Below are 110241 nucleotides of genomic sequence, written 5' to 3'. Positions count from 1 at the left end.
ACCGGTTCGGCCACGGCCACTTCGGGGCGGGCGCGCATCAGCGCCAGCGCCTCGTCCATGCGGCCGGATTGCTCGGGCGGCAGCTGCACCGTGACGGCGGCGGCGGCGCCATGCTGCCAGCGGTTCTTCAGCGCCTCGGCACCGCGGCTGCCGGCCAGGGCCAGCGCCGCCAGCAGCGCCATCGCCGCCACCAGCCCCGGCAGCAGCTTGTCGGACAGCGCACGCTTCAGGCCCAGCGGGTCGCGGGCGCGTCGGATGCGGCGCTCAGCCATGATGCACCACCCGGCCAGCTTCCAGCCGCAGCGAGGCGGATGGAAACTGCGCCACCAGATCCTCGCTGTGGGTGGCCACCACCACGGTGGTGCCGAGCCGGTTCATCTGCGTCAACAGCGCCAGCAGCCGGCGCGCCTGATGCGAATCGAGGTTGCCGGTCGGCTCGTCCGCCACCAGCAGCGCCGGGCGCGTCACCACGGCGCGGGCGATCGCCACGCGCTGCTGCTCGCCGCCGGACAGCTGTTGCGGCAATGACATCTCCCTTCCCTGCAGGCCGACCCAGCGCAGCATCTCCGTCACGTCCGGGCGCAGGCTGCCTTCCGAGCGCCCGGCCAGCCGCAGCGGCAGCGCCACGTTGTCAAAGGCGGAGAGGTAGGGCAGGAGGCGGAAATCCTGGAACACCACGCCGATCTGCCGCCGCAGCGCCGGCAGCGCCGCCCGGCGATCGGCGCGCACCTGCTGGCCCAGCACCTCCAGCTTGCCGCGCGTCGGCAACTGCGCCAGGTGCATCAGCCGCAGCAGCGACGACTTGCCGGCGCCCGAGGCGCCAAGCAGCCAGGTGAAGCTGCCATCCGGCAGGGTGAAGGAAAGATCGGACAAGGCCTCTGGTCCCAGGCCGCCATCGGGCGAGGGGTAGCGGAGGCCGACCTCAGTGAAGCGCACCATGGGCCGGGGACATGCCACGCGACGGCGATCGCCGCCACCCGTCGAGCGCTGCACGGCGCCTGCGGGCGCCAGTGGATATGCCGCCGCAACGGCTTCGCCGTGCCGGCTTGCGGTGCTTCCGCGCAGCCGGCACATAGCGGAACGATGCGCATCCAATGTCCCGACTGTGCCGCGGCCTATGAGGTGCCGGACACCATGCTGGTGCCGGGCCGTGCGGTGCGGTGCACCCGCTGCGGCACCCGCTGGCAGCCCATGGCCGCGGCTGGGCCCGCCGCGAGCCCCGCGGCGGAACCGCCGCCCGATACCGAGCCGATGGTCGAATCGCCTCCGGCCGTGGCCGATGGCGGCGGCACGGCCGAGGCGACACCTCCCCTGCCGGCCGTGCCGGCCGGATCGCCGGCCGCGCGGCGGCGGCATCCGCTGCGGCCTCGGCCCCGCCCGGCGCCGATGCCGGAGGCCGATCCGGACCGGGTGCTGATGGCGGAGCCGGCCCGTGCCCTGTTGGCATCGCGGGAAGCGCCGGCGCTGATGCTGCCGGCACCGCTGCCGGCCGGCGCACCGCGCGCCGGGCTGCTGGCGCCGCTGCTGGCCTGGCTGGTGTCCCTGCTGCTGGTGGGCGGTGCGCTGGCCGCGCTGTGGATCTGGCGGGCGGAGCTGGCGGCGGCCTGGCCGCCCGCCTCTCGGCTGTTCCAGGCACTGGGCCTCGACTAAGGCGGGCGCGGCGTTAGGCAACGCCCATCCATTGCAGCGCCCAAATGGCCGCCACCCCGGCCAGGATAGCGGCGCCGAGGCTGCCGGACAGGCGCTGCGCCAGCAGCACCGCCGCCACTGCCGGCAGGCCGGCCCAGCCCAGCGCCGAGAAGGCGAGCGCCACATAGGCCACGAACAACGGGCCCGGCAGGTGACGCAGCCAAGCTTCCACGAAGGGCGGCGGGCGCACCACGCGCAGCACCGCATAGCCGCCGGCCCGGCAGAGATAGGTCACCGCCGCCATTCCCAGGATGGCCAGCAGCACGTCGCCGCGCAGCATCTCAGCGGGCCGCCGCGGGCGGCACCCGGCGCAACTCCAGCCAGGCGGCCAGGGCCGCGCCCGACAGGGCCGCCAGCAGCAGCGGAAGCGGTGCCGGCAGGTTCAGGCCGTGCAGCAGCACCGCCAGCGCGGCGGTCAGCAGCCAGGGCAGGAGGTCGGCGCGCGGGCCACGCCAGATGGTGGCCAGCAGCGCGGCGAAGGTGGCGGCACCCGCGAACAGAAAGGGATGGCCGGGCGGAAGCCGGACCGCGCCACCCAGCAGGTGCCCCGCGGCCACCGCCACCATCCATGCCGCATACATCACCAGCCCGATGCCGAGCAGGAAGCCGGCATCGCGCCCGCCGGCCCGCATCTCCGTGACGCTGAGGGCGAAGGAGTGATCCACCATGATGCCCAGCGTGCCCCACAGCTTCCAGCCGCCGAGCCGGTCCAGCCAGGGCGACAGCGCCGCGCCCATCGGCGCCATGCGGATATTCGCCGCGGCCGCCGCCAGGGTGGCGGCCAGAACCGGCGCCGGATCGGTCCACAATTCCAGCGCCAGCAATTGCGAACTGCCGGCAAAGACCAGCCCCGACATCAGCAGGGTTTCCAAAAGGCTCAGCCCCTTGCCGGCGGCGATCACGCCCACCACCAGGGCAAAGGGGGTGAGCCCCAGCAGCAGCGGCACGGCGGCGCGGGCGCCGCGCCGCACGCCATGCCGGGTGAACACCACTGGTCCGGCGAATGGCGGAACCGGCGGGTCGGCAGGCCCGGCCTCAGCCACGCCGCGCCTCCAGCAGGCGCTGCTCGGCCTCGTCGGGCTCCATGTCCAGCGCCCGCTCGGCGACGTCGCGCGGGAAGCCGGCGCGGGCCAGGGCGCCGAGCGTCTTCAGCCGTGCTTCCTGGGATGGCGGCTGCTCGGCGGCGAAGGGGCCGGCGCGGCGGCGGCGCAGATGGCCGAGGGCGGCGGCCAGCTCGTCCGGCTCGGCCTCCTCCAGCACTGCGGCGGCAGTGCTGCCCGCGACGCCCTTGGCGGCCAGATGGGCCTGGATGGCGCGGCGGGAACGGCCGGATTGGTTCAGCCGCCGCGCGCGGGACGCGGCGAAGGCGGCATCATCCACCGCGCCGGCCGACACCAGGCGCCTGGCCACCTCCACCGCGGCGGCGCGGGCGGCGATCATGGCGGCGGCGATGCGATCGGTGGGTTGGCCCTCGGCCTCGGCGCGGCGGGCCCAGCGGTCGATGCGGCGGTGCAGCACGCGCAGCAGCCCGGCCTCGGTGACGGCGAAGCGGGCCAGATGCGCCAGCGCGGCCTCGCGCAGCGTGCCGGCCTCGGGCGCCGGGCCGACGGGGCGCGGCTCCGCCCGCCGGCGCGGCGCCCGCGACGGTTCCTGCCTGGGATGGCGTTCCATGGCCTTATCCTGCCATGCGGGAACGGGCTTGCCCACTCGCGGCCTCGACGCCGCCCGTCGGGCGACGCAGAATGCCCGGCTGTTGCAACCCAGCGGAGAGCCCATGCCGCAGCCGCCTGTCTTCAGCGCGACCACGCGCGAGGTGTGCGTCTCGGTGCGCGCCTTCTTCCTGGCCGACCAGTCGAAGCCGGCCGAGTCGCATTTCGTCTGGGCCTACCGCGTCACCATCGAGAACCAGGGCAGCCGCGCGGTGCAGCTGCTGCGCCGTTCCTGGGAGATCACGGACGGGCAGGGGCGGGTGCAGCATGTGCACGGCCCCGGGGTGGTGGGCGAGCAGCCGGTGCTGGAGCCGGGCGAAAGCTTCGAATACACCTCCGGCACGCCGCTCGCGACGCCGTCCGGTTTCATGCGCGGCACCTACCACATGATCGATACCCTGAGCGGCGATCCCTTCGACGTGGCCATCCCGGCCTTCAGCCTGGACAGCCCGCACCAGGCCGGCGTGCTGCATTGATGGCTGTTCCGCCGCAGCAGGCCAATCCTGCTGAGGTGCCGCCGGAGGCGGTGGCCCTGGTGCCAGAGCTGGAGGTGTCGGATTTCGCCCGCAGCCTGCGATTCTATACCGGGCTGCTCGGCTTTCGGGTGCTGTATGACCGGCCGGAACGGCCTTTCGCCTATCTCACCCTCGGCGCCGCGCATCTGATGATCGAGCATGGCGGCAGCTGGATCACCGGCGCGCTGGAGAAGCCGCTGGGGCGGGGCATGAATCTCCAGATCACCGTGCCCGATGCCGACGCGGTGGCGGCCCGTCTCGCCACCGCGGAATGGCCGCTGTTCCGCCCGCCGGAGGAGGCGTGGTACCGGCGCGGCGGCGAGTTCGTGGGGGCGCGGCAATGGGTGGTGCAGGACCCGGACGGCTATCTCCTGCGCTTCGAGCACGCCCTGGGCACGCGCCCGGCCTGAGGGCGGTGGGCGTGCGGCGGGGGTGAGTCCTGCGAGAAGCAGGCTTGTGCTGCGGGCCGCCAGGCCCGAATTGTGCGGCAAGCCCCGCTGCCGCCGTTCGCGGCAGGCTCGATCGGGTCGAGACACCGGAAGATTGACCGTGAACATCACCGTGACGTCGGCCCGCCAGCCGGCCCAGCCCGCCGCCACCAACCGCGCCGACGCGGATCCCGCGCCGTGGCGCCCGAGCCGGGCCGAAGCCGAGGCGGCGGTGCGTACGCTGCTGCTCTGGGCCGGCGACGATCCGGACCGCGAGGGGCTGCTCGACACCCCGGCCCGTGTCGCCCGCGCCTATGAGGAGTTCTTCTCGGGCTATGCCGAGGACCCGGTGGAGCTTCTCGCCCGGTCCTTCGCCGAGACCGACGGCTATGACGAGATGGTGGTGTTGCGCGACATCCGCCTCGAAAGCCATTGCGAGCACCACATGGTGCCGATCATCGGCCGCGCCCATGTGGCCTATCTGCCGGCCGGGCGGGTGGTCGGCATCTCCAAGCTGGCACGGGTGGTGGAAGCCTATGCGCGCCGCCTGCAGATCCAGGAGAAGCTGACGGCCCAGGTGGCCAACAGCATCCAGGAGGTGTTGCAGCCGCGCGGCGTCGCCGTGGTGATCGAGGCCGGGCACCAGTGCATGACCACGCGCGGCGTGCACAAGCCGGGCGTCGCTATGATCACCAGCCGCATGCTGGGGGAGTTCCGCACCGATCCGGCGCTGCGGCGCGAGTTCCTGGCCATGGTCAACAGCGGCAGGCCGCTGCCCGAGGCCTGAGGCTCAGCCGGCGGCTTCTGCCTCCACTTCGGCCACGAGGCGCGGATCGGCCAGCCCCGCCACCACCATCAGGGTGGAGCAGGGCGCATGCCCGCCAAACAGCCGGTCACGCTCGGCCCGCCACAGTGGCAGGTGCGCGCGGTCGGTCAGCAGCACCGTCAGCTTCACCACCTGATCCGGGCGCATCGCATGCGCCGCCAGCACGGCGCCGAGGTTCTCCAGCGCCTGGCGGATCTGCGCCGCCGGCTCCTCCAGCATCGTGCCATCCGGGGTGACGCCGATCTGGCCGCTGATGATCAGCCGGCGCGCGGCGCCTTCCACCAGCGCCGACTGGGAATACCGCGCCGCCGGAACATGCACGCCCGGCGGGCTGGAAAAGGACACAGTGGCCATCCGCTCAGCTCCCGGCCGGGCGCAGGCTTTCCTGCTCCAGCGGCGCCGGCAGCGGCGCCGTGGGATCGCCCAGCATCAGCCAGTCGCGCAGGTTGCGGCGCAGCTGGAATTCGAATTCCACGTTCAGATCGTCCATCGCCTGGCGCACGATGGTGTCGGCGGCACGGGCGCGCCCGGCCTCCCCCTCGTCGATGGTGGTGGCGGTGCGGCGCGCCTCGGCTTCGGCGAAGCCGACGCGGCGGCCCTCATTGTCCAGTACCTCGACGCGGACGCGGACCACCACGGTCAGGCGCTCGGTACGCTGGGAAAACAGGCCGCCGGGCTGCGCCAGTTCCCGCGTCAGGGTGGCGTTGTCCACCATGAAGCGGGCGCGGCCGGTGGTGCCGACGGCGACCAGGCGTTCCCGCCCCATGCGCAGCGCCTGGACCAGCGGCGACAGGGGCGCCGGCGGGTCGATGCGGAAGCCGAGGCCCGGCGGCGGCTCCAGCACCTCGACCTCCAGCACGTTCAACCGCAGCGGCGTCAGGAAGCCATAGCCCGGCGGCGGCTGCAGCCGTGGCTGGGCATCGCCGCCGGCACAGGCCGCCAGCGCAAGGGAAGGGAGCCCGAGGGCGGCGGTGAGCAGGGGGCGGCGCGGCAGCGTCATCTGGCTTGCGATCTCCCATGGCGCGAGGAAACCGGCTGACCCGGCCCGTCGCATTCGGCGGGCAGGGCAAGCAGGTCGCGAACAATGCGGTGTCTCAGCTTCCTTTTCCGCGCCGCGGCAGCCGGGAGCAAGGCCTAGATCGCCCGGCCCGGGCCTGCCACGGTGGAATCATCCCGGCCGGCGGGTCCCGGCGCCTAGCCGGCGGCCTGCACCTCGGCCCGGTCGAAGTGGAAGTCGATGTTGCAGAATTCGCAGGTCATCGTGATGGTGCCGTTCTCGGCCATGTGGTCGAGGTCCCCGGTGCCGAAGCCGGACAACACGCCCGCGAGCCGCGCGCGGGAGCAGCGGCAGCCATAGGACAGCGGCCGTGGCCGGGCGAGGGCCAGCCCCTCCGCGTGGAACAGCCGGTGCAGCAGGCGCTCGGGTAGCAGGGCGTCATCCAGCAGCTCGGCCTGGGTGATGGTGGCGGCGAGCGCCAGGGCGGTCTCCCAGGCATCTTCCTGCGCCGCCTCGCTCATCTCCGCACCGATGCCACCCTCGCCGGCGACGCGCTCCAGGATCAGCGCCGCGGCGCGCCAGCCAGCCGTCGTCGGCGCCGCGGCCAGCCAGACGCGGCTGGCCAGCTGCTCGGAGGTGGCGAAATAGTGCCCCGTCATCTCCGCCAGGGTTTCGCCCTCGATGGCGACGATGCCCTGATAGCGCTCCATCTCGGCGCCCTGATCCACGGTGAAGGCCAGGTAGCCCTTGCCCAGCAGCGCGTCGGCGGCCGGGGCAGGGCCTTCGGGCAGGCGCGCGGCATCGGCGCGGGCATAACCGCGCAACGCGCCGGCTTCCGTGCAGTCGGCCAGCAGCATGCCGATGGCGCCGTCGCCTTTGGCCTGAAGGCTGAAGCTGCCCTGGAACTTCAGCGCGGTGGACAGGCCCGCCGCCAGGGCCAGCGCCTGGCCGAGCAGCGCCGTCACCGCCGCCGGGTTGTCATGCCGGGTCAGCAGCGCGTCGGCAAGCGGGCCGAGCCGCACCAGCCGGCCGCGCACCGGCCTGTTTTCCAGGTGAAAGGGCTGCACGCCGCGCGGCGCGGTGATCTGTGGCACCGGCGGACGGTCGTGGTTCAGGATGTCGGGGGTGGCGGAAGGCTCGGTCGGATCGGTCACGCAGGGGGGAACTCTTGCAGGGGAACGAAAGGTCTCGCCAGCATAGATAGGGCGGCAGCGGCGGCGATGCGACCTTGCGCGCTGGATCGGCTCGCCGCGCCGCCGGGGCTGGGCTGGGCTGGGCGCCGGTCAGGGCGCTTCCATCAGCCCGGCCACGATCCTCCGGCGCACTGGCGCCAGATGATTGCCGAGCCGCAGCGCCGCGTCACGCAACAGCCGGGCGGGGCGCGATGCCTCGCCATAGATCACGGCCGTGGCGTTGGTGGCGAGGTAGAGCGGCCGAGTCGCCAGGCGGTGCGCGGTGGCGTAGCGGCGCAGCACGTCGGGGCCCGCGAAGTTCCGGCCGGCGGCCAGCGCGGCGCGGATCTCGCGCGCCAGGGCCGCGGCGCCGCGCAGGCCGAAGTTGAAGCCATGCGCCGTGACGGGATGCATGCCCACCGCCGCATCGCCCAGCAACGCCGCCCGGGTGGTGGCGAAGCGCCCGGCATAGGTGGTGACCAGGGGATAGGTGTGGCGGGTGCTGACCAGCTCCATGGCACCGAGGCGCTGGCGGTAGCGGCGCGCCACCTCGGGGCCGAACTCGGCTTCCGGCATCCGCTCCAGCCGGGCCGCATCCTCTGGGTCGAGGGTCAGCACGGCGGAGGAGCAATTATTGTTCAGCGGCAGCATGGCGATGGTCTGGCCATAGTCGAACCATTCGGTGGCGACGCCGTGGTGCGGCGCCGCGTGGCTCAGCCGGCACACCATCATGCGCTTGCCGAAATCGCGGCGCTCGGCCGGAATGCCCAGCATCTCCCGCGCCGCCGAGAAACGGCTGTCCGCCGCCACCACCAGACCGGCCTGCAGGACGTCGCCATTGGCAAGGGTGATGGTGACGCCTTCCACATCGGTACGGATGCCGGATACGGCAGTGCCGGTGCGCAGGGTGACCCCGGCGGCCCGCGAGGCGATCTCGTACAGCGCCCGCCGGATGGCGTGGTTGGACACCAGCTTGCCCAGTTCAGGCTCGGACCGCTCCGCGGTGTCAAAGCGCAGCGCATAGCCGGAGCCGCCATTTAGCACCCGTGCCTCCACCAGCGGGGAGATCGAATCCGCCGGAATGTGCGGCCAGGCGCCCAGCTGGCGGAGCAGCGCCTGCGAGCTGTGGGTGAGCGCGATCTCGCGGCCGTCGAAGCCGGGCGAGGCCAGTGCCGATTCCGGTTGGCGCTCCAGCACCTCGATGCCGAGGCCGCTCTCCGCCAGGGCCGCCGCGAAGGCCAGGCCTGTCGGCCCGCCGCCGATCACCGCCACGTCGCATCGCTGCATCTGCCTCGCCTTTCTGTTCCCGTCTCGATCCGGCGGCAGCGCCGCCCTCTGCATAGCTGAGGAGGAGTGCCGCCGGGGCAAGGCATAATCGGCGAATGGGGCGCGGATCCAGCCGCTCGCTGGTGCGGTCGGGCAGGGCCCGCGTCCCCGGCGCCGGAACGCCAGCGCGGGCGCCGGACCTGGGTGGAGGCCCGGGTGCCGGTCAGGCGTTTGCCGGTTCGAAGCCCGGCGGTCGTCCTATAGTCCCGCGAGCGCCCAGAGCAGCACGCCCTTCTGCGCGTGCAGCCGGTTCTCCGCCTCGTCGAACACCACGGATTGCGGGCCCTCGATCACCGCCTCGGTGATCTCCTCGCCGCGATGCGCCGGCAGGCAGTGCATCACCAGGGCATCCGGTGCGGCGTGTGCCAGCAGCGCCTCGTTCAGCTGGTAGGGGGCAAGCTGGTTGTGGCGGGCGGTGGGCCCGTCATCCTTCTCGTCCGACATGCTGACCCAGGTGTCCGTAACCACGCAGGCGGCGCCCCTCACGGCGGCCACGGGGTCGGCGGTCAGCTCGATCGCGGCACCTTCCCGCCGCGCCCAGTCGATCAGCTGGGCCGGCGGCGCCAGTTCGGGCGGCGTGGCGAGGCGCAGGGTGAAGTTGAAGCGCGCCGCCGCCTGGATAAAGGATTGCGCGACGTTGTTGCCGTCGCCGGTCCAGGCGATCACCTGGCCAGCGATCGGGCCGCGATGTTCCTCGAAGGTCAGCACATCGGCCATCAGCTGACAGGGATGGGACACGTCGGTGAGGCCGTTGATCACCGGCACCGTGGCATGCTGCGCCAGCTCGCGCAGCTTGGCCACGCTGTCGGTACGCAGCATGATGGCGTCCACGTAGCGGGACAGCACGCGCGCCGTGTCGGCCACGCTTTCACCGCGGCCCAGCTGCATCTCCCGGGCGGACAGCATGATCGGGTGTCCGCCCAGCTGGTGCACGCCGACCTCGAAGGAAACACGGGTGCGGGTGGACGGCTTCTCGAAGATCAGCCCCACCGTCTTGCCGGCAAGCGGCTTGTCCTTCATCTGCCCGGACTTGGCGCGCACCGCGAGGTCGAGCATGCGGCGCAGCGTCGGCGTGTCGAAATCCGACAGTTCCAGGAAATGGCGGGGGGAGGTGGTCCCCCCCTCCGCCGTCTTCAGCGCCGCGCTCACTGCGCGTCGGCCTGGGCGGCCGCCAGCGTCATGCGCCGCGCGGCGCGTTCCAGCATGGCGAGCGCCTGGTCGACCTCGTCCTCGGTGACGATCAGCGGCGGCGCCACGCGCAGCACGTTCTGCCCGGCCGCGACGGTGAGCAGCCCTTCCTCGGCCGCCGCCGCCTGCATGTCGCCGTTCAGCACGTCAGGCGCCAGCTGCAGCCCGACCAGCAGGCCGGCGCCGCGCACGCCGGTGGCGACGTGCGGGTGCTTGCGCGCCAGCTCCTCCATGCCGCGCCACAGGTGGCGGGCGACGCGGTCCACCTGATCCAGGAAGCCGGAAGCCAGGATCACGTCCAGCACGGCGTTGCCGGCCGCGCAGGCCAGCGGGTTGCCGCCATAGGTGGTGCCGTGCGTACCGGGCACGAGGTATTTCGCCACCTTCTCCTTGGCCAGGATGGCGCCGAGCGGAAAGCCGCCGCCGATGCCCTTGGCCGAGGACATCACGTCCGGCTCGATCCCGGCCCATTGATGCGCCCACAGCTTGCCGGAGCGGCCCATGCCGGTCTGCACCTCGTCCAGCGCCAGCAGGATGCCGTACTCGTCGCACACGGCGCGCAGCTCCTGCAGGAAGCGCAGATCGGCCGGGCGGACGCCGCCCTCGCCCTGGATCGGCTCGATCATGATGGCGGCGGTGGAGCCGTCGATGGCGTCCCGCACCGCGTTCATGTTGCCGAAGGGCAGGTGCCTGTAGCCCTCCACCACCGGGCCGAAGCCGGCCAAGTATTTCGGGTTGCCGGTGGCGGCCAGCGTCGCGAGGGTACGGCCATGGAAGGCGCCCTCGAAGCAGAGGAAGCCGAACTTTTCCGGATGGCCGTTCTCCGCGTGGTACTTGCGGACCGCCTTCATCATGCCCTCGTTCGCCTCGGCGCCCGAGTTGCAGAAGAACACGCTGTCGGCAAAGGACGTTTCCACCAGTCGCGCGGCCAGGCGCTCGGCCTGCGGCACGCGATACAGGTTGGAGGTGTGCATCACCTTGGCCGCCTGCTCCTGGATGGCCTGCACCAGATGCGGGTGGGCATGGCCGATCGAGGTGGTGGCGATGCCGGAGCCGAAATCCAGGAATCGTCGCCCGTCCGTCGTCCACAGCCAAGCGCCCTCGCCCCGCTCAAAGGCGAGGTCGGCGCGGTTGTAGGTCGGCATCAGGGCGGGGATCACGCGAACACTTCTCCGCAGGCACCGCGTCCCGCGCGCCTGTCGCGCGGGTTCGACGGAAGCCGTGACAGTGACGCAAAGGCGCAGCGGGGTCAAAGGCATGCGCGAGGAGCGGCGCAGCGCCCGGCTACCGCAACCGCTAGGGTGGTCGCGCCGTTCATCGTGTTCAACCGGCGCGCAGGCGCCGGAGACGAAAGGAGTTCCCGCATGGCCCGAGCCGTGACCCTGCCTTCCGCGTCCCGCCTGTTGCTGCCGCTGGCGGCGGCCGGGCTGATCGGCCTTTGCGGCGCCGCGCTGGCGCCGCCGGCCCATGCGCAATCCTCCGGCGGCGGGAGCACCACGCCGACGCCCCGCGCGCAGAACGCCCCCGATACCGGCACTGGCGCCGGCAACGGGGAACAAACGCTGCAGAACAATTCGGCGACCCGCGCGCTGGATCGCGCCGCCGGCACCAACACCTCCGGCACCTATCCGACCCAGTCCGACGGCACGCCCGCGAACCCGCCCGGCACGGCAGCGACCCGTGCCCTGGACCGCGCGGCGGGTACCAACGCGTCCGGCGCCTACCCGCAGAACGAGGGCAACTCCGCCACGCCGCCGGCCGCCTCGCCGTCGCCACCCACCGCGCCGAACACGGTGGCGCCCGGCACCGGCGCGGCCGAGCGCAACAACGACCCGAGCCGCACCGGCATGGGCGGCGGCACGCCCTCGCGCTGAGGCGGGACGCGCCTGCCGGGCTTCCCCGGCAGACGGGCGCCTCAGAGGCCGCGCAGCCGCGCCGCCAGGGTGGAAGCGTAGTGGTCGGTCATGCCGGCCACGAAGTCGATGGCGCAGCGCAGCGTCTCGCTGGATGAGAAGCCGCGTTTCGGGTGGTAGTCCTGCATCAGCGCCAGGGCCTGTCGCGGACGCAGCGGCTGCCGGTCCTCCGGCAGGGTGTGGAAGGACAGGCAGGCTTCCAGAAACACCGTCAGCGTCTTGTCCAGCACGTCGCGCGCGCCGATCTCGAACTCGGCCTTGCTGGGATGGGTATAGAGCGTGTCGCTGTTGCTGTTCTGCAGCATCGTGAAGGGGGCGCGCAGCGTCGGGTCGATCAGGTCGATCAGGCCGGTGCGCAGCGGCATGGCGCCGGCCAGGATGGCCGCGTGGTGGGCGCAGAAGGCGTCCTTCACCGCGCCGATCAGCCGCCCCGCCGCCTGCGAGCGCAGCAGCGCCAGCTTCTGCGGCACGTTGTCCTCCTCGGCGAGCCGCGCCCGGTCCACGGCGGCGAGCGGTAGCAGCAGTGCCTCCGCCGTCTCGTAAGGGGTGATGCGCAATTCCACCGCGTCCTCGAGATCGGCGAGGCCGTAGGTGATGTCGTCCGCCGCCTCCATCAGCCACACCGCCGGATGCCGGGGCAGGGGGCCCGAAAGGCCGCAGGCGGCGGCCACGGTGATGTAGGCTTCCGCTTCCGTGTCGAAGCAGTTGAACTTCACGCCCGCGCGGCCGCGCTTGGCCGAACGCAGATCGGCCGCGCCCCAAGGGTATTTGATGCAGGCACCGAGGCTGGCCATGGTCAGCTTCAGCCCGCTCCGCTCGCGATAGCCGTCGGCGCGGGTCAGGATGCGGAAGCCCTGGGCATTGCCGTCGAAGAAGCGCAGGTCCTGATCCAGCAGCAACCCGCTGCGCCGGCCCACCGTGTCCAGCCATTCGGCCATGTAGTCGGCGATTACCTCCTCGCCGGCATGGCCGAAGGGCGGGTTGCCGATGTCATGCGCCAGGCAGGTGGCCTGCACCAGATAGCCGAGGTCGTCCGGCGTGTGTCCGGCCTGCGTCAGCTCGCCGCGCAGCTCGGAGCCGACGGCGAAGCCGATAGAGCGGCCGACCGAGGCCACCTCCAGCGTATGGACCAGCCGGTTGCGCACATGGGCGTTGGTGACCATCGGGTGCACCTGGGTCTTCTGCTGCAGCCGCCGGAACGGGCGGGAGAAGACGATGCGGTCCTGGTCGATCTGGAACGGGTTGCGGGTCGGTGTCTGGCGCGGCGGGGAGGCGGGGAACCGGCCGGTGTTGAACAGCGCCGCCCAATCCATCGCCCGGCCTCCCGCCGTCAGCCGCGGATGCGGGCCACGGTGGCGGTGGTGGAATTGCCCGGCAGCAGCTCAGCCAGCCGCACCACCCCGCCCCAATCCTGCACCAGCTCGCCGCCGACCACCTGCTCCACGGTGTAGTCGGCGCCCTTTACCAGCACTTCCGGGCGCAGCAGCTTGATCAGCTCCACCGGCGTGTCTTCCTCGAACAGGGTAACGAGGTCGACGGTGGCGAGCGAGCCCAGCACGGCGGCGCGGGCCGCCTCGGGCTGCACGGGACGGGTCGGACCCTTCAGCCGCTTCACCGAGGAATCCGCGTTCAGCCCGACCACCAGCCGGTCGCACCAGGAGCGCGCCTGTTCCAGCAGATGGACATGGCCGGGATGCAGCAGGTCGAAGCAGCCATTGGTGAAGCCGATGCGCCAACCGCGCTGGCGCCAGCGCTCCACCTGCTCGGCGGCGGCGGCGCGGCGCATGAACTTCCGCAGCGCGCCGCGCTCCGGCGTCAGCGCCTCCATCAGGTCGTCCTCGCGCGCCACAGCGGTGCCGACCTTGCCGACCACGAGGCCGCCGGCGATGTTGGCCAGGCGTGCAGCGGTGGTCAGCGGCAGCCCGGCGGCATAGCCGGCGGCGAGCACGGCGACCACGGTGTCCCCGGCGCCGGACACGTCGTGCACTTCCGGTGCCTCGGCCGGCATGTGGTGGACCACGTCGCCCTCCAGCAGCGTCATGCCGTCCTCGGACCGGGTCACCAGCACGGCGCCGAAGCCGTGCCGCTCCCGCAGGGCGCTGGCGGCGGCGACGATCTCCTCCTCCGTGTCCACCGGCATGCCGGTGGCCTGGCGCAACTCGTTGCGGTTCGGGGTGATCACGTCGGCGCCGGCGTAACGGCCGTAATCATCGCCCTTGGGATCCACCAGCACGCGCCGGCCGGCGGCCTTGGCGGCGGCGATCAGCCGTTCCGGCACGTCGCCCGCCAGCACGCCCTTGCGGTAGTCGGACAGCACCATCACCGAGGTCGCCGCCACCGTGTCGGCGGCGATGCGCACCAGCCGGTCGGCCAGGCGCTGGTGGATCGGGCGCGCGATCTCATGGTCGGCGCGCAGCAATTGCTGGCCGCTGGCGATGTAGCGGGTCTTGGTGGTGGTGGCGCGGCCGCCCTGCACCAGCAGCCAGGGCTCGACCCGTGGCTGGCCGCCGATCAGGCCGGTCAGGTCGGAGCCGGCCTGGTCATCCCCCACCACAGAGAGAAACGCCACCGCGGCGCCCAGCGCCGTCAGGTTGCGCACCACATTGCCGGCGCCGCCGGGCATCGCCACCTCTCGCTCCACCGCCAGCACCGGTACCGGGGCTTCCGGCGAGATGCGGTTGACGCGGCCATAGACGTAGCGGTCCAGCATGGCATCGCCGACCACCAGCACGGAAGCGCGCTTCAGCATGCGCACCGCCTCGGTCAGGTCGGCGGCGTTGGGGACGGTGGCGGGCACGCCATGGGGGCCGTCCAGCGCGGTGGCGCTGTCGGGTGGGCTGCCGGGAGGGCCGGCCGAGACGGCCGAGGGGGGCACGGGGCCTTGCATCGGAATGTTGCCTAGCGCAGCGGCGCCGCGCCGCGCAAGGCATGCCAAGGCCAAGCCCAGGCCGGGAGGCGCCGATTCAGGCCGACAGGAAGCGCAGCGTGTCGGCTTCCAGCACCAGGCCGGTGAGCGGCCCGCCCCCGACGGCGCCGGTGTCAATGCCGATGCGGTGGCGCCGCACCTCGGGGGCGCGGCTCGGCGTATGGCCATGCACCACCACCTGTTCCAGCGGGTCCGGCCAGGACAGGAAAGGCTCGCGGATCCACAGCAGGTCTTGTTCCCGCTGCGCCGCCAGGGGCCGGCGGGGGTCCAGCCCGGCATGCACGAACAGGTAGCTGCCGGCCTGCCAGAACAGGCCGGTGCCCTGCATCAGTGCCAGATGGGCGGGCGGCGGACCGGCGCGGCCATAGCTTCGCAGGGTGGCGCGGCCGCCATTCGCCAGCCACAGATCCTCGGCAGCGGTGCCGCGGCCGGCCGCCAGCGCCTCCAGCATCATGGCCTCGTGATTGCCGCGCAACAGCACCGACTCGGCGCCCGCGACCGGCGGGGGCTGCAGCAGCCGGTTCAGCACCGCGGCGGAATCCGGTCCCCGGTCGATGTAATCGCCCAGATGCACCACGGCGCAGCGCTCGCCCGGCAGCACCGCCCAGTCGGCGGCGATGGCGGCGTGCAGCGCGGTCAACCGCGCCGCGCAGCCATGCACATCGCCGATCGCGTAGACCCGCAGGCCCGGCGGCAGGCGGCCCGGGGACAGCATGGCCATGGCCGGCTTCCCGCCGCTCAGCCGGCGGCGACACGCCAGATGCGATTGCCGGTGTCATCGGTCACCAGCAAGGCACCCCGCGCATCCTGGATCACGCCCACCGGCCGGCCATAGGTCTCGCCACGCTGCGGATCCGGCATGAAGCCGGTCAGGAAATCCTCGATCGGGCCGGCGGGCCGTCCCTCGGAAAACGGCACGAAGGCCAGGCGATAGCCGCTGAACTCGGTCCGGTTCCAGGAGCCGCGCTGGGCCACGAAGGCGCCGCCGCGATACCGCGGGGGCAGCGCCTCGCCGCGGCCGAATGCCAGGCCGATGGAGGCGGTGTGGCTGCCGACGGCGTAGTCCGGCGCGATGGCGGCGCGCACGAGGTCCGGGCGTTCGCGTGCCATGCGCGGGTCCGGGTGGGAGCCCCAGTAGCTGTAGGGCCAGCCATAGAAGCCGCCATCCCGCACGCTGGTGATGTAGTCGGGCACCAGATCATCGCCGATGTTGTCGCGTTCGTTCACCGCCGTCCACATCGCGCCGGTCTGGGGATGCCAGTCGAGCCCGTTGGGGTTGCGCAGGCCGTGCGCAAAGACGCGCTGGTGGGCGCCATCCGGATCGATCTCCAGGATGGCGGCGCGGCGTGCCTCGCGCTCCATGCCGTATTCACCGACATTGCTGGCCGAGCCCACCGTGACATACAGCTTCCGCCCATCCGGTCCGAAGGCGATGTTGCGCGTCCAGTGGTTGTTGTAGCCGCCCGCCGGCAGGTCGAGGATGCGCTGCGGCGCGCCGGCGTCGATGCGCTGCGTCTCGGGGTCGAAGGGGAAGCGCAGCACCCCGTCGGTATTGGCGACGTAGAGCAGCCCGTCCCGCCACTGCAGGCCGAAAGGCTGGTTCAGCCCGCGCAACAGCACGCTGCGGGTTTCGGCGATGCCGTCCCCGTCCTCGTCGCGCAGCAGGGTGATGCGGTCGGGGCTTGCACCGCTCACCGTGCCGGATCGTTGTTGCAGGCGCAGCTTGGCTTCGTCTTCCGCCGTTTCAGGCGGCTTCGGGGTGGTGCGGGCCTCGGCCACCAGCACGTCGCCGGTGGGCAGCAGGTGCATCCAGCGCGGGCTGTCCAGGTCGCGCGCGAACTCGGTGACGGTGAAGCCGGCGGGCGCCTTGGGCCGGGCGCCGTCAGGCCAGCCGACCTGGCGGGAGAAATTCTGCACCTCATGCGTCGGATCGGGGCGCGGCAGCACGGGCTCGCGGCCCAGTCCCGGCCCGCTGGTCTGCGCCGCCGCCCGCCCCGCCACCAGACCCAGGGGAAGGCCGAGGGCGGATACCATCATCAGGCGGCGCGAGGTCTGGGCCATGCGGCAACTCCATGTGGACACGCTGGATCGATGCCGCTGCAATTCGCGGTTTCCGGCGAAGTTGCCGGATGGCCATCCGCCGTTACCGCCCGAAATACCAGCCGCAAGCATCAGCCGCGGCGGCGCGCCTCGAACCGCGCCTGCGCCGCCATGCGCACCGCCGCGTTGTTCGCACCGAACTGGCGATAATTGCCGCGCCGCTGCACCACCTCGAAGAAGAAGCGGTCGGCGAAGTTGGCAGTGTAGGCATGCACGAAGCCGCCGCCATCCTGGTCCTGATCATAAAGCAGGTTCAGCCGCTGCAACGCCGCCAGCTCGGCATCCTCCAGCCCGAAGCGGGCGGCGAGATCGTCATAATAGTTCTCCGGGATCGGCAGCAGCGGCGCGCCGCGGCCGCTCATCCCGGTGACGCTGGCCGCCGCGTCCCCGGCGAGAAAGGCGATGTGGTGCACGCCGGCGCCGGCGGCAGCGGATATGAACCGCCCGGTGGCCGTTTCGCGCGCTTCCGAGGTGTTGAGCGGCAGCCGCACCGTGCCGGCGGCGTTCACCAGGGCGCGGCTGTGCACCAGTCCCTGCGGGTCCGGCAGGTCGAGCTGCGGCTCCGGCTCCAGCCCGAAGACACCGCGGTAGAACAGCACGAAGCCGTCCATCTGGCCCGGCGCCAGGGCCTGCGTCACGTGATCGATGCCGAGCAGCGGTGGCGCGGCGGCCGGCGCCGTCGGCAGGAGGTGGAAATCCTCCTCCCACAGCGAGGGCCGGCCGGGGTGGTGCTCCACCAGCAGCACCAGCGCGCCATTCGGCGCGCGCAGCGCCGGCAGCGGCCGCTCGCCGACGCCGCGCTTCTCGTTCCAGGATGCGCACAGCAGCGCTTCGGCCCGGCGGGCCGCCGCGGCGGCGTCATTGACGGCGAAGCCCATGGCACAGACGGAGGGACCGTGCATCTCGAAATGCCCGGCGGCGGCGCTGTCCGGCTCGCTGTTCAGCACCAGGTTGACGCTGCCCTGGCGATACAGCTCCACCGCCTTGGACCGGTGCTGCCCCGCGCGCTGGAAACCGAGCTGGCCCAAGAAGCTGCCAAGCTGCTGGCGTGAGGCGTCGTTGACGGCGAACTCCAGGAACTCGACGCCGGACATCCGCGGGGCGGGCGGCAGGGCCGCGGCCGGCAAGGTGGGCGCGGCCTCGGCTTCCGCCAGGATCAGCGAGCGCAAGCCGTCCCGCGCCGTCTGCCGCACCGGCGCGGCGCGGAACTCGTCGTTGAAGATTTCCAGCGACAGCGGCCCGGCATAGCCGGACGCCAGCACTGCGCGCAGAAAGCCGGAAATGGGCAGCTGGCCCTGGCCGGGAAAGTTGCGGTAGTGCCGGCTCCATTGCAGCACATCCATGTCGTAGAGCGGCGCGTCGGCGAGCTGGACAAAGAAGATGCGCTCGCCCGGCAACGCGGCGAGGCCGGACGGATCGTCCTTCAGCGCCAGGGTGTGGAAGCTGTCCACGATCAGCCCGAGGGCAGGGTGGTCGGCGCGGGTCACGATGTCCCAGGCCTGGTGCCATCGGCGGGTGTGGCGGCCCCAGGCCAGCGCCTCGAAGCCGACGCGCAGGCCGCGCTGCGCCGCGCGCTCCGCCATCTCGCGCAGGTCGGCGGCGGCGCGGGCCGGGTCGTCCATGCAGGCTTCCTGCACGTTGGAGCAGACCAGCACGAGGTCGGTGCCCAGCGCCTGCATCACGTCGAATTTGCGCTCGGCGCGGTCGAGGTTGCGGCGGCGTTGCGGCTCCGGCATCGCCTCGAAGTCGCGGAAGGGCTGGAAGATGGTGATGGCGAGGCCGAGATCGGCCGCCATCTTGCGCACGTCGGCCGGTGAGCCGTTAAAGGTCAGGAGGTCGTTCTCGAAGATCTCGACGCCGTCGAAGCCGATATTTGCCGCCGCCTCCAGCTTGTCGGTCAGGTCGCCGCTGAGGCAGACCGTGGCGATGGAACGGGAATGGCGGCCGGGCATGGCAGGGATCCTTGTGCGGCGGGGCGGCGGCGGTGCGGGGGCGGCTCGCCGCGCAACGTGCCGCGCGGAATGGCCGGCGAAGGGGAACTCCGGCCGCCCTGCCGGAGTTCCCCTTCGGCATGGCAGGCTATTCGAGAGTGATGCCGCGCGCCTTGATCAGTTCGCCCCATTTGGTGCTTTCCGCCGCCAGATAGGCAGGGAACTGATCGGGCGTGCCGAAGGCCGGAAAGATCGAATTCTGCTTCAGCCGGTCTAGCACTTCCGGGTTGCGCATCGTTGCCGCGGTGGCGGCGCCCAGCGTCTGGATGATCTCCGCCGGCGTGCCGGCCGGGGCCAGGATGGCGAACTCGGACGCGCATTCATAGCCCGGCAGGCCGGATTCGGCGATGGTCGGAACCTCCGGCGCCAGCGGGTTACGCTGCAGACTGGACACGCCGAGCGGCACGATCTGCTTCGCCGCCATCATCGGAAGCGCCGTCACCGCGTCCACGAAGGCCATCTGCACCTCGTTGGTGATCAGCGCCTGCACCGCCGGAGCACCGCCGCGATAGGTGACGTTCTGCACCTCGGCCCCGGTTTGCCGCAGAAACAGCTCGGTTGCCAGATGCGCCGAGGAGCCGGCGCCGGAGGAGGCATAGGAGAGCTTGCCCGGCTGCTGCTTGGCCAGCGCCACGAAGCCCGGGATGTCCCTGACGCCGAGCTGCGGGCTGACGCACAGAAAAATCGGCGTGGTGGCGACGCGGCCGATGCCGGTGAACGACTTCTCGTCATCATAGCCGCGCTGCGGAAACAGGTGGCGCGCCATGGCATAGGTGGAGTTGACGCCGAACAGCAGGGTGTGGCCGTCGGGCCGGGCGCGCGCGACCGAGGCGTGGCCGATGGTGCCCGAGGCGCCGGCGCGGTTCTCCACCACCACCTGCTGGCCGAGTTCCCGGGTCAGCTGCTGCGCCACCACCCGCGCCACGAAGTCGGTGGAACCGCCGGGGGCCCAGGACACCACCAGGGTGACGGTGTGGGTAGGATAAGCACCCTGGGCGGCCCCCTGGACGGCGCCTTGCGCGGCGGCGCTGCGCGGGCGCAGCAACGCGCCGCCGACCGTGCCGCTGCCGGCGGCGATCAGGCTGAGGCCGGCGGCGAGGCCGCGGCGGGAAAGGGTCATGATTCCTCCTCCATGCTTCTGGACGTTGTTTCCGCGGATCCCTCCCGGCGTGTGCCAGGGGAAAGGCGCGAAGTTTTGGTTGGATTGTACGTACCAGATAGTACATTAGCCTGACAAGCAGAACCCGCTGCCCTGGAGCTCCCGTTGTCATGTCCGTTTCCGGAACCGCCGCCCCGCCTGTGCCACCCGGCCCCGCCTGTCTGGTCGGGCTGATCGGCAGCGGCATCCAGTCTTCGCGCTCCCCGGCGCTGCACGAGCAGGAAGCAACGGCGCAGGGCCTCCGCCTCATCTACCGCCTGCTCGACCTTGACGTGCTGAAGCTGGGGGTCGAGGCGCTGCCTGCGTTGCTGGAGGCGGCCCAGCGCTGCGGCTTCAACGGGCTGAACATCACCCATCCCTGCAAGCAGGCGGTGCTGCCGCTGCTGGACGAGGTGTCGGAGGATGCCCGGGCGCTGGGGGCGGTGAACACGGTGGTGTTCGGGAACGGGCGGCGGATCGGCCACAACACCGACCATTCCGGCTTCGCCGAGGGCTTCCGCCGCGGACTGCCCGATGCGCGCATGGAACAGGTGGTGCAGCTGGGCGCCGGCGGGGCCGGGGCGGCGGTGGCCCATGCGGCGCTGGCGCTGGGCACCGGGCGGCTGGTGCTGCTCGACAGCGACGCATCCCGCGCCGTCGCCCTGGCCGAGCAGCTATCCGCCCGCTTCGGCGCCGGCCGCGCCGTGGCCGGTGCCGACATCGCCGCCGCGATGCACGACGCCGACGGGCTGATCCACGCGACGCCGACCGGCATGGCGAAGTATCCGGGCCTGCCATTGCCGGCCGAGTTGCTGCAACCGCATCATTGGGTGGCCGACGTGGTCTACGTGCCACTGGACACCGAGCTGCTGCGCACCGCCCGCCGCATCGGCTGCCGCACCGTGGATGGCGGCGGCATGGCGGTGTTCCAGGCCGTGGGCGCCTTTCGCCTGTTCACCGGGCGCGAGCCTGACGCGGAGCGGATGCTGCGCCACTTCGCCGGCATGGATTGAACGGGCAGGAGCGGCGGCTCAGCCTGCCTGATCGGCGCGGACCAGCCGCAGCACGGCCTCGACGATCAGCCGGCACTGCCGCGCGGCGCGCTCCGGCGCCGCCATGTCCTGGCCGAAGATCACGCCCAGCGTGTGGCGGTTGGCGACGCGGTGGAAGCTGAAGCCGTTGATCAGGACGTGCAGGTCGAGCGGATCGAGGCCCGGGCGGAACACGCCCGCCGCCACGCCGCGATCGAGCAGCCGGCGCATCAGCCCAATCACCGCCTCGTTGCGCCGGCTGACGGTGGCAGATCCGGCGATGTGGCGGGCGCCGTGGATGTTCTCCACCGTCACCATGCGGACGAAATCGGGATGCTCGGCATGGTAGTTGAAGGTGGTTTCCACCAGCCGGGCCAGCGCCTCCGCGGGGGGAAGCTGGTCCAGCAGCAGGTCCTGCTCCGTGGCGCGGATACCTTCGTACATCTCCTCCAGCGCGGCGGCGTAGAGCCCTTCCTTGCTGCCGAAGTAATAATAGATCATCCGCTTGGTGGTCTGGGTGCGGGCGGCGATCTCGTCCACCCGTGCCCCGGACAGGCCCTTGGCGGCGAATTCGGCGATGGCGGCGTCCAGGATGGAGCGGCGGGTCTGCTCCGCGTCGCGCTGCCTTACCGCCTTTTCCGCCATCTCGCCTTGCATGCCCCGTCCAAGCCGTGCCGTCCGCGTCCAGCATGACCGGGGCGGGAAGCGGTCGCAACACCGCTCCCCCTGCAGGCGGCAGGGCGGCTCAGACGCGCTCCAGCACCATGGCGATGCCCTGGCCGACGCCGATGCACATGGTCACCAGCGCGTAGCGCGCCTGACGATGGTGCAGCTCGGCCACCGCCGTCTGCACCAGCCGCGCGCCCGACATCCCCAGCGGGTGACCGAGCGCGATGGCGCCGCCATTCGGGTTCACGTGCTCGGCGTCGTCCGGCAGGCCGAGGTCGCGCAGCACCGCCAACGCCTGCGAGGCGAAGGCCTCGTTCAGCTCGATCACGTCGATGTCGCCGATCGAAAGGCCGGCCTTGTCCAGCACCTTGCGGGTCGCCGGCGCCGGGCCGAAGCCCATGATGCGCGGCGGCACGCCGGCGGTGGCGCTGGCCACCACGCGGGCGCGCGGCGTCAGGCCGTAGCGGCCGGCGGCGGCCTCGCTGGCCAGGATGATGGCGCAGGCGCCGTCATTGACGCCGGACGCATTGCCCGCCGTCACCGTGCCGCCTTCCTTGCGGAACGGCGTGCCAAGCTTGGCCAGCGCCTCCAGCGTGGTGTCCGGGCGCGGGTGCTCGTCTCTCGAGATCACCAGCGGCTCGCCCTTACGGCGCTTGATCTCGACGGGGACGATCTCCTCGGCGAAGCGGCCGCTCTCGATCGCCGCCTTGGCGCGCTGCTGCGAGCGGAAGGCGAAGGCATCCTGGTCGGGACGGGAGATCTGAAAGTCGTTGGCGACGTTCTCGCCGGTCTCCGGCATGGAATCGACGCCGTACTGCGCCTTCATCAGCGGGTTGACGAAGCGCCAGCCAATGGTGGTGTCATAGATCTCGGCATGGCGGCCGAAGGCTTCCGCGCTCTTGCCTTGGACGAAGGGCGCGCGCGTCATGCTTTCGACGCCGCCGGCCAGCATCAGCTCCGCCTCGCCGGCCTTGATGGCGCGCGCGGCGATGCCGGTGGCGTCCATGCCGGAGCCGCACAGGCGGTTCACCGTGCTGCCGGGGATGCTGTCGGGCAGACCGGCCAGCAGCGTCGCCATGCGCGCCACGTTGCGGTTGTCCTCGCCCGCCTGGTTGGCGCAGCCGAGGATCACATCCTCCACCGCTCCCCAGTCGAGCTCCTGATGCCGGGCCATCAGCGCCTTGATCGGCACGGCGGCGAGATCGTCCGCGCGCACGGCGGAGAGCCCGCCGGCGTAGCGGCCGATGGCAGTGCGGGCGGCATCGCAAATGAAGGCCTCAGCCATGGTTCGGATCCTTGTTGCTGTCGGCCAGATCAAGCTTCGCGTCGGTGCGGGCCTGCAGCGCCTCGAAGCTGAGGCCGGGCGCCATCTCGACCACGCGGAAGCCCTGCGGCGTCACGTCGATCACGGCGAGGTTGGTGTAGACGCGCCGCACCGCGCGCATCGCCGTCAACGGATAGGAGCATTTCGCCACCAGGCGGGGGCTGCCATCCTTGGTGGTGTGCTCCATCACCACCCAGAGGTTCTTGGCGCCGGCCGCGAGATCCATGGCGCCGCCGACCGCGGGCGCGGTGTCGTTGGCCGAGGTCGCCCAGTTGGCCACGTCACCATTCTCGGCCACCTCGAACGCGCCCAGCACGCAAAGGTCAAGATGCCCGCCGCGGATCATGGCGAAGCTGTCGGCATGATGGATGTAGCTGCCGCCGCGGCGCAGCGTCACCTGCTGCTTGCCGGCGTTGATCAGCCAGGGATCGGCGTCGTCCGGCCCCGGCGCGGGGCCCATGCCGAGCACGCCGTTCTCGGAATGAAAGATCACCTCGCGCTCGTTCGGCACGAAATCCGCCACCAGGGTCGGGATGCCGATGCCGAGGTTGACATACCAGCCCTCCGGAATGTCCTGCGCCACCCGGCGCGCCATGTCCTTGCGGGAGAGGGGGGTGAAGCTGTCGCTCATGGTGCGGTTCTCTCAGACGGTGACGCGGAGGACGCGGTCGACGAAGATGCCCGGTGTGACGATGTTCTCCGGGTCCAGCGTGCCGAGCGGCTCGATCTCGTCCACCTGCGCGATCGTCAGCCGGGCGGCCATGGCCATCACCGGATTGAAGTTCCGCCCCGAGCGACGATAGGTCAGGTTGCCCCAGCGATCCGCCTTGTGGGCCTGGATCAGCGCTACGTCACCGGGCAGCGCCATCTCCAGCACGCAGGGCTTGCCGTTGAACTCGGCGGTAGGCTTGCCCTCGGTCAGCAGCGTGCCGAAGCCGGTGGGGGTGTAGAAGGCCGGCACGCCGGCGCCGGCGGCGCGCATGCGTTCGGCAAGCGTGCCCTGCGGCACGATCTCCAGCTCCAGCTTGCCGGCCTTGTACAATTCCTCGAACACCACCGAGCCGACCGAGCGCGGAAAGGAGCAGATGATGCGGCGCACCCGCCCCAGCTCCATCAGCCGGGCCAAGCCGGTGCGGCCGGTGCCGGCATTGTTGGCGACGATGGTGAGGTCGGTGGCGCCCTGCTCGATCAGCGCCTCGATCAGCGCGTCGGGCTGGCCGACCGCGCCGAAGCCGCCGACCAGCACGGTGGCGCCGTCGGTGATGCCCTGCATCGCCTCCGCCAGGTTGCGGACGGTTTTGTTGATCATGCGGCGCTGCCTTGTCCGGGCATGGTTTCCTCGCTTCGTTGAGCCGGAGCCACGATAGGTCCGCCGCGCGCAGGGCCGCAACGCGGTGCGCTATGCGCACGATCATGGAGCGGGGTGCGCGGGCGGGCGGCGTCAGCCAGGAATGCTGTGGCGCAGTGCCGCCGCCGCCTGCCGCAGCGCCGGCAGCAGGGTGTCGTGCAGCGTGGCCTCGTCGGCGCGGCTGGCCTGCACGCCGATGTTCATGGCGGCGACGCAGCGCCCCCGCCCGTCGCGCACCGGTACGGCGAGGGAGCGCAGCCCCAGCTCCAGTTCCTCATCCACCAGCGCGTAGCCCTGGCCGCGCGCGGCGGCGACGGCTTCGCGGATCGCGGGCCGGGTGGTGCGGGTATGCGCCGTCAGCGCCTCGGGGGTCAGGGCGGCGATGTGCTGCTCCAGCGCGCGCGGCGGCAGGGCGGACAACAGGGCGCGGCCCAGCGCGGTGCAATGCGCCGGCAGCCGGCTGCCCACCGCCAGGGTCACGGACATGATGCGCCGCGCCGCCGCCCGGGCGATGTAGACCACGTCCGGCCCGTCCAGGATGGCGGCCGAGCAGCTCTCGCCGGTGGCTTCCCGCACCGCCTCCAGCTGCGGCTGGATCAGCCCGGGCAGGGCCGCGCTGGCCAGCCAGGCGCCGCCCAGGCGCAGCACGCGCGGCGTCAGGGTGAAATGCCGCCCGTCGGTTTCCGCATAGCCCAGCGCCACCAGGGTCAGCAGGCAGCGGCGGGCGGCGGCGCGGCTGCTGCCGGTTGCGGCGGCGATGTTGGCGATGGTGGCGCGCTGCCGGGTGGCACCGAACACCTCGATCACCGCCAGGCCGCGCGCCAGCCCGCCCAGGTGGTCGCGCTCCGCGCGGGCCGGGATGCCGGCCGGCATCAGGGCGCAACCGCCGCGGGCTGCACCGACTGCGCCGCGGCGGCCAGCTGCGCGCGCAGCCAGGCATGCCGCGCTTCCTGCTGGTGGCGCCGGTGCCACACCATGTAGAGCGGCAGCAGCCCGAGCTGCCCTCCGCCGCGCCCGGCCGGGCGCAGCGGCAGCGCCGCGCTGGCCAGGCCGCGGAGCGCGGAGTGGCGCAGCATGGCGGGCAGGGTCGCCAGCATCGCGCTGCCGCGCAGGAAGCCGGCGATGGCGGTGAAATCCGGCACCTCGAGGGCGATGTCCCGCGTCACGCCCAATGCCTCCAGCCGGCGATCGAAATCCAGCTTCTCGCCTTCCGGGTGCAGCACCGTGACGTGCCGCGCCGCGAGGTAGTCATCCCGCCCGCGCGGGGCGGTGCGGCAGGCGGGATCGTAGAAGCAGGCGTAGCGGTCGGTCAGCAGGCGCTTCTGCAGGATGTCGGTGCCGGAGGGGGGCAGAGGGGTGACCAGCAGCTCGCAGCCCTGTTCGCGCAGCAGGGCGGCGGCCGGCGCGCCGGAGGGAATGACCCGCAGGCTGAAGCGCGCTACCTGCCCTTGGACCCGTGCGAAGAAGGCAGGCAGCAGCAGGTCGCGCTGGAAGTCGTTGGCGGCGATGGTGAAGGACAGCGTGGCCGTGGCCGGGTCGAAGGGTCGGTGACGGCCGAGGTTCTGCATTCCCGCCAGCAGCGCCTGCACCGGTGCCGCCAGGGCGCGGGCATGGGCCGTGGCAGTGATGCCGCGCCCGGACTTGACGAAGAGCGGGTCGCCCAGCGTGGCCCGCAGCCGGTTCAGCCCGTGGCTGGCGGCCGACTGGCTGAGGCCCAGCCGTTCGGCCGCCTGCGTCACAGAGCCGGTGTCCAGCACCGCCAGGAACAAGCGCAGCGCGTGGCCGTCCAATGCCAACGCATCGATGCCCTTCATGCATTGCATGATAAAGCCGCGGTTTTCCGATGCAACGCATCCCGGCATGCTGGCGGGCACGCGGCGGCCTGCCGGCCCTGCCGCGCAACAATCCAGCAACCGCAGGAGGAACGCCGATGCCCGCCGATGGCATGACCGGCCTGATGGCCGGAACGCAGGGCGACATCATGCGCCGCGACCGCAACCAGCACCCGCCCGCCTTCACCCCGCAATACAAGACCAGCGTGCTGCGCTCCCCCCGCCGTGCCCTGGTGTCGCTGGAGCCGGGGCCGGGCGAGAACGCCGGCCCGGTGTTCAAGGCGCGCATCCTGGAGCCGCTCGACAATGACCTGATCCGCAACTACGCCCAGGCGGAGGGGAATCACGGGGACGCCCAGGGCGAACGCATCATCGTCCATGGCAAGGTGCTGGACGAGTGCGGCCGGCCGGTGCCCAACACGCTGATCGAGGTGTGGCAGGCCAATGCCGGCGGCCGCTACCGCCACAAGAACGACAGCTACCTGGCGCCGCTCGATCCGAATTTCGGCGGCCAGGGCCGCTGCATGACCGATGCCGACGGCAATTACTTTTTCCGCACGATCCGCCCCGGGCCCTATCCCTGGCGCAACAACGGCAGCGACTGGCGCCCGGCGCACATCCACATCTCGCTGTTCGGCCACGCCTTCGTGCAGCGGCTGGTCAGCCAGCTTTATTTCGAGGGCGATCCGCTGATCCCGTTCTGTCCGATCATCGGCACGCTGCCGGACAAGGCGGCGGCCGAGCGGCTGGTGGCCAGGCTCGACATGGGCAATGCGGTGCCGTTCGACGCACTGGCCTACCGCTTCGACGTGGTGCTGCGCGGCCGGCGGCAAACCTTTTTCGAGAACCGTCCGGAAGGGATGTGAAACGATGCCCGTGGAATACCTGAAGGAAACGCCGTCCCAGACCGGCGGCCCCTATGTCCACATCGGCACCCTGCCGGCCTTCGCCGGGCTCGCCGTGCGCACGCAGGAACAGCCGCACATCATCGACGGCGCGGGCGAGCGCATCCGCATCACCGGCCTCGTCATCGACGGCTCCGGCACACCGGTGCGGGATGCGCTGCTGGAGCTGTGGCAGGCGGATGCCGAGGGGCGGCACAATGCCGGCGACTTCTCCGGCTGGGGCCGCGCGGCGGCCTCCTCCGAAACCGGCGAATGGATGTTCGAAACGGTGCGGCCGGGCGTGGTGCCCTGGCGGGACGGGCGGCCGCAGGCGCCGCATGTCAGCCTGCTGATCTTCGCCCGCGGCATCAACATCCACCTGCACACCCGGATGTATTTCCCGGAAGACGCGGCCGCGCTGGAGGCCGACCCGGTGCTGCGCAGCGTGGAGCAGGCGGGGCGCCGCGCCACGCTGGTGGCCGAGCGCACCGCGGCCGCCGACATGCCGAGCTACCGCTTCACCATCCACCTGCAGGGCGATGCGGAAACGGTGTTCTTCGACATGTGACGGCGCGAGGCGGGGCGGCAGATCACCTCTCCGCTCCGGTCCCGCGCGACGCCACGCGCGGGACCTGCTAAGCGCAACCGCATGACCGACGCCATCCAGGCCGAAGGCCTGACCAAGCGCTACGGCGAGAACCTTGCCGTGGACGCGCTGAGCTTCACCCTGCCGCGCGGCGCCACCTGGGGATTGCTGGGCGGCAATGGCGCCGGCAAGAGCACCACCATCGCCATGCTGCTCGGCCTGCTGGTGCCGAGCGCCGGAACGGTCCGGGTGCTCGGGCATGACATGGCGCGCGACCGCTTCGCGGCGCTGGCGCGGATGAACTTCTCCTCGCCCTATGTGGCCCTGCCGCACCGGCTGAGCGTGGCCGAGAACCTGCGGGTCTATGCCCATCTCTACGACGTGCCGCGGGCCGAGGCGCGCATTGCCGAGCTGGCGGCGGCGCTGCAGCTGGAGGAGATCCTCCACCGCCCGGCCGGGCAGCTTTCCGCCGGGCAGAAGACCCGCGTGGCGCTGGCCAAGGCGCTGGTGAACCGCCCCGAGCTGCTGCTGCTGGACGAGCCCACCGCCAGCCTCGACCCGGATACCGGGGATTGGGTGCGCTCCTGGCTGGAGCGCTACCAGGCCGAGAGCGGCTGCGCCATCCTTCTGGCCAGCCACAACATGGCCGAGGTGGAGCGGCTGTGCGGCCACGTGCTGATGCTGAAGCGCGGCCGCATCGTGGATCAGGGCAGCCCGTCCGAACTCGCCGCCCGCTTCGGCCGCGACAATCTGGAGGAAGTGTTCCTGGACATCGCCCGCAACCGCAAACGGGCTGGCGAGCCGATGGGGGAGGCCGTGGCATGAAGGGCTCGCTGCGCCGCGTCTGGGGCCTTTGCTACCGCCATCTCGCGCTGTACCGCCACTCCTGGCCCCGCCTGCTGGAGCTGATGTACTGGCCGATCCTGCAGATGCTGGTCTGGGGCTTCGTCACCGCCTACCTCGCCGGGGTGCAGCAGAACACCGCCAGCGTGGCGGCCGGCGTGCTGCTCGGCGGCGTGCTGCTGTGGGAGGTGGCGCTGCGCTCACAGATGGGCTTCGCCATCACCTTCCTGGAGGAGATCTGGAGCCGCAACCTCGGCCACATCTTTGTCTCCCCGCTGCGGCCGGGGGAACTGGTGGCCGGGCTGATGTGCATGGCGACGCTGCGCATGCTGACCGGCGTGCTGCCGGCGGTGGCGCTGGCCTGGGCGCTGTACGGCTTTGGCCTGTTCCGCATGGGGCCGGTGGTGGTGCTGTTCTTCGCCGCGCTGATGCTGATGGGCTGGGCCGTGGCGCTCGGCGTCACCGCGATGATCCTGCGGCACGGGGCGGGGGCGGAGCCGCTGGCCTGGTCGGTGCTGTTCGGCCTGACGCCCTTTGCCTGCGTGTTCTACCCGCTCTCCACCCTGCCCACGGGTCTCCAATGGGTGGCGCAGGCGATCCCCGCAGCGCATGTCTTCGAGGGCATGCGCGCGGCGCTGACAGAGGGGCGGCTCGACAGCTTCCACCTGCTGATGGCCTTCGGGCTGGACTTGATCTGGCTGCTGGTGCTGGGCCGGGTGTTCGGGGCGCAGTTCGAGGCGGCACGCCGCTCCGGTGCTTTGCTGACCATCGGCGAGTAGGGCGCCGGAAGCATTCTCGCCGGCATTCCCGCTGGCGTGGAAAGGCGCTACAGCCCGGGGCGTGACCCAGACCCGCTTCTTCCTGATCCGCCACGCGCTGGTGGAGCCTTCCGCCCGGTTGATCATGTATGGCGACATGGACGTGGCGGTGTGTGCCGTGACCATGGCGCAGGATGCCGAATCCTATCGCTGGCTGGCCGGGCGCCTGCCGGCCGGTGCGCGCTGGTTCCACACGCCGCTGTCCCGCACCCGTGCCACGGCCGATGCCATCTTCGCCGCCGGATACCCGGCGGTGCCGATGGAGATGGAGCCGCGTTTCGTCGAGCAGCACCTGGGCGAATGGCAGGGCATCACCCACGAGGCGCTGGTTGAGATGCTGCGCGACCCGCCGCACCCGTTCTGGCCGCACGGCGCCGACGAAACCCCGCCCGGCGGCGAAAGCCTGCGCGACGTGATCGAGCGCCGCGTCGGCCCGGCACTGGACGACATGGCAGCGCAATACCCGGACGGGAACGTGGTGATCGTCGCGCATGGCGGCTCGATCCGCGCCGCGGTGGCGCATGCTCTGCAGTTGACCCCGCAGCAGGCCTTCCGCCTGTCGGTGAAGAACCTGTCGCTGACCCGGCTGGAGAACCACGCGGGCGAATGGCGCGTGGTTTCGGTCAATGAGGAGCCGCCCGGGCCGCTCTGAGCGCCGGTCTGGCAAGTTTGGCTTGCCAGCGGCGCTGCCAGAGGTCATTGCTTCGCAAGGACTTGGCGGAGGACTCTCATGCGGCGTTCGATCTTCGGGGCAGCGCTTCTCGGCGCGGTGTCGCTGTTCGCCCTGGTGGCTCCGCGCCCGGCCCTGGCGCAGGCGGAGCAGCAGGCCCTGGTGGACCGCTCCACCCTCGCGGTGCAGGAAATGCTCAGCGCCGGGGATGGCGGCAACGCGGCGCACTTCAATGACGCGGTGACGCTGCTGCGCCGGGCCCGCGCCGTGATGGTCTGCCCGCGCGTGTTCCGCGCCGGCTTCATCTTCGGCGGACAGGGTGGATCCTGCGTGCTGGTGGCGCGCGATGGCGCCGGCTCCTGGTCCTCGCCGGCCTTCTACGGCATGGGCTCGGGCAGCATCGGCCTGCAGGCCGGCATCCAGGACGCCATGGTCATGATGGTGATCCTGACGGACAAGGGCTTGTCCGCGCTGATGGACAGCCAGTTCAAGATCGGCGCCGATGCCTCGATCGCGGTGGCCACCATCGGCGGTGGCATCGCCGGCGCCACCACCGCCGCGGTGGGCGCCGACATCGTCACCTTTGCCAAGACGCGCGGCCTGTATGCCGGCATCGCGCTGGATGGCTCGCTGCTGTCCGGCCGCTCCGAATGGAACCGCGCCTATTACGGCCAGAGCTACGGGGCGCGGCAGATCGTGGTCGACATGGCCGCCTACAACCCGGGCGCCGATCCGCTGCGCGCGGCGCTGATGCGCTACGGCAGTGGCCAGCCGGCGGCGCAGGCGCCGCAGCAGGGCTATGCGCAGCCGGGCTACCAGCAGCCGGCGCAGCCTTATCAGCAGAACCAGCCTTACCAGGCGCCGCCGGGTTACGCCCCCGGCAGCGGCGTTTCCGCCGAGCCGCTGCGCTGAACGCCGCAGAGGGCCGCCCGTGGGCGCGGAGCGGGGCGTCTCCGGCCGGCTGATGGCGCTCGCCACGCGGGCGCCGTGGGGCAGATCCGGGATCGGGTGACATGGGAACTGGCCCCGCAGCCGGCGCCGCGATATCTGCGCCGGGTCTCCGGCACAGGCGTTGCTGCCGCCAGTCCGCCGGGGCAGCCGCGGAAGGATTCGCGGCGGGAAGAAGGCGGGGGAGGCGCGCTCCACGGCGCCGGCCGGCGCGCCGGGCCCGGAAGCCTGGTGGCCGGATGGATGGCCTCCCGTCGGCGATGCGCGGCGCCTGAGGCTCAGGCCCCGGAATCCAGGGCCAGACGCAGGCTGCGGCCCTCGGCACTGGCGGGGTCGATCAGCCCTTCGCGCAGAAACAGGTCAATCAGCACCAGGTTGACGTTGAACTTCACGTCGTCGGTGTCGCGCACCGCCTCCAGGGCCCGCCGCAGCGGCCACAGCTCGAAATGCTCCACCTCGTCGTCATGCGGCACCGGGGTGAAGCTTTCGGGCAGGTCAAGGTCGAAGACGTGCAACAGGTCGCGACGCAGCCCTTCCTCGTTCCGCATGATGTAGGATACGCGGCCCACCGGGCGGGCCCGCGACGCCAGCTCCGGCGGCATTCCGGCTTCCTCGGCGGCTTCCTTGATCAGCGTGGCGGCGGCATCCAGCCCGGCCGGCACGCCGCCGCCCACCACGTTGTCCCATTGCCCGGGGGCGACCGACTTGGTCTTCGAGCGCCGGCCCAGCCAGACATGCACCCCGTCCGCGCGCCGCACCAGGCCGTTCAGGTGAACCCCCTGGGCCTGCACGCCGAAGGCCGGGATGGCACCGCGGTCGAGCCGCGCCAGCACCGGCCCATCCGGCGCGGCGCGCACGTCGAAGGCCTCGTCGCGCAGCCGCAGGTGGCCGGCCTTCTCCAGGTCGCGCACGGTGTCCGCCAGGATGCGGTCGCGCTGCGCCGGCATCCGGGCGGTGACGGACACGCCATCGGCGTCGAAGTGGAAGTCGCGCGGGCGGAAGGCCAGCCAGCGGGCCAGGTCGGGCTCCAGCCAGCCGACCTGCTCGGCGCCGAGGCGGAATGGCACCAGCCCGGCCGGGGAGTGGAGGTTGTTGCAGGCCTCGATGTGGCGACGGAAAGCGTCCATGCCGGGTTCTTGCCGCCGGTCCCGGCCTGCTGCAAGGCTTGCCGCCATGATCGACCTCGACCGCATCCGCGCCGACACGCCGGCGACCGCCCGCCGCGCCTATCTGCACAGCGCCGGGGCGGCGCTGATGCCGGCGCCGGTGCTGCGGGCGCAGATCCGCCATCTGGAGCTGGAGGCGGAGATCGGTGGCTACGCCGCCGCCACGGCCGAGCAGGTGCGGCTGGATGCGGTCTATGACGGGGTGGCGCGGCTGCTGAATGCCGGGCGTGACGAGATCGCCCTGGTGGAGAACGCCACCGTTGCCTGGCAGATGGCCTTCTATTCGCTGCGCTTCGCCCCCGGCGACCGCATCCTGACCGCCGAGGCCGAGTATGCCGCCAACTACGTCGCCTTTCTGCAGGTGGCCCGCCGCACCGGCGCGGTGATCGAGGTGGTGCCCTCCGATGCCTCGGGCGCGCTGGACGTGGCGGCGCTGGAGCGGATGATCGACCGGCGGGTGAAGCTGATCGCCATCACCTGGGTGCCGACCAATGGCGGCCTGCGCAACCCGGCGGCGGCGGTGGGCCGCATAGCCCGGGCACATGGCATTCCTTATCTGCTCGATGCCTGCCAGGCGGTGGGGCAGATGCCGGTGGATGTGCAGGCGATCGGCTGCGACATGCTCTCCGCCACCGGGCGCAAATTCCTGCGTGGGCCGCGCGGCACCGGCTTCCTGTATGTGCGGCGGACGCTGCTGGAGCAGCTGGAGCCGCCGGTGATCGACCATTTCGCCGCGCCCTGGGTGGCGCGTGGCGAATACCGGCTGCGCGCGGATGCCCGCCGCTTCGAGAGCTGGGAAAACAACTACGCCGCCCGCGCCGGATTGGGCGCCGCGGTGGATTACGCGCTGATGATCGGGCTGGAGACGATCGAGGCGCGCTGCCGGATGCTATCCGGTCGGCTGCGAAGTGGGCTGGCGGCGCTGCCCGGCGCCGGGCTGCACGACCTCGGGGCCGATCCCTCGGCCATCGTCTCCTTCACCCTGGAAGGGTGGCAGGCGCGGGATGCAGTGGCGGCGGCGGAGCGGGCCGGCATCACCATCGGTGCTTCCGATCCCGCTTCCACCCGGCTCGATGCCGAGCGGCGCGCCCTGCCGACGCTGATCCGCGCCTCGCCGCACTACTACAACACGGAGAACGAGATCGACCGGCTGCTGGAGTTCTGCGCCACCGGGCGGTGAGGCACTATTCGGCGGCGGCGGTCGCCGGGCGGCCGGCGCGTCCGTCGGGCAGCAGCCGATCCATCCAGCGGGCCAGGGCCGGGGTGGCGTAAAGGCAGAGCAGGGCGCCCACGGTGTTGAAGGCAACATGCGCATTGGCGATCTGCTGCGCCGTGTCGCCGGCCGACCAGGCGGCGAAGCCGGCCAGTGCATCGATCAGCAGCAGACCCGCCGCCACGCTGACGATGTTGAAGCCGAGGTGGAACAGCGCCGCCCGCACCGCCGCGCGGGAGCGGCCCAGCGTCGCCAGCAGCGTGTCGGAACAGGTGCCGATCTCCGCCCCGAGCATCATGGCGAGGCCGGTCGGAAGGTCGATCAGCCCCTGCGAGGCCAGGGTGATCACCACCCCAAGGGTCGCCGAGGAGGACTGGATCAGCAGGGTGAAGGCGGCGCCGATCAGCATGCCGCGCAGCGGCGCGTCGCTGGATCGCAGCCATTCGGTGACGCCCGGCTGGTCCTGCAGCGGCTTCACCGCCTCCCCCAGCGTGCCGAGGCCGAACAACACCAGCCCGAGCCCGGCCAGGGCCAGGCCCCAGTGGCGCCACGGCTCGGGCGCCAGCGCGCGCGCCAGCAGGCCGAGGGCGAGCAGGATGGGTGCGAAATCCTCAATGCCGAGGGCGAAGATCTGGCTCGACACGGTGGTGCCGATGTTGCTGCCCAGGATCACCGGCAGCGCCTGGGCGAAGCCCACCAGCCCGGCATCCACCAGCCCGATCAGCAGGATGATGGTCACGGAGGAGGAATCGAGCAGGGTGGTGGCCGCGGTGCCGGTCAGCAGGCCGCGCAGCGGGCCGTCCGTGGCGTGGCCCAGCAGGCGCTTCGCCCGGTCGCCGGCGGCGGCGCGCAGGCCGTCTGCCAGCAGCGCGACGCCCAGCAGAAACAGCGCCAGCCCGGCGGTGCAGCCCATGGCCAGGTCGAACCAGTCCATCGGCGGCGCCGCCTGCCCGCCCGCCGGCTGGGCCCAGCCGGGCCAGGCCGGCAGCAGCAGAGCCAGGGCCAGCAGGGCTGGCAGAAGCGGACGCGAAGCGGAACGCGGCATGGGCGGGGCCTCCGGTCGGGCTGCGGCGCCGGCGCGGCCGGGCTGCCGCACAGCACAACGCCCGGCTGGGCCGCGGGGCGAACTCCGCCGCGCGATGTCACGAAAACATCTTCGCCTTGGCGTATCGCGGGTCTGCCGCGCCCGCGTCGCGGATTGCGGCCCTCCGGCGGAGCCGCCATGTAACCGGCCCTGACACGGAGACTGCCCGCTGATGCCTGCCCCCGCGCCCACTGTCGTGCCACCGCGCGGCCATCTGCAGACCTTGCGCACCCTGGCGCCCTACCTGTGGCCGAAGGGCGAGACGGGGCTCCGGGCGCGCGTGGTGGTCGCCCTGGGGCTGATGCTGCTGGCCAAGGGCGCCAATGTGCTGGTGCCGCTGGTCTATGCCCGCGCGGTGGATGCGCTGGGCCCGAAGGGCGGCGCCGCGGCCGCGCTGGTGACGGTGCCGGTGGCGCTGGTGGTGGGATACGGCCTGCTGCGCATCACCTCCTCCTGGTTCGCGGAGCTGCGCGACGCGGTGTTCACCCGCGTTCAGGCCCGCGCCGGGCGGGTCATCGCCTTGCAGGTGTTCCGCCACCTGCACGCACTGTCGCTGCGCTTCCACCTGGACCGGCAGACCGGCGGCATGAGCCGTGTGATCGAGCGCGGCACGCGCGGCATCAACTTCGTGCTCGACTTCATGCTGTTCAACATCATCCCGACGCTGATCGAGATCCTGTTCGTCGCCGGCATCCTGTGGGGGATGTTCTCCTTCTCCTTCGCCGCCGTGACGCTGCTGACCATCGGCCTGTATATCGGCTTCACCCTGGTGTTCACCGACTGGCGACTGCGCTTCCGCCGCGCCATGAACGAGATGGACCAGGAAGCCAACACCAAGGCCATCGACAGCCTGCTGAATTACGAGACGGTCAAGTATTTCGGCAACGAGAAGCACGAGGAGCGGCGCTACGACGCGACGCTGGCACGCTACGAGCATGCCTACACCCGCTCCGAGGTGACGCTGAACTACCTGAACATGGGGCAGGCGGCGATCATCGCGCTGGGGCTGACCGCAGTGATGCTGATGGCGGCGCAGGGCGTCGCCGCCGGCCGCATGAGCGTCGGCGATTTCGTGCTGGTGAACACCTACCTGATCCAGCTCTACCTGCCGCTCAACTTCCTGGGCTTCGTGTACCGCGAGCTGAAGCAGGGTCTGGTGGACATGGAGGCCATGTTCACGCTGATGCGCGAACAGCAGGAGGTGGCCGACGCGCCGGATGCGCGGCCGCTCGCCGCCGGCCCGGGTGCGCTGGAGTTCCGCGACGTGCGCTTCGGCTACCGCCCCGACCGCACCATCCTGAAGGGCGTCTCCTTCCACGTGCCGGCGGGCCGCACGCTGGCCATCGTCGGGCCCACCGGCGCCGGCAAATCCACCATTTCCCGCCTGCTGTTCCGCTTCTACGACACCCAGTCCGGCGAGATCCTGCTGGACGGGCAGGAGATCCGCGGCGTGACGCAGGAAAGCCTGCGCCACGCCATCGGCGTGGTGCCGCAGGACACGGTGCTGTTCAACGACACCATCCGCTACAACATCGCCTATGGCCGCCCCGATGCCTCGGACGCGGAGGTCGAGCAGGCGGCGAAGCTGGCCCAGGTGCATGATTTCGTGCTGCGCCTGCCGGATGGCTACGACACGCGGGTGGGCGAGCGCGGCCTGAAGCTGTCGGGCGGCGAGAAGCAGCGCGTGGCGATCGCCCGCACCATCCTGAAGAACCCGCGCGTGCTGATCCTGGACGAGGCCACCAGCGCTCTCGACACCCGCACCGAGCAGGAGATCCAGGCGGCGCTGCGCGACGTGTCGCGCGGCCGCACCACGCTGGTGATCGCGCACCGCCTGTCCACCGTGGTGGAGGCGGACGAGATCATCGTGCTGGCCGACGGGCAGGTCGCCGAGCGCGGCAGCCACACCGTCCTGATGGCCGAGGACGGCGTCTACGCCCAGATGTGGCGGCGCCAGTCCGAGGCGGTGGCGGCGGCCGAGGCGGCGGCGCGGGCCCAGGCGGCGGCGATCGCGGCGGGTGTCGAGGCCGGCGCTGGGCGCCGCCCGGCACATGACCCGGTGACCGGATGAATCCCGGTCCGGGGGTTTTGCTGCGGCCTTGACGTGACTATGTCACCGCTTCGCACCAGGAGGGCACCATATGCAGCTGGATCCGCAGGGGGTTGCCCCGGAAGACCTGAGCCACGCCGGCTCCGTCGTCGACAAGGCGATCGAATACATGATCGAGCAGAAGATCGCGCCGATCTCCGTTGCCTCGGCGCTGCTGGGCGGCGCGCTGGGACTGATGGCCCGCTCCATGGAGGACCGCGCCATCGCCAACGTGCTGCGCAGCGCGCTGGCATCGGTGGAATCGGGTGAACTGGCGGAAATGCGCCAGGGACCGCCGCAGGACGGCATGTAGGACCCGTTCCGACCCGGCTTCCCGGAAGGCCAGGGCCGGCGATCCTTGACTCTGGCGGGCCGCCGGGTCATACGCGCGCTCTGTTTTTCATCGAGGGTGTGCGGTGCTTGCCGTGGCCCCGGACCGTTTTTTGAAGGGTTAGCGCCATGGCTCGCCGTTGCGGCATCACTGGCAAGGGCGTGTTGACGGGCAACAACGTCAGCCACGCCAACAACAAGACGCGTCGCCGGTTCCTGCCGAACCTGCAGGCGACGTCGTTCTTCTCCGACGTGCTGGGCACCTCGATCCAGCTGCGGCTGTCCACCAATGGCATCCGCACGGTGGAGCACAATGGCGGGCTGGATTCCTTTCTGCTCGGCACCTCCGACCGCAAGCTGCCGACCGAGGCCCTGACCCTGAAGCGCCGCATCCAGCGCGCCCAGGAGAAGAAGGCGGCCGCTCCGGCCGCCTGAGCTGCGAGGCTCCCGCTGACAGCAGTGTGAACAGCCGCGCCCCGGGGGAAGCTCCTGGGGCGCGGCTTTTTTACGTTTGCTCAAGGTCCGTCCCGCAGGATGGGCCGCATGTCAGCCCATCCTGGTTTCCTTGCGAACGATCCGCCGCTCGTCCTGGCCGGCCTGTTGCTGGCGTTCCTCGCCGCCGGGCTCGCCATGCAGTGCTGGCGGCTGCGCCGGCAGCTCCGCACGGCCCGCGGCGAGGCCGCGGCCATCGCTGCCGACCTCGCCGCCCGCAGCCGTCACCTGCATCTCTGCGCCCAGGAGATGCATGCGCTGGGGCTGAAGCTGGTCGGGCAGGGCGAGGTCGCCGCCGGCACGGACCTCCCCCTGAACCCGCCCAGCGGCGCTGCCGCGGCCGGGCCGGGTCGCGCGCTGCTGTGCCTCGCCGCGGACCTGCAGGACATGGCCGCGCGTGGCACCGGCCCCCGCATCCTGCGGGAGGAGCGCCTGATGCTGGAGCCGCTGCTGCGCGCCACCCTGGATCAGGTGGCGGTGGCGGTGGCGCCCGGCCGGCGGGAATGGCGCCTGGCGCCGGAGTTCCAGGGCGTGGCGGTGCTGGCCGATCGCCGGGCTCTGCGAGGTGCGTTGGCCCAGGTGCTCACCCGCGCGGTCCGCCACACCCGCGAGGGCGATCCGATCGAGCTGCGGCTGGTCCGCGCCGATGACACCTTCGCCATCCTGGTGGAGGATGAAGGGGCAGGGCTGGCCGCCGGCGACCTCGGGCATGCGCTGGGCGGGGAAGGAACGCGGGGCATCGGCCTCGGCCTGGCCGTGGCGCGGCAGTTGCTGCGTGCGCATGGCGGTGACCTGACCATCGAGGCGCTGCGCGGCGTCGGCGCCCGCACCTGGATGACCCTGCCGCGGTTCCGCCTGGCCGAGGAACCCGCGCTCAGTTCCGGAGGCTGAAGAACAGCAGCTGGCCCTGCTGGAAGAACAACTCGTTGTCGTCCACCTGCATGGCCACCCACAACTCGCCACGGTGGCGGAACACGCTGACGCCTTCCCAATTGTCGTGCGGCAGGGCGTCCGGCCCGATCAGCGTCTGGGGGACCAGCACGGCCTCCGTGGCCGGGTGGGCCAGCTGTGCGGCGGGCAGGCGCCGCAGCATGGCGCGGAACCCGCCGCCAAGCAGGGAGAAGCTGCGCTCCACCACCAGGGCGCCGCCATCCGGCAGCGGCGCCGCATCGGTGGGCACGTAGCCGGGGCTGGGGCGGTAGCGCAGGGAGGCCCATGCGCTGGGCTGCCCGATCCAGGCCCGCAGGGTGCCGTCCCCGGCCTGGAGCCCTTCGGCGATCGCCAGCCAACGCCCATCGGCCAGTACGGTTAGGCTTTCCAGCCCTGCATTGGGCGGCGCCGCGTCCAGCCCAGGGGGCGATTGCAACACCGGCTCGCAGCGCCGGTCGAAGCCGGGATAGGCGCAGATCCGGTGCCAGCGCTCGAAGGCAACCAGCCAGGTTCCATCCGGCAGCCGGGCCAAAGCTTCCGCGTCCCGCATCAGCGGACGCGGCAGCGGCAGGGGGAAATCCTGCCGCAGGGGCCCGCTGCGCAGATCTTTCAGCGCCACGGGAACACCGTCCGGCCCAGCCACCAGCTGTGCCTGCACCCAGCGCCCCAGATCGCTGACCGCCGTGTAGCGGAGGTCGTCGTCGACATGCAGTCCCGACAGCCCACCGAAGCCCATGGCGCGACGATCCAGCAGCAGCCGGCCGCGCGGCACCAGGACCGAGTCGGAAGGCACGGAAAGGGGCGCGGCGGGTGTTGCCGGATCGCCGCCGCCGAGCAGCGCGCAGGAGCCGAGCCCGCTCAGCGCCAGCGCCCCCAGCAGGAGGGCGCGGCGGCGGGACGCGATCACACCACCATCGGCGCCCGCTCGGTGGCGGCACGCTGGAAGGCGGCGGCGGCGTCCTCGTCGAACAGCTCGGCCAGCTTCTTCATCATGGTGCCGCCGAGCTCCTCGGCATCCACGATGGTCACGGCGCGGCGATAGTAGCGGGTCACGTCATGGCCGATGCCGATGGCGATCAACTCCACGAAGTCGCGCTGCTCGATATCCTGGATCACCTTGCGCAGGTGCCGCTCCAGGTAGTTTCCGGGGTTCACCGATAGGGTGCTGTCATCCACCGGCGCGCCGTCCGAGATCACCATCAGGATGCGGCGCCGCTCCGGCCGCTGCAACAGGCGGCGGTAAGACCAGTCCAGCGCCTCGCCGTCGATGTTCTCCTTGAGCAGTCCCTCGCGCAGCATCAGGCCCAGATTCTTGCGGGCGCGGCGCCAAGGCGCGTCGGCGCTCTTGTAGATCACGTGGCGCAGGTCGTTCAGCCGGCCCGGATTGCGCGGCTTGCCTTCCTGCACCCAGCGCTCGCGGCTCTGGCCGCCCTTCCAGGCACGCGTGGTGAAGCCCAGGATCTCCACCTTTACCGAGCAGCGCTCCAGCGTGCGGGCCAGGATGTCGCAGCACATGGCCGCCACCGAGATCGGCCGGCCCCGCATGGAGCCGGAATTGTCGATCAGCAGGGTGACCACGGTGTCGCGGAAATCCGCCTCGCGCTCGCGCTTGTAGGACAGCGACAGCATCGGGTTGGCGACGATGCGGGCAAGGCGGGCGGCGTCGAGCTGCCCTTCCTCGAGGTCGAACTCCCAGGCGCGCTGCTGCTGCGCCAGCAGGCGGCGCTGCAGCCGGTTGGCCAGCTTGGAGACGACGCCCTGCAGGTGGGACAGCTGCTGGTCGAGTTGTTGGCGCAGGCGGGCCAGTTCCTCGGCGTCGCACAGCTCCTCGGCCTCGATCTCCTCGTCGAACTTCTTGGTGAAGGCGCGGTACAGGGCGGTGTCGTCGGTGGGCGCCACCTCCTTGCGCTGCTGCGGACCGCCCGGGCGGTCCTCACCCTCAGCCGCGGCGCCGTCCTCGTCTTCCTGGCTGTCGCCTTCGTCTTCCGCCGCCTCACCCTGCATGGCCTCGGGCTGGGCGCCCAGCGTCGGATCCTGCTGCTCGGTCTGCGACTCGCCCTCGGCGGAATTGTCCTGCTGGGAGGAGGCCTCGCTGCCATCCTCGCCAGCCTCGTCCTCCTCCGCCTCGGCTTCCACCTCGGCCTCGACCAGGTCGAGCGCCGTGAGCAGCTTGCGGGCGGCCCGGGCGAACTCGGTTTGGCTGTCGCGCGAGGCGGCCATCTCGGCCAGGGCGCTGTCGGCCTTCTCGCCCAGCGTGTCGCGCCACTGCTCCAGGATGCGCTGGGCGGCAGCGGGGGCGGCCTCGCCGGACAGGCGCTCGCGCGCCAGCAGAGACAGCGCCGCCGGCAGCGGCAACTGGTCCTTGCGGGTCATCCGGTCATAGCCCTCGGCCTCGCAGCTTTCGGCCAGCTTGGCCTCGAGGTTGGCGCGCACGCCGGGCATGTGCTGGCTGCCCACCACCTCGACGCGGGCCTGTTCCAGCGCATCGAACACTTCCCGCGCCTCGCGCTGCTGCGGGGTGCGGGCGGCGTGGGCCGCCTCGTCATGATGGCGCAGGCGCAGCGCGATGGCATCCGCCGCGCCGCGCAGCTTGGCCATCTCGGCCGGCGGCAGCGAACGGGTCGGCAGCGGCAGGCGGGCGCGCTTGCCGGCCAGGCCGGACGGTCCGGGCTGGTAGGCCACCTGAACCTCGGCATTGCGGGCGATGGCGCGCAGGGCGCCGGCCGTGGCGCGCTTGAATTCTTCCTGCCGGGTCTGGTCCTTGGATCCGCTCATCACTCAACTCTCCCGCTGCCAACACGAAATCCCGGAAGCCAGCGGCCTCCGGGAGCGGGTGGATCAGCCCTTGCGGACCATCAGCCCGGTCGGGATCTCCTCGTTGAAGCAGCGCTGGTAGTATTCGGCGACGGTGGAGCGCTCCGCCTCGTCGCACTTGTTCAGGAAGGACAGGCGGAAGGCGAAGCCGACATCGCCGAAGATCTTGGCATTCTCGGCCCAGGTGATGACCGTGCGCGGCGACATCACGGTGGAGATGTCACCGGCGATGAAGCCGGCGCGGGTCAGGTCGGCCAGCGCCACCATCGCCTCGATCTGCTTCTTGCCCGCCGTGTCATCGGGCTTGATGCCGAGTTTGGCGGAGACGATGGAGCTTTCCTGGGCATGCGGCAGGTAGTTCAGAGTCGCCACGATGTTCCAGCGGTCCATCTGTCCCTGATTGATCTGCTGCGTGCCATGGTACAGGCCGGTGGTATCGCCGAGGCCCACCGTGTTGGCCGTGGCGAACAGGCGGAAGCCGGGATGCGGACGGATCACGCGGTTCTGGTCGAGCAGCGTCAGCTTGCCTTCCACCTCCAGCACGCGCTGGATCACGAACATCACGTCCGGGCGGCCGGCATCATACTCGTCGAACACCATGGCGCAGGGGTGCTGCAGCGCCCAGGGTAGGATGCCCTCGCGGAACTCGGTGACCTGCTTGCCGTCCTTCAGGACGATGGCGTCCTTGCCGATCAGATCGATGCGGGAGATGTGGCTGTCGAGGTTAACGCGGATGCAGGGCCAGTTCAGCCGTGCCGCCACCTGCTCGATATGCGTCGACTTGCCGGTGCCGTGATAGCCCTGGACCATGACGCGCCGGTTGAAGGCGAAGCCGGCCAGGATGGCCAGCGTCGTGTCCTGGTCGAACTTGTAGGTGGGGTCGGCCTCGGGGACATGCTCGGTGGTGACCGAGAAGGCGGGGACCTCGAGGTCGCTGTCGATGCCGAACACGTCGCGCGCCTTGACCGTGATGTCGGGCAGGTTGATGGCGCTGGTGCTGCGGTTCTCGGTAAGGGTGGCGACCTTGCTCATCGGGCTCTCTTCGCTCTCAATTCTCGTGCCGCATTACAGGCCGCGCGCGCCGCACGGTCCAGGGGGGTCGGACAGGGAAAAGCCCCGGCCATGGCCAACGCTGCCTCGGCGGCGTTGCTCAGGCCGCGCGGCTGGTGGCCGGTTTGCCGCCGGCCTTTTCCGCTGCCTGGCCGGAGGCGGCGGCCTCGGCCATGGCGGCCAGCCGCTTGCGCAACAGGCTGTAGGCGCGGTTGATGTCCTTCAGCTTGTCCTCGGCCGATTTGTCGCCGCCATTGCTGTCCGGGTGGTAGCGCTTGGCGAGTTCCTTGTAACGCGCGCGCAGGTCATTCTGTTCCAACGGCCAGCCGAGCCCCATCAGATCCAGCGCGGCGCGCAACTCGGGTGGCGCTTCCTTGGCACTCTTGCGCGGCGTCGGCGGGGCCTGGCCGAACAGGCCGAGCGGATCGCGGAACAGCTCCGGGTTCAGCTTGGCACCGCCCAGCCGGCCAAGCGGCCAGGTGGGACGCTGCCAGCCGCTATCTGAGCGCAGGTTCTGCTCGATCTCGTCGGCATTCATGCCCTTGTAGTAGTCCCAGGCCTGATTGTAGGCGCGGACATGCTCCAGGCAGAAATGGTAGTAATCCCGCAGCCGCGACCGGTCACGCGGCGCGCGGAACTCGCCCGGGGCCTCGCAGCCGGGGGCGTCGCAGGGCGGGGCGTCGGTGGGGATGTCGGATCGGGGACGGGCGCCGCGGCGGGCCATTGCGTTGCTTTATGGGCGTGGCGGAGGGCGGCCGCAAGGCATCACCGCCCAACCGCCGGCACAATCCAGCCCCGCGCGGAGGCAGGCGGGCAGGCGGCCGGCAACCTCCGGCTGCAAAGCCGGGCCGTTGGGCAAACCTTTCGCTTGGCAGCGGCCCAAGGGCGTGGAAAACCTCCGGTCATGTTGAAGCGCGCGGACCGCATGCGGCACACCCTGCTCTCGACCTTTGCCCCGGCGGAGGTCGAGATCACCGATAATAGTCACCAGCATGCCGGCCATGCCGGCGCGCGGCCCGGTGGCGAGACCCACTACACGGTGCGCGTCGTCAGCCCCGCCTTTGCCGGGCAGAGCCGCGTCGCCCGGTCGCGCGCCGTGCACGCGGCGCTGGAGCCGGAATTCGGCGGTGGCCTGCACGCGCTGTCGCTGCGGCTGCTGACACCGGACGAGGCACAGGCACCGGGGACCGCGCCCGGCGCGGGCTGACGCGGCGGTGGGGCAATGATGAAAAGCATCATTCTTTTCGAGGACGAGCACCTGCTGGCGGTGCATCATCCCGTGGCCGCGGCGGAGCCCGGCGCGGCCACGCTGGTGACCTTCTCCGACCTTACCTTCCGCCCCAATGGCACGCAGATCTGGGGACAGGAGGTGGTGTCCAAGCTCGGCCTCAACGCCATCGGCTTCGTGGCCAAGCGCGAGAACTGGTTTCCGGCCGCCTCGGTGGCCGCCGCGGCGCCGGCGGTGCGCGCCGCCATTCCCGGCCCGGCGGTGACCTATGGCTACAGCATGGGCGGCTATGCCGCGCTGAAGCACGCCGCGCTGCTCGGCATCGAGCACGCCTTCGCAGTCTGCCCGCAAAGCTCGATCGCGCCGGCGGAGGTGCCGTGGGACACCCGCTTCCACCGCTACCACCAGCCGGCGCTGCATGGTGCCATGGGCGCCATGATGGTCGCCCCCGGCGAGCCCGGCGCCTTCGCCGCCATTCTCGCCGATCCCTACATGCCGGAGGATCGCGACCACGCGGGCCTGCTGGCACGGGCCGGTGTGCACTGGCTGCGCACGCCTTTCATGGACCACGCCTCGATCTGGCTGCTGGTCGACAGTGCCTTCCTGGCGCGGGTGCTGGAGCGGGTGCTGGCGCGCGACCTTCCGGGACTGGCGCAGCTGATGCGGGCACGCCGGCAGACCTCGCCGCACTGGTTCCGCCACGCTGGCAACGCAGCGTTCCGGCGCGGCCATGTGGCCATGGCCAACCGGCTCTGGAACCGGGCGCTGGAACTCGGCCTGCACCCGATGGTGCGGGAGCACGACATCGGGCGCCTGCTGCCGCAGCGGGTGCAGGAACTGCGCGGCACCGGGCGCGAGGCGCAGGCCCGGGCGCTGGCGCAACAACAGGCGTCGCTGGCGCCGGGGGATTTCGCCAGCCAGTCGCATGCAGCCCATGCCTTGCTCGGCATGGGCGCGGTGGAGGCGGCGGAGGCGCCGTTCCGTGCCGCCCTCGCGCTGCGGGCCGATGTTGGCCACATCTACCAGGGGCTCAGCCTGGTGATGGGCAGCCAGGGCCGGCCGGAGGAGGCGGTGGAGCTGTGCCGCAGAGGCATTGAGGCGGCGCCGCAGGACGCCGGGCTGCGGGCGCATTTCGGCCATCTGCTGCTGAACACTGGCAAGGTGGACGAGGCGGAGGCGATGTTCCGCGGCACGCTGCAGGTTGACCCGGTTGATCGCCAGGCGCTGCTCGGGCTCAGCCACACCCTGGCGGCGCGGGGCGACCGCGATCAGGCCATCGCCGTGGCGCGTCAGGTGATCGCCGAGGGCGGCACCGAGGCCGGAGCCTTTCTGTGGCTCGGCCAGCTGCTGCTGGTGATCGGCGCGCCCGAGGATGCCGAGCCGGTGTTCCGCGACGCCCTGGCGGCGGCGCCGGAGCTGGGTGCCGCGCATATCGGACTGGCACGGGCACTGGAGCGCACCGGCCGCCCGGAGGAGGCCCGCCGCGTCGCCGCCGAGGCCGCCATGCTGCTCCCCGGCGATCCCAAGGTGCAGGCCATCGCCGCACGGCTGGGGCCGCCCTCGGACACCTTTCTGGAAGCCGCCGCCGCGCCGCCGCCGTCCGGCCTGCGGCGCTTCATCAGCGCCTTCTTCAGTCGGGACGAGTAGGGGCCGCCATGGCGGCGACGTGGTCGGGCCATTGCCGCGCCACCACCGGGCTGTCCGGAGCATAAGCCAGGCAGGTGCCGATCAGGGCCGGCGCCTTGCGCGGTGCGGAGGTCGTGCCGGCCGCGGCTTCCCGCTTGCGGCGGCGCGCGGCATAGGTCGTCTGGTAGGCCACGGTGGCGAGCTGCGACAGCATCTCCCGCAGGTGGGTGCAGCCCACCGTGCCGCCGACCCGCTCCTGCACCGCCCGGTTGAAGCCGGGACCGATCGTCAGCCCGGCCAGCCGGCCGAAGCTGGGCGCCGCGCCGGGGCAGATGGCATAGGGCGTGTGGTCGCTCACCGCCTCGCAATGGTGGATCAGCAGCTCGGCATCCACCGTCAGCCGGATCCACATGCCGTGCAGCACGTCGCCGGGCTCCAGGTGGCGGTCCAGCGTGTCGAAGGCCAGGCTCTTGGTGTCGGCGAGGTAGCCTTCGATGTCGAACAGCCCGTCCTCGCGCTCGAAGCCTTGCATCTCCAGGCGCCGCTGGTGCAGCGGCGCGCGGCGGGCAGGGGCGGAGAGGGGCATCCAGAAAGCCTCCGGCATGATGCGGTGCAGCAGGAACCCTGCCATATGACACGCGCATCCTGCTCCGGTAAGGGCGGCATGGCCGGGTTGCGTCCGATGGCCATCACGACAGGATGGCGGCCGGCGGAGATCTCAGCCGGAACAGCCTTCGTCGCGCAGCAGCGCCTCGACCTCGGCCGGAGGCACCTCGGCCGAGGTGAAGGCTTGGCCGGGACCGCGCAGCAGCACGAAACGCATCCGGCCGTCGCGCACCTTCTTGTCCTTGCGCATGCGGCGCATCAGCGTGTCCACCGCGAAGCGCCGCGGCAGCTCCGCCAGACGGGCGGGCAGGCCGGCGGCGGCGAGGTGGGCCTCCACCCGGCCGGGCAGCGCCGCCTCGCAGAAGCCGAGCCGCGCCGATAGCCGGGCGGCGAGGCCCAGGCCGAGCGCCACCGCCTCGCCATGCAGCAGGGAGCCGTCATAGCCGCATTCGGCCTCCACCGCATGGCCGAAGGTGTGACCAAGATTGAGCAGGGCCCGGCCGCCCTCGGCGCTTTCCTCGCGCTCGTCGGCGGCCACCACGGCGGATTTCAGCCGGCAGCTTTCCAACACGGCGTGGCGCAGCGCCACGGAATCGCCGGCCACGGCGCGGGCACCCTCCGCTTCGCACCATTCCCAGAGCGGGCCCTGCAACAGCCCGTGCTTCGCCACCTCGGCATAGCCGGCGCGCCGCTCGCGCGCTGGCAGGGTGCGCAGCACCCCGGTGTCGGCTAGCACGATGCGGGGCTGCCAGAAGGCGCCGGCGAGGTTCTTGCCCGCGGCGAGGTTGATCCCGGTTTTGCCGCCCACCGAGCTGTCCACCTGGGCCAGCAGCGTGGTCGGCACCTGCACGAAGGGCAGGCCGCGTAACGCCGAGGCGGCGACGAAGCCCGCCAGATCACCCACCACGCCACCACCCAAGGCCACAACGGCTGTGTCGCGGTCGATGCCGGCGGCCAGCAGCTCCTCCAGCACGCGGCCAAAGGTGGCGAGGCTCTTGCTGCCCTCGCCGGGCGGAATCGTCAGGGCGGCGCGGATCTCGAAGCCGCCCGCCTGCAGGCCGTGCCGCAGGGCCGGCAGGTGCAGCGCCGCCACGGAAGCGTCGCTGATGATGGCGACGCGGCGCGCCGGCAGGACGCCGGACAGCAGCCCGCCTGCGCGCTCCAGAAGGCCCTCGCCCACCACCACGTCGTATTCGCGCTCCAGCAAGGCCACCGGCAGCCGGGCGGGGGCGGAGAAGCTCTCGATCGCCATGCGCACGCGGCCGGTGGTGTCCTCCGGCGATTCATCGAGGCAGTCCACGGCGAGATCGGCCTCGGCATAGATCGGGTAGCGCGCCGCCTTCAGCCGCTCCAGCACAGCCCGCGGATCCTGCTGCAGGAACAGCGGACGCGTGGCGCGGTTGGACACGCGCGGCAGCAGCACGGGGATCTCGGCCCGGAGCCACACCGACAGGGCGCCCGATTCGCGGATCGCACGGCGCGTTTCCGCGTCCACATAGGCGCCGCCGCCGGTGGCCAGCACCAGCGGCGGCCCCGCCAGCAGGCGGCCGATGACGCGGCGCTCGCCTTCGCGGAAATGCGGCTCGCCATAGCGGTTGAAGATCTCGGTGATCGGCAGTCCGGCGGCGGCCTCGATCTCCAGGTCGGCATCGTGGAAGGGCAGGCCGAGTAGCTGCGCCAGCCGCTTGCCCACCGACGACTTGCCGGCGCCCGGTAGCCCGATCAGCACGATGGAACGCCCGATGCCCGTGCCGGCGCGGCCTGCGGTTGCCGGCATCGCCGGAAGGGCGGCGGGAAGGGGCATCGCGGAGGCCGCGGAGGCATCCGCTGGGAGGATCGGGAAGTCGAGGTTGCGTGACACGGGGGCGGAAGCTAGCACATCACGCTCCGCGCGCGAGGGTTGTCCCGACTCCATGTTCCGCCGTCCTGTGTTTCTGTTGATCCTGGTTCTTCTGGTCGCCGTCGTGGGCGGCCTGCTGGTGATGGCCGCCTTTCCGCCCGCGGTGACGCCGCAGCCGGTGGAGCGCGCCTTACCGAATGAGCGCTTCAACGCGCGCTGAGACAGCTCCCGGGGCTTGGGGGCATGGATCGCCACCTCGAGGCTTTCCTGGAGATGCTGGCCGCCGAGCGCGGCGCAGCGCGCAACACGCTCGCCGCCTATGCCGCCGACCTCGGGGATTTGGCGGCCTTTCTGCGGCAGCGGGAACCGCGCGGCCTGGCCGCGGCCTCGGCCGATGCGCTGCGCGCCTACCTGGCCCGGCTGGCGGAGGAAGGGCTGTCGGCCCGCACCGCCGCGCGCCGCCTGTCCGCCATGCGCCAGTTCTTCCGCTTCCTCGCCCGGGAGGGCGTGCGACCGGACGACCCGACGGAGCTGCTGGACAGCCCGCGCCAGGGCAAGTCGCTGCCCAAGGCGCTGCGCGCCGCCGAGGTGACGGCGTTGCTGGACGCCGCGGCGCGGCTGCCGGGCAAGCGCGGGCCGCTCACCGTGGCGATGCTGGAATTGCTGTATTGCTCCGGGCTGCGCGCATCGGAGCTGGTGGGCCTGCCGGCCAGCGCCCTGGCGCAGGATAGCGCGCTGATCCTGGTGCGCGGCAAGGGCAACAAGGACCGGCTGGTGCCGATTTCCGGCCGGGCGCGCACCGCCGTGCTCGGATTGCAGGACCCGAAGAAGCCATCGAAATGGCTGTTTCCATCCTATGGCGCCTCCGGCCACCTGACGCGGCAGAGCCTGGTGCTGCTGGTGAAGCAGGCGGCGCTGGAGGCGGGACTCGATCCGGCCAAGGTCAGCCCACACGTGCTGCGCCATTCCTTCGCCAGCCACCTGCTGGAAGGCGGCGCCGACCTGCGGGCGCTGCAGATGCTGCTCGGCCACGCCGACATCGCCACCACGCAGATCTACACCCGGGTGCTGGAGGAGCGGCTGCGCGAGCTGGTGGAAACCCATCACCCATTGGCCTGACCGGTCCCGCGCGACAGCAGGTTCCCGGCCGTGCCAGGATCGCGGCGTCACCATCCCTGAGGTTGCCTGATGCTCACCGGACGCTGCCATTGCGGGGCCATCCACTACGCCATGCCGGAGATGGAGGTGCTGCACCACGCGCTCTGCCATTGCGGCGATTGCCGGCGCCATGCCGGGGCGCCCATGGTGGGCTGGGTGATGGTGCCGGCCCAGCACCTGCAGGTCACGGGCGAACCCCGGGAATACCGCTCCTCCGAGCATGGCCGCCGCCGCTTCTGCGCCGCATGCGGCACAGGCCTGTTCTACGTGAACGAGGCCATGCTGCCCGGCATGGTGGACGTGCAGAGCGGCACGCTGGACGATCCCGCCGCCCTGCCGCCCGGCGCGCAGATCCAGCTGGCCGAGCGGCTGCCGTGGATGGACAGGCTGGACGCGCTGCCGGGCTTCGAGCGCTATCCCGGCTGAGCGGTGCTGGCTGGCCTTGACGCCGCGTCTGCGCTAGGCCACCCGCTTTCCGCGCCCAAGCTTCCGGGTGCCGCCAAAGACGGGATCGCGATGCGTCACTTCCTGGATTTCGAGAAGCCGCTTGCCGAGCTGGAAGGCAAGATCGAGGAACTGCGCCGCACCACCAATGCCGGCGGCATCGACGTGGCCGAGGAAGTCGGCAAGCTGTCCGACAAGGCGGAAAAGTTGCTGCAGGCGACCTATGCAAAGCTGACGCCGTGGCAGAAGACCCAGGTGGCGCGCCACCCGGAGCGGCCGAAATGCCTGACCTACGTGGACGCGCTGATCGAGGGCTTCATTCCGCTGGCCGGCGATCGCGCCTTCGCCGATGACGCCGCGGTGGTGGGCGGCATGGGCCGGTTCCGTGGCCAGGCGGTGATGGTGCTGGGCACCGAGAAGGGCACCGACACGGAGAGCCGCATCCGGCACAATTTCGGGTCCGCCAAGCCGGAAGGCTACCGCAAGGCCCGCCGGCTGATGGAGCTGGCCGGCCGCTTTGGCCTGCCCATCCTTTCCTTTGTCGACACCGCCGGCGCCTTTCCCGGAGTCGAGGCCGAGGCGCGCGGCCAGGCGGAGGCCATCGCCCGCTCGATCGAGGCCGGACTCGATGCGCCGGTGCCCTTCGTCGCCACCATCATCGGCGAGGGCGGCTCGGGCGGCGCCATCGCCCTGGCCGCCGCCGACCGGGTGCTGATGCTGGAGCATTCGATCTATTCCGTGATCAGCCCGGAAGGCTGTGCCTCCATCCTGTGGCGCGACGCGGCGCAGGCGCCGACCGCGGCCGACGCGCTGAAGCTGACGGCGCAGGACCTGTCCCGCCTGGCGCTGGTCGATGGCGTGGTGCCGGAGCCGCTGGGCGGCGCGCATCGCGATGCCGCCGCCACCGTGCAGGCGGTGGGCGACAAGGTCTGGGCCTCGCTGGAGCCGCTGCTGGCGCTGGATGGCGGCACGCTGAAGGCGCGCCGGCGCGAGAAGTTCCTGGAGATGGGCCGCTCTGGCGTGGTCTGACGCCGGATCGTCATGCGCGCGTCATCGCCGCATCACAGCCCGCGTCTACTCGGCCGTCCATGTCGGACATCGCCCCCGCGCCGTTCATCGGCCCGTTCACCACCGCCCGGCCGGCGCTGACGCCGGTCAGTTCCGGTCAGATGGCCAAGCTGCGCACCCTGCCGCCTGAGCGGGACGCGCATGATGCCGCCATGGCCGCGCTGTCTGCCTTCCGCGAGGTCGAGCTCGGCGGGCGGGTCACCCGGCCGGCGCCGGAAGGCCCGCTGCGCATCGCCGCCTGGAACCTGGAGCGGTGCCTGTACCCGGAAGCCTCGGCGGCGCTGCTGGCGCGGCACGGTGTATCCCTGGCGCTGCTCAGCGAGGTCGATAACGGGCTGCACCGCACCTTCCAGCGCCACACCACCGCCGATGTGGCGGCGCTGCTCGGCCAGTCCCACGGCTTCGCGGTGGAGTTCCTGGAGCTGGCGGTGATGCCGGCGCCCTTCGCCCGGGCCGGCAACGCGCCGGACCACAGGCTCGGCTTCCACGGCAACGGCTTCACCAGCGCGCTGCCGGCGCGCGACCCCTTCGTGGTGCGGCTGCTGGACGAGGCCGACTGGTATGTCGACGCCAAGGGCGGCCAGCGGCGCATCGGCAACCGCATGGCGGTGGCGGCGACCTTCACCCATGCCGGGCAGGATTTCATCGGCTGCGCCGTGCATCTAGAGAGCCGCGCCGATTTCCCGGGGCGCGCCCGGCAGATGCGCTTCCTGCTCGACGCCATCGAGGCCCGCGCCGGTGCCCTGCCGGTGGTGATCGGCGGCGACCTGAACACCGCGGTGGAGGCCGAGGGCGGCCTCGGCGACGCGCGTGAGACGTTGTTCGCCGAGGCGATCGCCCGCGGCTACGACTGGTCCGCCTGCAACCGCGCCGCGCCGACCACGCGGCCGAGCCACTGGAGCGCCGGCTGCGGCACCCGGCAGCTGGACTGGTTCTGCACCCGCGGCCTGCGCGCCGGGGAGCCAGCGGTGGTACCGGCGCTGGCCCCGGACGGCACCGTGCTGAGCGACCACGAACTGATCCTGCTGACGCTGCATCTCGGCTGAGCTGCGCGCCCGGCAGACGGAAGGTGCGGCGGGCCGGTGGTGCCCGGGGCGCCGGGGCTCAGCTCCGATACGACCCGTTGATGTCGATGTAGCCATGCGTCAGGTCGCAGGTCCAGGCGGTGGCGCGGCCCTTGCCAAGGCCGATATCCACCGCGATCTCGATTTCGCGCCCCTTCATGTGCGTCACCACCGGGCCCTCGTCATAGCCCGGCACCACGCCGCCCTCGCGGGCCATCCAGGTGCCGCCCACCGCCACCGAGAGCAGGTCGCGCTCCGCCGGCTCGCCGGCCTTGCCGACCGCCATGACGATGCGGCCCCAATTGGCGTCCTCGCCGGCGATAGCGGTTTTCACCAGGGGCGAGTTGGCGATGGCCATGGCGATCTTCTGCGCCGAACGCGCCGTGGTGGCGCCGGTGACGTCGATGCGCACCAGTTTCTGCGCCCCTTCGCCATCGCGCACCACCTGGAGCGCGAGGTCCAGCAGCAGCTCATTCAAGGCGCGGGCAAAATCCTTCAGCATCTTGCCGCCCTCGGCCGGCACGCGGGCATGCTTCGCCTGGCCGGTGGCGAACACCAGCACCGTGTCGCTGGTCGAGGTGTCGGAATCCACCGTGGTGCGGTTGAAGCTCGCATCCACGCCCTTCGCCAGCATGGCCTGGAGCGCGGCGGCTGGAATCTTGGCGTCGGTGGCGATGAAGCACAGCATGGTCGCCATGTCGGGCGCCACCATGCCGCTGCCCTTGGCAATGCCGGCCAACGTCACCTCGGTCTCGCCGATCCGGGCGGTGCGCACGCAGCCCTTGGGAAAGGTGTCTGTGGTCATGATGCCGCGCGCCGCCTCGCCCCAGCCATCGGCGGCAAGTGTGCCGTGCAGCGCCGGCAGGGCCGCAGTCAGCTTCTCATGCGGCAGCGTTTCGCCGATCACGCCGGTGGAGGCCAGGAACACCTCGCGCGGCTTGCAGCCGACCAGCCCGGCCGCGGCATCGGCGGTGGCCTTCACCGCGTCGCGCCCCGGCTTGCCGGTGAACACGTTGGCGTTGCCGGCATTCACCACCAGGGCGCGCGCGCGGCCACCCTTCAGCGCGGCGCGGCACCAATCCACCGGCGCTCCGGGGCATTTGTTGCGGGTGAACACGCCGGCCACCGTGGTGCCGGGCGTGAATTCCATGAGGGTGAGGTCGTTGCGGCCCTTGTATCGGATTCCCGCCGCCGCCACGCCGAGCGTCACGCCCGCGACCGGCGGCATGGCCGGCAATTCCTGGGCGAGGGGGGAGACAGGCAGGTCCTTGGCCATCCGCGGCGTCCTCTGGGCTTGAGCGCCGCAGCGATACCGCAAAGCGGGAAGGGTGGGGAGGGGGCGCGAGCCCCGCTCCCGACGGATCAGGGCTTCGGCGCGGGGGTGGCCGGCTGCGCCTCGCGCGGCGAGCCATCGGCGTTGAAGCGCTCGATCGTGGCGGTGGCCTGGTACTTCTCCACCGCCTCGTTCACCGCTTCCTCGAAGGCGGCCTGGCGCAGCTGGTCATGCGCTTCCTCGAAGCTGGGAACGGGGGCCTGGCGACGCTCCTCCACCTTGATGACGTGCCAGCCGAACGCGGTCTTCACCGGCGCAGCGCTGATCTCGCCCGGCTTCAGGACAAAGGCCGCCTCGGCGAATTCGGGCACCATGTCGCTGCGCTTGAAGAAGCCCAGATCGCCGCCCTGCTCAGTACCGGGACCGGTGGAGTGCTTCTTGGCGATCTCGGCGAAATCGGCCTTCGGCTTGCGGGCCTCGGCCAGCGCGGCGCGGGCTTCTTCCTCGGTCTTCACCAGGATGTGGCGGGCATGGATCTCCTCCTCGCCCGGCTTGCCGGCGATCTCGGCGTCGTAGCGCTTGCGCAGCGCCTCGTCGGTCAAGGCCGGGGCGACGGCGCGGCGCAGCAGCGCCTGCTGCAGCTGCTCCTCCTCGGCCCGGCGCATGGCGTCCTTCACCACCGGATCCTGATCCAGCTTCTCGGCGCGGGCGGCGGACACGATGGCCTTCTGCGCCACCAGCTGGTCCACCACCAGCGGGAACAACATCGGGCCCGGAGCGCCGCGCAGTTCCGGCGGCAGGGTCTGCACCGCCGCGTGCACGTCGGCGAGGCGGATCTCCTCGCCATTCACCCGCGCCACCACCGGGTTCTCGACTGCCGCCCCGGCGGCAGGGGCCGGCGCCGGCGTCGGCGCGCCGGGCTGGGCGGGCGCCGGGGTCGCCGCAGGGCTCTGGGCCAGAACGGGAGCCACGCCCAGCAGAAGGGGCAGGGCCAGGGCGGAAAGGGTCAGTCGGGTCGAACGCATGGGGCGGCATATGCCTTCACAAGGACCGACCGCAAGATGGCGAAGGCGGAAACCCGCCACAACCGGCACCAGCACCGAAACATGTGCCGAAAGGTGACAGCGGCGCGGCTTGAACCCTGGGTGGTTCACGCTTATCAACGATGAAAGATAGCCATACCAACGAAAACACGATCAGGATCGTCGCCACCATGTCCAGGATCCATGTTATCCACGAAAATCCCGCTTGGCTGCCGCCGCTGGCCGAAGCCTTTGATCGGGCCGGCCTGCCCTGGGCGGAGCTGGACCTGTCGCGCGGCACCTTCGACCTCGCCTCCGCGCCGCCGGAGGGCGTGTTCTACAACCGCATGAGCGCCTCCTCGCACACCCGCGGCCACCGGTATTCGGCCGAGCTGACGGCGGGCGTGCTGGCCTGGCTGACCCGGCATGGCCGCCGTGTGGTGAACGGCCCGCGCGCCCTGGATCTGGAAATCTCCAAGGTCCGGCAATATGCGGCGCTGGAGGCGGTGGGGCTGCCGGTGCCGCGCACGGTGATGGTGCAGGACGCGCCGCAGGCGGTGGTGGAAGCGGCGCGCCGCCATTTCGCGCCCGGCCCGGTGATCCTGAAGCCGAACCGCGGCGGCAAGGGCCTGGGCGTGCGGCTGTTTCCCTCGACCGAGGCGCTGGCGGCCTATTTCGAGGCCGCGCCCGCCGACGAGGCCCCGGTGGACGGCATCTGGCTGCTGCAGGACTATGTGCGGGCGCCGCGACCGGTGATCACCCGCGCCGAATTTGTCGGCGGCCGCTTCGTCTACGCCGTGGAGGTGGACACCACCGCCGGTTTCGAGCTGTGCCCGGCCGATGTGTGCGCCGTGGGCGACGCCTTCTGCCCCGCCGGCGAGCAGCCGCCGGCTCCCGCGCCACGCTTCACGATCCTGCCCGACGGCATCGAGGCGCCGTTGCGCGGTCGGCTGGAGGCCTTCCTGGCCACGGCCGGCGTGGACGTGGCCGGGGTGGAGTTCATCCGCAATGCCGAGGGCAACCCGCTGGTCTATGACGTGAACACCAACACCAACTACAATGCCGGTGCGGAGGAAGTTGCCGGCCTCGCCGGCACGCCGCGCTCCGGCCCCGGGGCGCTCGCCGCCTATCTGGGCCAGGAGCTGGGGCGCGCGGCGCGCCTCGCCGCCTGAGGCCACCCGGCCGGCCGGGCTTCCGGCCGGACAAGCTTCTGAGGGGTGCTTCGGCGCCCCTTTTTCGTCCGGACGTTGCGTCGGCCCATCATTGATCCCAGGGCTTTCGTTGACCCTGGCCCGGCCGGCGCCTATCTGTTGCGGCCAAAGCATCCTGCCGCCTGCCGTGGCCAATCCTTCATGACCCGGCGTGCCCCGCGCAGGCCCGCCTCCGCTCCTCCCTGTCCGGTGGAGGGCGATCCGGCGGGCCGAGCGGGGTGGGGGCGGCCTTCGGAGATCGTTTCAGCCCCATGTTCGCCCGCCTCGCCCGCGCCGTCTTCGGCTCCGCCAATGACCGCATGCTGAAGCAGTTCCGTGCCCGGCTGCCGGCGATCGCCGGCTTCGAGGACGGGCTCGCCGCCCTGTCGGACGCCGAGCTGCAGGCGCAGACCCCGAAGTTGCGCGCCCGGCTGGAGGCCGGCGAAAGCCTGGACGACCTGTTGCCGGAAGCCTTCGCCACGACGCGCGAAGCGTCGAAGCGCGTGCTCGGCATGCGGCATTTCGACGTGCAGATGATCGGCGGCCAGGTGCTGCATTCGGGGCGCATCGCCGAGATGAAGACCGGCGAGGGCAAGACCCTGGTGGCGACGCTGGCGGTGTATCTGAACGCGCTGTCCGGCAAGGGCGTGCACGTGGTCACCGTGAACGACTATCTGGCCACCCGCGACAGCGAGCAGATGGGCCGGCTGTACAACTTCCTGGGCCTGTCCTGCGGCGTCATCGTGCATGGCCTGACCGACACCGAGCGGCGCGACGCCTACGCCTGCGACATCACCTATGGCACCAACAACGAGTTCGGCTTCGACTACCTGCGCGACAACATGAAGTACCGGCTGGACGAGATGGTCCAGCGGCCCTTCTCCTTCGCCATCGTCGACGAGGTGGACAGCATCCTGGTGGATGAGGCGCGGACGCCGCTGATCATCTCCGGTCCCGCCGAGGACAGTTCCGACTTGTACCGCAAGGTGGACAGCGTGGTGGCCGAGCTGGTGCGCGACAAATCCACCTATGAGAAGGACGAGAAGCAGCGGACCTCCTCCCTGACCGAGACCGGCACCGCCACCGTCGAGCAGATGCTGACCCAGGCGGGGCTGCTGGAGGAAGGCAATCTCTACGACTTCCACAACGTGACGCTGGTGCACCACGTCAACCAGAGCCTGCGCGCGCACACGCTGTTCGCCCGCGACGTGGACTACATCGTCAACCGGGAAGGCAAGCTCATCATCATCGATGAGTTCACCGGCCGCATGATGGAGGGCCGTCGCTACTCCGAAGGATTGCACCAGGCGCTGGAAGCCAAGGAGCACGTGGAGATCCAGCCGGAGAACCAGACGCTCGCCTCCATCACCTTCCAGAACTATTTCCGCCTTTATCCGAAGCTGGCCGGCATGACCGGCACCGCCGCCACCGAGGCCGACGAGTTCGCCGAGATCTACAAGCTGGAAGTGGTGGAGATCCCGACCAATGTGCCGGTGATCCGCCTCGACAGCGACGACGAGGTGTACCGCTCGGCGCTGGAGAAATACTCGGCCGTGGCCGCGCTGGTGAAGGAAGCGCAGGCACGCAACCAGCCGGTGCTGGTCGGCACCACCTCGATCGAGAAGTCGGAGCTGATCAGCTCCCTGCTGCAGAAGGAAGGCGTGCCGCACAAGGTGCTGAACGCGCGCTATCATGAGCAGGAGGCGGGCATCATCGCCCAGGCGGGCCGCCCTGGCGCGGTCACCATCGCCACCAACATGGCCGGCCGCGGCACCGACATCAAACTCGGCGGCAATGCCGAGATGCTGGCGCAGCAGAGCATCGGCGGTGCGCATGAGGGGCCGGAATACGAGGCCGCGCTGGCGCATTTCCGCGCCGAGGTGCGGCGCGATGAGGAGATCGTAAAGCAGGCCGGTGGCCTGTTCGTCATCGGAACCGAGCGCCACGAATCCCGCCGCATCGACAATCAGCTGCGCGGCCGCTCCGGCCGCCAGGGCGATCCCGGCGCCAGCCGCTTCTTCCTGAGCCTGGAAGACGACCTGATGCGCATCTTCGGCTCCGACCGCATGAGCGGCATGCTGGAGAAGCTCGGCCTCAAGGATGGCGAGGCCATCATCCATCCCTGGATCAACCGGGCGCTGGAGAAGGCGCAGAAGAAGGTCGAGGCGCGCAACTTCGACACGCGCAAGAACCTACTGAAATACGACGACGTCATGAACGACCAGCGCAAGGAGGTGTATGCCCAGCGCCGGACCTTCATGACCGCGGCCGACGTGTCCGACACCGTCGAGGAGATGCGGCGCGAAACCATCCAGGCCATGGTGGCCCGCGCCATCCCCGAAAACGCCTATCCCGACCAGTGGGACACCGCCGGGCTGGAGAATGCCGTGCGCGAGCAGCTCGGCCTCGACCTGCCGGTGCAGGACTGGGCGCGCGAGGAAGGCATCGACGAGGTGCAGGTGCGCGAGCGCATCGAGCAGGCGGCCGAGCAGCAGGCGGCTTCGCGTGCCGCCAACATCGGCCCCGAATTCATGCGCATGATCGAGAAGAGCGTGCTGCTGCAGGTGTTCGACGCGGTGTGGAAGGAGCACCTGCTGGCGCTCGATCACCTGCGCCAGGGCATCGGCCTGCGCGCCTATGGCCAGCGCGATCCGCTGAACGAGTACAAGAGCGAAGCCTTCAACCTGTTCAACACCATGCTCGACGAGCTGCGCGAGCGGGTGACCTCGCTGCTGCTGCGCATCGAGCTGGCGCCGAACGCGCCGCCGCCGCTGCCCGAGCCGGTGATGGTGTCCGACATGCGCCATCCCGATCCGGATGGCGGCCTGACCGAGCCCGCGCCGGCCGCTGGATGGGACCACGCGCCGGCCGGCGGCGCCTTTGCCCCCGCCCTGGCCCGCCCGGTGGCAGGCGTCGATCCGCAGGACCCGTCCACCTGGCACCGCACGCCGCGCAACGCGGCCTGCCCCTGCGGCTCGGGCAAGAAGTACAAGCACTGCCACGGCCGCGATGCCTGAGGCGCGTCCCGGCTTGTCCGCCGCCTAGCCGGCCGAGGCCAGCCCGGCCTCGTGCCGGTCGAGCCAGCCATGCACCGCGCCCGTCAGCGCCCGGCACAACTGCGCACGGTATGGCGCGCGGTTCAGCGCCGCCTCGTCCCGCCGGTCGCTGAGAAAGCCCATCTCCACCAGCATCGACGGGATTTCCGGCGCCTTCAGCACGGCGAAGGCGGCCTGGCGGTGGGTGTTGGGCAGCAGCGGCACGCTGCGGCCCAGCGAATCCACCGCGTGCTGCGCCAGCCGGGCGGAACCGATCTTGGTTTCCTGCCGCACCAGGGAATACAGGATGCGCTCCACTTCCGGCGACACCGGCGGCAGCTTCAGCCCGCCGGCGGCGTCGGCATTGTTCTGGGTTCGCGCCAGCCGTGCCGAAAGCGAGTCGGAGGCGCGGTCGGACAGGGTGTAGACGCTGGCGCCGCGCGCCCCTGGCGCGGAATCGGCGTGCAGCGAGATGAACAGCGTGGCGCCGCGCTTGCGGGCGAATTCCACCCGGCCGTCCAGCGGCACGAACACATCGCGCGACCGCGTCAGGGCCACGCGGCAGCGCCCGCCGGCTTCCAGCTGCCGCTTCATCTCGGCGGCGGCGGCCAGGGTGATCCGCTTCTCGTGGGTGCCGCGCACGCCGATGGTGCCCGGATCCTTGCCGCCATGGCCGGGGTCCAGCACCACCAGGGGGCGGTCGCGGGCCGCCGCGGTGGCCGGGCGGGCAGCGGTCATGGCGGTGCCGCCGCCGACCTGGCCGGACAATCCGTCACGGGCCAGGTTGGCGTAGGCCGACATGCCGCCGGGCGCGATCTCCAGCAACAGCGTGCCACCTTCGCCGCTGGCCCGCACCTCCACGGCGCCGGTCAGGTCGATCAGCAATCGCTGGCCGTCCCAGCGCGCCCCGGCCACCGGCCCGGCGCCGGGCAGGCGCGATGCGGCGCGCCAGGGGCTGCCGGGCAGGGTGAGTAACAGCCGCGCCGGCCGCAACAGGGCCGAGAGGCGCCATTCGGCACCGCGCCCGAGGGTCAGGCTCAGCCGTGCCGCGCGGCCATCCCGCACCAGCCGGGCGGCGGTGACGGCGGCTTCCGCGCGGCCGATCAGGGACAGGGTGGCAGCCAAGCCCAGCCCGGCGCGCAGCAACTGGCGGCGAACCGGCATCGGGCCGGGCGAATAGGGCCCGGACGGATTGGACATGGTGCGGCATCCCCCAAAACATTCGCGGTGCCGGCAGGCTGTTCCCCCTGTGCCTGCCCGCGCCGCCACGATCATCAACCTAGGATGGTATGAACCAAGCGGTGCTGCTGCAACGGCACACGCTCCCAGTAAGTCTGAAAAGAGGCCTGTATCATGGCCTTGCGGTGCGATCACGGCATTACTTCATGTAACATCTGAACACAGCAATGCCTTGTGAAAGAACAGGGGGGCGCCTATGGTGGGGCGCCCCGGCGGCGAACCCGCTGGTGGAGGTTCCGGGCGCGGCCGCCCGGCCTGCTGCGGCCTTGCCACATTTCCGGCAGGTCCTGGCACGGTGCGGCCCGGAGGAGCTGGCAAGGGACGCCGCCCCATGATCGGGGCCGCCGGCCCGGCTTCGCCAGCGCTTCGTTTGCCCGCTCCACCGGCTTGGATCTCATGGCGCGGATGGTGCCGCGGATTTCGGTCCGCCGCTCCGCTCCCGTGCCTGCCGCTGGCCCGACCTGTCCGTTGCGCGTCGCCGAGGCGATGCCGGGCGGGATTTCCGGGGCCTGCGCGCGGCGCGCCCAACAACGGGCCTGTCTGATCCCGGGTTGATCCCCGGAGGACAGGGCCCGCCGAGACGAGAGGTCGGAACCAGAGCCGCATGGCATGCCATCCGCCACGCCGCCTGCGCGACCCCGCTGCCTCGGGCCTTCCCAACCATGACCGCCACAGGAAGCGCGACCGCGCCCGTGGCCTGGAGCATCCCGGTTCATGACCAAGCGCATGCTGATCGATGCATCCCACAGCGAGGAAACCCGCGTGGTGGTGCTGGACGGCAACCGGCTCGAGGAATTCGACGTCGAGGCGGAACACAAGAAGCCGCTGAAGGGCAACATCTACCTGGCCAAGGTGGTCCGGGTTGAGCCCAGCCTGCAGGCGGCCTTTGTGGAATATGGCGGCAACCGCCACGGCTTCCTGGCCTTCGGCGAGATCCACCCGGACTATTACCAGATCCCCGTGGCCGACCGCGAAAAGCTGCTGGCGCTGCAGGCGCAGGAAGCCGACGAGGATTCGGACGAGGACGAGGACGAGGACGAGGTCAGCGACGCCGAGGCCGAGGCAATGGCCGAGGCCATCGAGCGCTTCGCCGACGCCGACCCGCAGCCCCGTGCCGCCGCCGAAGCGGCGCCGGAAGCGGCCGCCGAGGCCGCGCCGCCGTCTTCCTTCAGCGAATCGCACGAGCCCGAGCACCCGCGCGCCGTTGATCCGGACCAGGTGACGCCGCGCTCGCAGCCCATGGCGATGCAGGATGGCCGGCGCTCTGCCAGCCCCGAGGAACTCGGCGGCGCCGACCTGCCGCCGGCATCCGACGAGGAAGAGGACGACGAGGAAGGCCCGCCGCCCGAGACGATTGGCGGCCGCGGCCGTTCCGAGAACGGCGAATCCGAGGACCGCGCCGCGCAGCGCATCCCGCCGCGCTTCCTGCGCCACTACAAGATCCAGGAAGTGATCCGCCGCCGGCAGATCATGCTGGTGCAGGTCGTCAAGGAGGAGCGCGGCAACAAGGGCGCGGCGCTGACCACCTACATCTCGCTGGCCGGCCGCTTTTCCGTGCTGATGCCGAATTCGCCGAAAGGCGGCGGCATCTCCCGCAAGATCACCTCGGTCGCCGACCGCAAGCGCCTGCGCGAGGTGATCCAGGATCTGCGCATGCCGCGCGGCATGAGCATGATCGTGCGCACCGCCGGCGCCGGGCGTCCGAAGCCCGAGATCCGCCGCGACTGCGAATACCTGCTGCAGCTCTGGGACGACATCCGCGAGCGCACGCTGCAATCCACCGCGCCGGCGCTGATCTACGAGGAAGCCGACCTCATCAAGCGCTCGATCCGCGACGTGTTCGGCTCCGGCATCGAGGACATCCAGGTCGAGGGCGAGGACGCCTTCCGCCAGGCGCGCGACTTCATGCGCATGCTGATGCCGCAGAACGAGCGCAAGATCCGCCTGTACCGCGACGGCAGCGTGCCGCTCTTCGCCCGCCATGGCGTGGACAGCCAGCTCGACGCCATGATGTCGCCCACCGTGCAGCTGAAATCGGGCGGCTACATCGTCATCAACCAGACCGAAGCGCTGGTCGCCATCGACGTGAATTCGGGCCGCGCCACGCGCGACCGGCACATCGAGGATACCGCGCTGCGCACCAATCTGGAGGCCGCCGACGAGGTGGCGCGCCAGCTGCGCCTGCGCGACCTCGCCGGCCTAATCGTGATCGACTTCATCGACATGGAATCGTCGCGCCATGACGCCCAGGTCGAGCGCCGGCTGAAGGAAGCGCTGAAGCACGACCGCGCCCGCATCCAGGTCGGCCGCATCAGCCATTTCGGCCTGCTGGAGATGAGCCGGCAGCGGCTGCGCCCCTCCGTCACCGAGCATTCCTTTGTCACCTGCCCGCATTGCCAGGGCCTGGGCATCGTGCGCAGCCCGGAAAGCGCGGCGCTGCAGGTGCTGCGCCAGATCGAGGAGGAGGGCGCCAAGCGCCGCGCCGCCGAGATCTGCGTGCACATCGCCTCGGACCTCGCGATCCACCTGCTGAACCGCCGCCGCGAGCGGCTGTCGGAGATCGAGGCCCGCTACGGCATGGTGGTGCAGTTCCGCACCGACGACACGCTGCTCGGCCCGGCCATCCGCATCGAGCGCCTGCGCGCCCAGACCGCCGTGGAGGCGCCCACCGCGCCCGCCGCGCTGCGCATGGATTATGCGCCGGAGACCGAGGACGAGGAGGAGGTCGCGGTGGCCGTGCCGGAGGCGGCCGTCGAACGTGCTGCCGAGATCAGCGGCGAGTCCCCGGCCGAGGCCGGCGAGCGCCCGGCCAATGGCGAGGCCAAGGCGGATGCCAAGGACGATGAGCGCGGCGACGGACGCCGCCGTCGCCGGCGTCGCCGCCGGCGCGGCGGGCGCCGCGAGGATGGCATGCCCCAGGATGCCGCCGGCAACGAGGCGGCCGATCCGTCCGGTGACGAGGAGGACGAGGAAGATGGCACGGCCGAGCAGCCGGCCATCCCCGAAGCCGCCGATGCGCCGCAGCCACACCCCGAGGCGCGGCCTGAGCCCCGGCCCGAGGCAGGGCGCCGCGAGGAGGAGGGCGGTTTCCGCCGTCGCAGCCGCCGCGGCAACCGCCGGCGTCCCTGGGAAGCGGGCGAGCAGGGCCCGGTCGAGCCGCAGCCCGCGGCCCGGTATGCCGGCCCCACTCCGGCGGACCCGTTCGGCGGCACGCTGGACGACATCTTCGACGCCATGGCGGCGGCCGAGGAAGCCGCGGAGCAACCCGCAGCGCAGCCACCCGCCCTGCCGCCGGTGAGCGCGGAGGTGGCCCCGGTGCTGCCGGTGGAGCCGATGGCGGCACCATCCACCGAGCCGTCCGGAAACCAGCCCGCGGAGCCGGTAGCGCCGGAGCCCGTCGCGACGCAGCCGGAGCCGGAGCCGCAGCCGGCGCAGGACATTCCTGCGGTCGCCGAGGCGGTTCCCGCTGCCGAGGAAGCGCCGGCCAAGCCGCGCCGCCGGACCACGCGCGGCAAGAAGGCAGCCGAGGCTCCTGCCGAAGCCGCGGTGGAGCCCGCGGCGGAAGCCAAGCCGCGCCGCACGCGCAAGAAGGCCGTGGCCGAGGCGCCGACGGAGGTGCCAGCGGAAGCATCGGCAGAGGCGTCGGTGGAAGCCGGCGCCGAGCCGCCACCGAAGCCGCGCCGCACGCGCAGCAAGAAGGCGGCAGCCGCGCCCGCGGCGGAGCCGGCCCCCGCCCCGGCCGCGCCCGAGCCTGCCGCGCCGACCGTGGCGAAACCGGCCGCGGCCGAGCCTGGCGAGCCCGTGGCGGCGGCGCCGGTGCAGCCGGTGCTGATCGAGGCTGCCCCGGACGCGCCGAAGAAGCGCGGCTGGTGGAAGCGCTGATCCAGGCCTCGGATCTGGTTCCGGCCCCGCGGCCTGTGTCGCGGGGCCGGGCTCTCCATCCCACCGGGCGGTGTTTGCTGCATGACTGCCGAATTTGAACCGCTCCGCACGGAACGGCTGACCCTGCGGCCGCTGCGGCCCGAGGACGCCGCCGAGTTGCATCGCCTGATCAATGACTGGGAAGTGGTGCGCAATCTGTCGCGCCTGCCATTCCCGTACCCGCGCGAACTGGCGGATGAGTGGATCGCCTCCACCCACAAGCAGATGGCGGAGGGTTCGGCCTGGCATCTGGCCATTGTGGGCCAGGATGGCGACACGGAGGTGCTGGTCGGTTGCGTCGGCCTGACGCGGGTGCCCGACACCCGCCGCGCCGAACTGGGCTACTGGGTCGGGCGCCGCTTCTGGGGGCATGGCGTAGCCACCGAGGCGGCCGGGCGGCTGTCCCGCTGGGCCCTGGCAAATCTCGACCTGGACCGCATCTTCGCCAAGGCGCTGGTGGAGAACGAGCGCTCCGCCGCCGTGCTGCGCCGGGTCGGGCTGGTGGAAAGCGGACGCGGCGAGGCGGAGTTCCGGGCCCGGGGCGGCGTGCTCCCGGTTCTCCACTTCGAGGCCGGGCGCGAGAACCTGACCGCGCCGCCGCCCTTGCCGGAACCGGTGGTGTCCGCGGCCACCGTGCTGCCGCCCGGCGCCAAGCCGCTGCTGATGGTGGCGGCCTGCGCCCTGGTGGATCCTGATGGCCGTGTGCTGCTGGCCCGCCGGCCGGAAGGCAAGCCGATGGCCGGGCTCTGGGAATTCCCGGGCGGCAAGCTCGACCCCGGGGAAACGCCGGAACAGGCGCTGATCCGCGAATTGAAGGAGGAGCTAGACATCGATGTCTCGGCCGCCTGCCTCGCGCCCTTCACCTTCGCCAGCCATGATGCCGGCGCCTTTCACCTGCTGATGCCGCTGTATCTGTGCCGCCGCTGGGAAGGCACGCTGCGCGCGACGGAAGGGCAGGCGCTGGCCTGGGTGCGGCCGAACAAGCTCACGGACTACGCCATGCCGCCGGCCGACAAGCCGCTGGTGGCCCTGCTGCGCGATTTCCTGTAGCCGGCTTCGCCGCCCCTTCCGATCCGGCGCGGCCGGCCTACTATCCGTTGCCCCTGAAGGACGCCCGCGCCATGCCGAACCCGACCGCCTGCCTGCTCATCATCGGCAACGAGGTGCTGTCGGGCCGCACGCAGGATGCCAATCTGAAGTTCCTGGCGACGCGCCTGGGGGAGATCGGCATTCCGCTGCGCGAGGTGCGGGTCATCCCCGACGTGCGGGACACCATTGTCGAGACGGTGAATGCGGTGCGCGCCCGCTTCGACTACGTGTTCACCACGGGCGGCATCGGCCCGACGCATGACGACATCACCGCCGAATGCATCGCCGCCGCCTTTGGCGTGCCCTGGGAGCCGCACCCCGAGGCCTGGGCGTTGCTGGAGGCCAGCTATGCCCGCCGCGACCCGCCCACCGAATTCAATGCGGCCCGCCAGCGCATGGCCACGATGCCGCGCGGCGCGACGCTGATCGACAACCCGGTTTCCGTCGCGCCCGGCTTCATCATCGGCAATGTGCACGTCATGGCCGGCGTGCCCCGCATCATGCAAGCGATGTTCGACGGGCTGGCGCCGAAGCTGACCGGCGGCACCCCGGTGCGCTCGCGCGCCGTGCACGCGCACGGGCTGATGGAGGGCCTGCTGGCCGAAGGGCTCAGCGCCATCCAGGCCCGGCACCCCGCCGTGGATATTGGCTCCTACCCATATTACCGGCCCGAGGGAAACGGCGTGGCGCTGGTGGCCAAGGGAACCGACGCGGCGGAGCTGGAAACGGTTGCCGTGGCCATGGCCGAGTTGATCGCCACGCTCGGCTTCGCGCCGGTGCAGGGCGAGCCCGGCTAGCCGGAGCCCGGCTCAACCGACCGCGGCTACCTCCTCCGGCCGGAGAAACCGTGCCAGCCGCACGGCGGTGTGGCCGCGCAGGGTGCGCGGGCTCGGCATCACCAGCAGGCAGTCATCATGCGGGGTGCGGATCTCGGCCTCGCCGTCGCGGGCCAGCAGCGTGCCGGCCTGCGGGATCACCTCGCCGCCGCGGAACGGCCGCACGAAGCCGAAGCCATGCGTGTTGGCGACCACGGTGCGGGTCACCTCGGCCAGCTGCGGCGTTCCAACCTGCGGCGCTGCGAGCGGCGCCTCGGCGCAGCCGCTGTTGCGCAGCAGCGCGGCGGCGCAGGCTTCCAGCGTCCGCAGCGTCGCCGCCTGCCAGTGCTGTCCGCCTTCCACCAGAAGCGCGGCCTGCCGGCCACCGGGTTCGCTGAACACCGGCCGGTCGATCAGCCGCAAGCCGGTGCCATGTCCCTCATCGGCCACCACCAGCGGCGGCGTGCCGAGCCGTGCCGCCACGCGCATCGCCCGGCGCGGTCGCCCGGTGATGATCAGCGGGTCGGACGGCCACAGCATGGAATGCAGGTCCAGCAGCAGGTCGGCGCTTTCCAGCAGCGGCAGCAACAGCCGTGCGCGTTCCAGCTCCACGCCGCGGCGGGGGCCTTTCAGCGTGCGGTCGGCCCAGACCCGGTTCATGTCCTCGTCAATGAAGCGGCTGAGGGTGGGTTCAGCGGGGTTGAAGCGGGCAAAGGCGGCGGGATTGGCGAACACCAGCGTCAGCCTGCCGCGCACCGGCCGCAGCCCGGCTTCCAGCCAGCGCGCCAGCAGGGTGGCGCCGGCGAATTCATTGCCATGGATCAGGCTGACCAGCACCACGTGCGGGCCGGGTGAGCAGGCCTCGAAACTCCAGACCCCCGGCAGCAGGTTGCCCTCCAGCCAGGGCCGCAGGTCGGGCGGCTCCAGCTCCACCGCGAAGGGGGGCAGCAGGCCGGTCAAGGCCGCCGGCCGGCGTCGGGCGCCACCCTGGTGCTGCGTTGCGTGGCCATGCCCGCCAATGCCGTGTTCCCCATGCGCCCGGGATGAGCCCGGACCATCCTATCGCCGGGACCCGGTAGGGCAACCGGGGGTAGTGCTCAGCCCGGCTTCCGCCTGGCCTCGGCCACCAGCTTCCTCAGCGTCGCGAGGTCCACGGCGCCGGGCACCAGCGTGTCGCCGATCACCAGGGCCGGCGTGCCCTCGATCGACAGGGCACGCGCCAGATCGAGGTTGCCCTGCAACCGTGACTCGGTGGCCGGGTCGGCCATGTCGCGCTGCATCCGCGCCCAATCGAGCCCGACGCGCTCCGCCTCGGCCTGCAGCACCGCTTCCGTGGGCTCCCCGCGCAGCCGCATCAGCGCATCCTGCAGGGGCAGGTACTTGTTCTGGCGCTGCGCGGCCAGAAGGGCGCGGCTGGCGGTGACACTGGCGGCACCCAGCACCGGCAGGTCCTTCAGCACCAGGCGGACGCCGCTATCGGCCCGCAGCAGCGACTCCATGGTGGGATGCAGCACCTTGCAGTAGCCGCAGCGGACGTCGAAGAACTCGACGATGGTGACGTCGCCGCGCGGATTGCCCTTCACCGGGTCCGAGACGTCGTGCAGCAACGCCTCCCGATGGGTGGCGATGGCGCCGCGCTGCGACACGCTGCGGTCCTGCTGCTGCGCCTGCTGCATCGCCGCCACCGCGTCGCGCAGAATGGTCGGATCGCGCTTCAGGGCCTCGCGCAGCACCTCCACCACCTCGGCGCGCTGCTGCGGGCTGAGCGACTGGGCCGAGGCGGCGCCCGGCAGCGGCAGGGCGGCGACGGCCGTGAGCAACAGCAGGAGAACCTGGCACAGCCACGTGGCACGCAGTGCAGGGACTGCCGGGCGGGTCGGGGTCATGCGGGGCTCCTTGACCAGGAATGGGAACCGGGGGTTGAGATGCGGGTGGAGCGGAAAGCCGGTGCCGGGCGCCAGCCCTTGCGGGCCCGTTGTGCGCCATCCGGCCGGCGCCGCCAAGCCGCGGGTCCCGCGCGGGCGCCGCGCCGGTGGTTGCCGCTGCCGCCGAAGGCGTCTATGGCCGGGGGCCGTGGCCAGCGGCGGCGGCGTGCCGCCCGGCTGGCCGCCGTGCCATTCCGCCCGGACCGTCCTCGCGCCGCCCCGTGGCCGCAGCATCGGAGAACAGAAGGCCAGCATGACCAGCCTCGCGCCGAACCGGACCCGACCGGCCAGCCTTTCCGGCCCCCGTTCCGCGCGCCCGCGCGCCCTGGCGGCGGCCGCCCTGATGCTGGGGCTGACCGGCTGCGGCACAGTCAGCAGCCTGACCAGCAGCCTGACCGGCGGCAGCAGCGCCCCGCCCGAAGGCACGCCAGGGCATGTGCGCGGCTATTTCGGCGCCGTGGTGGCGGATGAGCCGCGTGCCGCACTGGTGGCGCGCGACGTGCTCTCGGCCGGCGGCACGGCGGCGGATGCGGCGGTGGCCGCGGGCTTCACCATGGCGGTGACGCTGCCCTCCCGCGTCGGGCTTGGCGGCGGCGGGGCCTGCCTGGCCTACAACCGCACCCGCAGCAGCACCGAGGCGGTGCTGTTTCCGGCCAATGCGCCGGCCCAGCCGGCCGCAGGCGACCGGCCGGCGGCGCTGCCGATGCTCGCGCGCGGCCTGTTCGCGCTGCACACCCGCCAGCCACGCCGGCCATTCAACGAGCTGATGGCCCCGGCCGAGCAGCTGGCCCGGTTCGGCGCCACCACCTCCCGCGCCCTGGCGCAGGACATCGCCGCCGTGGCCGGCCCTCTGCTGGCCGATCCTGGCGCCCGCGCCGTGTTCGCGAATCCCGCCACCGGCGCTCCGCTGGCGGAGGGCGAGCGGCTGGTACAGGCCGATCTGGGCGGCACCCTGGCGACGCTGCGCGTGTCCGGCGTCGGCGACATGCACCAGGGCACCCTGGCGCGGCGGCTGGAGGAGCTGACGCCCCGCGCCGGCGGCGCGCTCACCGTCGAGGAGCTGCGCGCCGCGGTGCCCGCGGTGGCGCGCCCGATCGAGCTGCGCCGCGGCACCGACCTGTTGTCCTTCCTGCCGACCCCGGCGGATGGCGGGCTGGCCGCCGCCGCCGCCTTCCAGGCGCTGCAATCCGGCGCCGACATCGACACCGCCTCGCAGCGCAGCCTGGCCGTGTCGCGCATCTGGCGCGAGCAGGGCGGCGATCCGCAGGCCCTGCTGGCCACTTCGCCGACGCTGGCGGGCGGCGTTCCGGCGCTGCCGGCCTCGGCCTCGCTGCTGGTGCTGGACCGCGAGGGCAATGCGGTCAGCTGCGCCTTCACCCTGAACAATCTGTTCGGCACCGGCCGTGTGCTGCCGCAGCTGGGCTTCCTGCCCGCCGCCGCGCCGAACAGTGGCCGCGTCGAGCCGCCGCTGCTGGCCGCCGCCATTGTGCACAACCCCAACCTGCGCGCCTTCCGTTACGCCGGCGCTGGCACCGGGCAGGCAGCGGCGCCGATCGCCCTGGCGCAGCCCATGGCGCAGTCGCTGTTGAACAACCGGCCCCTGGCCGAGGCGGTGGGCACCGTGCCGGAGCCGGGCCGGGCCAACGCCGTCAGCTGCGGCCGCTACCTGCCGGGCGAGAGTGGCCAGTGCGTTGCGGTGGCTGATCCGCGCGGCGCCGGCCTCGCGGTGAATGGCGGGCCATAACCGGCGCAGGAGGCTCCTGGCATGCTGAAGACCGGCCGCGGGGCCCATGCTCCCGCTTTCCTGGTGATGGACGTGATCGCCGCGGCCAATGCGGCCGCGGCGGCGCTGCCGGCCGGCGCACCCGGCGTGCTCCGGATGGAGGTGGGCCAGCCTTCCACCGGCGCGCCGCGCGGCGCCGCCGAGGCCGCCATTCGCGCCCTGCAGGCCGGCGCCGCCATGGGATACACGGAAGCCTTCGGCCTGGCGTCCCTGCGCCAGCGGATCAGCCGGCACTACGCGGACAAGTACGGCGCCGACATCCCGGCGCGGCGCATCGCGGTGACGGTGGGGGCGTCGGGCGCGTTTCCGCTGGCCTTCCTGGCCGCCTTCGATCCGGGCGACCGTATCGCCATGGCGGCGCCGTTCTACCCGCCCTACGCCAACATCCTGACCGGGCTCGGCATGCGGCCGGTGATGCTGCCCTGCGACGCCGCCACCCGCTTCCAGCCCACCATCGCCATGCTGGAGGCGCTGGACCCGCTGCCGGACGGGGTGATCATCGCCTCGCCCTGCAATCCTGCCGGCACCATGCTGTCGCCGGAGGATCTGGCCGCCCTGGCCGGCTGGTGCCACGGCAATGGCGTGCGGCTGATCTCGGACGAGATCTATCACGGCCTGTCCTACGGGCTGGCGGAAAGCACGGCGGCGGCGCTCAGCCCCAGCGCCGTGGTGGTGAACAGCTTCTCGAAATACTTCTCCATGACGGGCTGGCGGATCGGCTGGCTGGTGTTGCCGGAGGATCTGCTGCGCCCGGTGGAGTGCCTGGCGCAGAACCTGTTCATCTCCGCTCCGCATGTGGCGCAGATCGCGGCCGAGGCCGCCTTCGACTGCACCGAGGAACTGGAAGCCAACAAGGCCGCCTATCGCCGCAACCGCGATCGCCTGCTGGCCGAGTTGCCGGCCGCGGGGTTGGACCGGCTGGCGGAGGCGGATGGCGCCTTCTACCTGTGGGCCGACGTGTCAGCGCTGACCAATGACAGCGTCGAGCTTGCCGCCCGCCTGCTGGCCGAAGCCGGCATCGCCGCCACTCCGGGGGTCGATTTCGACCGGACCCGCGGCCGCCATTTCCTGCGGCTGTCCTATTGCGGCGCAGAGAGCGCCATGGCCGAGGCGCCGGGACGGATCCGCCGGTGGCTGCGCCGCTGATCACGCGCATCTGACCGGCCGCGGCAGAACGGTGGTGCGATGCTGCCGCCGCGGCTTCCAGGGCACCCTCCCTCAGGGGTGGCGGCGAGGCGGCGCATCCTGCAGCCGGGGGGGGCCTTTCAGCGAGGCTCCCAGCGCCCGGTGCCCTGGCAGCAGCCCCGGAGGATGTTTTCCCCGGAGGATGTTTTCCCCTATCCACCATCCAGCCTGATCTGCAGCGCTGAAGGCGCGGCAGATGGCCGCCTGGGCGTCCGGCGATTACTCGGTGATCGGCACCACCCTGCAGATCGTCGGCGAATCCTTGTGCGAGACACTGGACCTGCGAGCCGGCGAACGCGTGCTCGATGTTGCGGGCGGCAACGGCAATGCCAGCCTGGCTGCGGCGCGGCGCTTCGCCGATGTCACCTGCATCGACTATGTTCCGGCCCTGCTGGATCGCGCGCAGGAGCGGGCCGCGGCGGAGCGGCTGGCGATCGACTTCCGGCCTGCCGATGCGGAGGCCTGCCCTTCGGCGACGCGAGCTTCGACGTGGTGCTGTCCACCTTCGGCGTGATGTTCACCCCCGACCAGGAGCGGACCGCCGCCGGGCTGCGCCGCGTCTGCCGCCCCGGCGGCCGCATCGGGCTGGCGAACTGGACGCCGGACAGCTTCATCGGCCAGTTGTTCCGGTTGCTCGGCAGCCTGTTGCCGCCGCCGGCAGGCGCCGGCAGGCCTGCGCTCACCCTTGCTGTGGGGCAGCGAGGCGCGGCTCGGCGAGTTGTTCCCGGGTGACGCGGTGGAGATCACGCCGCGCCACTTCAACTTCCGCTACCGCTCGGCCGGCCATTTCGTGGAAGTGTTCCGGAACGTCTATGGTCCCACGCACAAGGCCTTCGCGGCGCTCGACGAAGAGGCGAGGCCGCGGCTGGAGCAGGGCATCCTGGCGCTGCTGCGGGAAGCGGACCGTGGTGGCGGCCGTGGGCTGGTAGTGCCGTCCGCTGGAGGTGGTGATCAGGCCCGTCTTGCGGAGCTGAGGGTCCTGCAACCCCTGCGTGCGGAACCTGGGGCCGGCACCGCAACCCTGCGGCGGGTCATGGATTGATTCCACCGGATCGCCCGCCCGCAGAAGGAGAGCCGGATGCAGAACGCCGTGACCACCGCGCCCCGGATGAAGCGGCGCGAAACGGTGCCGGAGCAGCTGCCGCGCTTTCTGGCCTGGCGGCCCTTCCAGGAGGAGCCCTCGCGCCGGGACCAGCCGGCGCGCTCCCCCCCGCCTCGCCCGGCGTCCCAGTGCGCCGTGACGCCGGGGCAGGTGCCTAGGGCTGGTTGAGCGGCGAGAAAAAGAACCGCTGCAGCCGCATCAGCATCTCGCGCAGGTCGAAGGGCGGCGGTGGCTCCTCGGCTTGGCTGGCCGGCACGGCGGCCCGGAATGCCGCCAGGGCGGCGCCTGTGTCGGACAAGGGCAGGTCGCGCGGCGTGCTGTTCACGGTGGCGCTGCCCAGGCCCATCACCCGCAGCAGCACATGGGTCGCCTGCGGCAACTCGGCCGCGGCGCGGGCGGCGTCCTCGGGGCGCGGGGCGCAAACCACGGAACGCCCTTCCAGGCCGCAGGGCATCTCCAGCATCGGGTTGGGCGGGAAGCGCAGCTGCACCGTGCCGGTGAGGGCCAGCAGCCCGCGTGCCGCGCCATCCATGCCGAGGTCGCGGGCGGTCACCGCCGGCACCAGGACGCCGCGCCGCGGCACCACCTCCAGTGCCAGCGCCGCCTCGGTGGCGGTGGCACGCTCCACCGGCGTGGCATGGGTCATGCGGCAGGCGGTCTGGTCGGTCATCGGGTCGGCGGCGCAGCTCAGGATCCACGGGCCATAGGTCCCGGTGGGGTTGCCCTGCGCGGCGTGAGCCGGCAGCGTGGTGGGGAGCAGAGACGCCAGCAGCGTCAGGGTGGCGATCGGGCGCATATGCGGCAACATAGGAACGAGAAGGGGAGTTCGCCATGGATCGCATCACCTTGCCGGACGGCACGGGCATTCCCGTGCTGGGCCAGGGCACCTGGAAGATGGGCGAGCGCGGCGCCGATCAGGCGGCCGAGGCGCGCACCTTGCGGCTTGGGCTGGATCTGGGTCTGTCGCTGATCGACACGGCGGAGATGTATGCCGATGGCGGCGCGGAGGAGGTGGTGGCCGAGGCCATCGAGGGCCGGCGGGACGAGGTGTTCCTGGTCACCAAGGCCTATCCGCAGAACGCATCCCGCACGCGGCTGCCGCAGGCCTGCGAGCGCAGCCTGAAGCGCCTGAAGACCGACGTCATCGATCTCTACCTGCTGCACTGGCGCGGCGCGGTGCCGCTGGCCGAGACGGTGGAAGCGATGCGCCGGCTGGTGGCAGAGGGCAAAATTCTGCGCTGGGGCGTGTCCAACCTCGACGTGTCCGACCTGGAGGAGCTGGGGGAGGCGCTGTCGGACTGCGCCACCGACCAAGTCCTGTACAATCTGGACGCCCGTGGCGCGGAGTTCGACCTGCTGCCCTATGCCGCGCGGCTGAAGATGCCGGTGATGGCCTATTCGCCGGTGGGGCAGGGTGGCGCGCTGCTGCGCCAGGCCGCGCTGCGGCGGGTGGCGGCGCGGCAGGGCATCAGCCCGGCGCAGGTGGCCCTGGCCTGGACGCTGCGCGGCACCGGCATCGTCAGCATTCCCAAGGCCTCGGACGAGGCGCATCTGCGCGAGAACGCCGATGTGTGGAAGGTGGTGCTGACGCCGGAAGACCTGGCCGAACTGGACAGCGCCTTTCCGCCGCCGAAGCGCAAGCAGCCGCTGGAGATGCTGTGACCGAAGCGTCGCCCTGGCCGTCGCTTTGCGCCTTCCGGCGCGCGTGAGGGGTGCCTATCCTCCGCCGCGTGTTGTTTCTTCCTGACAGGCCGTGACCGCGGCGCTCGCCATCCTGTTGTGCGCATTGCTGTTGCTGGCCCTGGCCGGCGGCGGCGCCGCGCGTTGGTCGGCGCTGGCGCGGGGCGTGCATGGCGGCTGCCTTGCCGTGTCGGTGGGATTGATGGCGCTGGGTGGCGCGGTGCTGGCCGGCGGCGGTGGCGCCCCGCTGCTGCTGCCCGTCGGTCCGCCCTGGGCGCCGCTTAGCCTGGCGGTGGACGGCCTGTCCGCATGGTTCCTGTTGCTGCTGGGCGCGGTGGGCGCCGCCGCCGGCCTGTTCGCCTGGACGCATGAGGCCACGGCCCCGCCGCGCCGCCTGATCGCCTATCCGCTGTTCCTGTTCGGCATGGCGCTGACCCTGGGGGCCGCGGATGGCTTCACCCTGATCCTGGGCTTCGAGGCCATGTCGCTGGCCTCCTGGGGCTTGCTGGTGGCGCGGGCGCTGGAAAGCCGGGGCGAGGACGAGCGGCTGGCAGCCCGGCTTTATCTCGGCTTCGCCATCTTCGGCGCCGCCTGCCTGATCCCGGCGATCGCGCTGATGGGCGGGCTGGCGGGGGACCTGTCCTTTGCCGGGCTGCGGGCCGCGCCGGTGCAGGGCGGCGTGGCGGCGCTGGTGATGGCGTTGGTGCTGCTGGGCGCCGGATCCAGGGCGGGGCTGGTGCCGCTGCATGGCTGGCTGCCGATCGCCCACCCGGTGGCGCCGGCCGGCGTGTCGGCGCTGATGTCCTGCGCCATGACCAAGGTGGCGCTGTATGTGGTGGCGCGGCTGCTGCTCGATCTCGGCGGCCCGGCGCAGCCGCCGGGCTGGGGCGCGCCGCTGCTGGTGCTGGGCGCCGCGTCCGCGCTGCTCGGCGCGCTGCGCGCCACGCAGGAGGTGGACAGCAAGGTGCTGCTGGCCTGTTCCACCATCGAGCATGTCGGGCTGGTGGCGATGGGGCTCGGCCTGTCCGCGATCCTGCGCGCGGCGGATCTCGGGCCGCTGGCCTCGGTGGCGGCGGGGGCGGCGCTGCTGCACGCCCTGGGCCACGCGCTGTTCAAGACGCTGTTGTTCCTGGCGGCGGGTGAGGTGGAGCACGGCGCCGGGTCTCGCCGGCTGGATGCCCTGGGCGGGCTGATCCATGCCATGCCGCTGGTGGCGTTGTGCACCCTGTTCGGTGCCGCCGCCGCCGCCGCGCTGCCGCCGCTGGTGGGCTTTGCCGGCGAATGGCTGCTGTTGCAGGCGCTGTTGTCGGCCTGGCGCGTTGGTGCGCTCTGGGTGCAGGTGCTGGTGGCCGTCGCCACCGCCGTGGCGGCGCTGTCGACGGCTTTGGGCGCGGCGGCGATGCTGCGCTTCTGGGGGCTGATCTTCCTGGGCCGGGCCCGCACGCCGCGCACCCTCGGTGCGCAGGAAGCGGCGCCGCCCGCCCGCGCCGCGCTGGTTGCGCTGGTGGTGCTGTCGGTCGGGGCGGGAATGCTGCCGGGCAGCTTGCTGGCTTTGGCCGCACCGGCGGTGGCGCAGATCAGCGGCCATGCGGGGCTGGTGGTGGCCGGGCCGCTGGTGGTCAGCGCCTCCACCGTGGCCTCGGATTATTGGCCATTGGGCGTGCTGGGATTGCTGGCGCTGTTCGCGGGCGGCCTGGCGGCCGTGCTGCGGCGGTGGTCGCCGCATCCTGCGGCCCGCGGCCCGGTGTGGGATGGCGGCTTCATCGCGCCGCCGGCGCATCTTCCCTTCGGGGATCCGGCGACCCAGGCCAGTGCCGCCGGCTTCGCCCAGCCGCTGCGGCGCCTTCTGGGGGGCCGGCTGCTGATGGCGCGGGAGGTGGTGCATCTCGCCGCCCCCGGCGATCCGGCGCCGGCCCGGCTGGAGGCCGGCTTCCACGATCCCGTGCTGCCGGCCCTGCTGCGCCCGTTGAGCGCCGGGCGGGAGCGCTTGGCAGGGGCCGCCGAATGGCTGCGCGACCTCGGTATCCGGCAGTTCCTCGGCATCGCGTTCGGCACGCTGCTGCTGTTGCTGGTGCTGCTAGCCCTGGTTGACCCGGCATGACGCCCGGCGGCATCGTGACGCAACTGGTGCATCTGGCGCTGATGCTGGCGCTGGCGCCGCTGCTGGTGGGGCTGGTGCGCTGGCTGAAAGCGCGGCTGATGGGCCGGCGGGGCGCCACGCCGCTGCAGCCCTGGCGCGACCTCCTGAAGCTCCTGCGCAAGCAGCCTTTGCTGGCCGAAAGCGCCTCGGCGGTGTCGATAGCCGCGCCCTATCTGGCGCTGGGCGCAACCGCCGCCGCCGTCGCCCTGGTGCCGGGCTTCGCCCGCGGCATGGCGCTGGCGCCGATGGCCGATCTGATCCTGGTGGCCGGGCTGCTGGCGCTGTCGCGCTTCGCCCTGGCCCTGGCGGCGATGGATGTGGGCACCGCCTTCGGCGACCTTGGCGCCGCGCGGCAGATGAGCTTCGCTGCCCTGGCCGAGCCGGCCTTCATCCTGTCGGTGCTGTGCTTCGCCATTCTGGCCGGCTCCACCAACATCGACGCCATCGGGGCAGTGTTCGCCGAGGGCGGGCCCGGCCTACGGGTGTCGCTGCTGCTGGCCTTGCTGGCGCTGCTGGCCGTGGCCCTGGCGGAGAATGGCCGCCTGCCGGTGGACAGCCCCTCCACCCAGCTGGAACTCACCATGGTGCATGAGGCGATGCTGCTGGAAACCTCCGGCCGCTATCTGGCCCTGTGGGAGATGCAAGCCGCGCTGCGGCTGATGCTGTGGCTGTCCCTTCTGGCGGCGCTGTTTCTGCCCTTCGGCACGGCGCCGGCGTTTTCCGGCGTGTTCGGCTGGGCCGCCGGGCTGCTGGCCTGGGCGGTGAAGCTGGCCGGGCTGGCGGTGGCGCTGGCGGTGTTCGAGAGCGCGACCGCCAGGATGCGCCTTTTCCGCGTGCCGGAATTCCTCGGCGCCGCCCTGCTGCTGGCGCTTCTCGGCGCCGTTTTCCTGTTTCTTTCCACCGGATCGGCGTGATGGGCTTCGGCCAGCTTTCCTTTGACATGGCGCATCTGCTGGCCGGCGGGGTGCTGCTGCTCTGCTTCGTGCTGCTTTATCAGCGGCGGGTGGCAGCGGTGATCCATGCCCTGGCGCTGCAGGGCGTGGCCCTGGCCCTGGCCGTGGCATGGCAGGGCTGGGTGCTGGGCATGCCGGGCCTCTACATCGCTGCGCTGGCGGCGCTGGGCGCCAAGGCGGTGGCCATTCCGATCGGGCTGCGGCTGCTGGTACGTCGCCTGGAACTGCGGCGCGCGGTGGACAGCGCCATTGGCATCGGCCCAGGCATGGTTGCCGGCGTGGCGCTGGTGGCGCTGGCGGTCCTGGTGGTGCTGCCTGCCACCCCCGGGTCAGGGGTGCTGGCGCGGGAAGGGCTGGCCATCGCCCTGTCCGTGGTGCTGCTCGGCATGCTGATGATGATCATCCGCCGGCACCCCATCGGGCATGTGGCAGGATTGCTCAGCCTGGAGAACGGGCTGGTGCTGGCCGCCGCCGGGCCACGCGGCCTGCCGCTGGTGGTGGAACTGGCCACCGCCGCGCTGGTGCTGGTGCTGACTGCGGTGGCAGGGTTCTTCGCGCTGCGGCTTCGGGATGATGTCGCGGGGCCGGGTCCCGGCCTGCTGCATCAACCCTATGCCGAGGGCGACCCGCCCGGAAAGGCAGGGCGGTGAACGAGGCGCTCGCTATGCTGGTCCCGACCCTGCCGGGACTTCTGGTGGCGCTGCCGGTGATCGGCGGTGTGGCACTGGGGGCGATCCCGTCGCTGCGGCTGGCGGCCTGGCTGAACATCGCCCTGGCCGCCGCCGGCTTCGCTCTGGCCCTGGCCCTGGCGGCCCTGCCCTTCGGGGTGAACGGGCTGCTGCACATCGATGCGTTGAACCTGCCGCTGCTGCTGCTCGGCGCGCTGGTGGGGCTGACCACCGCCTGCTTTTCCGCGGCCCACCTGCCGGCGGAAGGCTTCACGCCGCTCACCGGCCGCGCCTCTCATGCCGCCTTTCAGATCTTCCTGGGCGCACACCACCTGGCGCTGCTGGCGGAGAATCTCGGCCTCGCCTGGGTGGCGATCGAGACGGCGACTCTGGCCTCGGTATCGATGGTGGCGCTGCATCGCGGCCGCGCGGCGATCGAGGCGGCGCGGAAATTTCTGATCATGGCCGGGCTTGGAATCGCCCTGGCGCTGTTCGGCACGATCGTGCTGGCGCTGGCGACGCAGCCGCTGCTCGGTGGCGAGGCATCGCTCTCCCTCGGCGTGTTGCGCGGCGTGGCGGCGCAGGCCGATGGCAGGCTGCTCAGCCTCGCCTTCGCGTTCCTGCTGGTCGGCTATGGCACCCAGGCCGGGCTGGCGCCGCTGCATTCCTGGCTGCCCGACGCGCAGGCCGAGGGGCCTGTCGCGATGTCCGCCGTGCTGTCCGGCCTGCTGCTGAACGCCGCGCTGCACGCCATTCTGCGCGCCAAGACGGTGGTCGGGCTGAACCCCGCCAGCTTGTCGCCCGGCGCGCTGCTGCTGGGCCTGGGCCTGGTGTCGCTGCTGCTGGCGTCCATGTCCCTGTGGCGGCGGCGGGACGCGCGGCGCTTCCTCGCCTGGAGCAGCATCGGGCATGTCGGCCTCGCCGCCATCGGCTTCGGGCTGGGCGGTGCCGCCTCGGTGGCGGCCATGCTGCACCTGCTCGGGCATTCCCTGGTCAAGACCGCCATCGTCTTCGCCGTGGGCCGCGCCGGGCGGCGCGACCTTGCGGGGCTGGCCGGGCTGGCGACGGCAAGGCCGATCCTGGGCTGGTCGCTGGTGACCGCCATGCTGGCCCTCGCGGGATTGCCGCCGTTCTCGCTGTTCGCCAGCGAGTTCCTGCTGCTGCAGCAGGGCGTCACGCGGCTGCCCTGGCTTTCGCTGCCGCTGGCGCTCGGGCTGCTGCTGACGGCGCTGGCCGTGCTACGGCAGGTGCATGCCATCGCGCTCGGTCTCGCGGCGCCTTCGGCCGGGACCAACCTGCCGCCGGGCCCGGCCGTGCTGCCGCCGCATCTGGTGCCCTGGATGGCCACGGTTCCGGTGCACCTCCACCTGTTGCTGGCGCTGTTGCTGGGCCTCGCCCTGCCGTCCGCCCTGTATGCCGTGTTGGCCGAGGCCGGGAGGATCGCCGGATGAGCCGCCCCGCCACGAAGCTGATCCGCCAGGGGGCCGCCCGCGTCGGCTTCCGGCACGAGCTGCATCCTTCGCAATGGCTGCAGCTGCGCGCGGCCCTGGGCGACGAGCCGGAGCTGGATTTCCTGGGCTTGTGGGCGGAGCAAGGCGCCGTGCACGCCGCCTTTCACGGCGCGGACGGGCTGCTGCTGACCACGCTTCCGCTGGCGGAAGCCAGCTACCCGGCGCTGTCGCCGGTGCGCCCTGCCGCCGCCTGGTTCGAGCGCGCCGTGGCCGATCTGTGGGGCCTGCGCGCCGAGGGCGGAACGGATGGCCGATCCTGGCTCGACCATGGCCGGTGGCCTGCCATGGCGCCGCTATCCGCCCGGCCGCAGCCCAACATGGCCGAGCCGCCGCAGCCCGGTTTCCTGCCGGCCCTGGGGGAGGGTGTCCACCAGGTGCCGGTGGGCCCTGTCCATGGCGGGGTAACCGAGCCGGGACATTTCCGCTTCCACGTGCAGGGCGAGAGGGTGGTGCGGCTGGAAGCGCGGCTCGGCTACGCCCACAAGGGCACGCTGGGGCTGATGCGCGGCAAGTCGCCGCGCGCGGCGGCCCGCTTCGCGGCACGGATCTCGGGCGACTCCACCGTGGCGCATTCCTGGGCCTTCGCCGCCGCGGCGGAGGCGGCCCTGGACCTCACCCCGCCGCCGCGTGCCATCCTGCTACGCGGCGTGATGGCCGAGCTGGAGCGCATCGCCAACCACCTGAACGATTGGGGCGCGCTCTGCAACGATGCCGGCTTCGCCTGGCCGCAGGCGCGGTGCGGCGTGCTGCGCGAGGCCCTGCTGCGGGCGCAGGAGGCCGCCTTCGGCCACCGCCTGATGATGGACCGCGTGGTGCCCGGCGGCGTGTCCATCGACATCGCGCGCAGCGGCCCCGACACGCTGCGCGCAGCCTTGGCCGGGATCCAGGCCGAGTTCCCGGCCCTGCGACGGATCAGCGAGGAACAGGCCGGCCTGCAGGACCGACTGGCCGGCACCGGGGTGCTGCACCCGGCGCTGGCAGGGCGCTTCGCCGCTGGCGGCTTCGTTGGCCGTGCCTCGGGGCGGGATTTCGATGCCCGGCGCAACCGCGCCTATGCCCCCTATGACGCCGTGGCCTTCACCGTGCCGGTGCTGCGCAGCGGCGATGTGGAAGCGCGGCTGGCGCTGCGCATGGCCGAGCTGGAGCAATCCCTGTCCATGGCCGAGACCCTGCTCGCGCGGCTGGAGCCGGGCGAGACCCTGCTGGCCCTGCCGGTCCAGGGCGGGGAAGGCGTGGCGCTGGTGGAAGGCTTCCGCGGCGAGGTGCTGTGCTGGATGGCGCTCGATGAGAATGGGCTGATCCGCGCCTGCTTCGCCCGCGATCCCTCCTGGCTGCATTGGCCGCTGCTGGAGGCGGCGATGCAGAACGGCATCCTTGCCGATTTCCCCCTCTGCAACCGATCGTTCAACGCCAGCTACAGCGGGGTGGACCTGTGAGCGACACGCCGGAACCGGCCACCGATACCGGTCCGCCACCCCCCTGGACGCCGTTGCGGCAGGCCCTGGCCGGCCTGTCCTGGCCGCCCATGTTGTTGCCACGCCTCGTCCGTGACCTGCTGCGCGGTCCGCAGACCGATCCGGCCCCGCCCGTGCCGGAAATCACGGTGTCGGCGCTGATCGAGCGGCTCGATGCGGCGGCCCGGGCCCGGCTCGGGCGCAGCCTGGCGATCCGCCACGTCGGCTCCGGCTCCTGCAATGGCTGCGAGCTGGAGATCAACGGCCTGTCCGGCGTGGTGTACGATCTGGAGCGCCTCGGGCTGCGTTTCGTGGCCTCGCCGCGGCATGCCGACGTGCTGCTGGTCACCGGCCCGGCCTGCCGCAACATGACCGAGGCGATGCAGCGGGCCTGGCACTGCGCGCCGGAACCGAGATGGGTGGTGGCGGTGGGCGATTGCGCGCTGGATGGCGGCGTGTTCCGCGACAGCTACGCCGTGGAGGGCGGGGTGGGGCAGGTGCTGCCGGTGGATCTGGTGATCCCGGGCTGCCCGCCCTCGCCGGGGCTGATGCTGGAAGGATTGCTGGCGCTGGTGGAAGCGCAGCGCGACGAGGACGAGGTGCCGGCCGGCATGCCGCCGCGCGCGGAGCCCGGCTTCCGGAACCAGGGGTAAAAAGGCCGGCCGGATCGCTCCGGCCGGCCCAAGTCGCCGGCCCCGTCTCGAGGAGGGCCGGCATCCCAAGCGGCGACCTGCCGGGAAACAAAGGTGCCGCCTGGTATCGAGGTCCGGCCTTTGGCCCGCCCTTGCGGCATGGCAGGAACAGGTGGGGCGCGAACAGCCAGCGAAGCGGTCCGGGTATGGAAGCGTTCCGGATGAGGCGGCGGTCCCGGCTCCGGTCCGGCCTTTCCGCGCCTCGGTGCTCAGCCTTCACCACCCGGGCTGTCGTCGGGATGGGCCGGAGCTGAAATCGCGGTCATCTGTGCCATTCTATGCCCGCGCCGCGGTTTTCCCCGGGCTCAGATTAGGCACAATGCCTGCAGTTCCTGGCGCAGTGCGGGCGGCAGGGCGGCGATGCCGCTGCTGTCGGTGGCGCCGGCCACCAGGTCGGAAGGCGCGGCCATCGCCTCCAGGTACCGCCAGCCCTGGAACGGCTTCACCGGCCGCGCCGCCACCGCCACCAGCTCCGGGTCCAGCACCAGCGCCGCATGCGGCGTGCCGTCGGAGCCCGCCTCGGTGCGGATGTCGAGGATGCGCTGGCGGACGCAGGCATAGCCTGCCACCACCCAGTACAGCGAACCGCCGTCCAGCACCTCTGCGGCGCGCTTCGGCGCCATGCGGGTCAGGTGGCGCAGGGGCGGATCGAGCTCGACCCTCCGGGCCTGGGCGGCGCGCAGCGAGGCCACGTCGCGCGGGCCCACGCTCAGCTTCAGGATATGCAGCATGGTGCCACATCTACGCCGCGCGGCGCGCCGGGCAAGGGTGCCCGGACGGCCAAAGGCGTTGCGCGCCGGTCCGGCCGCGGAGTAAGGCAGCCCCGACCTCACGCCAGACCGGAACTGCCCCGCCAACGTCCCGGTGCGGCGTGGGCCGGCACCGGCATACAAGGAAGAACCGCATGGTGGGCTACCGCGTCGCCGTCGTCGGCGCCACAGGCAATGTGGGCCGCGAGATGCTGAAGACCCTGGCCGAGCGCCAGTTCCCGGTCAGCGAGGTGGTGGCCCTGGCCTCGCCGCGCTCCGCCGGGCAGCAGATCTCCTTTGGCGAGAAGCAGGTGCTCAAGGTCCGCAACCTGGAGACCTTCGACTTCCAGGGCACCGATCTCGGCCTGTTCTCGCCCGGCGCCTCGGTTTCCGCCATCCATGCGCCGCGCGCCGCGGCGGCGGGGTGCGTGGTCATCGACAACACCTCCCATTTCCGCATGGAGCCGGACGTGCCGCTGGTGGTGCCGGAGGTCAATCCGCAGGCCCTGGCAGGCTTCCGCAGGCGCCGCATCATCGCCAACCCGAACTGCTCCACCATCCAGATGGTGCTGGCGCTGAAGCCGCTGCACGCCATTGCCCGCATCCGGCGGGTGGTGGTGGCCACCTACCAGTCGGTTTCCGGCGCCGGCAAGGAGGCCATGGACGAGCTGTTCACCCAAACCCGCGGCGTGTTCGTCAACGACGCTTCGACGCCCGAGGTGTTCACCAAGCCGATCGCCTTCAACTGCATCCCGCACATCGACAAGTTCCTCGACGACGGCTTCACCAAGGAGGAATGGAAAATGGCGGTGGAAACCCGCAAGATCCTCGACCCCGACATCCAGGTGGTGGCCACGGCGGTGCGGGTGCCGGCCTTTATCGGCCATGGCGAGGCTATCCATGTGGAGTTCGAGAGCGAGATCACGGTGCAGCAGGCCTGGGCGGCGCTGCGCGAGGCTCCGGGGCTGACCCTGCTCGACCGGCGCGAGGATGGCGGCTACGCCACCCAGGTCGAGGTCGCGGGAGAGGATCCGGTGTTCGTGTCCCGGCTGCGCGCCGATCCCACCGTTCCCCATGGCCTGGCCTTCTGGTGCGTCGGCGACAACCTGCGCAAGGGCGCCGCGCTGAACGCGGTGCAGATCGCCGAGGAACTGGTGCGGCAGGGCCTGCTGGACTCCGCCAAAGGCTGAGCCTGCGCCGGGCCGGGCACGGGACGGGGCGGTGCCTCACGCAGGCGTGTCGGCTTGTGGCGGCATTGCCCCGCTTTCGCCACGTCGGCGCCCCGCATCCCCGGCAGCCTGTTCCACGTTGAACAGGTTGAAGGAGGACATTCCATGATGCGGACAACGATGACGCGGATCGCCCTGCTGGGCGGCATCGGCCTGGGCTTGGCGGCCTGTGACTCGACCAGCCCCGGTCAGCGCGCCGTGGGCGGCGGCCTGCTCGGCGCCGGCGCCGGCGCCGGGCTGGGCTCACTGAGCGGCAATGCCGGCACGGGCGCCCTGCTCGGCGGTGCGCTGGGCGCGGTGGGCGGCGCAGCCACCACGCCGGAGCGGCGGAGCGATCCGTATTACGACAACCGGCAACAGGGCTATGGTGGCTCCCCGGGCTATTACCGCGGCTATTGAGGGCCGGTGAGCCGCCCGCCGCCCGGGATCCGGGCGGCGGGAACCCGACCTTTTCCGGGTGACGGAACTGTTCGGTGATCCGCCGGGGTGAAACTTCGCCCTCCCGGCGCGTTGACGCTATGGGGCACCGCACCATAAAAGGTTTTCAGCATTGCTTCGCCCGCCGCTGCCCCGGCGTCGTGACGGGGCAGCCGGTACTCAGTGCGGAAGCGGGATCTGTCCATGTCCAAAAACAGTGACTTGCGTGATGCGACCTATGTCGGGATCCGCACCGACGGGACACGCATCCTGCGGCCGAAATCGCCGCACCTGCAGGTCTACGACATGCTGCAGATCACCAGCGGCCTGTCGATCGGCGCCCGCATCACCGGCTGCGCCTGGACGGTCGGGCTGATCTTCATGGTGTGGTGGCTGGCCGCGGCGGCAAGCGGCCCCGACGCTTTCGCGGACGTCCAGTGGTTCCTGGGATCGTTTCTGGGCCTCCTGGTTCTGTTCGGGCTGTCGGCCGCGGCCTGGTTCCACACCCTGGCGGGGCTGCGCCACCTGGCCTGGGATTTCGGCTATGGCTGCGACATGCCCGCGGTACACCGCACCGGGCGCGCGGTGCTGATCGGCACCGCCGTCATGACCGTGCTGACCTGGCTGGTCGCCATCATCGCCTGGGCCTGAGAACGAGATCATGAGCGACAACAGCATCAAGTTTCCCATGCGCACCCCGCTCGGCCGGGTGCGCGGCCTCGGCTCGGCCAAGGGCGGCACGCATCATTGGTGGATGCAGCGCGTCACCTCGATCGCCCTGCTGCCCCTGACCCTGTGGTTCGTGTTCTCGGCTGCGTCCATGACCGGCCAGTCCTTTGAGGCGACGCAGGCCTGGATCGCGCGGCCGTTCAACGCAGTGCTGCTGCTGGCCACCATCGGCCTGTCCTTCTACCACGCTGCGATCGGCGTGCAGGTGGTGATCGAGGATTACACCCGTGGCGAGCTGGTGCGCACGGGCGGCATCCTGGCCGTCAAGGGCCTTTGCTGGATCCTCGCGCTGGTAGCCGGCCTCGCCGTGCTGCGGATCGCGGTCTGAGGCATTTCAGAGCGGCGAAGCCGCACTATCTTTGTTTGGTCGAATGAAGCACAGGCGGCGGCCCCTCAACAACACGCCGCGCAGTTGTATGGACGGACCTGGACGATGAACGCGATCACCATGCCTTCCTCGGGCGCCTATCGCATCGTGGACCACACCTATGACGTCGTGGTGGTCGGTGCCGGCGGTGCGGGGTTGCGCGCGACCTTCGGCATGGGCGCCGCGGGCCTGAAAACTGCCTGCATCACCAAGGTCTTCCCGACCCGCTCCCACACCGTGGCGGCACAGGGCGGCGTCGGGGCCGCGCTGGGCAACATGGGCGAGGATGACTGGCGCTGGCACATGTACGACACCGTCAAGGGGTCGGATTGGCTGGGCGACCAGGATGCCATCGAATACATGTGCCGCGAGGCCGTGCCGGCGATCATCGAGCTGGAGCATTACGGCGTGCCGTTCTCCCGCACGGAGGATGGCAGGATCTATCAGCGGCCTTTCGGCGGCCACATGCAGAACTACGGCAAAACCCCGGCGATGCGCGCCTGTGCCGCCGCCGACCGCACGGGCCACGCCATCCTGCACACCCTGTACCAGCAGAGCCTGAAGCATAACTGCGAGTTCTTCGTGGAATACTTCGCGCTTGACCTGATCATGGAGGAAGGCGTCTGCCGCGGCGTGGTGGCCTGGAACCTGGAAGACGGCTCCATGCACCGCTTCCGCGCCCAGACCGTGGTGCTGGCGACCGGTGGCTATGGCCGCGCCTATTTCTCCTGCACCTCCGCCCATACCTGCACCGGCGATGGGGGCGGCATGGTGCTGCGCGCCGGCCTGCCGCTGCAGGACAATGAGTTCGTGCAGTTCCACCCGACCGGCATCTACGGCTCCGGCTGCCTGGTGACCGAGGGTGCCCGCGGCGAGGGCGGCTACCTGACCAATTCGGAGGGCGAGCGCTTCATGGAGCGCTATGCCCCGACGGCCAAGGATCTGGCCTCCCGCGACGTGGTGTCCCGCGCCATGTCGATGGAGATCCGCGAAGGGCGCGGCGTCGGCCCGCACAAGGACCACATCCACCTGCATCTGGAGCATCTCGGCTCCGACCTGCTGCATGAGCGGCTGCCGGGCATTTCCGAGACGGCGAAGATCTTCGCCGGCGTGGACGTGACCAAGGAGCCGATCCCGATGCTGCCCACCGTCCACTACAACATGGGCGGCATCCCGACGAACATCCACTGCGAGGTGCTGAACCCCTCCGCCACCGACCAGGACCGCGTGGTTCCCGGCCTCATGGCGGTGGGTGAGGCCGCCTGCGTTTCGGTGCACGGCGCCAACCGCCTCGGCACCAACTCGCTGCTCGACCTCGTGGTGTTCGGCCGCGCCGCCGCCCATCGCGCCGCCGAGACCATCAAGGCCGGCGCCAGCCAGGCGCCGCTTCCGCCCAAGGCCGGCGAGCATGCGCTCGACCGCCTGGACCGCGTGCGCAACGCCAAGGGCGGCACCGCGGTGGGCGAGCTGCGCCTGCAGATGCAGCGCACCATGCAGACCCATGCTGCGGTGTTCCGCACCTCCGACCTGCTGAAGGAAGGCGTGCAGAAGATGGGCAAGGTCGCCGATGCCTATAAGGACATCAGGATCGCCGACCGCAGCCTGATCTGGAACAGCGATCTCGTGGAGGCGCTGGAACTGGACAACCTGATCGGCAACGCCCTGACCACCGTGGTCGGCGCCGAGGCTCGCAAGGAATCCCGCGGCGCGCATGCGCAGGAGGATTACCCCGAGCGCGACGATCAGAACTGGATGAAGCACACCCTGGCGCGCGTCGACGACAAGTACCAGGTGAGCCTCGATTATCGTGACGTGAAGATGCGGACCCTCACCAACGAGGTCCAGGTCTTCCCGCCCAAGCCGCGCGTGTACTGAGGAAGAGCCGCACCCCCATGGCCACTTTCACGCTGCCCAAGAACAGCACCATCCAGACCGGCAAGACCTACAAGGCCGAAGCTGGGGCGAAGAACGTCAAGGCGTTCAAGATCTACCGGTTCGATCCCGACACGGGACAGAACCCGCATTACGACACCTACGAGATTGATCTCGACAAATGCGGCCCGATGGTCCTCGACGCGCTGATCAAGATCAAGAACGAGGTCGACACCACGCTGACCTTTCGGCGCTCCTGTCGTGAGGGCATCTGTGGCTCCTGCGCCATGAACATCGACGGCATGAACACGCTCGCGTGCCTCAAGCCGATCGAGGACGTGAAGAAGGACGTCCGCATCACTCCGCTGCCGCACATGCCGGTGTTGAAGGATCTGGTGCCCGACCTGACGCATATCTACGCTCAGCTGCGTTCCATCCAGCCCTGGATCAAGACCGAGACGGCACCGCCGCCGGACGAGGAGCGCCGCCAGTCGCGTGAGGAGCGCTCCAAGCTGGACGGGTTGTGGGAGTGCATCCTGTGCTTCTGCTGCTCCACCGCCTGCCCGTCCTACTGGTGGAACGGTGACCGCTATCTCGGCCCGGCCGTGCTGCTGCAGGCTTATCGCTGGATCGCGGATTCCCGCGACGAAGCGACGGGCGAGCGCCTCGACTTCCTCGAGGATCCGTTCCGCCTGTATCGCTGCCACACCATCATGAATTGCGCCGCCACCTGCCCGAAGGGGCTGAACCCGGCCAAGGCCATCGGCGAGATCCGCCAGCTGATGATCGAACGCCAGGGCTGAACCGCTTTCGTTGTCGCCACGACAGGCCGGGGAGCGCAAGCTCCCCGGCCTTTTTCATGGGCGCGTCGGCATGTTCCGGATGGTGAGCGCGCTGATCTGCCGCCCATGATCCTGCCGGCGCGTACACGTCTGGTGACCAGGGTTTCGTGTTGTTCTGCCCATTGGTTCGGGGCAGCGGCCAGGTGTCGGACGTGGCGTCGGAATCTGCCTGCGGCCCGCGCAGGAAAGGCCCGAATGACCGGAAACTTCTTCCCAGGCTGGTTGTCGGACAGCCGATAACCCTTTATGCCGCAACGCAATGGATGGCCCGACAAAGCCGGCGCTGCACTCCGCCGCCACCAGTGAAGGTCCGTTGCCGGCCTACCGCGCCCGCGTCGCGGCGGGTGACCTGCGTTCCGATCCGGCCCAGGCTCAGGCCGCGGAAATCCTGCAGGATCTGTGGCGCCGTACCCGCGGCTATGAGCCGCGCCGCGAAGTGCCGACATCCGAACCTGGCAGCGGCTTCATGAGCCGCTTCTTCCGCCGCAAGCCGGTGGAGGAAGCGCCCGGCAACGCGCCGCAGGGCCTTTATCTCGTGGGGGAGGTCGGCCGCGGCAAGTCCATGCTGATGGACCTGTTCTTCGAATGCGCCGATGTGCCGCGGAAGAAGCGCATCCACTTCCACCAGTTCATGCAGCAATCGCACCAGCGCATCCATGCCTGGAAAAAGCAGCATGGCGACGGCACCGATCCGATCCCGCCGCTGGCGGATCAGGTGATCGCCGAGGCCTCCCTGCTCTGCTTCGACGAGTTCCAGGTGCACGACATCGCGGACGCCATGATCCTCGGCCGCTTGTTCGAAGCGTTGTTTGCCCGCGGCACCGTGATCGTCGCCACCTCGAACACCGCGCCGGACGACCTGTTCAAGGGCCGGCCGGGACGCGACGCCTTTCTGCCGTTCATCAACCTGATCAAGAAGAACGTCGACGTCCTGCACCTGGAATCGGCGCAGGATTACCGGCGCGGCCGCATCCAGGGCCTTCCCACCTGGCATTCGCCGGTGGATGGACGCTCCGAACGCGCGCTGGATGCGGCCTTCAAGGAACTCACCGGAAAGGCGTATGGCGACAAGCAGGGGCTGATGGTGCTGGGCCGCCGGGTCGAGGTGCCGCAGGCGGCCTCCGGCGTGGCACGGGCCGATTTCGACCAGCTCTGCGGCCAGGCGCTCGGCCCGGCCGATTACCTGGCGCTGGCGACTCATTTCCACACCCTGGTGCTGGATGGCATTCCGCGTCTGGGGCCGGACAATTTCGACAAGGCGCGCCGGTTCATCACCCTGGTGGACGCGCTGTACGAGCATCGCTGCAAGCTGGTCGCCTCCGCCGCCGCGGAGCCCGACCGGCTGTACGAGCAGGGCGAGAACGCGGCGATGTTTCAGCGCACCGCTTCCCGCCTGACTGAAATGCAAAGCCATGACTATCTGGGCCTGCCGCACCTGACCTGAGGCGCGGCGGGGAGGGACCCGGACAACTCGTTCAAAAAGAGGAGCTGCCATGCGAAGCGTCATGACCGCCTGCCTGCTGGGACTGCTGGCCTTCGGGCTGGCCCCCGCCGTGCTGGACCACAGCGCCGGAGCGGCCTCGCCGCGACGGGATGGTCCGGCGGCGTCCGGCATGAGCAAGACGGCCAAGGCGCTGAGTTCGGTGGGCAGCGCCACGAGCCGCCAAGCCTCGCGGCCGATGGCGCGCACCGGTAGCGTGGCGGCCAGCCGCCCCGCCAGCGCCAAGCCGGTGCAGCTCTTGCGGCAGCCGAAGCTGCAGCGCACCGCCAGCCGGGTGCCGCAGGCCCGGGTGACGGCGCCGCAGCGCACCTCCTGGCAGGCCGGGCTGCCGATGGCCTCCGGCGAGCAGCGGGAATGCCCGATCGGCACCATGGCGACCCTGGCCCGGGGTCATGACGACGTGGTTCGCTGCCTGCCGCTCTGATTGCGGAGCCAAGACCTTTTTCGCCCCACGCGCGCTGCTTGTCGGAGTGCTGGGAGCGGGGTAGGAAGGCACGGCACGATTTTTAGATTTCCGCCTGACATCGAAATTCCTTGAAGGAGCCCCGTCCATGGCCCGCAACAAGATTGCGCTGATCGGCGCCGGCAACATCGGGGGCACGCTGGCCCACCTGATCGGCCTGAAGGAGCTGGGCGACGTCGTGATGTTCGACGTGTTCGGCGGCGTTGCCGCCGGCAAGGCGCTCGACATCATGCAGTCGAGCCCGGTGGACGGCTTCGACAGCGCCATGAGCGGCGGCTCCGACTACTCCGCCATCGCCGGTGCCGACGTGATCATCGTTACCGCCGGCTTTCCCCGCATGCCGGGCATGAGCCGCGATGACCTGTTGACCAAGAATGCCGGCGTGATGGGCCAGGTGGCCGAGGGCATCAAGCAATACGCCCCCGACGCCTTTGTGATCTGCATCACCAACCCGCTCGACGTCATGGTCTGGGCGCTGCAGCAGAAATCCGGCCTGCCGGCGCACAAGGTGGTCGGCATGGCCGGCGTGCTGGACAGCGCGCGCTTCCGCCTGTTCCTGGCGCAGGAGTTCAACGTCTCGGTCGAGGACGTGACCGCCTTCGTGCTGGGCGGCCATGGCGACACCATGGTGCCGCTGACCCGCTATTCCACGGTGGCCGGCATCCCGGTGCCCGACCTGATCAAGATGGGCTGGACCACCCAGGAGAAGATCGACGCCATCGTAGCGCGCACCGCCAATGGCGGCGGCGAGATCGTCAAGCTGCTGGAAAAGGGCTCGGCCTTCTACGCCCCCGCCGCTTCGGCGGTCGCCATGGCGGAAAGCTACCTGAAGGACAAGAAGCGCGTGCTGCCCTGCGCCGTGATGCTGAACGGCGAGTACGGCATGAACGACTTCTATGTCGGCGTCCCGGTGGTGATCGGCGCCGGCGGCGTGGAGAAGGTGGTCGAGGTCGAGTTCCTCCCCGAGGAGAAGGCCGCCTTCGACAAGTCCTGCGATGCGGTGAAGAAGCTCGTCGAGGACTTCAAGAAGCTCGGCGTCTGATAATGCCGGCCGGGGCTTTCCGCCCCGGCCATTTCGGCCGGGCCACGGCCGTCCAGCCCATGCAGAGGGTGAACGGATGAATATTCACGAGTATCAGGGCAAGGAGCTGCTGAAGCGCTACGGCGTTGCAGTGCTCGATGGCCATGTGGCCTGGACCGCCGCCGAGGCGGAAGAGGCGGCGAAGAAGCTGCCGGGTCCGGTGTATGTGGTGAAGTCGCAGATCCACGCCGGCGGGCGCGGCGCCGGCCGCTTCAAGGAAGACCCGAATGGCAAGGGTGGCGTCCGCGTCGTCAAGTCGGTCGAGGACGTCCGCGCCGCCGCCGATGCCATGATCGGCAAGACGCTGGTGACCAAGCAGACCGGCGAGGCCGGCAAGCTGGTGAGCCGCGTCTATGTCGAGGATGGCTGCGACATCAAGCGCGAGCTGTATCTTTCCCTGCTGGTGGACCGCGACACTTCCTGCATCGTCATCATGGCGTCCACCGAGGGCGGCATGGAGATCGAGGAGGTCGCCGAGCACAATCCGGAGAAGATCCTGAAGGCGGTGGTGGACCCGGCTTCCGGCGTCTCCGGCTTCCATGCCCGCAAGCTTGCCTTCGGGCTGGGCCTGGAAGGCAAGCAGATCGCCGCCTTCACCAAGTTCGTCTCGGCCATGTACAAGGCCTTCGTCGAGCTGGATTGCGCCATTGTCGAGATCAACCCGCTGGTGGTGACCGGCGCCGGCGACGTGGTGGCGCTCGACGCCAAGGTGAGCTTCGACGACAGCGCGCTGTTCCGCCACAAGGACCTCGAGGCGCTGCGCGACGACAGCGAGATGGACCCCAAGGAACTCGACGCGGTCAAGAACGACCTGAACTATGTCGCGCTCGATGGCGAGATCGGCTGCATGGTGAACGGCGCCGGGCTTGCCATGGCCACCATGGACATCATCAAGCTGTACGGCTCCTCGCCGGCCAACTTCCTCGATGTCGGCGGCACGGCGACGGCCGAGCGCGTCACCGAGGCGTTCCGGATCATCACCTCCGACAGCAACGTCAAGGCAATTCTGGTCAACATCTTCGGCGGCATCGCCAAGTGCGACATGATCGCCAATGGCGTTGTCGCGGCGGCCAAGAACCTGACGCTGTCCGTGCCGCTGGTGGTGCGCCTCGAAGGCACCAATGTTGAACTCGGCAAGAAGATCCTCGCTGAATCCGGCCTGAAGATCATCCCCGCCGACAACCTGGCCGACGCCGCCGAGAAGGTGGTGCGCGCCGTGAAGGAGGCCGCGTAACATGGCCATTCTCGTCGACGCGAACACCAAGGTGATGACGCAGGGCTTCACCGGGTCGCAGGGCACCTTCCATGCCGAGCAGGGCATCGCCTATGGCTCGAACTATGTGGGCGGCGTGACGCCGGGCAAGGGTGGCCAGACCCACCTGAACCTGCCGGTGTTCAACACCGTTGCCGAATGCGCTGAAGCAACCGGCGCCAACGCCTCGGTCATCTACGTGCCGCCACCCTTCGCCGCCGACTCCATCCTGGAGGCCATCGACGCCGAGATCCCGCTGATCATCTGCATCACCGAGGGCATCCCGGTGATCGACATGATCAAGGTGAAGCGGGCGCTCTCCGGCTCGAAGTCCCGCCTGATCGGGCCGAACTGCCCGGGCGTGATCACCCCCGATGCCTGCAAGATCGGCATCATGCCGGGTCACATCCACAAGCGCGGCTCGGTCGGCATCGTGTCCCGTTCGGGCACGCTGACCTACGAGGCGGTGGCGCAGACCACGGCGGCTGGCCTTGGCCAGTCCACCTGCGTCGGCATCGGCGGCGATCCGGTGAAGGGCACCGATTTCACCGAGGTGCTGGAGATGTTCCTGGCCGACCCCGAGACCCAGTCGATCATCATGATCGGCGAGATCGGCGGCCAGTCCGAGATCCAGGCGGCTGAGTTCCTGGGGCTCGAGAACAAGCCGGGCTCGGCCAACTACAAGCCCGTGGTCGGCTTCATCGCCGGTGCGACCGCGCCTCCGGGCCGCCGCATGGGCCATGCCGGCGCCGTCATCTCCGGCGGCAAGGACACCGCCGAGGCCAAGATGAGCGCCATGCGCGAGGCCGGCATCCATGTGGCGGACAGCCCGGCAGCGCTGGGCTCCACCATGGTGAAGGCGCTGCAGGGCTGATGCCTGCTGCGCCGCAGCATCGCCAGCTTGGCCGACCGCGCGGGGCTGTTATGCAGCTTCGCCACGGCTGCCGGCAATGTTGTGGACATGGACTGTGTGTTATGGCGCGCCGCCCCCATATCGGGGGCGGCGTTCCGCTTTGTGACGTCCTGAGCTGAACTGACGCTCCAGCGCTGGCCACGGCGCGGGCGAGGAGGAGATGATGGCCGGTATCGACATCCTGGCAAGCGCGATGACGGGGGCGAACGCCACCTTCCTCGCCGACCTTTACGCGCGCTGGGTGGAAAATCCGGACAGCGTGGACATCTCCTTCCAGGAGCTGTTCGCGGCGTTGAACGATGATGCCCGCGCCGTGCTGCATGACGCCACCGGCGCCTCCTGGGCACCGCGGCTGCGCGGCGAGTTTGCTCCGGCGCCGGAAGCGCCGAAGACGGACCCAAGGAAGAGTGCCAAGCCTGCCGCGCCGCCGGCTGCCGATCCTGCCGCGGCCCGCCAGCAGGTGATGGACTCCCTGCGCGCCCTGATGTTCATCCGCGCCTACCGCGTGCGCGGCCACCTGGAAGCGCAGCTTGATCCGCTGCACCTTTCCAAGCCGAAATCGCATCCGGAGCTCGATCCGAAGACCTACGGCTTCACCGATGCCGACATGGACCGGCCGATCTTCATCGACCGCGTGCTCGGCAAGGAAACCCCGACGCTGCGCGAGATCATGACGATCCTGCGCGCGACCTATTGCGGTCCGATCGGCGTCGAGTTCATGCACATCCAGGATCCGGAGCAGAAATCCTGGCTCCAGCAGAAGGTCGAAGGCGCCCCCTGGGCAAAGCAGTTCGACGCCGCGGCCAAGCGGCAGATCCTGCAGCAGCTGACTGAGGCCGAAGGCTTCGAGGCGTTCTGCGCCCGCAAATATGTCGGCACCAAGCGGTTCGGCCTGGAGGGTGGCGAAGTCACCATTCCGGCGCTGCAGACCCTGATCGCCACGGCGGCCGATGCCGGCGTGTCCGAGATCGCCATCGGCATGCCGCATCGCGGACGCCTGAACACGCTCGTGAACGTGGTGAAGAAGCCCTTCACCAAGGTGTTCGCCGAGTTCAAGGGCATCTCCGCCAATCCTGACGATGTGCAGGGTTCGGGCGACGTGAAGTACCACCTCGGGACCTCCACCGACATCGAGATCAATGGCCGGCAGGTCCACCTGTCGCTGCAGCCCAACCCGTCGCACCTCGAGGTCGTGGACCCGGTGGTGGTGGGCAAGGTGCGCGCCCGCCAGGACATGGCCGGTGACACCAAGAGCCGCCGCTCGGTGATGGCCATCCTGCTGCATGGCGACGCCGCCTTCGCCGGCCAGGGCGTGGTGTACGAGACGCTGGCGATGAGCCAGCTCATCGGCTACCGCACCGGCGGCACCGTGCATGTGGTGGTGAACAACCAGATCGGCTTCACCACCGTTCCGGCGCATGCTTATTCCGGCCTGTACTGCACGGATGTGGCGAAGTCGGTGCAAGCGCCGATCCTGCACGTCAACGGCGACGATCCGGAGGCGGTGGTGTTCTGCGCGCAGATGGCCGCCGAGTACCGCATGAAGTTCGGCGCCGACGTGGTGCTGGACATCGTCTGCTACCGCCGCCATGGCCACAACGAAACGGATGAGCCGGCCTTTACCCAGCCGACCATGTATGCGCGCATCAAGGAAACCAAGACCACCCGCACCCTGTATGCGGAGCGTCTGGCCCAGGATGGTGCCGTGCCGGCCGATGAAGGCAAGGCCATGCTGGACGCGTTCTACGCCCAGCTGGAGGAAGCCTACCAGGCGGCGCAGACCTTCAAGCCGAACAAGGCCGATTGGCTGGAAGGCCACTGGGCCGGGCTGAAGGCGGCCGGCTCCGAGGGGGAGGAGAAGGAGGACGGCACCGCCGTCGCCCTCGACACCCTGCGCGAGGTCGGCCTGGCGCTGGCCCGTGTGCCGGGCGACTTCAACGCCAACTCCAAGATCACCCGCCAGCTTGATTCCAAGAGGAACGCCATCGAGACCGGTGAGGGCATCGACTGGGCGACCGGCGAGGCGCTGGCCTTCGGCTCCCTGCTGCTGGAAGGCCACCGCATCCGCCTGTCGGGCGAGGATGTGCAGCGCGGTACCTTCTCCCACCGCCATTGCGTGCTGGTGGATCAGAAGACCCAAGCGGAATACATGCCGCTGAACAACATCCGCGACGGCCAGAAGCGGATGGAAGCCTTCAACTCGCTGCTGAGCGAGATGGGCGTGCTGGGCTTCGACTACGGCTACACCCTGGCCGATCCGCAGACCCTGGTGCTGTGGGAAGCGCAATTCGGCGACTTCGCCAATGGCGCGCAGGTGGTGATCGACCAGTTCATCGCCTCGGCCGAGACCAAGTGGCTGCGCATGTCCGGCCTCGTGATGCTGCTGCCGCACGGCTATGAGGGGCAGGGGCCGGAGCATTCCTCCGCCCGGCTGGAGCGCTACCTGCAGCTCTGCGCCGAGAAGAACATGGCGGTGTGCAACTTCACCACGCCGGCCAACTACTTCCATGCGCTGCGCCGCCAGATGAAGCGCAACTACCGCAAGCCGCTGGTGGTGATGACGCCGAAGTCGCTGCTGCGCCACAAGCTGGCGGTCAGCTCCCTGGCGGAGTTCGCGCCGGGCAGCATCTTCCAGACGGTGATCCCGGAAACCGATGCCATCGCGGCGCCGGACCAGGTGAAGCGCGTCGTGCTCTGCACCGGCAAGGTCTATTACGACCTGCTACAGGAGCGCCGCGACAAGAAGGTGCAGGACGTCGCCATCGTGCGCGTCGAGCAGATGTATCCCTTCCCGGCGCGGTCGCTGACCCGCGTGCTCGGCGAATACAAGAACGCCGAGGTCGTGTGGTGCCAGGAGGAGCCCGAGAACATGGGCGCCTGGACCTTCCTCGACCGGCGCATCGAGAAGGTCCTGAAGGAGCTGGGCAACAAGGCGCAGCGGCCGCTCTATGTCGGGCGTGAGGAGGCGGCGAGCCCCGCCACCGGCTCCGCCAAGATCCATCAGCAACAACAGGAAAGCCTGGTGCGCGAAGCGCTGGGTCTTTCCTGATCCTTTCTCACCTCACCGGCAGCGTAACGGCAGCGGCATAAAGGCGACGGCAGAATGACTGAGATTTTGGTACCCACCCTGGGCGAGAGCGTGTCCACCGCCACCGTGGCGAAGTGGATGAAGAAGGCGGGCGAGGCCGTGGCCGCCGACGAGCCCCTGGTGGAGCTAGAAACCGACAAGGTCACGGTGGAGGTGAACGCCCCCGCTGCCGGCGTGCTGGAAGCCATCAGCGCCGATGAGGGCGCCGAGGTCGAGCCCGGTGCAATTCTCGGCACCATCTCGGCCGGCGAGGGCAAGGTTTCGCCCAAGGCGACCGAGGTGCCCGGCACCGAGAAGCCGCCGGCGCCCAAGGCCTCGGGCCCGACTGCCGGCAATGCGGCCAACGCGCCGAAGGTCGAGGAGCCGCGCCGTGAAACCGGGCCAGTGTCGCGTCCGGGCGGCGGCCATGCGCCGCTGCCGGCCGCGGCCAAGATGATGACGGAGAACAGCGTGTCGGCCGAGCAGGTCGGCGCCGGCACCGCCAAGGATGGCCGCATCAGCAAGGGCGATGTGCAGGCCTTCCTGAGCCGGCCGGCGCCGGAAGTGGCCAAGCCCGCGCCCAAGGCGGCCCGCGCGCTGGAAGGCGGCGAGGAGCGGGTGAAGATGACCCGCCTGCGCAAGACCATCGCCAACCGGCTGAAGGAGGCGCAGAACACCGCCGCCATGCTGACCACCTTCAACGAGGTGGACATGGGCGCGGTGATGGCCCTGCGCTCCGAATACAAGGACGCCTTCGAGAAGAAGCTCGGCACCAAGCTCGGCTTCATGTCCTTCTTCGTGAAGGCCTGCGTGGCAGCGCTGAAGGACTACCCGGCCGTCAATGCCGAGATCGATGGCGACGATCTGGTGTACAAGAACTTCGTGCACATGGGCATCGCGGTGGGCGGCCCGTCCGGCCTCGTCGTGCCGGTGCTGCGCAATGCCGACGGGATGTCCTTCGCGGAGATCGAGAAGTCGATCGCCAATTTCGGCAAGCGCGCCCGTGACGGCCAGCTGAAGCTGGAGGAACTGTCGGGCGGTTCCTTCACCATCACCAATGGCGGCATCTATGGTTCGTTGATGTCCACCCCGATCCTGAACCCGCCGCAATCCGGCATCCTGGGCATGCACAAGATCCAGGAGCGGCCGATGGTGGTGAACGGCAAGATCGAGATCCGCCCGATGATGTATCTGGCGCTGTCCTATGATCACCGCATCGTGGACGGCAAGGAGGCGGTGTCCTTCTTGGTGCGCGTCAAGGAAAGCATCGAGGATCCGCGCCGCCTGCTGCTGGATCTCTGATCCTTCCGGCATCGGCTGAACGAGGCGGGGCCACGGCCCCGCCTTTTTTCTTGGCTGCGCCGCGACAGTGTCAGCATTGCTGCCATATCGGGTCAGCCATGAAGGCGGAACACTCCCGCATTCCACTGCCGGGGCCGACAAAGATGGCCTGTGCAGGAGGACGCCCGATGAGTGTTTCAGTGCCGATAAGCGCGGTGGACCCGCATGATACGCGCAGGCGGGTGATGGCAATCGTGGCCAGCTCATCCGGCAACCTGGTCGAGTGGTACGATTTCTACGCCTACTCGTTCTTCTCGCTCTACTTCGCCCACCATTTCTTTCCGTCCGACAACCGTACGGCCGAGCTGCTGAGCGCCGCGGGCGTGTTTGCCGCCGGCTTCCTGATGCGCCCGATCGGCGGCTGGCTGTTCGGCAGGCTGGCCGATCGCAAGGGCCGCCGCTTCTCCATGCTGCTGTCGGTGTTGATGATGTGCGGCGGCTCGCTGCTGATCGCCATCCTGCCCACCTATGAGACGGCCGGCATCCTGGCGCCGGCCCTGCTGGTGGCGGCGCGGCTGCTGCAGGGCCTGTCGGTCGGCGGCGAATATGGCACCAGCGCGACCTATATGAGCGAGGTCGCGACCTCCCGCCATCGTGGCTTCTTCGCGTCCTTCCAGTACGTCACGCTGATCGGCGGGCAATTGCTGGCGGTGCTGGTCGTGGTGGCGCTGGAGCAGACGCTCAGCACCGACGCGCTGCGCGGCTGGGCCTGGCGCATCCCTTCGTGATCGGCGGGCTCGCGGCCATCATCGCCCTGTTCCTGCGGCGTACCCTGCATGAGACCACCAGCGCCAGCGACCGCAACGCCAAGGAGGCGGGTTCGCTGGCCGGCATGCTGCGTCATCCGCGCTCGGTGCTGGTGACCCTGGGCCTGACGGCAGGCGGCAGCCTGATCTTCTACACCTTCACCACCTACATGCAGAAATTCCTGGTCAACACCGTGGGCTACGCGCCGAAGCAGGCTAGCCTGATGATGATGGTGGCGCTGTTCCTCTACATGCTGGCGCAGCCGGTCTTCGGCGCGCTGTCCGACCGGATCGGGCGGCGCAACCAGCTGCTGGCCTTCGGCGTGCTCGGCACGCTGTTCACCCTGCCGCTGATGCGCGCCATCAGCGGCAGCGGCGGCGAGGCCTGGGTGACCCTGTCTCTGCTGCTGGCGGCGCTGGCCATCGTCAGCCTCTACACTTCCATCTCCGGCGTGGTGAAGGCGGAGCTGTTTCCGGTCGAGGTGCGGGCGCTGGGCGTCGGCCTCTGCTATGCCATCGCCAATGCCCTGTTCGGCGGCAGCGCCGAGTATGTCGGCCTGTCCTTCAAGAACGCCGGTGCGGAGGGAGGCTTCTACTGGTACGTGGCCGCGCTGATGGCCGTGGCGCTGGTGGCGGTGATCTGCATGCCGGACCCGCGCCGCCTCCGCCACATGGAGCACGCCCCGCGTTGACGATGGCGGCGGCCGCCCTGGCCGCCCGTCTCATATAACGACCCAGGAATGCCCGGCGGCCTCTTGCCCGGCGCGCCTCGCCGGGTCAGTTTGCCGGCCGTCCATTTTGTCAAGCAGGTGCTTCGCTCATGTCCGACAGCTTCGACGTCATCGTCATCGGCGCCGGCCCCGGTGGCTATGTCTGCGCCATCCGCGCCGCCCAGCTCGGCATGAAGGTCGCCTGCGTGGAGAAGCGGTCCACCCTGGGCGGCACCTGCCTCAATGTCGGCTGCATCCCGTCCAAGGCGCTGCTGCAATCCTCGGAGAACTTCGAGGAAACAAAGCACAAATTCGCGGATCACGGCATCATGGTGGAGGGGGTCAAGCTCGACCTCCAGCGCATGCAGGCGCGCAAGGGCGAGGTTGTCTCGGCCAACACCAAGGGCGTCGAATTCCTGTTCAAGAAGAACAAGGTCACTTGGCTGAAGGGCGAGGGCCGCATCACCGCCCCCGGCAAGGTCGAGGTGGCCGGCCAGAGCTACGACGCCAAGAACATCATCATCGCCACCGGCTCCGACAGCGCCCCGCTACGCGGCGTCGAGGTGGACGAGAAGCAGGTCGTGACCTCCACCGGCGTGCTGGAGCTGGAGAAGGTGCCGGACCACCTCGTGGTGATCGGCGGCGGCGTGATCGGGCTGGAGCTGGGCAGCGTGTGGCGCCGCCTGGGTGCCGAGGTCACGGTGATCGAGTACCTGGATCGCCTGGCGCCCGGCATGGATGGCGAGACAGCCAAGCAGTTCGAGCGCGTGCTGACCAAGCAGGGCATCAAGTTCAAGCTGAAGTCCAAGGTCACCGCCGCCGCCAAGTCGGCCGAGGGCGTCACCCTGACCGTTGAGCCCGCGTCCGGCGGCGCGGCCGAGGAGGTCAAGGCGGATGTCGTGCTGCTGGCGATCGGGCGTCGCCCCTACACTGACAATCTCGGCTTGGCCGAGGTTGGGGTGGAGCTGGACGAGCGCGGCCGCGTCAAGACCGACAAGCACTTCGCCACCAACGTGCCCGGCATCTACGCCATCGGCGACGTCATCGCCGGCGCCATGCTGGCGCACAAGGCCGAGGATGAGGGCGTCGCCCTGGCCGAGATCCTGGCCGGGCAGGCAGGCCACGTGAATTACGGCGTGATCCCGGCCATCGTCTATACTTGGCCCGAGATCGCCAGCGTCGGCGAGAGCGAGGAAGAGCTGAAGGCGCGCGGCCAGGCCTACAAGGTGGGCAAGTTTCCCTTCATGGCCAATGGCCGCGCCCGCGCCATGGGCGACGTGGACGGCTTCGTGAAGATCCTGGCCGACAAGGAAACCGACCGCGTGCTCGGCGCCCATATCCTGGGCCCGGATGCGGGCACGCTGATCGCCGAAGTCGCCATCGCTATGGAATTCGGCGCCAGCGCCGAGGACGTGGCGCGCACCTGCCACGCCCATCCGACGCTGAACGAGGCGGTCAAGGAAGCGGCGCTGGCCGTGGACGGTCGCCCGCTGCATATCTGACCGGCCGGGCGCGGATGCGAGGCGATCCTTGTTTCGCTCCGCGCCTCCGGTAGCCCACCGCGGAGCCGATGTTCGGGGTGGAAAGGCGCCGCTCCTGCCCGGCGCCGCGGCGGGCGGATCATTGATCCGCCACGCCCTCGGCCCCTTGAGCCCCGGCGGGACAGGGCCATCTTCAGCCGATGCTTGATGCAAGGCCTTCCTGGAAGCGCAAGCTGCTGGGGATTTCGCTTCTGGTTCTGGGCGTGCTGGGACTGGTGCTGCCGATTCTCCAGGGCGGGTTGTTCCTGTTGCTCGGCGTGTTCGTGTTGCGCGACCAGTATGACTGGTCGCGGCGCTGCCTCGCCTGGTGCCATGCACGCTGGCCGTCGCAGGTGAACAAGCTGGACGGGCTGGAGGCCAGGATGCTGGTACGCAGCCGCAATTGGGGAAGGCGGCTGCGGCTACGCTTCGGGCGCTGATCCGGTCAGCCGGTGCGGCCGTAGGCTTGTCGCAGCTTCAGGATCTGCACGGATTGCGGCAATTCGATCAGGAATTCCGGGTCCAGCAGCAGGTGGTGAACATTCGTCGGCGCGGCACCCGTCAGCGCGGTCATGGCTTCGAGGCTGGGCCAGTAGGAGATGGTGACGAACTCGGTTTCACCCTCGCGGTCCTCGCGAAAGGTTTGTACGCCCACCGCCTTCTCGATCAGCGGGCGGATTCCGGCTTCGAAATTATAGGCTTCGTATTCATCGGCGCGCTCGCGCCGCACGCGCCCGCGCCAGATGCGGGCAATGGCTGGACGAGAACTCGGCTCGTTCATGGGTGATCCTCCCGGGATACAACGGAAGGTCAACGCAGGGACGCGGCGAGGTTTGCCTCAATCCGCCCGCGGATGCGCCTTCTGCCAGGTTTCCAGCAGGCGCACCGCGTCCACCGCGGTGTAGCGCTGGGTGGTGGACAGGCTGGCATGGCCCAGCAATTCCTGGATCGAGCGCAGATCGCCTCCTGCACCTAGCAGGTGGGTGGCAAAGGAATGCCGCAGGGCGTGCGGCGTGGCGTTCTCGGGCAGGCCGGCCAAGCGGCGATAGTCGCGCAGCGCTTTCTGTGCCACCGCGGCATCCAGCCTGCCGCCACGTGCCCCGGTGAACAGCGGTGCCTCCGGCAGCAGGTTGCCCCGCAGCGCGAGGTAGGCGGCCACCGCCTCGGCCACGGCGGGCAGCACCGGCACGATGCGCTCCTTGTTGCCCTTGCCGCGCACCCGCAGCCCGGTTCCGGCCCGCGGGGCGTCCCGCACGTCCAGGCTCAACGCCTCGGAGATGCGCAGACCGCAGCCATAGAGCAGCGTGAACAAGGCGGTGTCGCGGGAGGCCTGCAGTGGGGTGTGCTCCACCGCCCCGACGGCGCTCGCCACCTCGCGCGCTTGCTCCGGCGTCAGCGGGCGGGGCGCGGGCGGCACCACGCGCGGGCCGCGCAGCCCCGCCAGCGCCAGGGGTTCGATCCCGTGGTGACGGGCCAGAAACCGCAGAAAGCCGCGCACCGCCGCCAGTTGGCGGGCCCGGGTGGCGTTGCCCACGCCGTCGCGGGTGGCGCGCTCGGCCAGAAAGGCGCGCAGATCGGCCGGGCGCAGCGCGCCCAGCGCGGCCAGGTCCGGCTCGGCGCCCAGGTGGCGGGCGAGGAAGCCGAGGAAATCCGTCAGGTCGGCGCCATAGGCGGCCAGGGTATGGGGGCTGGCCCGCCGTTCCTGCGCCAGCCAGTCCAGCCAGCGCTGTCGCGCCTCAAACCCGGTCATGCGCGCGCCAGCGCCGCCGCCAGGGCGGCGGCCAGGAATTGCAGCTGCATGGAGGACCCGCGGCTCGGCAACGCGGCTTCGTGGCGGGCGCCCAACACCAGCAGGGTGGGGGCGCCCGGCAGCGGCACCAGGGCCAGCGCGTCGCGCAGCACCAGAGCGGCGGCCTCGGCATGCAGCAGCGGCAGCTCGGTGGGGGTGGCGCGCACCAGCGTGTCGCGGCCGGCGGGCAGCAGCCGGGCGACGCTGCCGGCGGGCAGGAACAGGCGGTGAGCGGCCGGCGGCGCCTCGCTGGCCACCGCGCAATGCTCCAGGCCCAGCAAGACGGGCCATTCCTGGGCCACCGTTTCCGCCGGGTCGCGGCTGGCGATCAGGGCCAGCACCGCCGACTGGGTGCGGGCGGCGAAGCCGCCACCCTCGCGCGCGGCCTCGGCCAGGTGGCGGGTGGCGGCGCGCTCGGCGGTGATCATCGCGGCCATGTGGTCGGCGAGCCCGTCGCCATGCACCCGGCGGGGCGGGGTCAGCAGGCGGTACAGGTCGGGCCGTCCGGCCAGGAAACCCGGATGGTCACGAAGCCAGGCCGCCACATCGTCCTCATTCATCGGGGCACGGCGCGGCGGAAAGGGCACGGGGTCATGCGGCGCAGAGAAGGGCAGCATTCCCGCCACGTCAAAGAAAACCCGCTCGGCGGCCGGTCAGAGGATGCTCTGGCCGGTCTTCTTCCAATCGGCCGTGAAGGCTTCCAGGCCGCGGTCGGTCAGCGGGTGCTTGATCAGCTGGCGGATCACGGCGGGCGGAAGGGTAGAAACATGAGCGCCCAGCTTCGCCGCCTGGGTCAGGTGCCAGGGATGGCGGATCGAGGCCACCAGTACCTGCGTCGTCAGCTCCGGGTAGTTGCGGTAGATCGTCATGATGTCGGCGATCAGCTGCATGCCGTCCTGCGCCAAGTCATCCAGCCGGCCCACAAAGGGCGAGATGTAGGTGGCGCCGGCCTTGGCCGCCAGCAATGCCTGGGTGGGGGAGAAGCACAGCGTCACGTTGACCGGCGTGCCTTCGGAGGTCAGCGCCTTGCAGGTGCGCAGCCCGGCCTCGGTCAGCGGTACCTTGACCGCGACATTGCCGGCGATGCCGCGCAGGAAGCGGCCCTCGGCCAGCATGGTCTCGTGGTCCTCGGCCGTCACCTCGGCGGAAACCGGGCCCGGGGTGATCTCGCAGATCTCGGCGATCACCTCGCTCATCCTGCGGCCCGATTTCGCGATCAGCGACGGGTTGGTGGTGACGCCATCCACCATGCCCAGATCGGCCAGGGCGCGGATCTCGGCCACATCGGCCGTGTCGACGAAGAACTTCATGGGTCAGGCTTCCTGTGGCGTCGGGTTGCGGCGGTGGTTTAGCAAGGGCGGGGCGTTGAACGAAAGGCCGCGGCAGCGGACATTGGGTGTATGGCTCGTCTGCGTGTTCTGCTGCCCCTGCCGCTGGCCGGCGCTTATGACTACCGCGTGCCGGCCGGCATGGCGGTGCCGCCGCCCGGCAGCTTCGTGCAGGTGCCGCTGAGCGGCCGCGACACGCTGGGCGTGGTGTGGGACGGCGAGGCCGATCCCGACCTGCCGGAACGCCGCCTACGCGACATCGCCGCGGTGTTCGACACGCCGCCGATGACGGACAGCCTGCGCCGCTTCGTGGAATGGGTGGCGGCCTATACACTGTCTCCGCCGGGCGCCGTGCTGCGCATGGCGATGAGCGCGCCCGCGGCCCTGGACCCGCCGGCGGCCAAGGCGGGCTGGCGGCTGACCGAAACCGGCCTGCGGGCCAAGCGCGGCCAGTCCAACGCCCGCTTCACCGAGAACCGCCGCCGCGTGCTGGACACGCTGGACGAGGGCGAGGTGCGCGGCGCGACCTCCCTCGCCGTCGCAGCCGGCGTTTCGGCGGGGGTGGTGCGCGGCATGGCGGAATCTGGTCTGCTGGAGCCGGCGCTGCTGCCGCGCGCCGAGGAGTTTCCCGCCCCCGACCTGTCGCGGCCCGGCCCTGAACTCGGGGCCGAGCAGGCGGAAGTCGCGGCGCAGCTGCGCGCCGCGGCGGCGACACGGCAGTTTGGCGTCACGCTGCTGACCGGCGTCACCGGCTCCGGCAAGACCGAGGTGTACCTGGAAGCGGTGGCCGAGTGCCTGGCGCAGGGTCGGCAGGCGCTGGTGCTGCTGCCGGAAATCGCGCTGTCCACCCAGTGGCTGGAACGCTTCGCCCGCCGCTTCGGCGCCGAGCCGGCGCTGTGGCATTCGGAACTCGGCGGGCGGCGGCGGCGCGACACCTGGCGGGCGGTGGCGGAAGGCCGGGTTTCGGTGCTGGTGGGCGCCCGCTCCGCCCTGTTTCTGCCGTTCCCCGACCTCGGCCTGATCGTGGTGGATGAGGAGCACGAGACCTCCTTCAAGCAGGAGGAGGGCGTGATCTACAATGCCCGCGACATGGCGGTGGTGCGCGCCCGCCTGTCCCAGGCCGCCTGCGTCCTGGTGTCCGCCACGCCCAGCCTGGAAACCCTGACCAATGCCGAGCAGGGTCGCTATGCTGCCGCCCACCTACCGGTGCGGCACGGCGGCGCCTCGCTGCCCAGTGTCGAGGTGATCGACCAGCGGGTGACGCCGCCGGAGCGCGGGCGCTTTCTCAGCCCGCCGCTGGTCGCGGCGATCCGGGACACGGTCGCCACAGGGCAACAGGCGATGCTGTTCCTGAACCGCCGTGGCTATGCGCCGCTGACGCTGTGCCGCGCCTGCGGGCACCGCATGCGCTGCCCGAACTGCACCGCCTGGCTGGTGGAGCACCGGCTGCAGCGCCGCCTGCAATGCCACCATTGCGGCCATGCCGAGCCGATCCCGCCCACCTGCCCGGAATGCGCCGCCGAGAACAGCCTGACGCCGCTCGGCCCCGGCGTGGAACGGGTGCAGGAGGAAGCGGCCGAGCTGTTCCCTGACCTGCGGCGGCTGGTGATGGCCTCCGACACCATTCCCGGCCCCGCCGCGGCGGCGGAGGCCGCACGAGCTATCGAGGCGCGGGAGGTCGACCTGATCATCGGCACCCAGATCGTGGCCAAGGGCTGGCACTTCCCGCACCTGACCCTGGTGGGCGTGGTGGATGCCGATCTCGGGCTCGCGGGGGGCGACCTGCGCGCCGCCGAGCGCACCGTGCAGTTGCTGCACCAGGTGGCCGGGCGGGCCGGCCGGGCCGAGGCGCCGGGCCGGGTGCTGCTGCAATCCTGGAGCCCGGAACATCCGGTGATGCAGGCGCTGGTGTCCGGCGACCTGGACGGCTTCATGGCGGCCGAGGCGGCGCAGCGGCGGCCCGGTCACTGGCCACCCTTCGGCCGCCTCGCGGCGCTGGTGGTGTCGGCCGAGGATGAGCGCGAAGCGGATCGCGTGGCACGCGACCTCGGCCTGTCGGCGCCCCGGGGGGAGGGGGTGGAGGTGCTGGGCCCAGCGCCCGCGCCGCTCGCCCTGTTGCGCGGCCGGCACCGCCGACGCCTGCTTCTGAAATGCCGGAGAGAGGTGGCGGTGCAGCCCATTCTGCGAGAATGGCTGAGCCGGGTCGCGGTGCCGGCCAGCGTGAAAATCCAGGTGGATGTGGATCCCGTAGGCTTTCTGTGAGCGATGGCTCTGTAACAGGGATGTTCCGGAAAAGCGGCCTTTCGGTGAATCGGCTGTAAGGATTCCCGGGCACCCCTGTTGCCGCATTGCGACACATCGTGGTAATGCCGGCGCGCCGCGACGAACCTTGTTCGCCGCACCATGAACATGTCCAGCCGCCGATTCCGCCGCCCGGGCGGGCCGTGCGGCGGGACGCCGGGAAAGCAGAGAACGGGATCTTCCGTGGCCTCCGAAGCGACCAACGTCTCGCCCCACGCGAACCACCCCTCCGGCTTGGCGCAGCGCTATGCGCTGGCTCTGCTGGAGCTGGCCAAGGACCGCAAAACGGTCGATGCCACCGCCGATGAACTGGAATCGCTGCGCAAGCTGATCGCCAGCGATGCCGGGTTCCGCGCCTTTATCGAGGATCCACGGCTCGACGCCACCGCGCAGCAGCGCGCCACCTTCGCCATCCTGGAGAAGATCGGCGTGAGCGGCGCGGTGCGGAACCTGGTTGGCGTGCTGATCGCCAACCGTCGTCTGGTGGCCCTGCCGCAGGTGATCGCGGCCTTTGCCGCGCTTCTCGCCGAGCAGCGCGGGCAGCAGACCGCTGAGGTTTCCTCCGCCCATCCACTGACCGACGTCCAGCGCACGCAGCTGACTGCGCGCCTGACTGAGGCCGGTTTTTCCAATGTCAAGCTGGTCGAGCGCGTCGACCCCGCCCTGCTGGGCGGGCTGGTCGTGCGCATCGGTTCCCGGCTGTTCGACAGTTCTATCAAGTCCAAGCTGCAGCGCCTGCAGTACGCCATGAAGGGGGCCGCCTGATATGGAGATCCGTCCTGCCGAGATCTCGGAGATCCTGAAGCAGCAGATCGCCGGCTTTGACGCCGACGCGAATGTTGCCGAGGTCGGCACCGTGTTGAGCGTGGGCGATGGCATCGCCCGCGTCTATGGCCTGCAGAACGTGATGGCCGGTGAGTTGGTGGAGTTTCCCTCCGCCGGCCTGAAGGGCATGGCGCTGAACCTCGAGACCGACAACGTCGGTATCGTGATCTTCGGCGACGACGCCGCCGTCCGCGAGGGCGACACCGTCTCCCGTACCGGCGACATCGTGCAGGTGCCGGTCGGCAAGGGGCTGCTTGGCCGCGTGGTCGACGGCCTCGGAAACCCGATCGATGGCAAGGGCCCGCTGAGCGACGTCAGGCCCGCGCTGGTCGAGGTGAAGGCTCCCGGCATCATCCCGCGCAAGTCGGTGCACGAGCCGATGCAGACCGGCATCAAGGCGATCGACGCCCTGATCCCGATCGGCCGTGGCCAGCGCGAGCTGGTGATCGGTGACCGCCAGACCGGCAAGTCCGCCGTGCTGATCGACACCATCATCAACCAGAAGCCCATCAACCAGGGCACGGATGAGTCGAAGAAGCTCTACTGCATCTACGTCGCCGTGGGGCAGAAGCGCTCCACCGTGGCGCAGCTGGTGCGCACGCTGGAAGAGAACGGCGCGATGGAATATTCCATCGTGGTCGCCGCCACCGCGTCCGACCCGGCGCCGATGCAGTTCCTGGCGCCCTATACCGGCTGCGCCATGGGCGAGTTCTTCCGCGACAACGGCATGCACGGCCTGATCATCTACGACGATCTGTCCAAGCAGGCGGTGGCTTACCGCCAGATGTCGCTGCTGCTGCGCCGTCCGCCGGGCCGCGAGGCCTATCCGGGCGACGTGTTCTACCTGCACTCCCGCTTGCTGGAGCGCGCGGCCAAGATGGGCGAGGCCGCCGGCCTCGGCTCGCTGACCGCCCTGCCGGTGATTGAGACGCAGGCGGGCGACGTGTCGGCCTACATCCCGACCAACGTGATCTCCATCACGGACGGCCAGATCTTCCTGGAGACCGAGCTGTTCTTCAAGGGCATCCGCCCCGCTGTGAACGTCGGCCTCTCGGTCTCCCGCGTGGGTTCCGCGGCGCAGATCAAGGCGATGAAGCAGGTCGCCGGCAAGATCAAGCTCGAACTGGCGCAGTACCGCGAGATGGCGGCCTTCGCGCAGTTCGCCTCGGATCTCGACGCTTCTACCCAGTCGCTGCTGGCACGTGGCGCGCGGCTGACCGAGCTGCTGAAGCAGCCGCAGTTCCAGCCGGTTCCGGTCGAGGAGCAGGTGGTGTCGCTGTTCGCCGGCACCCGTGGCTACCTGGACAAGATCAATGTCGGCCAGGTCGGCAAGTTCGAGCGCGAGCTGCTTAGCGGGGTGCGCACCAGCGCCCCGGAGATCCTGGACAGCATCCGCGACAAGAAGGAAATCACCAAGGACACCGAGGCCAAGCTGGTCTCCTTCCTGGATGATTTCGCCAAGACGTTCGCGGCCTGAAGGTAGGCTCTAGGGAGTAGACCCATGGCCAACCTGAAGGAGCTGCGGGGGCGCATCAACAGCGTCAAGTCGACCCGCAAGATCACCCAGGCGATGAAGATGGTCGCGGCGGCGAAGCTCCGCCGCGCCCAGCAGCAGGCCGAGGCCGCGCGGCCCTTCGCCGAGCGGATGGCGCGCATGCTTGCCTCCCTGGGCCAGGCGGTGGCCGGCAACCCGGACGCGCCGACCTTGCTGGTCGGCACCGGGCGCGACCAGACGCACCTGCTGATCGTGGTGTCGGGCGAGCGTGGCCTCGCCGGCGCGTTCAACACCAATGTGGGCCGGTACGCCCGGACCCGCATCCGCGAGCTGGAAGCGCAGGGCAAGACCGTTAAGGTGCTGGCCGTCGGCCGCAAGGCCGCCGCTTATTTGAAGCGCGAATTCGCGTCGCGCTTCGTGGGCGAGATCAGCTTTCAGGGCAAGAAGCAGGTCGGCTTCGCCGAGGCGCAGGAGATTGCCCTCCGCGTCACCGGCATGCTGGAGGCCGGCGAGTTCGACGTCTGCACGTTGATCTTCAACCATTTCCGCAACGTCATCAGCCAGATTCCGACGGCGCAGCAGCTGATCCCGGCGCAGCTGCCGGAGGTTGAGGCCACGGCGGCCAATGGTGCCCAAGGGGACGCAGCCGCCTGGTACGAGTACGAGCCGGACGAGGCCACCATCCTGGCGCAGATCCTGCCCAAGAACCTCGCCATCCAGATCTACCGCGCGATCCTCGACAGCGCCGCCGGCTTCTACGGCAGCCAGATGAACGCGATGGACAACGCCACGCGCAACGCGGGCGAGATGATCAACAAGCTGACCTTGAAGTACAACCGCACGCGTCAGGCCAACATCACCAGCGAGCTGATCGAGATCATCTCCGGTGCTGAGGCGCTCTGAGGGACACACCGCCATGAAGAACAACGTCGGCAAGGTTACACAGGTCCTGGGCGCCGTCGTGGACGTGCAGTTCCCCGCCGAACTGCCGAACATGCAGAACGCGCTGCAGGTCAAGATCGGCGAGCGGACCCTGGTGCTCGAAGTGGCGCAGCACCTCGGCGAGCGCACCGTGCGCACCATCGCCATGGACACCACGGACGGGCTGGTGCGCGGTGCGGAAACGGTTGACACTGGCAAGGGCATCGCCGTGCCGGTGGGCGAGGGCACGCTGGGCCGCATCCTGAACGTCATCGGCGAGCCGATCGACGAGCGTGGCCCGGTGCCGCACGAGAAGTCCTACACCATCCATCGCGCCGCCCCGTCCTTCGAGGACCAGGCGACCTCGGCCGAGATCCTGGTGACGGGCATCAAGGTCGTCGACCTGATGTGCCCTTACCTGAAGGGCGGCAAGATCGGCCTGTTCGGTGGCGCCGGCGTCGGCAAGACCGTCACCATCCAGGAACTGATCAACAACATCGCCAAGGGCCATGGCGGCGTGTCGGTGTTCGCGGGCGTCGGTGAGCGCACCCGCGAGGGCAACGATCTTTACCATGAAATGATCGACGCCGGCGTCATCAAGCTGGGTGAGAACGGCTCCACCGAGGGTTCCAAGGTGGCGCTGGTGTACGGCCAGATGAACGAGCCGCCGGGCGCGCGCGCGCGCGTCGCGCTGAGCGGCCTGTCCATGGCGGAATACTTCCGCGATGAGCAGGGCCAGGACGTGTTGTTCTTCATCGACAACATCTTCCGCTTCACCCAGGCCGGCGCCGAGGTTTCGGCGCTGCTGGGCCGCATCCCCTCCGCGGTGGGCTACCAGCCGACGCTGGCCACCGACATGGGCACGCTGCAGGAGCGGATCACCTCGACCAAGAAGGGCTCGATCACCTCGGTCCAGGCCATCTACGTGCCCGCCGACGACCTGACCGACCCGGCGCCCGCTACCTCCTTCGCCCACCTCGACGCGACCACGGTGCTCAACCGTGCCATCGCCGAGCAGGCGATCTTCCCGGCCGTGGATCCGCTGGATTCCACCTCCCGCGCGCTCGACCCGCGCATCATCGGCCAGGAGCACTACGACACCGCCCGCGAGGTGCAGCGCATCCTGCAGACCTACAAGTCGCTGCAGGACATCATCGCCATCCTGGGCATGGACGAGCTGAGCGAGGACGACAAGCTGATCGTGGCGCGCGCGCGCAAGATCCAGCGCTTCCTGAGCCAGCCCTTCCACGTGGCCGAGGTGTTCACCGGCACGCCGGGCGTGTTCGTGAAGATCGAGGACACGGTCCGCTCCTTCGCCGCCATCTGCAAGGGCGAGTACGACCACCTGCCGGAGGCCGCCTTCTACATGGTCGGCACCATCGAGGACGCGGTGAAGAAGGCCGAGTCCCTCAAGGCCAAGGCCTGAGGATCGAACGATGGCTACCTTCGACCTGGAACTGGTCAGCCCGGAAAAGCTGCTGCTTTCCCGCCCCGTCGAGATGGCCATCATCCCGGCCGCCGAAGGCGAGATGGGCGTGCTGCCCGGCATGGCGCCGATGATCGTCGCCCTGAAGGGCGGCGTGATCCGCGTGCAGGAGAACGGCGCCATCACCGAGAAGCTGTTCGTGATGGGCGGCTTCGCGGAGATCACGCCGACCCGCGTCACGGTGCTGGCGGATGAGGCGACGCCGGTGGCGCAGCTCTCCCGCGCCAAGGCCGCCGAGCGGGTGCGCGAAGCGGAGGCGGCTTATTCCGGCACCGCCGCTGCCACGCCGGAGGAGCGCGAGCTGACCATGGACCGCCTGCTGGCGGCGCGTGAAATGGAAGCCGCTGCCGAAGCGGCCTGAGGCTTCCCATCGCTTCGATCCGGACGCCGTCCTGGCCTGCCAGGGCGGCGTTTCCATTTTGGCGCTGATCTGTGAGGCTTTTACAACCGATCCGTGTATGCTCTGCTCCGGCATGCAGGATGGGGATGGGCGATGACCAAGATCGGGCAACGGCCTTGCCGCTGAACCGGCGCAGCTTGGGGGGACTCGGGCTGGGATGGCTGCTTTCCCCCGCCGCGGCACAGGGCGCCGGGCTTGGCAGCCTGGCGCGCACCCACAGCGTCGTTTTCGGCACCGCCATCCAGGCCCGGTACCTGGAGCAGGATGCCGCCTACCGTGACGCCGTCGCCACGGAGGCATCGCTGCTGGTGCCGGAATGGGAAGCCAAATGGGCGGCCTTGCAGCCGGAGGAGGGCCGCTTCGACACCGCGCCGCTGGATGCGATCCTGGCCTGGGCCCGGTCGCAGCGCATCCCGGTGCGGGGCCATGCCCTGGTGTGGCACAATGCCATGCCGGATTGGCTGCCGGCGGCGTTGGCGGAAGGCCGGCAGCGGGCGCTCGGTGTTCTGGCGGCGCATCTGGACGTCGCCCTGCACCATGCGCGCGGCCAGATCCGCGACTGGGACGTGGTGAACGAGCCGATCGCCAACCCGCCCGGCAGCGACGTTCCCGACCCCGGCCCGGGGCCGCTGCGCGACACGCCCTGGCTGCGGGCCCTCGGCCCTTCCTATGTCGAGACGGCGCTGCGCATGGCGCGGGAGCGCGACCCGACGCTGCGCCTGACGCTGAACGAGTACGGTGTTGAGGAAGACACGCCCGATGCCGCCGAGAAGCGCCGCCGGCTGCTGGCGCTGCTGCGCGACCTCGTCGGCCGCGGCGTTCCGCTGGATGCAGTCGGCATCCAGGCGCATCTGCAACTGGCGCGGCCGTTTCGGCCGGAGCCCTTCGCCGGCTTTCTGGCGCAGATCCGGTCGCTGGGCCTAGCGGTGCTGGTCACCGAGCTCGACATTCGCGAAACCCATGCCGCGCCGCAGGATCTGGCCCGGCGTGACGCGCTGGTGGCGGAGCGGGCGGAAGCCTTCCTGGCCTGCGCCGTGCAGGGTGGGGCCCGCACGGTGCTAAGCTGGGGATTGACCGACCGCTATTCCTGGCTCGCCACGGAACCGGCCGTCGCGCTGCCGAACGGGCGCGTCCATCGCGGCCTGCC

At 70.7% G+C, this 110241-nt stretch carries 106 protein-coding genes and 1 pseudogene (2 of these 107 running past the window's edge); 65 read left to right on the top strand and 42 right to left on the bottom strand.

The window, feature by feature from the left end:
- Window positions 1-272, bottom strand: partial view of a cell division protein FtsX gene (locus D2K64_RS02375; RefSeq protein WP_120006264.1) — the beginning only. It extends 592 nt beyond the left edge of the window; only the first 272 of its 864 coding nucleotides appear in the window; the start codon lies at window positions 270-272; its stop codon lies off the left edge, out of view.
- The gene (locus D2K64_RS02370) at window positions 265-939 is read right to left on the bottom strand and encodes a cell division ATP-binding protein FtsE (protein WP_120006772.1); all 675 of its coding nucleotides are present in this window, start codon (window positions 937-939) and stop codon (window positions 265-267) included. Before D2K64_RS02370 ends, D2K64_RS02375 begins: the two co-directional genes overlap by 8 nt.
- 144 nt (window positions 940-1083) lie before the next feature.
- Here D2K64_RS02370 and D2K64_RS02365 point away from each other — a divergent pair, with 144 nt between their 5' ends.
- On the top strand, window positions 1084-1650 hold the full coding sequence (locus D2K64_RS02365) for a zinc-ribbon domain-containing protein (protein WP_120006262.1): 567 nt from the start codon (window positions 1084-1086) through the stop codon (window positions 1648-1650).
- Window positions 1651-1663: 13 nt separating this feature from the next.
- On the opposite strand, the gene D2K64_RS02360 is transcribed toward D2K64_RS02365, so the two are convergent.
- Genes D2K64_RS02360 through D2K64_RS02350 form a run of 3 tightly spaced genes read right to left on the bottom strand, consistent with a single transcriptional unit; the run spans window position 1664 to window position 3360 of the window.
- Window positions 1664-1969 (bottom strand): AzlD family protein, encoded by a 306-nt coding sequence (locus tag D2K64_RS02360; protein ID WP_120006260.1) that lies wholly within the window; start codon window positions 1967-1969, stop codon window positions 1664-1666.
- 1 nt (window position 1970) lies between these two features.
- On the bottom strand, window positions 1971-2732 hold the full coding sequence (locus tag D2K64_RS02355; RefSeq protein ID WP_238383957.1) for an AzlC family ABC transporter permease: 762 nt from the start codon (window positions 2730-2732) through the stop codon (window positions 1971-1973).
- A complete protein-coding gene (locus D2K64_RS02350; RefSeq protein ID WP_120006258.1) occupies window positions 2725-3360 on the bottom strand; it encodes a RecX family transcriptional regulator in 636 nt (211 codons plus the stop codon). Before D2K64_RS02350 ends, D2K64_RS02355 begins: the two co-directional genes overlap by 8 nt.
- A 103-nt stretch (window positions 3361-3463) precedes the next feature.
- Here D2K64_RS02350 and apaG point away from each other — a divergent pair, with 103 nt between their 5' ends.
- The 3 genes from apaG to folE all read left to right on the top strand — a co-directional run bounded on the left by apaG (window position 3464) and on the right by folE (window position 5128).
- Window positions 3464-3874, top strand: a complete 411-nt coding sequence (apaG, locus tag D2K64_RS02345) for a Co2+/Mg2+ efflux protein ApaG (protein WP_120006256.1) — start codon at window positions 3464-3466, stop codon at window positions 3872-3874.
- A complete protein-coding gene (locus tag D2K64_RS02340) occupies window positions 3874-4323 on the top strand; it encodes a bleomycin resistance protein (RefSeq protein ID WP_120006254.1) in 450 nt (149 codons plus the stop codon). The genes apaG and D2K64_RS02340 overlap by 1 nt, the downstream gene beginning before the upstream one ends.
- A gap of 139 nt (window positions 4324-4462) precedes the next feature.
- Complete coding sequence (gene folE, locus D2K64_RS02335) at window positions 4463-5128, top strand: GTP cyclohydrolase I FolE (RefSeq protein ID WP_238383956.1); 666 nt, start codon at window positions 4463-4465, stop codon at window positions 5126-5128.
- Between the two features lie 3 nt (window positions 5129-5131).
- On the opposite strand, the gene D2K64_RS02330 is transcribed toward folE, so the two are convergent.
- From D2K64_RS02330 to D2K64_RS02305, 6 genes are all read right to left on the bottom strand, one after another.
- Window positions 5132-5521, bottom strand: a complete 390-nt coding sequence (locus D2K64_RS02330; RefSeq protein ID WP_120006252.1) for a RidA family protein — start codon at window positions 5519-5521, stop codon at window positions 5132-5134.
- A gap of 4 nt (window positions 5522-5525) precedes the next feature.
- The gene (locus tag D2K64_RS02325; protein WP_120006250.1) at window positions 5526-6167 is read right to left on the bottom strand and encodes a hypothetical protein; all 642 of its coding nucleotides are present in this window, start codon (window positions 6165-6167) and stop codon (window positions 5526-5528) included.
- Window positions 6168-6361: 194 nt separating this feature from the next.
- Entirely contained in the window at window positions 6362-7318 is a 957-nt protein-coding gene (gene hslO / locus D2K64_RS02320) for an Hsp33 family molecular chaperone HslO (protein WP_120006248.1), read from the bottom strand.
- Between the two features lie 129 nt (window positions 7319-7447).
- Window positions 7448-8623: a 5-demethoxyubiquinol-8 5-hydroxylase UbiM gene (ubiM, locus tag D2K64_RS02315; protein WP_120006246.1), complete on the bottom strand. Its 1176-nt coding sequence runs from the start codon at window positions 8621-8623 to the stop codon at window positions 7448-7450.
- Between the two features lie 237 nt (window positions 8624-8860).
- A complete protein-coding gene (gene argF / locus D2K64_RS02310) occupies window positions 8861-9811 on the bottom strand; it encodes an ornithine carbamoyltransferase (RefSeq protein ID WP_120006244.1) in 951 nt (316 codons plus the stop codon).
- Complete coding sequence (locus tag D2K64_RS02305) at window positions 9808-11010, bottom strand: aspartate aminotransferase family protein (protein WP_202910435.1); 1203 nt, start codon at window positions 11008-11010, stop codon at window positions 9808-9810. Before D2K64_RS02305 ends, argF begins: the two co-directional genes overlap by 4 nt.
- A gap of 204 nt (window positions 11011-11214) precedes the next feature.
- Here D2K64_RS02305 and D2K64_RS02300 point away from each other — a divergent pair, with 204 nt between their 5' ends.
- Entirely contained in the window at window positions 11215-11724 is a 510-nt protein-coding gene (locus D2K64_RS02300; RefSeq protein WP_120006242.1) for a hypothetical protein, read from the top strand.
- A gap of 41 nt (window positions 11725-11765) precedes the next feature.
- Here D2K64_RS02300 and dgt read toward each other — a convergent pair whose 3' ends face one another.
- From dgt to D2K64_RS02270, 6 genes are all read right to left on the bottom strand, one after another.
- On the bottom strand, window positions 11766-13076 hold the full coding sequence (gene dgt, locus D2K64_RS02295) for a dGTP triphosphohydrolase (protein WP_120006240.1): 1311 nt from the start codon (window positions 13074-13076) through the stop codon (window positions 11766-11768).
- 17 nt (window positions 13077-13093) lie between these two features.
- Window positions 13094-14512: a D-glycero-beta-D-manno-heptose-7-phosphate kinase gene (gene rfaE1, locus D2K64_RS02290; RefSeq protein WP_120006763.1), complete on the bottom strand. Its 1419-nt coding sequence runs from the start codon at window positions 14510-14512 to the stop codon at window positions 13094-13096.
- A 214-nt stretch (window positions 14513-14726) separates the two neighbouring features.
- Window positions 14727-15410, bottom strand: coding sequence for a metallophosphoesterase family protein (locus tag D2K64_RS02285; RefSeq protein WP_120006238.1), 684 nt, complete (start codon window positions 15408-15410; stop codon window positions 14727-14729).
- Window positions 15411-15427: 17 nt separating this feature from the next.
- Window positions 15428-16750: a PQQ-dependent sugar dehydrogenase gene (locus D2K64_RS02280; RefSeq protein WP_120006236.1), complete on the bottom strand. Its 1323-nt coding sequence runs from the start codon at window positions 16748-16750 to the stop codon at window positions 15428-15430.
- A gap of 110 nt (window positions 16751-16860) precedes the next feature.
- Window positions 16861-18741 carry a bifunctional sugar phosphate isomerase/epimerase/4-hydroxyphenylpyruvate dioxygenase family protein gene (locus D2K64_RS02275; RefSeq protein ID WP_120006234.1) on the bottom strand — a complete coding sequence of 627 codons (1881 nt, stop codon included), beginning with the start codon at window positions 18739-18741 and terminating at the stop codon, window positions 16861-16863.
- A 127-nt stretch (window positions 18742-18868) separates the two neighbouring features.
- A complete protein-coding gene (locus D2K64_RS02270; RefSeq protein ID WP_120006232.1) occupies window positions 18869-19900 on the bottom strand; it encodes a Bug family tripartite tricarboxylate transporter substrate binding protein in 1032 nt (343 codons plus the stop codon).
- Between the two features lie 149 nt (window positions 19901-20049).
- Between D2K64_RS02270 and D2K64_RS02265 the strand changes: the two genes are divergently transcribed.
- A complete protein-coding gene (locus D2K64_RS02265; RefSeq protein WP_120006230.1) occupies window positions 20050-20931 on the top strand; it encodes a shikimate dehydrogenase in 882 nt (293 codons plus the stop codon).
- 18 nt (window positions 20932-20949) lie between these two features.
- Here the strand turns inward: D2K64_RS02265 and D2K64_RS02260 are convergent, their stop codons facing one another.
- From D2K64_RS02260 to D2K64_RS02235, 6 genes are all read right to left on the bottom strand, one after another.
- Window positions 20950-21606, bottom strand: a complete 657-nt coding sequence (locus D2K64_RS02260; RefSeq protein WP_120006228.1) for a TetR family transcriptional regulator — start codon at window positions 21604-21606, stop codon at window positions 20950-20952.
- Window positions 21607-21694: 88 nt separating this feature from the next.
- Window positions 21695-22903, bottom strand: coding sequence for a 3-oxoadipyl-CoA thiolase (gene pcaF / locus D2K64_RS02255; protein ID WP_120006226.1), 1209 nt, complete (start codon window positions 22901-22903; stop codon window positions 21695-21697).
- A complete protein-coding gene (locus tag D2K64_RS02250) occupies window positions 22896-23573 on the bottom strand; it encodes a 3-oxoacid CoA-transferase subunit B (RefSeq protein ID WP_120006224.1) in 678 nt (225 codons plus the stop codon). The genes pcaF and D2K64_RS02250 overlap by 8 nt, the downstream gene beginning before the upstream one ends.
- Window positions 23574-23585: 12 nt before the next feature.
- Window positions 23586-24251 (bottom strand): 3-oxoacid CoA-transferase subunit A, encoded by a 666-nt coding sequence (locus D2K64_RS02245; protein ID WP_120006222.1) that lies wholly within the window; start codon window positions 24249-24251, stop codon window positions 23586-23588.
- Between the two features lie 132 nt (window positions 24252-24383).
- Entirely contained in the window at window positions 24384-25163 is a 780-nt protein-coding gene (locus D2K64_RS02240) for an IclR family transcriptional regulator domain-containing protein (protein ID WP_120006220.1), read from the bottom strand.
- The gene (locus D2K64_RS02235; protein ID WP_120006761.1) at window positions 25163-26104 is read right to left on the bottom strand and encodes a LysR family transcriptional regulator; all 942 of its coding nucleotides are present in this window, start codon (window positions 26102-26104) and stop codon (window positions 25163-25165) included. The genes D2K64_RS02240 and D2K64_RS02235 overlap by 1 nt, the downstream gene beginning before the upstream one ends.
- 116 nt (window positions 26105-26220) lie before the next feature.
- Between D2K64_RS02235 and pcaH the strand changes: the two genes are divergently transcribed.
- The 6 genes from pcaH to D2K64_RS02205 all read left to right on the top strand — a co-directional run bounded on the left by pcaH (window position 26221) and on the right by D2K64_RS02205 (window position 30835).
- The gene (pcaH, locus tag D2K64_RS02230) at window positions 26221-26988 is read left to right on the top strand and encodes a protocatechuate 3,4-dioxygenase subunit beta (protein WP_238383955.1); all 768 of its coding nucleotides are present in this window, start codon (window positions 26221-26223) and stop codon (window positions 26986-26988) included.
- Between the two features lie 4 nt (window positions 26989-26992).
- The gene (gene pcaG, locus D2K64_RS02225) at window positions 26993-27574 is read left to right on the top strand and encodes a protocatechuate 3,4-dioxygenase subunit alpha (RefSeq protein ID WP_120006218.1); all 582 of its coding nucleotides are present in this window, start codon (window positions 26993-26995) and stop codon (window positions 27572-27574) included.
- A gap of 81 nt (window positions 27575-27655) precedes the next feature.
- Entirely contained in the window at window positions 27656-28417 is a 762-nt protein-coding gene (locus D2K64_RS02220; RefSeq protein ID WP_120006216.1) for an ABC transporter ATP-binding protein, read from the top strand.
- Complete coding sequence (locus D2K64_RS02215) at window positions 28414-29214, top strand: ABC transporter permease (RefSeq protein WP_120006214.1); 801 nt, start codon at window positions 28414-28416, stop codon at window positions 29212-29214. Before D2K64_RS02220 ends, D2K64_RS02215 begins: the two co-directional genes overlap by 4 nt.
- 61 nt (window positions 29215-29275) lie before the next feature.
- On the top strand, window positions 29276-29905 hold the full coding sequence (locus D2K64_RS02210) for a histidine phosphatase family protein (protein ID WP_120006212.1): 630 nt from the start codon (window positions 29276-29278) through the stop codon (window positions 29903-29905).
- A 78-nt stretch (window positions 29906-29983) separates the two neighbouring features.
- Window positions 29984-30835: a lipid-binding SYLF domain-containing protein gene (locus tag D2K64_RS02205; RefSeq protein WP_120006210.1), complete on the top strand. Its 852-nt coding sequence runs from the start codon at window positions 29984-29986 to the stop codon at window positions 30833-30835.
- A gap of 314 nt (window positions 30836-31149) precedes the next feature.
- On the opposite strand, the gene D2K64_RS02200 is transcribed toward D2K64_RS02205, so the two are convergent.
- Window positions 31150-31998: an NUDIX hydrolase gene (locus D2K64_RS02200; RefSeq protein WP_120006208.1), complete on the bottom strand. Its 849-nt coding sequence runs from the start codon at window positions 31996-31998 to the stop codon at window positions 31150-31152.
- A 46-nt stretch (window positions 31999-32044) separates the two neighbouring features.
- On the opposite strand from D2K64_RS02200, the gene D2K64_RS02195 reads away from it, so the two are divergent.
- The gene (locus D2K64_RS02195) at window positions 32045-33217 is read left to right on the top strand and encodes an aminotransferase class V-fold PLP-dependent enzyme (protein ID WP_120006205.1); all 1173 of its coding nucleotides are present in this window, start codon (window positions 32045-32047) and stop codon (window positions 33215-33217) included.
- Between the two features lie 4 nt (window positions 33218-33221).
- Here D2K64_RS02195 and D2K64_RS02190 read toward each other — a convergent pair whose 3' ends face one another.
- A complete protein-coding gene (locus D2K64_RS02190) occupies window positions 33222-34295 on the bottom strand; it encodes a Na/Pi cotransporter family protein (RefSeq protein WP_202910433.1) in 1074 nt (357 codons plus the stop codon).
- 211 nt (window positions 34296-34506) lie between these two features.
- Here D2K64_RS02190 and D2K64_RS02185 point away from each other — a divergent pair, with 211 nt between their 5' ends.
- The 4 genes from D2K64_RS02185 (at window position 34507) to D2K64_RS02170 (ending at window position 38136) form a co-directional block, all read left to right on the top strand.
- Window positions 34507-36405, top strand: coding sequence for an ABCB family ABC transporter ATP-binding protein/permease (locus D2K64_RS02185; protein ID WP_120006203.1), 1899 nt, complete (start codon window positions 34507-34509; stop codon window positions 36403-36405).
- A 70-nt stretch (window positions 36406-36475) separates the two neighbouring features.
- Entirely contained in the window at window positions 36476-36736 is a 261-nt protein-coding gene (locus tag D2K64_RS02180) for a hypothetical protein (protein ID WP_120006201.1), read from the top strand.
- Window positions 36737-36882: 146 nt separating this feature from the next.
- Entirely contained in the window at window positions 36883-37188 is a 306-nt protein-coding gene (gene rpmB / locus D2K64_RS02175) for a 50S ribosomal protein L28 (RefSeq protein WP_120006199.1), read from the top strand.
- 108 nt (window positions 37189-37296) lie between these two features.
- Complete coding sequence (locus D2K64_RS02170) at window positions 37297-38136, top strand: sensor histidine kinase (protein WP_120006197.1); 840 nt, start codon at window positions 37297-37299, stop codon at window positions 38134-38136.
- Here D2K64_RS02170 and D2K64_RS02165 read toward each other — a convergent pair.
- The 4 genes from D2K64_RS02165 to D2K64_RS02150 form a co-directional block, all read right to left on the bottom strand.
- Window positions 38120-39082 carry an esterase-like activity of phytase family protein gene (locus D2K64_RS02165; protein WP_120006194.1) on the bottom strand — a complete coding sequence of 321 codons (963 nt, stop codon included), beginning with the start codon at window positions 39080-39082 and terminating at the stop codon, window positions 38120-38122. The two genes, D2K64_RS02170 and D2K64_RS02165, sit on opposite strands and share 17 nt — an antisense overlap.
- Window positions 39079-40950 (bottom strand): cobaltochelatase subunit CobT, encoded by a 1872-nt coding sequence (cobT, locus tag D2K64_RS02160; protein WP_120006192.1) that lies wholly within the window; start codon window positions 40948-40950, stop codon window positions 39079-39081. The genes D2K64_RS02165 and cobT overlap by 4 nt, the downstream gene beginning before the upstream one ends.
- A gap of 63 nt (window positions 40951-41013) precedes the next feature.
- Window positions 41014-42021 carry a cobaltochelatase subunit CobS gene (gene cobS, locus D2K64_RS02155; RefSeq protein WP_120006190.1) on the bottom strand — a complete coding sequence of 336 codons (1008 nt, stop codon included), beginning with the start codon at window positions 42019-42021 and terminating at the stop codon, window positions 41014-41016.
- A gap of 118 nt (window positions 42022-42139) precedes the next feature.
- Window positions 42140-42763, bottom strand: a complete 624-nt coding sequence (locus tag D2K64_RS02150; protein ID WP_120006188.1) for a J domain-containing protein — start codon at window positions 42761-42763, stop codon at window positions 42140-42142.
- A 180-nt stretch (window positions 42764-42943) separates the two neighbouring features.
- Here D2K64_RS02150 and D2K64_RS02145 point away from each other — a divergent pair, with 180 nt between their 5' ends.
- Both D2K64_RS02145 and D2K64_RS02140 read left to right on the top strand, forming a co-directional pair.
- Window positions 42944-43246 carry a BolA family protein gene (locus tag D2K64_RS02145; RefSeq protein WP_120006186.1) on the top strand — a complete coding sequence of 101 codons (303 nt, stop codon included), beginning with the start codon at window positions 42944-42946 and terminating at the stop codon, window positions 43244-43246.
- An 18-nt stretch (window positions 43247-43264) separates the two neighbouring features.
- Window positions 43265-44914, top strand: coding sequence for a tetratricopeptide repeat protein (locus D2K64_RS02140; RefSeq protein ID WP_157985688.1), 1650 nt, complete (start codon window positions 43265-43267; stop codon window positions 44912-44914).
- Here D2K64_RS02140 and D2K64_RS02135 read toward each other — a convergent pair.
- Entirely contained in the window at window positions 44898-45524 is a 627-nt protein-coding gene (locus D2K64_RS02135) for a DUF2889 domain-containing protein (protein WP_238383954.1), read from the bottom strand. The genes D2K64_RS02140 and D2K64_RS02135 overlap by 17 nt on opposite strands.
- A gap of 87 nt (window positions 45525-45611) precedes the next feature.
- Entirely contained in the window at window positions 45612-47303 is a 1692-nt protein-coding gene (aroB, locus tag D2K64_RS02130; RefSeq protein WP_370764299.1) for a 3-dehydroquinate synthase, read from the bottom strand.
- A gap of 109 nt (window positions 47304-47412) precedes the next feature.
- Between aroB and D2K64_RS25010 the strand changes: the two genes are divergently transcribed.
- The 5 genes from D2K64_RS25010 to D2K64_RS02110 all read left to right on the top strand — a co-directional run bounded on the left by D2K64_RS25010 (window position 47413) and on the right by D2K64_RS02110 (window position 51055).
- Window positions 47413-47559 carry a hypothetical protein gene (locus D2K64_RS25010; RefSeq protein WP_202910431.1) on the top strand — a complete coding sequence of 49 codons (147 nt, stop codon included), beginning with the start codon at window positions 47413-47415 and terminating at the stop codon, window positions 47557-47559.
- A 23-nt stretch (window positions 47560-47582) separates the two neighbouring features.
- Entirely contained in the window at window positions 47583-48458 is an 876-nt protein-coding gene (locus tag D2K64_RS02125; protein ID WP_120006180.1) for a site-specific tyrosine recombinase XerD, read from the top strand.
- 69 nt (window positions 48459-48527) lie between these two features.
- Window positions 48528-48923, top strand: coding sequence for a GFA family protein (locus D2K64_RS02120; protein ID WP_120006178.1), 396 nt, complete (start codon window positions 48528-48530; stop codon window positions 48921-48923).
- Between the two features lie 90 nt (window positions 48924-49013).
- Window positions 49014-49970, top strand: a complete 957-nt coding sequence (locus tag D2K64_RS02115; RefSeq protein ID WP_120006176.1) for an acetyl-CoA carboxylase carboxyltransferase subunit alpha — start codon at window positions 49014-49016, stop codon at window positions 49968-49970.
- Between the two features lie 59 nt (window positions 49971-50029).
- Window positions 50030-51055 carry an endonuclease/exonuclease/phosphatase family protein gene (locus tag D2K64_RS02110; protein ID WP_120006174.1) on the top strand — a complete coding sequence of 342 codons (1026 nt, stop codon included), beginning with the start codon at window positions 50030-50032 and terminating at the stop codon, window positions 51053-51055.
- Between the two features lie 58 nt (window positions 51056-51113).
- Here the strand turns inward: D2K64_RS02110 and argJ are convergent, their stop codons facing one another.
- Entirely contained in the window at window positions 51114-52349 is a 1236-nt protein-coding gene (gene argJ / locus D2K64_RS02105) for a bifunctional glutamate N-acetyltransferase/amino-acid acetyltransferase ArgJ (protein WP_120006172.1), read from the bottom strand.
- A gap of 86 nt (window positions 52350-52435) precedes the next feature.
- Window positions 52436-53371, bottom strand: coding sequence for a peptidylprolyl isomerase (locus tag D2K64_RS02100; protein WP_120006170.1), 936 nt, complete (start codon window positions 53369-53371; stop codon window positions 52436-52438).
- Window positions 53372-53559: 188 nt separating this feature from the next.
- Here D2K64_RS02100 and D2K64_RS02095 point away from each other — a divergent pair, with 188 nt between their 5' ends.
- A complete protein-coding gene (locus tag D2K64_RS02095) occupies window positions 53560-54540 on the top strand; it encodes an ATP-grasp domain-containing protein (RefSeq protein WP_120006753.1) in 981 nt (326 codons plus the stop codon).
- 290 nt (window positions 54541-54830) lie between these two features.
- Window positions 54831-57575 carry a preprotein translocase subunit SecA gene (secA, locus tag D2K64_RS02090; RefSeq protein WP_120006168.1) on the top strand — a complete coding sequence of 915 codons (2745 nt, stop codon included), beginning with the start codon at window positions 54831-54833 and terminating at the stop codon, window positions 57573-57575.
- Window positions 57576-57599: 24 nt separating this feature from the next.
- Here secA and D2K64_RS02085 read toward each other — a convergent pair whose 3' ends face one another.
- Window positions 57600-58793, bottom strand: a complete 1194-nt coding sequence (locus tag D2K64_RS02085; protein ID WP_238383952.1) for an N-acetylmuramoyl-L-alanine amidase family protein — start codon at window positions 58791-58793, stop codon at window positions 57600-57602.
- Between the two features lie 753 nt (window positions 58794-59546).
- Here D2K64_RS02085 and D2K64_RS02080 point away from each other — a divergent pair.
- The 3 genes from D2K64_RS02080 (at window position 59547) to D2K64_RS02070 (ending at window position 64639) form a co-directional block, all read left to right on the top strand.
- Window positions 59547-62714 carry an Rne/Rng family ribonuclease gene (locus D2K64_RS02080; RefSeq protein ID WP_120006166.1) on the top strand — a complete coding sequence of 1056 codons (3168 nt, stop codon included), beginning with the start codon at window positions 59547-59549 and terminating at the stop codon, window positions 62712-62714.
- 81 nt (window positions 62715-62795) lie between these two features.
- On the top strand, window positions 62796-63803 hold the full coding sequence (locus D2K64_RS02075; RefSeq protein ID WP_120006164.1) for a bifunctional GNAT family N-acetyltransferase/(deoxy)nucleoside triphosphate pyrophosphohydrolase: 1008 nt from the start codon (window positions 62796-62798) through the stop codon (window positions 63801-63803).
- Between the two features lie 71 nt (window positions 63804-63874).
- On the top strand, window positions 63875-64639 hold the full coding sequence (locus tag D2K64_RS02070) for a competence/damage-inducible protein A (protein WP_120006162.1): 765 nt from the start codon (window positions 63875-63877) through the stop codon (window positions 64637-64639).
- Between the two features lie 12 nt (window positions 64640-64651).
- On the opposite strand, the gene D2K64_RS02065 is transcribed toward D2K64_RS02070, so the two are convergent.
- Together D2K64_RS02065 and D2K64_RS02060 are read right to left on the bottom strand one after the other, a co-directional pair.
- Window positions 64652-65617, bottom strand: coding sequence for a M14 family metallopeptidase (locus D2K64_RS02065; protein ID WP_120006160.1), 966 nt, complete (start codon window positions 65615-65617; stop codon window positions 64652-64654).
- A gap of 137 nt (window positions 65618-65754) precedes the next feature.
- Window positions 65755-66543: a DsbA family protein gene (locus D2K64_RS02060; protein ID WP_120006158.1), complete on the bottom strand. Its 789-nt coding sequence runs from the start codon at window positions 66541-66543 to the stop codon at window positions 65755-65757.
- Between the two features lie 292 nt (window positions 66544-66835).
- On the opposite strand from D2K64_RS02060, the gene D2K64_RS02055 reads away from it, so the two are divergent.
- From D2K64_RS02055 to D2K64_RS02040, 5 genes and pseudogenes are all read left to right on the top strand, one after another.
- Window positions 66836-68326, top strand: a complete 1491-nt coding sequence (locus D2K64_RS02055; protein ID WP_157985687.1) for a gamma-glutamyltransferase — start codon at window positions 66836-66838, stop codon at window positions 68324-68326.
- Window positions 68327-68347: 21 nt separating this feature from the next.
- Window positions 68348-69511, top strand: a complete 1164-nt coding sequence (locus D2K64_RS02050; RefSeq protein WP_120006153.1) for a pyridoxal phosphate-dependent aminotransferase — start codon at window positions 68348-68350, stop codon at window positions 69509-69511.
- A gap of 235 nt (window positions 69512-69746) precedes the next feature.
- Window positions 69747-70282: pseudogene (locus D2K64_RS26105) on the top strand (class I SAM-dependent methyltransferase).
- Window positions 70236-70592 carry a hypothetical protein gene (locus D2K64_RS24995; protein ID WP_202910425.1) on the top strand — a complete coding sequence of 119 codons (357 nt, stop codon included), beginning with the start codon at window positions 70236-70238 and terminating at the stop codon, window positions 70590-70592. The pseudogene D2K64_RS26105 and the gene D2K64_RS24995 overlap by 47 nt, the downstream one beginning before the upstream one ends.
- Before the next feature lie 36 nt (window positions 70593-70628).
- Window positions 70629-70820: a hypothetical protein gene (locus D2K64_RS02040; RefSeq protein ID WP_120006151.1), complete on the top strand. Its 192-nt coding sequence runs from the start codon at window positions 70629-70631 to the stop codon at window positions 70818-70820.
- Here the strand turns inward: D2K64_RS02040 and D2K64_RS02035 are convergent.
- Window positions 70807-71448 (bottom strand): hypothetical protein, encoded by a 642-nt coding sequence (locus D2K64_RS02035; protein ID WP_157985686.1) that lies wholly within the window; start codon window positions 71446-71448, stop codon window positions 70807-70809. The genes D2K64_RS02040 and D2K64_RS02035 overlap by 14 nt on opposite strands.
- Window positions 71449-71483: 35 nt before the next feature.
- On the opposite strand from D2K64_RS02035, the gene D2K64_RS02030 reads away from it, so the two are divergent.
- The 7 genes from D2K64_RS02030 to D2K64_RS02000 all read left to right on the top strand — a co-directional run bounded on the left by D2K64_RS02030 (window position 71484) and on the right by D2K64_RS02000 (window position 79711).
- Window positions 71484-72314: an aldo/keto reductase gene (locus D2K64_RS02030; RefSeq protein WP_120006146.1), complete on the top strand. Its 831-nt coding sequence runs from the start codon at window positions 71484-71486 to the stop codon at window positions 72312-72314.
- A 91-nt stretch (window positions 72315-72405) separates the two neighbouring features.
- Complete coding sequence (locus tag D2K64_RS02025; RefSeq protein WP_120006144.1) at window positions 72406-74433, top strand: proton-conducting transporter transmembrane domain-containing protein; 2028 nt, start codon at window positions 72406-72408, stop codon at window positions 74431-74433.
- Window positions 74430-75386, top strand: a complete 957-nt coding sequence (locus D2K64_RS02020) for a respiratory chain complex I subunit 1 family protein (protein ID WP_120006142.1) — start codon at window positions 74430-74432, stop codon at window positions 75384-75386. The genes D2K64_RS02025 and D2K64_RS02020 overlap by 4 nt, the downstream gene beginning before the upstream one ends.
- Complete coding sequence (locus tag D2K64_RS02015; protein ID WP_202910423.1) at window positions 75386-76075, top strand: hydrogenase-4 component E; 690 nt, start codon at window positions 75386-75388, stop codon at window positions 76073-76075. The genes D2K64_RS02020 and D2K64_RS02015 overlap by 1 nt, the downstream gene beginning before the upstream one ends.
- Complete coding sequence (locus D2K64_RS02010) at window positions 76072-77544, top strand: proton-conducting transporter transmembrane domain-containing protein (RefSeq protein ID WP_238383951.1); 1473 nt, start codon at window positions 76072-76074, stop codon at window positions 77542-77544. Before D2K64_RS02015 ends, D2K64_RS02010 begins: the two co-directional genes overlap by 4 nt.
- Window positions 77541-79040, top strand: coding sequence for a hydrogenase large subunit (locus D2K64_RS02005; RefSeq protein ID WP_120006140.1), 1500 nt, complete (start codon window positions 77541-77543; stop codon window positions 79038-79040). Before D2K64_RS02010 ends, D2K64_RS02005 begins: the two co-directional genes overlap by 4 nt.
- Window positions 79037-79711 (top strand): NADH-quinone oxidoreductase subunit B family protein, encoded by a 675-nt coding sequence (locus tag D2K64_RS02000; protein ID WP_456316359.1) that lies wholly within the window; start codon window positions 79037-79039, stop codon window positions 79709-79711. Before D2K64_RS02005 ends, D2K64_RS02000 begins: the two co-directional genes overlap by 4 nt.
- Window positions 79712-80055: 344 nt before the next feature.
- Here D2K64_RS02000 and D2K64_RS01995 read toward each other — a convergent pair whose 3' ends face one another.
- Window positions 80056-80481 carry a DUF1489 family protein gene (locus tag D2K64_RS01995; protein WP_120006138.1) on the bottom strand — a complete coding sequence of 142 codons (426 nt, stop codon included), beginning with the start codon at window positions 80479-80481 and terminating at the stop codon, window positions 80056-80058.
- A gap of 176 nt (window positions 80482-80657) precedes the next feature.
- Here D2K64_RS01995 and D2K64_RS01990 point away from each other — a divergent pair, with 176 nt between their 5' ends.
- From D2K64_RS01990 to D2K64_RS01915, 17 genes are all read left to right on the top strand, one after another.
- Window positions 80658-81689: an aspartate-semialdehyde dehydrogenase gene (locus D2K64_RS01990; protein ID WP_120006745.1), complete on the top strand. Its 1032-nt coding sequence runs from the start codon at window positions 80658-80660 to the stop codon at window positions 81687-81689.
- Window positions 81690-81833: 144 nt separating this feature from the next.
- Complete coding sequence (locus tag D2K64_RS25890) at window positions 81834-82127, top strand: hypothetical protein (protein ID WP_120006136.1); 294 nt, start codon at window positions 81834-81836, stop codon at window positions 82125-82127.
- Window positions 82128-82349: 222 nt separating this feature from the next.
- Window positions 82350-82796, top strand: coding sequence for a succinate dehydrogenase, cytochrome b556 subunit (sdhC, locus tag D2K64_RS01980; protein ID WP_120006134.1), 447 nt, complete (start codon window positions 82350-82352; stop codon window positions 82794-82796).
- Window positions 82797-82806: 10 nt separating this feature from the next.
- A complete protein-coding gene (sdhD, locus tag D2K64_RS01975; RefSeq protein WP_120006131.1) occupies window positions 82807-83202 on the top strand; it encodes a succinate dehydrogenase, hydrophobic membrane anchor protein in 396 nt (131 codons plus the stop codon).
- Window positions 83203-83307: 105 nt separating this feature from the next.
- Window positions 83308-85116: a succinate dehydrogenase flavoprotein subunit gene (gene sdhA / locus D2K64_RS01970; RefSeq protein ID WP_120006129.1), complete on the top strand. Its 1809-nt coding sequence runs from the start codon at window positions 83308-83310 to the stop codon at window positions 85114-85116.
- A 17-nt stretch (window positions 85117-85133) separates the two neighbouring features.
- Window positions 85134-85916, top strand: a complete 783-nt coding sequence (locus D2K64_RS01965) for a succinate dehydrogenase iron-sulfur subunit (RefSeq protein WP_120006127.1) — start codon at window positions 85134-85136, stop codon at window positions 85914-85916.
- Between the two features lie 298 nt (window positions 85917-86214).
- Window positions 86215-87399: a cell division protein ZapE gene (gene zapE / locus D2K64_RS01960; RefSeq protein ID WP_120006125.1), complete on the top strand. Its 1185-nt coding sequence runs from the start codon at window positions 86215-86217 to the stop codon at window positions 87397-87399.
- Between the two features lie 49 nt (window positions 87400-87448).
- Window positions 87449-87880 (top strand): hypothetical protein, encoded by a 432-nt coding sequence (locus tag D2K64_RS01955; protein WP_157985685.1) that lies wholly within the window; start codon window positions 87449-87451, stop codon window positions 87878-87880.
- 127 nt (window positions 87881-88007) lie between these two features.
- Window positions 88008-88961: a malate dehydrogenase gene (gene mdh / locus D2K64_RS01950; RefSeq protein WP_120006120.1), complete on the top strand. Its 954-nt coding sequence runs from the start codon at window positions 88008-88010 to the stop codon at window positions 88959-88961.
- 76 nt (window positions 88962-89037) lie between these two features.
- On the top strand, window positions 89038-90234 hold the full coding sequence (sucC, locus tag D2K64_RS01945; protein WP_120006118.1) for an ADP-forming succinate--CoA ligase subunit beta: 1197 nt from the start codon (window positions 89038-89040) through the stop codon (window positions 90232-90234).
- 1 nt (window position 90235) lies between these two features.
- On the top strand, window positions 90236-91126 hold the full coding sequence (gene sucD, locus D2K64_RS01940) for a succinate--CoA ligase subunit alpha (RefSeq protein WP_120006116.1): 891 nt from the start codon (window positions 90236-90238) through the stop codon (window positions 91124-91126).
- 202 nt (window positions 91127-91328) lie between these two features.
- On the top strand, window positions 91329-94214 hold the full coding sequence (locus D2K64_RS01935) for a 2-oxoglutarate dehydrogenase E1 component (RefSeq protein ID WP_120006114.1): 2886 nt from the start codon (window positions 91329-91331) through the stop codon (window positions 94212-94214).
- Between the two features lie 54 nt (window positions 94215-94268).
- Window positions 94269-95534, top strand: coding sequence for a 2-oxoglutarate dehydrogenase complex dihydrolipoyllysine-residue succinyltransferase (gene odhB / locus D2K64_RS01930; RefSeq protein WP_120006112.1), 1266 nt, complete (start codon window positions 94269-94271; stop codon window positions 95532-95534).
- Window positions 95535-95701: 167 nt separating this feature from the next.
- Complete coding sequence (locus tag D2K64_RS26065) at window positions 95702-96301, top strand: MFS transporter (protein WP_306418929.1); 600 nt, start codon at window positions 95702-95704, stop codon at window positions 96299-96301.
- Window positions 96298-97011, top strand: coding sequence for an MFS transporter (locus D2K64_RS26060; RefSeq protein ID WP_306418928.1), 714 nt, complete (start codon window positions 96298-96300; stop codon window positions 97009-97011). Before D2K64_RS26065 ends, D2K64_RS26060 begins: the two co-directional genes overlap by 4 nt.
- Before the next feature lie 128 nt (window positions 97012-97139).
- Complete coding sequence (lpdA, locus tag D2K64_RS01920; protein WP_120006110.1) at window positions 97140-98531, top strand: dihydrolipoyl dehydrogenase; 1392 nt, start codon at window positions 97140-97142, stop codon at window positions 98529-98531.
- A 179-nt stretch (window positions 98532-98710) separates the two neighbouring features.
- Complete coding sequence (locus D2K64_RS01915) at window positions 98711-98989, top strand: PGPGW domain-containing protein (RefSeq protein ID WP_120006108.1); 279 nt, start codon at window positions 98711-98713, stop codon at window positions 98987-98989.
- Between the two features lie 5 nt (window positions 98990-98994).
- Here the strand turns inward: D2K64_RS01915 and D2K64_RS01910 are convergent, their stop codons facing one another.
- From D2K64_RS01910 to fsa, 4 genes are read right to left on the bottom strand one after another with little or no spacing between them, the layout of a single operon-like run.
- Complete coding sequence (locus D2K64_RS01910) at window positions 98995-99330, bottom strand: antibiotic biosynthesis monooxygenase family protein (protein ID WP_120006106.1); 336 nt, start codon at window positions 99328-99330, stop codon at window positions 98995-98997.
- Window positions 99331-99387: 57 nt separating this feature from the next.
- Window positions 99388-100299: a tyrosine recombinase XerC gene (locus D2K64_RS01905; RefSeq protein ID WP_120006104.1), complete on the bottom strand. Its 912-nt coding sequence runs from the start codon at window positions 100297-100299 to the stop codon at window positions 99388-99390.
- Entirely contained in the window at window positions 100296-100955 is a 660-nt protein-coding gene (locus D2K64_RS01900; RefSeq protein WP_120006102.1) for a hypothetical protein, read from the bottom strand. Before D2K64_RS01900 ends, D2K64_RS01905 begins: the two co-directional genes overlap by 4 nt.
- A 36-nt stretch (window positions 100956-100991) precedes the next feature.
- A complete protein-coding gene (fsa, locus tag D2K64_RS01895) occupies window positions 100992-101648 on the bottom strand; it encodes a fructose-6-phosphate aldolase (RefSeq protein ID WP_120006100.1) in 657 nt (218 codons plus the stop codon).
- Window positions 101649-101738: 90 nt separating this feature from the next.
- Here fsa and D2K64_RS01890 point away from each other — a divergent pair, with 90 nt between their 5' ends.
- From D2K64_RS01890 to D2K64_RS01860, 7 genes are all read left to right on the top strand, one after another.
- A complete protein-coding gene (locus D2K64_RS01890; RefSeq protein WP_120006098.1) occupies window positions 101739-103928 on the top strand; it encodes a primosomal protein N' in 2190 nt (729 codons plus the stop codon).
- A 222-nt stretch (window positions 103929-104150) separates the two neighbouring features.
- Window positions 104151-104732 carry a F0F1 ATP synthase subunit delta gene (locus D2K64_RS01885; protein ID WP_241792945.1) on the top strand — a complete coding sequence of 194 codons (582 nt, stop codon included), beginning with the start codon at window positions 104151-104153 and terminating at the stop codon, window positions 104730-104732.
- 1 nt (window position 104733) lies between these two features.
- Window positions 104734-106269 (top strand): F0F1 ATP synthase subunit alpha, encoded by a 1536-nt coding sequence (atpA, locus tag D2K64_RS01880; protein ID WP_120006094.1) that lies wholly within the window; start codon window positions 104734-104736, stop codon window positions 106267-106269.
- A gap of 24 nt (window positions 106270-106293) precedes the next feature.
- Entirely contained in the window at window positions 106294-107190 is an 897-nt protein-coding gene (locus D2K64_RS01875) for a F0F1 ATP synthase subunit gamma (RefSeq protein ID WP_120006092.1), read from the top strand.
- 13 nt (window positions 107191-107203) lie between these two features.
- Complete coding sequence (gene atpD, locus D2K64_RS01870) at window positions 107204-108634, top strand: F0F1 ATP synthase subunit beta (protein WP_120006090.1); 1431 nt, start codon at window positions 107204-107206, stop codon at window positions 108632-108634.
- Between the two features lie 10 nt (window positions 108635-108644).
- Window positions 108645-109055 carry an ATP synthase F1 subunit epsilon gene (atpC, locus tag D2K64_RS01865; RefSeq protein WP_120006088.1) on the top strand — a complete coding sequence of 137 codons (411 nt, stop codon included), beginning with the start codon at window positions 108645-108647 and terminating at the stop codon, window positions 109053-109055.
- Window positions 109056-109180: 125 nt separating this feature from the next.
- Window positions 109181-110241 carry the 5' portion of an endo-1,4-beta-xylanase gene (locus D2K64_RS01860; RefSeq protein WP_238383949.1) on the top strand. It continues 67 nt past the right edge of the window, so the window shows 1061 of its 1128 coding nt (coding positions 1-1061); its start codon is at window positions 109181-109183; its stop codon lies off the right edge, out of view.

Source organism: Teichococcus vastitatis, from assembly GCF_003604215.1.
Taxonomy (GTDB): Bacteria; Pseudomonadota; Alphaproteobacteria; order Acetobacterales; family Acetobacteraceae; genus Pseudoroseomonas; species Pseudoroseomonas vastitatis.
The sequence above is the reverse complement of the archived record's forward strand: the minus strand, read 5'-3'. Positions and strand labels throughout refer to the sequence as shown.

What these genes read in the sequence shown, in the direction of transcription:
- D2K64_RS02370 (WP_120006772.1), bottom strand. Translation starts at nt 939, where the DNA reads ATGGTGCGCTTCACTGAGGTCGGCCTCCGCTACCCCTCGCCCGATGGC.
- D2K64_RS02365 (WP_120006262.1), top strand. Translation starts at nt 1,084, where the DNA reads ATGCGCATCCAATGTCCCGACTGTGCCGCGGCCTATGAGGTGCCGGAC.
- D2K64_RS02360 (WP_120006260.1), bottom strand. Translation starts at nt 1,969, where the DNA reads ATGCTGCGCGGCGACGTGCTGCTGGCCATCCTGGGAATGGCGGCGGTG.
- D2K64_RS02350 (WP_120006258.1), bottom strand. Translation starts at nt 3,360, where the DNA reads ATGGAACGCCATCCCAGGCAGGAACCGTCGCGGGCGCCGCGCCGGCGG.
- apaG (WP_120006256.1), top strand. Translation starts at nt 3,464, where the DNA reads ATGCCGCAGCCGCCTGTCTTCAGCGCGACCACGCGCGAGGTGTGCGTC.
- D2K64_RS02340 (WP_120006254.1), top strand. Translation starts at nt 3,874, where the DNA reads ATGGCTGTTCCGCCGCAGCAGGCCAATCCTGCTGAGGTGCCGCCGGAG.
- D2K64_RS02330 (WP_120006252.1), bottom strand. Translation starts at nt 5,521, where the DNA reads ATGGCCACTGTGTCCTTTTCCAGCCCGCCGGGCGTGCATGTTCCGGCG.
- D2K64_RS02325 (WP_120006250.1), bottom strand. Translation starts at nt 6,167, where the DNA reads ATGACGCTGCCGCGCCGCCCCCTGCTCACCGCCGCCCTCGGGCTCCCT.
- ubiM (WP_120006246.1), bottom strand. Translation starts at nt 8,623, where the DNA reads ATGCAGCGATGCGACGTGGCGGTGATCGGCGGCGGGCCGACAGGCCTG.
- D2K64_RS02300 (WP_120006242.1), top strand. Translation starts at nt 11,215, where the DNA reads ATGGCCCGAGCCGTGACCCTGCCTTCCGCGTCCCGCCTGTTGCTGCCG.
- dgt (WP_120006240.1), bottom strand. Translation starts at nt 13,076, where the DNA reads ATGGATTGGGCGGCGCTGTTCAACACCGGCCGGTTCCCCGCCTCCCCG.
- rfaE1 (WP_120006763.1), bottom strand. Translation starts at nt 14,512, where the DNA reads ATGCTGAAGCGCGCTTCCGTGCTGGTGGTCGGCGATGCCATGCTGGAC.
- D2K64_RS02285 (WP_120006238.1), bottom strand. Translation starts at nt 15,410, where the DNA reads ATGGCCATGCTGTCCCCGGGCCGCCTGCCGCCGGGCCTGCGGGTCTAC.
- D2K64_RS02280 (WP_120006236.1), bottom strand. Translation starts at nt 16,750, where the DNA reads ATGGCCCAGACCTCGCGCCGCCTGATGATGGTATCCGCCCTCGGCCTT.
- D2K64_RS02275 (WP_120006234.1), bottom strand. Translation starts at nt 18,741, where the DNA reads ATGCCCGGCCGCCATTCCCGTTCCATCGCCACGGTCTGCCTCAGCGGC.
- D2K64_RS02270 (WP_120006232.1), bottom strand. Translation starts at nt 19,900, where the DNA reads ATGACCCTTTCCCGCCGCGGCCTCGCCGCCGGCCTCAGCCTGATCGCC.
- D2K64_RS02265 (WP_120006230.1), top strand. Translation starts at nt 20,050, where the DNA reads ATGTCCGTTTCCGGAACCGCCGCCCCGCCTGTGCCACCCGGCCCCGCC.
- D2K64_RS02260 (WP_120006228.1), bottom strand. Translation starts at nt 21,606, where the DNA reads ATGCAAGGCGAGATGGCGGAAAAGGCGGTAAGGCAGCGCGACGCGGAG.
- pcaF (WP_120006226.1), bottom strand. Translation starts at nt 22,903, where the DNA reads ATGGCTGAGGCCTTCATTTGCGATGCCGCCCGCACTGCCATCGGCCGC.
- D2K64_RS02250 (WP_120006224.1), bottom strand. Translation starts at nt 23,573, where the DNA reads ATGAGCGACAGCTTCACCCCCCTCTCCCGCAAGGACATGGCGCGCCGG.
- D2K64_RS02245 (WP_120006222.1), bottom strand. Translation starts at nt 24,251, where the DNA reads ATGATCAACAAAACCGTCCGCAACCTGGCGGAGGCGATGCAGGGCATC.
- D2K64_RS02240 (WP_120006220.1), bottom strand. Translation starts at nt 25,163, where the DNA reads ATGCCGGCCGGCATCCCGGCCCGCGCGGAGCGCGACCACCTGGGCGGG.
- D2K64_RS02235 (WP_120006761.1), bottom strand. Translation starts at nt 26,104, where the DNA reads ATGAAGGGCATCGATGCGTTGGCATTGGACGGCCACGCGCTGCGCTTG.
- pcaH (WP_238383955.1), top strand. Translation starts at nt 26,221, where the DNA reads ATGCCCGCCGATGGCATGACCGGCCTGATGGCCGGAACGCAGGGCGAC.
- pcaG (WP_120006218.1), top strand. Translation starts at nt 26,993, where the DNA reads ATGCCCGTGGAATACCTGAAGGAAACGCCGTCCCAGACCGGCGGCCCC.
- D2K64_RS02220 (WP_120006216.1), top strand. Translation starts at nt 27,656, where the DNA reads ATGACCGACGCCATCCAGGCCGAAGGCCTGACCAAGCGCTACGGCGAG.
- D2K64_RS02215 (WP_120006214.1), top strand. Translation starts at nt 28,414, where the DNA reads ATGAAGGGCTCGCTGCGCCGCGTCTGGGGCCTTTGCTACCGCCATCTC.
- D2K64_RS02205 (WP_120006210.1), top strand. Translation starts at nt 29,984, where the DNA reads ATGCGGCGTTCGATCTTCGGGGCAGCGCTTCTCGGCGCGGTGTCGCTG.
- D2K64_RS02200 (WP_120006208.1), bottom strand. Translation starts at nt 31,998, where the DNA reads ATGGACGCTTTCCGTCGCCACATCGAGGCCTGCAACAACCTCCACTCC.
- D2K64_RS02195 (WP_120006205.1), top strand. Translation starts at nt 32,045, where the DNA reads ATGATCGACCTCGACCGCATCCGCGCCGACACGCCGGCGACCGCCCGC.
- D2K64_RS02190 (WP_202910433.1), bottom strand. Translation starts at nt 34,295, where the DNA reads ATGCCGCGTTCCGCTTCGCGTCCGCTTCTGCCAGCCCTGCTGGCCCTG.
- D2K64_RS02185 (WP_120006203.1), top strand. Translation starts at nt 34,507, where the DNA reads ATGCCTGCCCCCGCGCCCACTGTCGTGCCACCGCGCGGCCATCTGCAG.
- D2K64_RS02180 (WP_120006201.1), top strand. Translation starts at nt 36,476, where the DNA reads ATGCAGCTGGATCCGCAGGGGGTTGCCCCGGAAGACCTGAGCCACGCC.
- rpmB (WP_120006199.1), top strand. Translation starts at nt 36,883, where the DNA reads ATGGCTCGCCGTTGCGGCATCACTGGCAAGGGCGTGTTGACGGGCAAC.
- D2K64_RS02170 (WP_120006197.1), top strand. Translation starts at nt 37,297, where the DNA reads ATGTCAGCCCATCCTGGTTTCCTTGCGAACGATCCGCCGCTCGTCCTG.
- cobT (WP_120006192.1), bottom strand. Translation starts at nt 40,950, where the DNA reads ATGAGCGGATCCAAGGACCAGACCCGGCAGGAAGAATTCAAGCGCGCC.
- cobS (WP_120006190.1), bottom strand. Translation starts at nt 42,021, where the DNA reads ATGAGCAAGGTCGCCACCCTTACCGAGAACCGCAGCACCAGCGCCATC.
- D2K64_RS02150 (WP_120006188.1), bottom strand. Translation starts at nt 42,763, where the DNA reads ATGGCCCGCCGCGGCGCCCGTCCCCGATCCGACATCCCCACCGACGCC.
- D2K64_RS02145 (WP_120006186.1), top strand. Translation starts at nt 42,944, where the DNA reads ATGTTGAAGCGCGCGGACCGCATGCGGCACACCCTGCTCTCGACCTTT.
- D2K64_RS02140 (WP_157985688.1), top strand. Translation starts at nt 43,265, where the DNA reads ATGAAAAGCATCATTCTTTTCGAGGACGAGCACCTGCTGGCGGTGCAT.
- D2K64_RS02135 (WP_238383954.1), bottom strand. Translation starts at nt 45,524, where the DNA reads ATGGCAGGGTTCCTGCTGCACCGCATCATGCCGGAGGCTTTCTGGATG.
- aroB (WP_370764299.1), bottom strand. Translation starts at nt 47,303, where the DNA reads ATGCCCCTTCCCGCCGCCCTTCCGGCGATGCCGGCAACCGCAGGCCGC.
- D2K64_RS25010 (WP_202910431.1), top strand. Translation starts at nt 47,413, where the DNA reads ATGTTCCGCCGTCCTGTGTTTCTGTTGATCCTGGTTCTTCTGGTCGCC.
- D2K64_RS02125 (WP_120006180.1), top strand. Translation starts at nt 47,583, where the DNA reads ATGGATCGCCACCTCGAGGCTTTCCTGGAGATGCTGGCCGCCGAGCGC.
- D2K64_RS02120 (WP_120006178.1), top strand. Translation starts at nt 48,528, where the DNA reads ATGCTCACCGGACGCTGCCATTGCGGGGCCATCCACTACGCCATGCCG.
- D2K64_RS02115 (WP_120006176.1), top strand. Translation starts at nt 49,014, where the DNA reads ATGCGTCACTTCCTGGATTTCGAGAAGCCGCTTGCCGAGCTGGAAGGC.
- D2K64_RS02110 (WP_120006174.1), top strand. Translation starts at nt 50,030, where the DNA reads ATGTCGGACATCGCCCCCGCGCCGTTCATCGGCCCGTTCACCACCGCC.
- argJ (WP_120006172.1), bottom strand. Translation starts at nt 52,349, where the DNA reads ATGGCCAAGGACCTGCCTGTCTCCCCCCTCGCCCAGGAATTGCCGGCC.
- D2K64_RS02100 (WP_120006170.1), bottom strand. Translation starts at nt 53,371, where the DNA reads ATGCGTTCGACCCGACTGACCCTTTCCGCCCTGGCCCTGCCCCTTCTG.
- D2K64_RS02095 (WP_120006753.1), top strand. Translation starts at nt 53,560, where the DNA reads ATGTCCAGGATCCATGTTATCCACGAAAATCCCGCTTGGCTGCCGCCG.
- secA (WP_120006168.1), top strand. Translation starts at nt 54,831, where the DNA reads ATGTTCGCCCGCCTCGCCCGCGCCGTCTTCGGCTCCGCCAATGACCGC.
- D2K64_RS02085 (WP_238383952.1), bottom strand. Translation starts at nt 58,793, where the DNA reads ATGTCCAATCCGTCCGGGCCCTATTCGCCCGGCCCGATGCCGGTTCGC.
- D2K64_RS02080 (WP_120006166.1), top strand. Translation starts at nt 59,547, where the DNA reads ATGACCAAGCGCATGCTGATCGATGCATCCCACAGCGAGGAAACCCGC.
- D2K64_RS02075 (WP_120006164.1), top strand. Translation starts at nt 62,796, where the DNA reads ATGACTGCCGAATTTGAACCGCTCCGCACGGAACGGCTGACCCTGCGG.
- D2K64_RS02070 (WP_120006162.1), top strand. Translation starts at nt 63,875, where the DNA reads ATGCCGAACCCGACCGCCTGCCTGCTCATCATCGGCAACGAGGTGCTG.
- D2K64_RS02060 (WP_120006158.1), bottom strand. Translation starts at nt 66,543, where the DNA reads ATGACCCCGACCCGCCCGGCAGTCCCTGCACTGCGTGCCACGTGGCTG.
- D2K64_RS02055 (WP_157985687.1), top strand. Translation starts at nt 66,836, where the DNA reads ATGACCAGCCTCGCGCCGAACCGGACCCGACCGGCCAGCCTTTCCGGC.
- D2K64_RS02050 (WP_120006153.1), top strand. Translation starts at nt 68,348, where the DNA reads ATGCTGAAGACCGGCCGCGGGGCCCATGCTCCCGCTTTCCTGGTGATG.
- D2K64_RS02040 (WP_120006151.1), top strand. Translation starts at nt 70,629, where the DNA reads ATGCAGAACGCCGTGACCACCGCGCCCCGGATGAAGCGGCGCGAAACG.
- D2K64_RS02035 (WP_157985686.1), bottom strand. Translation starts at nt 71,448, where the DNA reads ATGCGCCCGATCGCCACCCTGACGCTGCTGGCGTCTCTGCTCCCCACC.
- D2K64_RS02030 (WP_120006146.1), top strand. Translation starts at nt 71,484, where the DNA reads ATGGATCGCATCACCTTGCCGGACGGCACGGGCATTCCCGTGCTGGGC.
- D2K64_RS02020 (WP_120006142.1), top strand. Translation starts at nt 74,430, where the DNA reads ATGACGCCCGGCGGCATCGTGACGCAACTGGTGCATCTGGCGCTGATG.
- D2K64_RS02015 (WP_202910423.1), top strand. Translation starts at nt 75,386, where the DNA reads ATGGGCTTCGGCCAGCTTTCCTTTGACATGGCGCATCTGCTGGCCGGC.
- D2K64_RS02005 (WP_120006140.1), top strand. Translation starts at nt 77,541, where the DNA reads ATGAGCCGCCCCGCCACGAAGCTGATCCGCCAGGGGGCCGCCCGCGTC.
- D2K64_RS01995 (WP_120006138.1), bottom strand. Translation starts at nt 80,481, where the DNA reads ATGCTGCATATCCTGAAGCTGAGCGTGGGCCCGCGCGACGTGGCCTCG.
- D2K64_RS25890 (WP_120006136.1), top strand. Translation starts at nt 81,834, where the DNA reads ATGATGCGGACAACGATGACGCGGATCGCCCTGCTGGGCGGCATCGGC.
- sdhC (WP_120006134.1), top strand. Translation starts at nt 82,350, where the DNA reads ATGTCCAAAAACAGTGACTTGCGTGATGCGACCTATGTCGGGATCCGC.
- sdhD (WP_120006131.1), top strand. Translation starts at nt 82,807, where the DNA reads ATGAGCGACAACAGCATCAAGTTTCCCATGCGCACCCCGCTCGGCCGG.
- sdhA (WP_120006129.1), top strand. Translation starts at nt 83,308, where the DNA reads ATGAACGCGATCACCATGCCTTCCTCGGGCGCCTATCGCATCGTGGAC.
- D2K64_RS01965 (WP_120006127.1), top strand. Translation starts at nt 85,134, where the DNA reads ATGGCCACTTTCACGCTGCCCAAGAACAGCACCATCCAGACCGGCAAG.
- zapE (WP_120006125.1), top strand. Translation starts at nt 86,215, where the DNA reads ATGGATGGCCCGACAAAGCCGGCGCTGCACTCCGCCGCCACCAGTGAA.
- D2K64_RS01955 (WP_157985685.1), top strand. Translation starts at nt 87,449, where the DNA reads ATGCGAAGCGTCATGACCGCCTGCCTGCTGGGACTGCTGGCCTTCGGG.
- mdh (WP_120006120.1), top strand. Translation starts at nt 88,008, where the DNA reads ATGGCCCGCAACAAGATTGCGCTGATCGGCGCCGGCAACATCGGGGGC.
- sucC (WP_120006118.1), top strand. Translation starts at nt 89,038, where the DNA reads ATGAATATTCACGAGTATCAGGGCAAGGAGCTGCTGAAGCGCTACGGC.
- sucD (WP_120006116.1), top strand. Translation starts at nt 90,236, where the DNA reads ATGGCCATTCTCGTCGACGCGAACACCAAGGTGATGACGCAGGGCTTC.
- D2K64_RS01935 (WP_120006114.1), top strand. Translation starts at nt 91,329, where the DNA reads ATGGCCGGTATCGACATCCTGGCAAGCGCGATGACGGGGGCGAACGCC.
- odhB (WP_120006112.1), top strand. Translation starts at nt 94,269, where the DNA reads ATGACTGAGATTTTGGTACCCACCCTGGGCGAGAGCGTGTCCACCGCC.
- D2K64_RS26065 (WP_306418929.1), top strand. Translation starts at nt 95,702, where the DNA reads ATGAGTGTTTCAGTGCCGATAAGCGCGGTGGACCCGCATGATACGCGC.
- lpdA (WP_120006110.1), top strand. Translation starts at nt 97,140, where the DNA reads ATGTCCGACAGCTTCGACGTCATCGTCATCGGCGCCGGCCCCGGTGGC.
- D2K64_RS01915 (WP_120006108.1), top strand. Translation starts at nt 98,711, where the DNA reads ATGCTTGATGCAAGGCCTTCCTGGAAGCGCAAGCTGCTGGGGATTTCG.
- D2K64_RS01910 (WP_120006106.1), bottom strand. Translation starts at nt 99,330, where the DNA reads ATGAACGAGCCGAGTTCTCGTCCAGCCATTGCCCGCATCTGGCGCGGG.
- D2K64_RS01905 (WP_120006104.1), bottom strand. Translation starts at nt 100,299, where the DNA reads ATGACCGGGTTTGAGGCGCGACAGCGCTGGCTGGACTGGCTGGCGCAG.
- D2K64_RS01900 (WP_120006102.1), bottom strand. Translation starts at nt 100,955, where the DNA reads ATGCTGCCCTTCTCTGCGCCGCATGACCCCGTGCCCTTTCCGCCGCGC.
- fsa (WP_120006100.1), bottom strand. Translation starts at nt 101,648, where the DNA reads ATGAAGTTCTTCGTCGACACGGCCGATGTGGCCGAGATCCGCGCCCTG.
- D2K64_RS01890 (WP_120006098.1), top strand. Translation starts at nt 101,739, where the DNA reads ATGGCTCGTCTGCGTGTTCTGCTGCCCCTGCCGCTGGCCGGCGCTTAT.
- atpA (WP_120006094.1), top strand. Translation starts at nt 104,734, where the DNA reads ATGGAGATCCGTCCTGCCGAGATCTCGGAGATCCTGAAGCAGCAGATC.
- D2K64_RS01875 (WP_120006092.1), top strand. Translation starts at nt 106,294, where the DNA reads ATGGCCAACCTGAAGGAGCTGCGGGGGCGCATCAACAGCGTCAAGTCG.
- atpD (WP_120006090.1), top strand. Translation starts at nt 107,204, where the DNA reads ATGAAGAACAACGTCGGCAAGGTTACACAGGTCCTGGGCGCCGTCGTG.
- atpC (WP_120006088.1), top strand. Translation starts at nt 108,645, where the DNA reads ATGGCTACCTTCGACCTGGAACTGGTCAGCCCGGAAAAGCTGCTGCTT.